Below are 115,343 nucleotides of genomic sequence, written 5' to 3' on the forward strand. Positions count from 1 at the left end.
GCGTGAAGCGATCGTCCCGGTGCGACACGACCTTGTCGAACGGGATCTTCGAGAGCGCGCCGACGTCGATGCCGCGCGGGTCGTACGCCTCGACGAGCGCGGCGTGGGGGTACGCGCCGCCGAGCTCGATGCGGTTCAGGTCCTCGAGGACGTCGAGGTGCTCGACCTCCTGGAGCACCGCGACGTCGGGGTCGAGGTCCGCGAGCACCGCCGCGATCGCCTCGCGCTTCTCGCGGTAGCGCGCGGTGCTGAGCACGATCTCCTTTGTGCCTCCCGTGTCTTCCTTGTCGTTGAAGAAATCCTTTGTGTTCCACGTTACGACCGCGAGCGGCACGGCCTCCGCCGGCGGGTCGCCCGGACCGGCGCCGGCTCCCGAGCCGCCCGCGCCCGCGCCCCCGCCGCCATTCGACGTGGCGACGGCGAACGGCGAGCGGAGCTCCGCAGCATCCCGGCAGCCGGCGGCGGCCGTCGTCGCCAGCGCGGCCGCTGCGGCGACCGCGCTGAGCCATGCACGCCATGCGCCGAAGGGGCTCCGGACCATAGGAGAGAAAGAGCTACTGCGGGCACCCGCGTCGCGCCAGACCGGAAACGTGCTCCGAGGGTGGAACGCCGCGGGCGCAGCGCGCTGCGTTGCGTCAGCTCGCGGTGAGCTTGCGGTAGCGGAGCTTGCGGGGCTCGGCGGCGTCGGCGCCGAGGCGGCGCTTCAGGTCGGCCTCGTAGTCGGCGTAGTTGCCCTCGAACCAGACGACCTTGCTGTCGCCCTCGAAGGCGAGGATGTGGGTCGCGATCCGGTCGAGGAACCAGCGATCGTGGCTGATGACCACGGCGCAGCCGGCGAAGCTGAGGAGCGCGTCCTCGAGCGAGCGGAGGGTGTCGACGTCGAGGTCGTTCGTGGGCTCGTCGAGCAGGAGGACGTTGCCGCCGCGGCGGAGGAGCTTGGCGAGGTGGAGGCGGTTGCGCTCGCCGCCGGACAGGTCGCGGACCTTCTTCTGCTGGTCGCTGCCGGCGAAGTTGAAGCTGGAGACGTAGGCGCGCGAGTTGACCTCGCGCTTGCCGACGATCAGCCGGTCCTCGCCGCCGGAGATCTCCTGCCAGACGTTGTTGTTCGGGTTGAGGGCGTCGCGCGACTGGTCGACGTACGCGAGCTCGACGGTCTCGCCGATCCGGAGCGCGCCGCTGTCGGGCTGCTCCTGGCCCATGATCATGCGGAAGAGGGTGGTCTTGCCGGCGCCGTTCGGCCCGATGATGCCGACGATGCCGCCGCGCGGGAGCGAGAAGGTGAGGTCGTCGATGAGGACGCGGTCGCCGTAGCCCTTGCGGAGGTGGTCGGCCTCGACGACCACGTTCCCGAGGCGATTGCCGGCGGGGATATGGATCTCGTTCTCCTCGACCTTCTTCGACCTGTCCTCGGCGAGCAGCGACTCGTAGGCGGCGAGGCGGGCCTTGCTCTTGGCCTGGCGGGCGCGCGGGGCCATGCGCACCCACTCGAGCTCGCGCTCGAGGGTGCGCTTGCGCGAGCTCTCCTGCTTCTGCTCCAGCTCGAGGCGCTTCTTCTTCTGCTCGAGCCAGCCCGTGTAGTTGCCCTCGTACGGGATGCCGGCGCCGCGGTCGAGCTCGAGGATCCAGCCGGCGACGTTGTCGAGGAAGTAGCGGTCGTGGGTGACGGCGACGACGGTGCCCGGGTAGTCGTGGAGGAAGCGCTCGAGCCAGGCGACGCTCTCGGCGTCGAGGTGGTTTGTCGGCTCGTCGAGGAGCAGGATGTCGGGCTTCTCGAGGAGGAGCCTGCAGAGGGCGACGCGCCGGCGCTCGCCGCCGGAGAGCTTCGTGACGTCGGCGTCGGGCGGGGGGAGGCGGAGGGCGTCCATGGCGCGCTCGACGACGCGGTCGATCTCCCAGCCGCCCGCGGCCTCGATCTTGTCCTGGAGCGTGGCGTACTCCTCGAGGAGCGCCTCCATGTCGGGGGGCGACTCGCCGAGCAGGGTGCCGATCTCCTCGAAGCGCTGGACGAGGGAGCGGACGTCGTGCACGGCCATCTCGACGTGCTCGAGGACGGTCTTGCCCGCCTCGAGCTGCGGCTCCTGGGCGAGGTAGCCGATGCGGACGCCGTCGGCGGGCCTGGCCTCGCCGAGGTAGTCCTTGTCGACGCCCGCCATGATGCGGAGCAGGGTGCTCTTGCCGGCGCCGTTCGAGCCGAGGACGCCGATCTTCGCGCCCGGGTAGAAGGAGAGCCACAGGCCCTTCAGCACCTCCTTGTTCGGGGGGTGCACCTTCCGGACATCCTGCATCGTGAAGATGAATTGAGGAGCCACGTCTTCGCCTGCCTGGGGTGCCGGCGCGTCGCGTGGCGCCGCTCGGCCTTCGAGCGGGCGCGGCGCTGGCCGGGCTGGGGGAGAGGCCGTATGCGAGATCGCCGGCTGACGGTCAAGGGGGCCTCGAGGCGGGCGTCCGAGCCGGAGAAGGCGGTCGGAGAAGGCAGGCGGACGCTGCCGGGCGGCGAGCGCGGGCCTGGCGCGGCGCTGGCGCCGCCTGGGCCTAGGCCCGGCGCGCGCCGCGCCCGAACGCCTGCCGCAGGGCGGCGAGATCGTCCCGGCCGACCTCGCGCGTGACGACGAGGAGGGCGATGTACACGAGGCCGACGAGGACGGCCTCGCCGAGCACGGCGACCTTGCCGAGCCACGGCAGGCGCGTGCCGACGGCGATCGCGGCGGCGAGGGCGACGCCCACGCGGAGCACCGTCAGCGCGGGGACGAAGCCGCCGGCGACGCGGTGGAGCAGGACGCCGGCGACGACGGCGGAGGTGGCGAGCGCGAGCGAGGTGGCGGTCGCGGAGCTCACGAGCATGTCGGGGCCGAAGGGGGCGCGGGGGACGGCGACGGAGCAGCCGACGGCGACGAGGAGGACCGTGGCGGCGGTGAGCGCGGCCGCGATGCGCTCCCTGCGGAGGCTCGTGAGCGCGGCCGAGGCGACGCCGAGGATGGCGAAGGCGCCCATGCCGAGCGAGAGGACGCGGAGCGTGTCGCCGCCGCGGCTGTAGATCTCGACGGGGAAGGCGAAGCGCAGCACGTGCGGCGCGAGGCCCGAGATGGGGCCGCAGAGGAGGCCGGTGAGCAGGAACGAGAGGCGGACGCCGGTCATCGTGTAGCGGCGGACGGCGGCGCGGTCGCCCTCGGCGCGGGCGCGGGCGAGCATCGGGAAGAGGATGAAGGAGACGGAGAGGAGCAGCTGGTACGGGAGGAACGCGAAGAGCTGCGCGCCGCGGTAGACGCCGATGAGGTCGTCGGCGGCCCTCGGGCCGAGCGCGAGGTGGTTCGTGGCCTGGCCGAGGAAGCGGCGCAGGAGGAAGAAGTCGGTCTGGAGCAGGAAGTTCAGGAAGGTCTGCGAGACGGCGAGCGGCAGGAGGAAGACGAGGTGCTCGCGGATCGAGGGGCCGGCGTTGCCGCGGCGGCCGAGGCCGGTCTTGAGGGTCGCGAGGGGGACGATGATGGCGGCGGCGGCGACGAAGCCGGCGATGGCGCCGAGGACGCCGCTCTGGCCGGCGCGGAGGAAGAGGAGGGCGCCAGCGGCGATGCTCGCGGTGCGGAGCGCGCCGTAGCCGACGTCGAAGGCGGCCTGGGTGAGGAAGCGTCGCTGGCCGTTGAGCGCGCCGACGAGCGGGGCGTAGAGGCCGTAGAGGAGGACGACGCCGGCGGCGAGGCGCAGCGGGCCGGCGACGTGCGGGGCCTCGGAGAAGTCGGCGATGGCGCCGGCGAGGAGCGCGAACGAGGCGGAGACGGCGATGGCCAGGACGGCGTGCAGGGCGAGCGTGCGGCGGAAGGCCTCGGCGGCGTCGCGGTCGGCGACGCTGGAGACGGCGCGCGAGACGCCCTGGATGCCGGTCGCGACGATGACGTTGTTGACCACGCCGACCCCGGCCAGGACGATGGAGACCTCGCCGTAGCCGTCGGTGCCGAGCAGCCGGGGAAGGATGAGCTGCTGGACGAAGCCGAAGACGATGAAGGAGACCTTGGCGCCCGCGATGGCGAGGCCGCCGCGGCCGGCGGAGCGGGCGGCGGAGGGGGAGGGGGCGGCAGGGGAGGGAGAGGGGGCGGCCGAGGGCGGAGAGGGGGCGGCCTGCGCGGGGTCCGGGGGAGCCTGCGAGAGGTCGGGGGCTTGGGGCGGCGGCGGGGAGGGCACGGCGGCGCGCGGCACGGCGGCGTTGTCGCAGAAGCACGCCAGGCGGGCAATCTCGCCGGGGCGCCGGGACGCACGCGGGGGACGGGCGGGGCGGGGGGGAAGACCGGGCGAGCTCACATGCGCGTCACCAAAGCGATGCGGCGTGCGGATTCGCTTGACGGGAAGGTCCGGCTGACTATTCTCGCGCCGTCTCCGACGCATTCCAGCTTAGCTCAGTTGGTAGAGCAGGCGGCTGTTAACCGCCGGGTCGCTGGTTCGAGTCCAGCAGCTGGAGCCATTCATGCGGGGTCGCGGAAACGCGACCCCGCAATTTTTAACAGCGGCCTCGAAGAGCGATCTCCGGGGCCGTTGTCTTTTCTCCCCTGATTTCCCGAGGGTTTGCGCGAAGTCGAGCGCGGCGCGCGCCGGGACGGCGTTCGCGCTGAGAACGCCGCGCGCGTGAAGAGGCGCGCGTCGAAGGCGCGTGGGACGGCGTTCGCGCTCTCTTCTCGTGCCCGCGGGGAGAGAGAAGCCGAGACTCGGTTAACAGCCGACCCTCGTTCTCCGGGACGGCGACCGGGCGATCAACTGTCCCGCGCGGGGAGGGACTGTTGATCATCGGGGCGCTGTCCCGCGCGAGCGCGGAATGGGCGCCCACGTTGGCGCGTGGCGCGTGCAAACCGCCGGTCCCGAGCGTGGCGCGAGTCGTGGGCAACGGCGCGCAGGTGGGCGCGCCCTGCGCGTCCGGCGCAGCACTGTTGGACGCCGCTGCCATCATCGCCGTCGTCAGATCGCCCCTCCCGTCTTGGCCGCCGCCTGTCGCTCCTCCTTCATGCAGTGAAGCTCCAGAGGAGCGCCTTCGGCTGGGCAGACGAAGGCGCGGAAGATCCGATACCCCTCGTGAATCCCGGCGCCAAGGATCAGAAGTAGCGGCTCCTTGCAGTCGTACTCGCGGGCCTGACTGATCTCGAGCATCTGCGCGAAGTCGTCGCCGCTCGGCTCCACGTGGTTCGCGGGATGGAAGTGCCACTCGCCGATGTAGAAGGTCCGTTCCTTGGCCCTCCACCGCTTGCTGAGCATCTCGCGCAGACCGCTCACGCCGCGCAGGAACCACGAGCGCCTTCGCTTCGAGTCGGTCGGCGGCGGCGTCGCCTCGCGTACGATCGCAAGCGCGAGGTCGTCGGAGTAGCGCCCGATCAAGATGCCGCCCGTCTCCACGGAGCCTGCGTCGCGACAGTACCGATCGAGCGCCCCGAGAACGGAGGCCTGTAGCTCCACGGCGAACGTGCCGTCTTCGGTCTTGCCCCTCCAGGTCCTCATGACGCCAACGCCTCCAGGGCGGGCGGCGCGCTCTCGGGCGCGAAGCCCTGGAAGCCGTCGTCCGATGACGATTGTGCGAATACCCGGAAGCGTGGCGCGGTTGGCCTCTTCGCCACCACCGTCTCCAGCTCCTTGACGCAGACCGCTGCCGCCAGAACGACGTCGTCGCAACGAGCGGGAAAGAGCGGCGACCAGCAGCCTGCGCCCTCGAAGACCTCGTCGTTGTCGGCCCAAGCTTTCGACTCGTGCTCAAGCCAGGGGCGGACGTTTCTGGCGAAGTCTCCTTGCGGGAAACGGTTGCCGCTCACGCCGAACGAGAAGAGGCGCTTCCCACCGAAGCCCATGGAGAAGGAAGCGAAGGTGCGAGGGATCGACCACCATGCTCGTTCAAGTGTCGACAGAACCATGTCCGACGACGTGCAGTCGATGATGATGTCGTACTCGTCGAGCTGCGTCTCGATGGCCTTGGCGTCGCTGGGCAGCTTCTCGCTGAACTCGGCGACTCGAATGGTCGGCGAGATCTGCCGGAGCCGCTGTGCGACGACTGGCACCTTGGACTTGCCGACGTCGACGAGCGTTGCCACGTGCCGGTTGACGTTGCCGGACTCCACTACATCCTCATCGATCAGCGCGATGTTCTTCACGCCGGCGCGCACGAGCAGCTCGCTGAGGACCGAACCGAGCGCGCCAACACCGATGACCGCGACGTTGCAGTCTCGCACTGCGCGCGGCAGTCGCCCGCGAGCTTGCAGGCGATCGCCGCTCCAGTTGTCGGTGAACAGGTACTCGAGCGCGACGGTGTCAGCGAACTTCCCGTAGCGATCGCGGTGCCACCAACCACGTGCGTTCGGGCGAAAGCCGTGTGGCTGCCCTTCGGCCTTTTCAAGACGGGGCAGGAGCAATGCGTCCCAGTGGACCTCATTGGCGTCTTCTCCGACGCGCGCGGGCATCGGGTAGCCGAGCATGAGGATGCCGCTGCTCTTCGAACCACGAAGCTGAGGGAACAGCCATCGCAGCATCGCGTCGACGTCGATGTTCATCGCCTTCGCGATTCGCCGAAGGTCTCGCCACGTCCCTGGCGCCTGCCACGGCCGCACAACGACCGGCTGCGGCCACAGCCACCAGAAGCCGTTCACGCGTCGTTCTTGCGCCAGGTCACCGAGCTCGCGTCCTGACCATGCCCGGACAACGTCACCGCTCTGGTCCTCAAAGCTCTTGATGGTGAGAACGTTGCCGATGTCCTTCAGCGCGCCGAACCGAGCGATGCCGAAGCTCCCCGCGCGCCCATCCCAGGCAGCGAAGGACGCCGCGCTCTCGTCGTGAACGACGCGCTCGCGGATCCAACCGCGCGCGGTGGTGTGAGGTCGATCGGGCAGCTCAAAGGGGTCGCCCGCTGCGAGAAGCTGGTCGTTCGCCGCTCGGTGCAGCCACTGGAGTGCTCGCTCGGTATGCCATCGAAGCCGCTGGTCGGCGTCGCCAACGGGATCGCGTACGACGACCACGCGCCGCTCGCCGCCGAAAGGTGTGTCGAGGCAAAGCCGTCCATCTCGCCACGCACGTCGATCGCGCCCCGGCGCGTTCCGCGACTGGTGAGGAAACGTTGCGGTGAGCCCACCTTCGGAAGCCGGGTAGAACGAGACACGCCCGAAGGGATAGGTGTCGTCGAGCAGTACGCACCATCGGGTTGCAGCGGCAACGAACTCGGCGCCGGCGTCACGTCGGAGCACGAGCCGCACGACCCACCGCTTCGCCTTTTCATCGAACTTGGGACCGTCCTCCACCGAGCACGCAACGACCGCGCACAAGCCGCGCAGGCCGCGTTCGATCGCAGGCGGTGGAAGGACGGTCGTCGAGGTCACGCGAAGCGGCCGCTCCCCGGCGTGGCAGGACCCGTGGGCGGCGTGTAGCCACGCCCCGAACCGCCCGAGCCGCCGCCACCGGCCTCCGGGGGCTTCGGGAACTTGCTGCCGAACAGGTCGCGCCAGAGCTTGCCGCTCTCCGTGCGGTCCTGCGAGTCATACGCGCGTCGCGCAAGAGCGGCGCCGTCCTTGACCTGGTCGTAGAACCTCTTGAAGTCGTCAGCCGTGATCCGCTTGAAGACGTCGTGCGTCGACACGCCGTAGTCCGGGAGACTCGGCTTTCCGCCGGCCAGCACCGACAGCGCGTACTGCGAGACGATCTTCTCCAGCGTCTTCACGACACCCTCGGCGACGCTCTCGATGCCGTCGGGGCAGCACTCGCCGATGAGCCGCTCGAGCGGGAAGCCCTTCGGGTGCTTCGGCTCCTCGTGCTTCTCGACGCGCCACCACTTGATGGCCTTCACAACGTTGACGAAGTGCTTGTTCGTGCGGTTGTTCTTGTCGCGCGTCCACCTGATCTGGGCGATCGGGTGCGTCGACTCCCACTTGTTCGCGTCGCGGTCCGGGATGCGAAGGGGCTGTGACTTCCACTCGGGCTCGTTCTTCGCCTCGGCGAGGAGCGTTCGCGCGTCGCTCCTATACCGGGAGCCCAGCGCGAGCCACGACCGGTGGAGGCGCCACTCGGGATCATCTTCGAGACCATCGTCGGCCGAGAGCGCCTCGGACCGAAGGATGCCCGCCTCGGCCTCCGAGGGCGCAGAGGTGAGCACGAGGTCCAGCTCGACGTAAGACAGCTCGATGCCGAACGAGCGCCCCTGCTGCCGCCACTTCCCCTTGTAGTGCTTGTCGAGGAAAGGCTTGAACACGTCCATCGCCTTTGCCGGCGTGTACTCCTCCTCCGAGAGCTTCGTGACGACGATGATGTCGACGTCGGAGCGCCGGTCCCCCTTCGGGCGAATCGCGGTCGAGCGCTTGTAGCTGCCCTGCAGGAAGTCCGAGACGAGGCACTTCTTCAGCCCCTCGTCCGCGTTGAGGCGGTCACGTAGCGTCTGGTGTCCGGTCTTCAGATCATCGCGCATCGCCTTGGTGGGTCGGATGTCCTGCAGGAAGTCAGCGAAGTCGGTTTCAAGGATCATGGCGTGGGCTCTTGGTGTTCCGCGACGGCCTTCGCCGGGGGCGGGAGCGAGATGGAGATCTGGTAGGACCCGTCGCGCTCGATTCCGAAGTCGAACTCATAGAGTGCGAGTCGGCCGAGTGCTTCGCGCTGCTGCCCGATGAAGAACATCAGCGCGTTGGGGCACGCGAAGAAGACGTGCGCCCTCGCGGTGCGACTCGGGCGTGCGCTCGTGAGCAGCGCGGGAAGCGCATTCGCGAGCTGGTAGGCGTGGTCGGCGCCCTTGATGCTCCGGGGCGACGGCCCGCCCTCCGGGCTCAGCACCACGAGGCGGCGCACCGGGGGCGCACCCGCCGATGCGAGGTAGGCCTCGACGTCACCACGCGCGTCGTGCGTGACGGACAAGCAGATCGCCACGTCGTCGGCGTTCGCATTCTTCTCGATCGCCTGCGGTGCCGCCCACGACGGGCCCACAGTCGTGTTCTCGGTCGGTCGCCACACATCGAGGTTCGGCTTCTGCAGCGGCGCTGCCTTCACGCCGGAGTTGCGGCTCAGCTCCCAGCCCGCAAGCAGCGCGAACGAACCGTGGCACTCAAGGGCGATCACGGACTCCCCAGCGCGGAGACGTGCCCGGCGCTCCTGGTCGCCAAGGAATGCGAGCACCTGCGCCGCGCTCGCCTCCCACGAACCGCCCTGCGCCAGGTGGCGGCCGTCGAAGTTCGACGAGACGCAGACGAGCTCGTCGACCTCGGACTCGAGCCGCTCGGCGAAGCGCATGAAGCTCCGCACGCCGATGGCGAAGGGGCGTGACGGCTTGGCGCCGAGATCGGCCAAGAGCCCCTCCTTCTGGCACAACGCGCGGAACGCGGCCTCGTCGAACGAGTGCTGGCCGCTCATCAGGAACTGCTGCACCAGGCTCTCGTAGGGGCACGCCGCGCGGTCAGCGCTTGGCGTGCGGAGGCCGGCGGCCTCGAGGGTTGCGTAGACGTACGCCTTGAAGTCGCGTCGCCCGAAGTGATCGAGCTGGAACCGCAGCGTGCGAGCAAACGCCGTGAACGGCTCGACGTCGAGGCTCAGATGGGTGCGCCACTTCTCGCGGATCTTCCCGAGGTCGCCCTTCGCGCCATCCTCGAAGAACTTGGGCGGCAGCTCACCGTCGAATTCGCGCAGAAGGCTGGCGAGCTTATCGTCGTCCTTCCATCGCCAATTGGACGCGAGGTGGAGCCGAAACGGGACGCGCTCCTGCTTCGACAGGTGGGCGTAGGCCTCATGAAAGCGCTTGAGCAGCGAGACCTTCGCGTTGATGAACGACGGGTCGATCAGCGCGTCGGCGCTGTACGCGTCGCGGTTGTCGACGTGGTACTTGAGCTGGAAGTAGTCAGCGCTCGCCTGCCAGCCGCCCGCGTTGACCCCGGGCGCGCGGTAGAAGACGGCGACGTCGTCGACGCCATCGGCGTCGTCGTGTTCGAGGACGACGCGCTCGACCAGGGAGTTCGGGCGCAGTAGGTCGGCCGCCTGCCGCCAGAAGAACAGGCCCTGGTAAACGTCGCCTTCGGTCCGTGCGCCGACTTGGTGAAGTGCCATTGCCTCCCCCTCACTCCACCAGCGACTTGAAGACGGCGTCCGACGCGTCCTTGTAGAACTCGATGTTGAGCTTGGTCCACAGCTCGTCGGGCAGGTCGTTGAGCTGCCGGCGGGCGGCGACGGGCATCAGCAGGGTCTGCGCCTGCTTGTCGACGGCCAGCTCCGCGATGCGCACAGCGTTCGGAATCATCTCGATTGAGCCGCCGAGGTTGAGCGCGCCGACGACGATGGTTCCACCGCGCGTGTTGCGCCCGAGGAGCGCGCCGCATAGGGCGACGAGGACCGGGACGCCGAGGCCCGCCCCGGCCTTGTCGGCGTCGAGTGCACGCATCTGGATTGAAAACTCGTGTTCGCGTGGGTTGCGGTCGCCGACGAGTTCCTTGGCGCGTGTGTAGAGGTTCTGTTCGCCGACCTTCACGCTTTCGCGGAAGGCGGGTGGCGTCGGCTGGTTGAGCACCTTCACGCCCGCGCCCGGTCCGCTGGCCACCTCGAGGCGATAGAGGCCCGGGCCAGCGTCAGGGCTCGCGGGGCTCACCGCCCAGACCTGGCCGGGTGGGAGCGGATCGCTCTCGATGGCCTCGTCGCTGTGCAGCTCGGGCGTCGAGACGAACTGCTCCACGCCCTCAGGGCCGACGATGTAGCTGAAGTGCGTGTTGCGGAACTCGCTCTTGAAGCAGCGCTTCTGTTGCTCCTTCACGCGGCGCCGCGATTCGAGGGCGACGCGCACAATCCACTCGAGGTCCTCGTCGGGCACGGGCGCCTCGGGGTCGGGGAAGAGCAGCTTGGTCAGGCCGCTCACCGTCTTGTTCACCGCCTCGATGTCGCGGCCGGAGAGCGCGCCGCCGAGGTGAACGCGCCCTTGCATCACCGAGACGCGGTTGCCCGAGCGCAGCTTGCTCCAGCACTCGCTGAGGAAGTCGCTCACCAAGCCGAAGTGGTCCGTGAAGTGGTCATTGGGGTTGAGCTTCGGGAAGTCCCACCCCGGCACGAAGGCGTGAAGGCGGTCCATGAACGCTGTGTCGTTGCGCATCTCCGGCGGCAGCGGGCTGAGCAGGTGCGCGACGCGCTGCTGCTGCTCAACGTCAACGTCGAAGTTGCCGACCATGACGATGCCACCCTCGGCGCGGATGTTCTCCTTGCCCCGGCTGAACTGCCCCGAGGCCATGTAGCCCTTCATGATGTTGATGCCGTCCTTCTGATCGAAGGAGACCCCCGACACCTCGTCGAAGCAGACGACGTCGTACTGGCACACGAGCCCGCGTTGGCCGCTCGCGTTATTCACGAACATCTTGGCGACCGTCGCCTTGCCGCCCGAGATGAGGTGAGCGTACGGCGAGATCTGCTGGAAGAGGTGGCTCTTTCCGGTGCCGCGCGGGCCGAGTTCGACGAGGTTGTAGTTGCGCTCGACGAACGGGACCATGCGCAAGATGGCGACGCGCTTCGCGCGCTCGGAGAGCGATGCAGCCTCGAGACCAATCGAGCGAATGAGGAAGTCGATCCACTCCTGCGTCGTGAACGAGCGGCGTGCCTTGGCCAGCACATCGAGCACGTCCGACTTCGACATCTGGATCGGGCGCATTGACTGGATGGAGAACGGGCGGCCTCCCTGCTCCTGCGCGGCGACTCCGTCGTAGGCGAGTGTAACCTCGGCGTAGAAGCCGTCGGTCAGCATGCGCTCGTTCTCGCGCACGAGCTGGTCGTCGATGAGCACATCGCGCAGCGCGAGGCTCGGAAGCTCGGCGAGGAAGCGGTCGTTCTTCGCGTCGAGGCGCGCCTTGATGATGTCGATGAGCTTGACGCTGCCGCTGTCCTTCGCGCGCGCCTTGAACAGCTCCTCCTCGCCCGTGCGCACCGTGCGGTCGCGGAGCTGCTTCTCGACGATCTGGAGTCCCTCCGCGATCTCCTTCTCGTCGGTGCTGGCGCAGTAGCGACCAAGGAGGAACTCGACCACGTAGGTCGGCACCGGGTACTGGCGCGCGTACTTGCGAACGAGGTCCTTGCGAACGAGGTAGCCGTCGAAGACCGCAGCCGCCTGCTGATCGAGATGGTCGAGGGTCATGGTCATGACGCTTCTCCGACAGTCGTGGCTTTGCGGTCGAGCACGTTGCCCGCGCCGTCGAGGACGACGACCATGGCGGCGTGACCTTCGTGGCTGTCATCCGCGACGGCGAGGCTCTGCTCGCCGGCCGGGCCGACCTCCTTGGGCGACGCCGCGATGCTCGTGTTCGCCTGTTTCCAATTGGTGCGCAGGTCGACGCGCACGGAGGGATCGTTTGTCCTCACCGCCACGCGGCAGCGCATGCCGCGCCAGGTGACGGCGGTGATCGACGCGGTGGTGCCACCGCCGCCGCGCTCGACGAACAGCTCGGGAACGATGCACTCCTGCGGGCTGATGCCTCCGTGCGAGTACTCGGTGTTCTTGGCGAAGCTGCCGACGCCGGGCGGTGACGCGATACGGACGTGCGGGTTCCAGTGCCAGGGGTAGACGGGCACCTCAGGCTTCGCGTCGCGCTTCACCGTGGCTGCGCGTGACCACTTCGTCGCCGTGAGGTGTTTGGGCACCTCGACAGACGGCAGGCCACCCGGCATGAGCAGCCAGCCGTGGTCCGTGACAATGCGGATGCGCGTCCAACCCGCGTCGATGAGCCCGGTGACCTGGTCGAGGAGAATCTCGAGCTCGGTGTCGATCTGCGCGGCGAGACGCGCACCCAGCTTGTGGCCCAACTCATCGAGCTTGCCGGTCTCGAGCCAGCCGCCCGTCGTCCCCTGCTTCGCGGGGCGAATCTCGTCGCCGAGGAGGTCGATGCCTCGGCTCGCCATGTCGTCCCGCAGCCGCTGCGCGTTGGCCGCCTGCGGGCTGTTCTTGAAGCGCGGGTTGAAGTCGACGATGTCCTCGCCGCCTTCGAGCTTGTCGTGCGAGAGCGTCGCAAAGGGCTTCGCGGTCGACGTCACCGTCGGCAGCGGCGCGAGGCGGTGGTTCAAGCGCGCGCGGAGGCCCTTCGCTTCGAGGCGCTCGGCGAGCATGCCGGCGACGTCGTACCGGAGGCCGTCGGCGAACATGAGGCACGCGTCCTTCTCGTGCTGGCTCCCCGTGACTTTCGCGCGCACGGCGTTTTCTGCACCGTCGATGAGGCCCTGGAAGTGGCGCGCGGAGGCATCGAGCCACGGCAGGTAGAGCGCGCGCACGACGCTCTGGATGAGCGCCACGTCGGCGGGCTGCTTCACCGAGGCGAGCGCTTCGAGCGCAGCACGGTCGCAACGCCAGCCGTCGTTCACGTAGGCGGTGACCGCCGCGTCGACGGTGGCGCCGCCCAGCGTGGTGGCGGCGGCCGTGGCGAGCTTCGCGAGAGGTGCGAGGGCGCCGGCCAGCGGGCTTTCGCCGAGCTCGGCCCAGACCCACTTGCGCCGCTTGCCGTGCGCGGCTTCGAGCGCGGCCACCACGGCGAGCGCGGTGGCGTGGGGTTTGTTCGCGAGCGATTCGAGGCTTGCACGGAGTTCCTGCTCGGCCTTGGTGTTGCCGCCCGCGTCGCGCTCGCTGCCGCGATGGAGGAGCGGCGTGGCGGTGTCGCGCAACAGCTTGGCGACGGCAGGATAGAGCTTCGGCGCTTCCTTGAAGCGCTGCCAGACGTTGGCCCACTTGCCGCTGCCCTCGACGAGCGCGCTCGCGGCGTCGGCGGGAGACTTCTTGTCCGGGTCGAACTTGAAGTCCGAGTTGCACACGCCGCAGAAGGCCTTCCAGCGGGCTTCGCCCTCGGTCTTGCGAAGACCATCGCCGACGCCCATCCAGCGCAGGAGGTCGCGGGTGGGATCGCTGACGGCAAGGCGATCGAAGTCGTCGGCTTCGAGGCGATGGCCGCGCAGGCCGTCGAGCGGCGTCTCGGCGAGGAGTGGCAGGCTGCGCTGCGCGGCCTCGCGGGTCTTGGCGTCCTGGGCCACGTCGAGCTGGAGCCCGTCCTCCGAGACGAGGAAGGCCTCGACCGTCCAGTCGCGCCCGTTCTTCTGGTGCCAGACGCGGCCTCGGTACTGCAGCTCGACGAGCGGCTGCAGCTCACGCAAGCACTCGTCGCCTGCGCGCAGGGACTGCCGGGCCACGCCGGGCAGGTAGAGGATCGGTACGACGCCGGGATCGAGCGCGACCTCCTCGAGCACGCGGTCGACCACGCAACGCAGCCAGATGGCCGGGCCCGTGCGCTTGGCGGCGTCGTAGGTCCCGAGCACGAACAGGTGCGGCAGCGCGGTCTGCAGGCGCGCGACGAGGGCCGCCCACTGCTTGTCAGCATCGGCCCAGAGCAGCGCGGCGGGCGCGGCCTCGCCCTCGCCGCTGCGCAGCGCGTGAAGGAAGGATTTCTCGAGCTGGTCGAGCAGCCCCTTCACGTGCGGCGGCGGGTTGGTGCTGCGACGGCGAGAGGTCGACGCGGTCACGACTTGCCTCCCTTGGCGCGCTCACGCGCGGCGAGCTTCGCGGCGCGCGAGTAATGAAGGTCGTTCCAGCGGTTGCCGTCGAACTCCTTCCCGCCCGCGAAGTCCTGCGTGCTCTCGTCCCAGCCCCAGAACCACGGGAAGTCGGCCTTCTCGCGCGTCGGCTCCTTGCCACGGTCCTTGTCCCACTTGATCTTGGGGGCCACGCGCAGAATGCAGGCGTTCTTCCCGCGCGCGTTCAAGGGCTTCGCGGTCATGAACGGGCGGATGTTCACGCGCACGCCGTCGTCGAGGTCGGGTTCCCAGCCGACCGGCTGCTGGTGCAGCGGCTTCCAGCGAACGAAGAGGTCGTAGGGCGGCTCGCCCTCGAGGATCTTCTCCAGCTCGCGCTTCAGGTGCTCGGCGGCGGCGACGCGCCCGTCGGCGCCCTCGACGCCCGTCTTCTGGTCCGCGCGCTGTCGGTCGACCCAGTCGCCTAGGTACGTGTAGATCAGCTTCTCGAGTGTGCGCCGCCCTTCGCCACGTGGAGCGGCAAGCCTGTGGTAGTTCAGTAGCGCGCTGAAGCCGTCCTTCAGCCCATCCCATACTTGCCAGATGAAGGGGCGCTGATGAAAGACCTCGCAGTGCTGCTCTGCGAAGCGTTCGCGCACCCACGTCTCGAGGTTTTCTCCAGCGCGACCGGCATGCACGAGCGCTTCCGCTAGGGTTGCTCCGTGCTCCATTTGCGCCAGGAGAACGCGCTGAATGCAATCAGCAGCTGAGAGCTCTCCACGGAGCGGAGGGACACACACGATGCCGTCCTCATCAGCGTGTTCATTTGCCATCGAACCATGTTCGGGCCAACGAAATCCCATTGCCGTCGCCACAGCGACTTGGAATGCTGCTCTGCCTCGAGCGCCTCCCTTGAACAGCCATTGCGTAGGATCCTTAGACGACGGCTTTGGTAACTCACTCAGTCCCTGGGCCGCAGCAATCCTTTCCCACTTATCTAGATCGAAAGGAACCTTGACCAAAGTCGCTGAGGTGACCTTCAAGGCCGAGTCGAGTTTTCTGACTTCCTCCGCGTATTCTGCCGAGGTGCAGTAAGCCCAAAGCGCCGCGGCATGCTGCGGATCCTTCGGACTGAGCACGGCAACGTTCGCGTCGTACGCGTCGCCGCCGTAGATCGTGCAGGGAAGGCCGCGGGTTGCAACAACAACGACTCCGGGCTTCCCCCAGTCGGATTCCCCTCGAATGACTGCCGAAGTCGTCTCCACCGCGTCGTGCAGAGTTGCGTCCCAGCGCAGAACCCACTCTCGTCCGCCGTACTCTACTGTTGCTGATACTGAGCTTTGCCACCGAACCCAAGGGTGCTCCATAGCCGGGTGTTCCCAAAAGCGATGCCCAAACCGGCATAGGTCGGCGGGCGAGATGCCCCAGGAAGAAGTGACATAGTCGCTTAGCGGCGTCGTGTCCGAGTTTACGGCGAAGGCAATGCGAGCGTCTGGGTTGGATAGTTGACGGGAACTCATCGTGCGAGCCACGCCGCCGCGACACAGACAATCCGCCCTACCGGACGACGAAGGAGCGTCTGTCTCAAGTCCCGTAACCTCGTAGTCGCCAAGCGGCTTCGAGTCCGTGACGATGATGAGCGCTCTCAGTACATCCCAGCTCGCGGTGGCGGTCGCACCGGACCCGAGTTTCGCCGCGTGCAGAAACGTTCGAGAATTCAGCAAGGACCGGCGCATGGGCTCGTAAGAAGACAACGACATCAGGTTCAGCGGAACCACGGCAGCGAAGGTCGCCCCTGGCGAGCAAAATCGGATGCAACGTTCCACGAACACCGCCGCTATGTCTCCGCGACCAACTTCATAATACACGTCTGTAAACTGCAGCAGCTCAACACTCTGCTTTCGCCGCGCGAGGTACGGAACGTTGGTCGCCACCAGCGTGTAGCGATGTGCCAGAATCGATGCCGCCTTGGCGATGCCCTGCGCGACGACCGCCAGCTCGGCGTCTTCCGACTGTTCGGACGCAAGCGCCGACGAAAGCAGCCCACGGACCTTATCGAAGCCCGCAACAAACAGCTCGCCGCCAACCCGAGTCGGGTCGATGAGCGAGCCCAGGGTCGGCGCTTGACGGAACAGCTCGTACAGCTGCTTCATCGCGTTCTCAGCTAGCGCATCTCCCGCCGCTAGCGCCGTCCACGCCGCAACCGGCGCGTTGATCGCGAGGCCCGCACACGCGAGGTTCAGCGCGGGCAGCGGCCGGTAGCCCGCGAGCTTCCACGCCGTGAGCCCGACGTTGAACGCGGCGATCTGTGTGCAGCGCGGGTCGAGCTCGAGCCCGAAGAGGTTGTCGCGCAGCACGGCGTCGACGGCTTTGGCGATCGACAGCTTCTCCTCCTCACGCCGGAGCGCCACCAGCATCGGCAGCGCGAACGCGAGGAAGTGTCCGCTGCCCATGCAAGGGTCGAGCACCGTGAGGTCCTTCGCCGCCGTCAGCCAGCCAGGGAACGTGCCGGCAGCGGGCCGCCACACGTCGCCCTCGCGCACGAAGCGCAGGTAACTCCACTCGATGCCCTGCACGGCGCACGCGGCGCGACACTCGTCCTCCGACGCTGCCGACCGCGCGAGGTAGGGCTTCTCCGCGAGCACCTTGCCGGCCCACCACGCGCCGAGCGTATTGTGCAGCAGGAAGAGGACCATGTAGTCCTCGGTGAAAAGCTGCGTGACGGCGGGCAGCTCGTCGGCGCCGATCTTATTCTCCGAGGCGTTGACCGCGTCCTTCTGGTCCGCCTGCCAGAACTGGTAGACCCAGCCGAGGCTGTCGTCGGCGATGAAGACCGCGCGCGGCAGCCCTTCGAGGATCGCCTCCAGCTCCTGGCGCTTCTCGGGCGGCAGCGCCACCTCGAGCACCGGGTCGCCCGCGCGGAAGATCTGCGGCAGCATGCGCTGCGCAAAGTCGCTCGCGAGCACGAGCCAGTCCTTGCTCTGCTCCCGCGCGAGCTCGCGGCACTCGTCGAGCGAGAGCGCCATGCCGCTCTCGGGCTCGACGAGCAGGTCGTTCTCCGCGAGGAAGCGCGCAAACAGCAGCCGATGCCAGTGCTCGTAGGCGCACTCGCCGGTGAGCCGCTCGATGGTCTGCGTACCCTTCTTGTCGTCGAGCTTGTCGCCGAGCTGGCGGCCGTGCGCGCGCAGGCGGTTGCGAAGCTTGCGCTGGTCGGGCGAGAGCGCGGACCACGGCTCATGGTGGCCCACGGCGAGCTGCTCGACGGCCTGCCGCGCGCCGGCCTCCGCGGCGCGGCGGGCCTTCTTCACGGCGTTCTCGAGAGCTCTGCGGAGGTTGCGGTCGAGCGATGCCATCACGCACCTCCGATGGCGGCGTCGAGCCACTGCGTGAGCTGCTGGAACGACACGCAGCGCTCGGCGACCTTGCCGGGTCGTACCATTTTCAGCAGTGCGCTCGCGTGCTTGACCTTGCCGTAGCTGCCCTTCTTCGTGGCCTTGGTGGCCTTCTCGATGGCGGCGTAGAGAGAGGTCTTCGGCTCTTCGTCGAGCACCTTGCGCTTCGGCAGCGCGTTCTTCTTGAAGTCCTTGCCGTAGAACTCCTCGAGCTTCTCTTCGTCGGCGACGACCCACGCCTCCATGCACCTCGTCATGAGGTGGACGTGTTCCGGCGTGGCCTCCTTGAGCTGCTCGGTCCAGCCGTCGCGCGTCTCCAGGTGCTTCACGCGCTCAGCCGGCGTGGGATGCGAGGGCGTCGCGGACGTGACTTCGTCCTCCGCGTCGACAACGAGCACGACGAAGTCCGCGTCCTTGCGCTTCAGCGCCTTTGCGAACTCGTCGGCGGTCTCACTTCGGCCGCCACAGAAGACGGTGTCCCACTTCATTCGCTTCTTGCGGGCGGCTTCCTTCTGGGCGCCAATGAGCGTGTCGAACGCGACGCGGAGCTCGCCGCGCCCGTCGGCATTCGTCTCGCCACCACCTTCGACGAAGATCTTGATGCTGCTCACGGGTTGCCCCCGATCGCGCCCATGCGCCACACCTCGCCGAGGCGGTACTTCTCCAGCCAGCTCTTCAGATCGTCAGCCTTGAGGCGCCGCACCTGCGTACCGCCGATGTTCTCGCAAACGAGGACCGACTCGGGTTCGAGGCTCAAATACGAAAGCAACGCATCGGAGTGCGTCGTCACGATGAGCTGCGTGTGCTTGCTCGCGTCGACGAGGAGGTCGGCGACGATTGACAGCGCGTCGGGATGGAGCCCCAGCTCCGGCTCCTCGATGCACACGAGCGGTGGCGGCGACGGCTGCAAGAGGACGGCGCTCATCGCGAGGAATCGAATCGTGCCGTCCGAAAGGCGCGTCGCCGGGACCGGCGTCTTCAAGTCGTCTTCGTGAAGGAAGAACTGGATCGTGCCGCCCTGGGTAAGCGTGCTTACGCGTTCGAAGCGCGGGAGGAGGCGCTTGAGCAGCTCGTTGAACTTCTTGGCCGCGCTGCTGTGCTCGATCTGGTTGAGGATCAGCCCGAGGTTACGGGCATCGGGGAGCAGCACTTCGGTCGGAGACGTCGCGGGCTGGGGCTGGCGCACGGCTGCGTAGCGGCCAAAGCTCCACTCGCGGAAGGTCTGGATGCGAGAGAACGAATTCGCAGCCCAGGCGAGCTCGGGATAGAGGTCAGGCTCCTTGCGCTGCGAAAGCACGGATGCGTCGGGCGCGAGGCTGTCGCGCTGCAACTTGCGCTCGACGCGCTTCCCGTCGTCCGAGGCGACGTTCAGCACCGGGTGCCCCTTCTGGAAGCGGTAGTAGAAGTAAACGTCCTTGGCGCCGTCCTTGTGCTTGTCGGCCTCTTCGAGCGCTTCGTCCGTGACCTCCACGCGGTCGCCTGCTGCCGTGAACTCAAGCCGGTAGCGGAGATCGCTCTTCTTGCCGCCACGACAAAGGCGGGCGTCGATCGTGCTCGTCTTGGGCGAATCGCCCTTCCACAGCCACTCGCGCACGCCGCCACCATCGCGGATTGCCGATGCGAAGCCCGTAGGCGTGGAGCGGAGCAGCTCGACGGCTTCGATCAGGTTCGACTTGCCAGAGGCGTTCGGTCCGATGAGGACGTTGAGCGGCAAGAGGTCGATCGTCGACGTTCCGGGCGCGAAGGAGAGGAGGCTGTCTGCTCGAAGTGATTTGAGGAACATGGTCTTCTCCTTCAGCTCACCAGCACCGGACCATCCTTGATGGCGGCGACGAGGGACTTCTTCTGCCGATCGAGCCAAGCGTCGACGTCGGCTTCGGTCGTCAGGGTGGAGCGCTCGATGGAGATGGCGCGCACCTTCGGCTCGAGCAGCTTCGCGGCCTGCTCCAGCGCCTTCTGCACGCGGCCCGGAACGGCGTCGGCCTCAGCACGCCGCGACGAAAGCGACTTCGTGTCGAGCGCCGACGCGAGCGCTTCATCGCTCGGCACCGACAACTGCGCGGCCGGCGTGAGCCCGACGCTCGTGAGGATCGACGAGCGCTCCGCGTCCGAGAGCTTCGGCCACAGCGAGCTGGCCTCGAGCGAGGCCACGCCCTTGCGGAACTCCGTCTCGTACGCGCCGTGCGCTTCGAGCAGCGCCTTCCGGAGCGCGTCGGCGAGGCCCGAGCGAAGCGGCGCCACCGGGTCGGTTGGCTCGAGCAAGAGGCGCTGCGCGCGCACCGCCTCGACCTGCTTCAACAGGTCCTCCGCTGCGGTGAGGCCGTGGGCGTGCTTCGCGAGCCGCTCGACGAGCCCCCACATGGGCAAGCGCGCGTCGACGAGCTTCTTGGTGGCAGTCCACTCGGCGATCCGCTTCTCGAAGGTCTGGGCGTTGTCACGGATGCCTGCGAGCTGGTCGTTGCCGACACGCGCGCGGATGTCTTCAATGTCGGTGACCGACGCGGGCGCGGGCAGCGGGGCGTCACCGCCGGTCGCGCGCCCGAGGGCAGCGAGCTGCGCGAGAAAGACCGGCGCCTTGGTCAGCTCTTCGCCCGCCTTGCAGCCCACGCCGAGCGCCTGGAACACCTTGCGGATGGTGAGCTTCTCGGTGACCGAGAGCGTGATCTTCTCGACGCGGAACTCGGCCTTCGAGATCCTGTTCTGGTCGAGCTGCCCCGGCACGAGCACCGTACCGTTCAGCGTTGCCGAGACGTGCTGCGTTCGGTGCAGCGCGATGAGGGCTGCGTCGATGGCGTCCTGTGGCCAGCCATAGGGGCTCGCGCGCAGCACCTTGCGAACCTCGATGCCGACCTTGCCAGAGCCGATGGTCGAGAGCACCGCCTTGCAGACGGCGTGTTCTTCCGTCGCGACGGTGTGGCCCACGGGCTGGAGCGGCTGGTCCGCGCCTTCCTTCGCGCGCTTGATGACTGTCTCCCACGCAGCGTGGTCGGCCTCCTTGAACCGCGGGAAGAGCCGCACGAGCGCGGCGTTGGTTGCCTCGCGAACGCGCTCCTCGAGCGTGGCCTGCAGCAGTTCGGAGCCGCCGCCCTGGAACACCTTGGCGTTGGCGACGATCTGCTTGATGAGCTCGTCGCGCTGCCGGACGGCCGCGTTGCGACGGCTCTCCATGCTGTGCTTCGCCTCTTCGCCCTCACGGGTCGTGGGCGTACCCCTGGCGTCGATGGTCTGCTGCGCAGCTTCGGCGTCGACGATCAGCTTGCGCAGCTCGTCGGCCGCCTGACGCGGCAGGAACACGAACACGGTGGGGCTGTCGGTGCCCGCCGCGCGCGCGGCATGGAGCAGCTCCTTTTCGCTGGCAGACCAGCCGTCGCGAATCCACAGCGGCACGCTCTCGCCGTTGCCGGCGGGCGGCGTCTGGTCACGCGAGACGACGACCTGGCGGGCCTCCTTCGCGGCGCCCTGCACGACCTTCACCGTGCGGATGACGCGATCGGCTTCAGCGTAGATCTGCTGGTCACGACGGATCTGGATGTCGGCGTCGTCGTTGGCGAGCTTGCCCTGGCGGCGGCGGAACTCGGCGTCCCACTCCGCGCCCTCCTTGGTCTGCAGGCGGTACTCGTCGCCGACCTTCATCAGCGCGCCGCTCGACGCCAGCTCCTCGAGCTCCGTCTCGACGGTGCTGCGCAGCTTGCCGTTGTCGGCGAGGAGGTCATCGACGAGCAGATCGGCGATGTGCTCCTTCGACGCGCGCACGCCGATGTCAGAGCCCGCCTCGCGAGGCAGGCGGCTAATGAGGAAGACGAGCCCGCAGATGCGCCGCGCGAGCTTGCCCTTGCCGGAGCCGTCCTTCGAGAGGTTGATGATCCGCTCGTTGATCTCGCGGAGCAGCACACCCGTATTGACCATCTCCGGTGCGAGCGCCTCGAACAGCTCGTCGCCCGGAACGGTCGCACCGAGGCCACGGTCCGAGAGCCGTGCGACGGCGTCGTGGATGATGCGGAGCTGCGAGCGGAGCTGGCTGTGCGTGCCGGCAGCGTCGACCGCGCGGAAGCAGTGCTCCCAGAAGCGACGGCGCACCGGCAACAGCGGGTAGTCGTCGACGATGACCTCGCGGTCCTGTGCGCTCTCACCGATACGCGTGCCCTGGAGCTGGCGCGAAACCTCGCCGCCGTGCTTCTCCAAGAAGTCCTTCACCGTCGAGATAGACGCGGCCTTCTTCTGCAAGAGTACCTTGCGGATGACGGCCTCGACGTCCTGGTCGGAGAGCTGGACGCGGATGGTGTAGCGGTCGGTCAGCTTCTGCAGCTTGGGCGTCGCGGTGAGCGCGCTCTGGCCCGAGGCGACGACAAGCACGTGGCTATCGAGCTGCTTCGAGAGCGCTTCGGTCACCTCGGTGACGAGCGTCGAGCGGTCGTTGGAATCGCCGATGTACTGCTGCACCTCGTCGAGGATGAGCAGCGTGCAGGGCGTGCGTCCATCGCGACCGACGAGCTTCAGCACGCGCTTGATGGCGGTGAGGAACTCATCGGTCGTGATGTCGGTGCTACGCGGCGGGAACTGCGCCTTCAGCGTGTTGCGCGCCTCGGCCTCGGTGGACGCGAAGCCCGGGTCACACGCGAGAAGCGCGTTGGCGATGTGCTTGCTGACGTAGAGGTTGTTCAGCTCGGACTGCCACGCCTTGCCGGCACCTTCGACGGCGCCCTTCACTTTGTCGAACCAGCCCTGATCGTAGAGCCACAGGCAGAACTGCGCCTGCGGGTACTGGTCGGGCAGGCCGACGCCGCGCAGGAGCACCGCGAGGATCGTCAGACGAACGTGATCGGTTATGCCGCTGGGAAGCGCGCCGGCCGCCGCGAGCAGACCGCCCGCGCGCTTGCCCGCCGTGTCGAGCTCGCGGAGCAGCTCACGCAGCTCGTCGGGCATCGACGGCACGAGGCTGCGCGCCGTGGCGCCGTCAGGGAACTTGGTGTCCTGCCAGAGGTGGCAGGCCATCTTCAGCAGGTGCGACTTACCGCTCCCGAAGAACCCGCTGACCCACGCGGCTTTCTGACTCGTCGACGTGAGGTTCGCGAGGAACGACTTGAGGATCTTGATGATGCCTTCGGCGTACTGGCCCTCGCACACGAAGGTGGAGAGCTCGCCGCGCAGCTCGTCGAGGACCTTCTCGTTCGACTTGTCGGCGATGCGCGCCTGACCCTGGTTGACCAGCGGGTGGGTGGAAGGGTCTCGCTGAAGGACGTCTTTGATTTTCATGCTGCACCGCCGGCGCTGTGGATGGAGATCGGGACCGCCATGTAGTTCCAGCCGTCACGAGCATCGAGCAGCCGGTAGTTGTTCTGCTCGAGCGTGCCCGGGAAGAACACGACGAGGCGACCGCGAACGTCGCGCTCGACGCCCTTCAGCACCTCGGAGACATGGGTGAAGCCGTAGAGCGAGCCCGCACCGAACACCGCGACGACCGAGGTCTCGGTCACGTCGGACGACGAGAGCACGGCGCGAATGCGGTCGGCGACGTACTCAGGGAACTCGCCGGTGAGCTTCAACTGCAGGTCGTCGGGCGATTCGAAGTAGGCGTCGCGGTACTCATCCGCGGCGAGCCATGAGGCGAATGCGTTGGTGAGGTCGACCTCGTGCCAGTCGTGGCCAGCGGCCTTGGTGCGCGTCTCGAACTCGCCCTTGCGCGCTCGGAGCACCCGCTCGAGCTCCTTGTCGTAGGCCACCATGATCACGCGCTGCGCTCCCGCGACGGTGCGCTGCCAGGGCGTTGCGATGTGCTGGCCATAGAGATCTGCGAGGTCTTCGAGTCGCGCCATGCGGTCACTTCCTCCCGAGTCCTGGGTCTAGCCGGTCGAGGCCGAACTCGACGACGTCCCCAGCGGTACGCAGGTCGATCAGCCCGATGCGCTTGGCTTCGAGAGCCAGCGTCCGGGCTGAGGTGGCGGTGCAGTCCAGCGCCGCGATCCACCCCGTGGTGAGAAGCTCCTCGCCACGGAAGCCAGCGGCGTTGCCGAGCCACAACGCGAAGGCGACGGCCCTGGGCGGCGCGCTCACGCGCTGGCGGTGTTTGAACGTGCGGCCGGTGAGATGGCCGGTCTGGGTCCATGAACTGGAGACGTTGCGCACGACCTTGTCGAGCGTGTCGTCGTTCATGCGCTCGCCGACCAGCTTGCGAAGCGCCTCACGGATCGGGGCGCGCTGGATCTCGATGCCTGCCGGTTGTGACAGCACGGGAGCTGCCGACGCCATGAAGAGCGGATCGCGCGCGAGCGCCGCAAGCATGGCGAGGAGCGGCCGTGCCTTCGGATCGACGTCCCAGAGCCCGCGCAGCACGCGGAACACGACCACGAAGGGATCCAGGGCGTAGAGCTCGGTCAATCGCTGGCTGGAGATGCGCCGGGTGGATGCCGTCGGTTTGCCGAGACAGTTGCCGTCGATGATGGCGCTCCCGTAGGCGGCGCGATCGACGGGACCGGGAGCGGCTGCGAGGACGGCCTCGAGCTCGGCGAGCATCAGCGTTCGGCTCGAGTGCGTGCCCTTGTCGCCGAAGCGAAAGCCGAGCTTCGCCGCCCCCGGCGGGGGGCCCGCGGGTGGAAAGAACTCGATCGCTTTAACCTCTGCAAGGGACATGGAGAATCCGCCGGCAAACTTGCCGGCATAGAAACTGACAGAGTGATGTTCTGATGTCAAGACGCACCTCCGCGCTCGCCGGCAAGTTTGCCGGCGAGAGGTGACTGGGCACGACGCGGCGCATCCACGCAAGCGCAACGTGCCGGATTAATTGAGTTCGGTGGGCTGGGCGGAGCTGGGCCCACGCCGTCCGCTGCCCGGCCGACGTCCCAGGGGGGCCACCGCCCGGAGCATCCGCTCAGCCAGGGGCGCCGGCCAGGGGCGCCGGCGCTCGCGGCCCGCCATCCGCGTCGCTCCCGCCGCTCGCGCCCCCGCCCATCTGGACACCCCCCCCCGACCCATCTGGACATCCCGCCCGCCCATCTGGACAGGGGTTGGGCTCATCTGGACATCCCCCCCGCCCATCTGGACATCCCGCCCGCCCATCTGGACACCCCCCTCGCTCATCTGGACATCCCACCCCGCCGCCTCACCTCCCGGCTCCCCCCACCCACGTCCAGATCTTGCTCCGCGCTGGACATCCCCCCGACCGAGCTCATCCTTGCCGCATTGCGCCGTGCCCCGCGGGGCGCGGGTCGCAGGAGGAGGGATCAAGCAATCATCATGGCAAAGCAAGGAACCAACTTCGATCGCTGGGTCAAGGTCGCCGCCGGGTCGGAGCGGACCGACAACCCGCTGAATATTCCGTACGACATTGCCGTGCGCGAGGCGGTCGCCGCCGCGGCGTTCGTGAACAAGTACTGGGAGCCCGACGGCGAGCGCCCGGGCCTCAAGCGGGTCAAGAACCGCCTGCCCGCCTCGAGCGGCGAGGAGCTGCTCTCCATCGTGCACGCCGTGCAGGAAGCGCAGACGCGGCTGCTCCTCATCGTCGATCCGGCCGTGGCCGATCTCGGCGAGCGCGCCCGGCTCGTCGTGGATGAGCTCGAGTCGGCGGTCGAGTTCCTGCTCGACGACGACGTCGACGAGCCCGCCGACGCGCAGCTCGCGCGCATCAAGGAGTTCCACGCGCAGGACGGCCAGCGCTCGAGCGCCCTGTCCCAGGCGCTCCGCGACTACGCGGGGCTCGCGGAGTCGCTCAAGGGCCGCCTCGTCGAGGCGGATGAGGCGTTTGACGTGCGCCTCATCGCCGAGGCCAGGAAGCTCGCGGAGGACCTGCAACGGCGAGCGCTGGAGGTGGCCCCCGAAGCCGGCGCCTCGGCCGCCGCGACAACGACCCGCAACCAGCTGCTGCACCTCATGGTCGAGCGGGTCGGCGCCATCCGGAAGACCGCGGCCCACGTCTTCCGGCGCCACCCCGAGATCGCCCGCGAGGTGACGAGCGCCTACGAGCGGCGCCGGCGCGCGGCGGCGCGGCGCGAGAAGGCCCGCAAGGCCGCCGAGCCCGGACAGGCCAACGGCAAGCCGGCAGAGGCCAACGGCAAGCCGGCGGCGGCGCCCGCGCCCGGGACCCCCGCGCCCGCGACCTCCTAGATCGTCGCCTTGCCCATCGACACCCCGTCCATCGCCACATCAGGCACCGCCTCATGACCAAGCTCCGGCGGGAGCGGCGCTTCTCCCTGGGGCGATGATCCGCTGGACCGCGCCGGCGGCCCGGCCTCGTCGAGCTCGGCGAGGCCGGGCCGATGTCCAGCAGGGCGACCTCGGTGCGGCCGGCGTCGAGGCGGACGTGGTCGCGCTCTGATCCGGCGCGGAGCTCGCCGCTCGTCGGTCGATCGGTTGACGAACACCTCCACCGAGGGGTGTTCCGCTACCAACGGATGCGCAGGGTGCACGGCCTACCCCATGCGCCCCTTTGGCCGCTGCGGCGCATTGTGACCGTCAAATACCCTTGACGGTCTCCAACATGACTCTTGGCCACCACAGATCGGGGCCGTCCTCGTTGGTGAGCTCTCCTTGCTCTTTGATGAAGTCGAGGTGCATGGGGCACTCCATCAACGCGATGGTGAGTGCCTGAACCGCGTCAACTCCGCTCCCAGCGTGCCGGCGCACCTCTTCGTTAGGTCCCACGATTTCGTAGGGGACTTCCCAAATGATCACAGGACGGCCTGCGGGTCGACCGAAACGTACCCTTACGTCCGCCTCCGTTCCATCCGGTTTCTTCAGTTTTAGCTTTCGTTCTGCGATGATATCTTCGTCCCTGATAGGGTCTCGTTTCATCCGTCGACCGTATCGCCACATTCGGCAGCGTCAAGCGACCGGCCGTTGCACTTGTTGTGGCAAGCGGCCACAGCAACGGCGCGGGTGATCTCACACGCCAACTCCGATTCTCTTGGGGCTCGCTCCTCACAGTACAGCTCCCACCTTCGACTGATCGCGCTACACGCTTTGCTGCACCCGTTCCGGCACTCATGGTAGCAGATGCCGGCTCCCTCGTTCTTTTCCTGAAGACACAGCGGGATGGCTCTTCGGTTCTTGAGAACTGAGCAGAACCTGGCCCATGATTCTGCTGTGTTTTCGCATGCGTCCTCGCATCTTCCTCTGGATCCATGTGCCTCGCGGGCGACTAGATCGTCTGTGGCGTATGGGTCTGTCCACGGCGTGTCCGCCGACTCTGGTTCCTGAATGCAGGATACCGTGCAGAGCGCAGGCAATAGAAAAGCCGCTCCGGTGGTGACCATCTCATGGGTTCGCATGGAACTTCGCCTGTGCGAAGTGCGAGCCAAGCGACACCAGGCGGCCAGGCCGCTTCGGAGCATTGGGATTCGCGGAGCCTCACGGAAGCCTCACGGAAGCCTCACCAGATCCTGGTAGTCCTTGAGATCGAACGGCAGCGTCAGCGCTCCGAAGTCTGGGATGCTGCCGCTGGGGGCGGTCTGCCCCTTGTCCGTCGGTTCGTCAGGCTTTGCGTTCTGCTCCAGCGCGATGTCCTGATTGCGAATCACGTAGGCGCGCAGGCCGTCCTCGTACGCGGCTATGCCACCCACCAGATCCTCCTTGTGCATGGCGAGCTCACTGGCCAGAACGTAAGCGCCGACCATCGCGACCGAGGTGGCTTGCCCCGTCCCCAGAGAGACGGCGTAGCCAGCATCGCCGGCCAGCACGATCCGCCCACGTGACCAGCTGCTCATGCGGATCTGGCTCAGCGAGTAGAAGTGGAAGTCGGTCGCGCGCAGCATGTGCTCCACGATCTGCGGAATCACCCAGCCAGCGCCTGCGACGCGGTCGGCGAGAAACCGCTTCTGCGCGTCGATGTCGCGGACGTCGTAGTCGATCCCCTTCGGCGCGTTGAAGCCGAGATACGTCCTCGCGTTGACATCCCTCCGCAGGCCCATGACCAGCGCGCCGACGGAGTCCGGCTGCTGGTACATGACCTGCCAGCGCTCGAGACCGAGAAAGTTCGGCATGCCGAACGTCGCAATGTACAGGTCGCCGAAGGCGCGGACGAACTGCTCATCGGGGCCGAAGGCGATCCGCCGCACCCCCGAACGCAATCCGTCGGCGCCGACCACCAGCTCGAAGCGGCGAGGCGCAGCCGTGACGAACGTGACGTCGACGCCCGACTCGTCCTGGGTCAGCGACGCGATGGAATCGGCGAAGAGGTACTCGACCTGGGCGCCCACGGCTTCATGAAGCACGTGACACAGGTCGTCGCGCAAGATCTCGACATCGGGGCTGTCGAGTCGGCCGCCCGTCAAGGTGCTCTCCGTGCTCCGGAAGATCTCCTGACCGGCCGAGTCGACCACAGAGATGCCCGTCAGCCTCGTGCTTCGATCGCGGAGCGTGGCGAGGATGCCCATCCGCTCCGCGACCTCCAGGGCTGGCCCCCGGACGTCGAGCGCGTGCCCGCCCGGGCGTAGATGCGGCGCACGCTCGACCACCGTGACCGCGAAGCCGTAGCGGGCGAGCCAAGTTGCGATGGTGAGACCGGAGATGCTGGCGCCGGAGACCAGCACCCGGGAGGCGGGACGCTTCGGGATCGTCGAGTTCATGGGAAGCATGGTACGTTTCTCGAACCGAGCCGTCCAAGACATGGATCGCACGGCTATGATGCCTCCAGGGTAACGGTTGAGACCATGGAACTCCGACACCTCCGCTACTTCGTCACCATCGCCGAGGAGCAGAGCTTCCGCCGAGCCGCCACCAGGCTCCACGTCTCGCAGTCTCCATTGAGTCGGCAGATGAAGGACCTCGAGGAGGAGATGGGCGTTGAGCTCTTCGCGCCCGAGGGACGCGGGATCAAGCTCACGGCCGCCGGGAAGTCCTTCGCGGAGAGAGCCAGGAGCATCCTCGCGAGCGTCGACGCGGCCGTCGACGAAGCCAAGGGGATCGCCGAAGGCAGGCTCGGTACCGTGGTCATCGGCTTTGAGACGGGCACGACCTTCATGGGCTCGTTCTTGTCCCTCGTCGCGGCGTTTCGTCGGCGAGCGCCCCACGTCGGCCTCCAGCTCGTCCCCACGAGCAGCCTGGAGCAGTGGACGGCGCTGCGGCAGGGGACGATTGCCTTCGGCTATGGGGCCTACGCGCCCGATGACGACGCCCTCGGCCACCTCGAGATGACCCGCGATCGACTCGGGCTGCTCCTCTCCCCTGAGCATCGACTCGCACGGCGCAAGAAGATCCGGCTTCGAGACCTCGAGAGCGAGCGCGTGCTACTCCAGCCGCGTCAGCTCTATCCGAGGCTCCACGCGGACCTCATCACGGCGGCGCGCGCACAGGGCGTGACGCTGCACGTGACGGCGGAGGTGCTCGACCTGGAGGCGCTCCTGGCGCTGGTCGTGATCGGCGACGCGGTCACCTTCCTCTCGGAGAAGTTCTGGGAGCTGGCTTCGCAGACCTCGTTGCTGTGGCGGTCCGTCGAAGATCTCCACATCGATCTGAGTGAAGTCGTCACATGGCGCGCGGAGGACGACGGCGCGCCCGTGGTGCGAGCGCTGATCGAGAGCGCGCGAGAGGTGAGCCCGCTCCTGCAGCACGCCGCGGACCGCGCGCGCCCCCCCAAGGCCGCCAGGCGAAAGCGCAACAAGCGCTGAGGCGTCTTCCCGGGCGGTCACGAGAGCAACACGTGCCCCCTCCGCGCTTGGGCGACATCCCCGACGAACGGCACGATGCGGCCGTCACCGCGGGCCAGTTCGTTGACCGCCGGGTGGATGTCCTCGGCCACGACCGCGGCTCCGCGCGCCTCCAGCAAGAGCGCCGTGGCCCGACCGATGCCGCTCGCTGCGCCGGTGACGATCGCGACCCTGCCTTCGAGATCACGCTGCAGATCTTCGGTCTTGCTCATGTTCTTCTCCCGAGAGCGTTGTGCGTGTGCTCTCCAGTCTCTCCTGGTAACATCCAGGAAGATCGCAAGGCCCAGGAGCCAGGGGTTCCGACCTCCTCAGAGAGCGTGTTTCGAGCTCCACCAGATTCGTACTGCGCCACGCCCGCCGGGAGGCGCCGCCCTCAGGGACTTGCTATCCTCGGGGCATGACCGCATCCGGGCCGAAGGCTGCCCGTCCCGCGACCTTGGAGGATCTCCTTGCGATCCCGGAGGAGGAGCGGCGCCACGAGCTCATCGAGGGCGGCATCGTCGAGAAGGGGGCCGCGACCGGCGAGCACGGCGCCGTGCAGCGCAAGCTCTCCGCCTACGTCGACCCCTACGATCAGCGCCCCGGCGGGCGCAGGCCCGGAGGATGGTGGTTCGCCACCGAGGTCGATGTCCACTTCGACGCCGCGAACACCGTCCGCCCCGACGTGGTCGGCTGGCGACGAGACCGCGTCTCGGAGCGCCCGCGCGGTATCCCGATCATGGTGCGCCCCGATTGGATCTGCGAGATCCTCTCGACGAACAAGCGGAACGATCTCATCAAGAAGAAGCGCGTCTATCACCGGCACCAGGTTCCGCACACCTGGATCATCGACCCCGAGGAAGAGACCCTGGCCGTCCACCGCTGGACGCAGGAAGGCTACGTCGAGATCCTCGCCGCGGAGCGCGGCGAGCAGGTCCGGGCCGAGCCTTTCGAGACGACTCCGCTGCAGGTCGGCGTGCTCTTCGGCGACGACGAAGACGACGAGCCCGCGCGGGAACCCTGGGCTCCATGAGGACATGGGTCGATGACCCGACTCACGGCTCGCCGCCCTGCACACCGTCGGCGGCCATGCCACCGATGAGGACGAGGGCGAGCATGTCGTTCGGTGAGAGATCCCGGTGCGTCGCTTGGGGATGACGCGGATCAGGAGGACGAGGGCGAGATAGACGAGCGTCGTGCGCAGGGCGATCTCCCAGAGGGGCTTGGAAAAACCAAAGAACCCTTCCATGGGCGTCCTCCCGCCGGCACGGCCACGCGCGTCAGCGCGCGGAATGGAAGCGCCGAGACAGCTGGCGAACCTCTTCCGCGAGGCTCTGGATGGGACCCTCCACGGGCAGCCCCGGGACGATATCGTGGATCGGCAGGCATCGGACCGGAGGCGACGGAAGGCCCCACTCGGCGAGCCAGCCGGCCAGCTGTGCCGAAGAGCTCGCGTACACGATGCGGCCGAGCCGGACCCAGCCATGGGCCGCGGCGCACATGGGACAGTGCTCGGTCGAGGTGAAGACCGTCGCCGCGGCTCGCTCGTCGGGGGCGAGGTTCGCAGCCGCCCAGCGCGCCAGCGCGAGCTCCGGATGGCAGGTCGGATCGCCGCCGCCCACGCGGTTGTGATCCTCGGCGAGGACCGTTCCATCCGCCGCGACGAGCACGGAGCCGAACGGCTCGTTGCCGGTGTCCAGCGCCAGCGCCGCGAGCTCGATGCAGCGGTGCAGGTGTCTCATCTCGGTCGTGCTCGGCATGGTCGTCTCCTTCGGGGGTACGGGCGTGCTGCTTCGTTCGCGCCGGAGGGGCCCTCGCAAGAAAGGGACCGCTCCAGGCCATCGGTGAATGCGTGCTCGGCCCGCCACCGCAGACCGCCGAGCCCCCCGACCACGGGCAGCCGGCGCGATCCCGCTACTCACCGCCGTCGCCGCCGCGCGCCGACGCCACGAGCTCCTCCACGAAGCGCGACGCCGGCCGGGCGGCCAGCTCCTCCCACGTCCCGGCCTGCGTCACGCGCCCCGCCTCGAGGACCGCGATGCGCTGCCCGAGGAGCCGCGCGTCCGCGGCGTCGTGCGTGACGACGATCGTCGGAAGGGCGAGCGCCCGCAGGTAGTCGGCGAGGAACGCCCGGACCTCGCGGCGGGAATGGACGTCCAGCGCCGCGAGCGGCTCGTCGAGCAGCAGCGCGCGCGGGCCCACGGAGAGCGCGCGCGCGAGGGCCACGCGCTGCTGCTCGCCCCCGGAGAGCGCCTGCGTCCGGCGATGGGCGAGCGCGGCGATGCCGAGCTCGTGGAGCATCGCGTCCACGCGCTCGGCGCGGGCCGCCCCCCTCCGCCGCGAGGCCGCGCTCCTCACCGCGAACTCGACGTTCTCACGCACGCTGAGGTGCGGAAACAGCGCATAATCCTGCGGCACATAGCCGATCCCGCGCTCCTCGACAGGCACGTCGATCCCGGCCCTCGTGTCGAGGAGCACCGCGCCTCCGACCTCCACCCGCCCGCGCTCCACGGGCAGCACGCCGAGGAGCAGCGAGAGCAAGCTCGTCTTCCCGGAGCCATTCGGCCCCACGAGCGCCAGCGCCCCACGCCCGGTCTCGAGCGCCGCGTCGAGGTGCAAACGCCCGATGCGCGCCGTCACGCGCGCGCGCAGGCCCTCCGCCCCGGTCACGGCGTCGCCTCGCGGCGCGCGGCGGGTCGCCGCGCCGCGGCCCGCACGAACAGGAGCAGCGCGAACGCCACGACGACCAGCACCATCGACAGCGCCTGCGCCGCGCGCATGTCCGACTCGAGCGCCGTGTAGATGGCGAGCGGCAGCGTCTGCGTCTGCCCTTGCAGGTTGCCGGCGAACATCAGCGTCGCGCCGAACTCGCCGAGGGAGCGGGCCCAGCTCATCGCCGCCCCCGCGACGAGCCCCGGGGCCGAGAGCGGCAGCGCCACGCGGAAGAACACCCGGAGCGGCGACGCGCCGAAGGTCCGCGCCACGACCACGAGCTTCGCGTCGACCCGCCGGAACGCGCTCGTCGCCGCCTGCACGAAGAACGGCGCCGAGACGAACACCTCGGCCATGACGACCGCCGCCGTCGTGAACGCCACCGACCACCCCTCCGGGTAGAGCCAGCCGGCGAGGAGCCCGCGCCGCCCGAAGGCGAGCAGCATCGCGACCCCCGCGACCGCGGGCGGGATCACGATGGGCAGCTGCACCGCCGTCTCGACCGCGCGCGCGAGGCGCCCGCGCGCGCGCGCGAGCGTCCAGGCGAGCGGCGTTCCCAGGAGCACCACGACGACGAGGCTGGCCGAGGTGGTGACGAGGCTCAGGCGCAGCGCGGGCCACACGAGGGGGTGACGGAGCCCCTGCTCGACGTCCGCCGCCGTGGCCGTCACGAACAGCGCCAGGATCGGGACGGCCAGGAACGCCACGAGGACGCCGCCGACCGCGGCCAGGACGCCCCGCTCCGCGCCGAGGCGGACGCTCACGGGCCCGAGCCGCCCCCGGGAGGCGCCAGGAACCCGGCGCGCCGCAGCGCGCTCTGCCCGGCCTCCGAGCGCACGAGGTCGACCCAGGCGCGCGCGAGCCCGGGGTGCGCGGCGCCGGCCACGACCGCGATCGGGTACTCGGCGAGGACGTTGACCTCGGGCGGGATCGCCACGACGGTCACGCCGTCCTGCGCCGCGTGCGCGTCGGTCCGGTAGACAACGCCGGCCTGCGCCTCTCCGAGGCGCACCTTGGTGAGCACCTGACGCACGTTGAGCTCGCGCGAGACGACCCTGGCCTCCACGCGCGCGCGGAAGTCGGCGCCCAGGGACGCGGACGCGCGATCGAGGATCTGCAGCGTGTAGCGGCCGATCGGGACCTCCGGGGCGCCGAGGACGATGCGGGTCGCCGCGGGGAGATCGGCGAGCCCCCGGATCGTCCCGGCGCTCTCGCGCGCGACGACGAGGACGGGCTCGTTGCGCGCAAAGACGACGGGGTCGACCGCGCGCCCGGACCTCACGAGCTCGTCCATGTGGCGCTGATCGGCCGAGGCGAACACGTCGACCGCGGCGCCGTGCTCCAGCTGCGTGCGGAGCTGCTGCGTGCCGGCGAAGTTGAACGTGACCTCCACGCCGGCGTGCGCGCGCTCGAAGTCCTCGCCCATCGCGGTGAACACCTCCCGGAGGGAGGCGGCGGCGAAGACGACGAGCCTGTCCTCGCGCCCTGGAGGCGCCGGCGCCGAGCGCCCGCAGCCGCAGGCGGCGACGAGGCACGCCGCGAGCACCAGGAGCGGGAAGGCCAGGAGCAGCCGTCCTCGGGCGCGCCGCCTCTGCATGGCGCCTCGGCTCCGCGTCTCCGCGCGTGCCGTCATGCCGCCCAGCGGCCCGCGACGCGCGACGGCGCGGCGCGGCCCGACGCCGCCGGGGCGCCGGTCTCGGCGATGATGTTTGCTCCTCGATCGGCCACGACGCGTGTTCTTTACATCGAGGAACGCATGCTTGTCACCTCGGCCCGCGCGCGTTCGGCCTGCCGGCCGCGGCCAGCAGGGTGGCTCGGCCGGCAGGCCGAACGCGCGCGCCGGGCCCGCTCCCGCTGTGTCGAACCAGCACAGAGGCAGCGATGGAGAGGAAAAGGAGATGGAGAAAGGAGATGGAGATGGAGAGGAGAAGGAGAAGGATCCTCCATGAAGGAGCGAGGCCCCCTGATCCGCTGGCCCCGTCGAGAGCAGGAACTAACCTCGGTCATGCTGACGCGGACGCGCTTCGAGGCCACGGCGAGGATGGGCTACGCCATCTTGACCCTGCTCCTGGCCGTCGGGATGGCGTTCTCGGTGCGGCGGTTCTCGTCCGTGGCAGACGCTCAGAGCGAGCGTCTGAGCGCCAAAGAGCGCGAGATCACGCTCGTGGAGCGGCTCCGGTGGAGCTGCGAGCTCATCGTGTCTCACGGCAGGGGCTACCTCCTTTCCGGAAATCACGATCTCCTCACCGAGGCCGAGGGCGCCAAGGCGCTCTTCCGTGAGACCGTCAGCGCGCTTCGCAGCCGGCCGCTCAGCCCGACGACTCTCCAGCTGCTCGGGGACGTCGAGCGGTCGGCCGAGCGCTTCCTGCGGCTCCAGGAAGATCTGTTCGCCGCCCGGCAACTCTCCGAGGACCCGATGTTGATCGCGCGTCAATTCGAGGAGCTGCAGCCGCTTCGCCATGAAGTCGAGCTCTCCCTCGGGCGTCTCACCGGCTACAAGGAGAGCGTCGTCGAGAGCATCTATGTCGAAGCGAGGGCGGAACGAGCCGGGCTCACGCTGCGGCTGTACAGCCTGCTTGCCTTGCTGGTGTCGGCCAGCCTCGGGATCGCGTGGTACTTCACGAGGCGCCTCGGCGGCTCGTACCACCAGGCGCGGGAGGCGCGCGAGGCCGCGCGCAAGGCGGTGGCGGCCCGCGACGATATCATGGGCATCGTGGCCCATGACCTGCGCAACCCGCTCAGCGCCATCACGCTGAAGGCCGCGCGGCTGCGAAGGACAGCGGACTCCGAGAGCGTACGGCGGCAAGCGGAGTCGATCGAGCACGTCGCCAAGCGGATGGAGCACCTCATCAGGACCATGCTCGACGCGGTGACGATGGAAGCCTACAAGTTCTCCGTGACGCCGGCGCCGTGCGCGGTGGACGAGCTCCTGCGCGAGACCCTGGAGATGTTCGGGCCCCTCGCCGAATCCAGGCAGGTCCGGTTCGAGCAGCGCGTGAACGAGCCCGATCTCGTGATCTGCGCGGAGCGGGAGCGCGTGCTCCAGGTGCTCTCGAACCTCCTCGGGAACGCGCTGAAGTTCACGCCCCGGGGCGGTCGCATGACCCTCTCGGTCGACCGGGAGGGGGCGATGGCCCGCTTCGCTGTCGTCGATGCGGGGCCGGGGATACCCCCCGAGAACCTCGCGAGCATCTTCGAGCGGTTCTGGAAGGTGGAGGCGTCGGGGCAGGGGGGCACCGGGCTGGGGCTCTACATCGCCAAGGGGATCGTCGATGCGCACGGAGGCCGCATCTGGGCGGAGAGCGAGGTCGGGCGCGGCGCCCGGTTCTACTTCACGCTCCCGGTCGCCGAGCCGGCCGCGCACCAGGCCCCCGCCGCGGAGGAGGTCCCCGTGCTCTCGGCAGGAATCGACCCGCGTCGAGGCGGATGAGGCGCCCGTCGCGACAGCCGTCTTCTCCCGGGGGCCCGGCGCTTCATGGCCGCTCGCCGGCCGGCGCGTCCTCACGGATCCGCGCGTAGAGCAGGACGTCGCCCACCCGCCCGTCCTTCACCACGTGGCGGCGCATCCGCGCCTCGAACGTGTAACCCGCCTTCTCGAGCACGCGGGCCGACGCGCGGTTCCAGTCGAAGACCCCCGCCTGGATGCGCTCGAGGCCGAGCTGATCGAGCCCGACCCGCGTCAGCGCGATCACCGCCTCGGTGGCCAGCCCTCGGCCCCAGTGGGCCGCGCCGAGCCAGTAGCCGAGCTCGGCGGTGCGGCGGTGCACGTCGTCGAGGCGCTCGAGCCCGATCGCGCCGGCCGCCTCCCCGTCGACCACGATCGCCAGCGCCTCGGCGGGCTGCGCGCGCGAGGCGCACAGCGCGACCCAGCCCTCGGCGTCGGCGCGCGTGTACGGGTGCGGGAAGCGATCCCGGACGTTCGCCCAGATGCGGCGGTCGTTCGCGTTCTTCACGAGGGCGTCGACGTCGGCCAGGGTCCAGGGGCGGAGCGTGAACGAGGGCGTCTCGAGGATCATGGGGTCGCTTCCTCCGGTCGAGCCTCGCCGGCCCGAGCGTCCGATCGATCGAAGAGCTTCACGAGCATCTCGGTCCCGAGGCCGGTCGCGACCATGCGCTCGCGGCGGTTCGAGAGCAGCGCGCCGAGCCACGGCACCGCGCCCCCGTCCCCGAGCGGGAGCTCGAGGCCGTCGTCCCGCCGGACGACGAGCTGGACGAACGGCCCGGCGTAGTAACCAAGCCCCTGCAACCGCGCGAGATCGTGGACGATCTCGACCTCCGGCCGCGCGCGCGAGAGCGGCTCGCCCACCTCGGCGACCCAGCGCTCGGCGCGCGCGACGAGCTCCGGACCGAGGCCGAGCGAGCGCACGGCGCCCGCGTAGTCCGCCGCGGCGCGCGGCAGGTCGACGGAGGCCTCGCGCAGGGCCGCCTCCGACGACCCGGGCTCGTGCGCCTTCGCCCGCTGCGCCAGCGCGTCCGCGTCGAGGCCGCGCGCGCCGAGGCACGCCCGGACCACGGCCGTGTCGGAGAGGATCACGCGCAGGCCCGCCGCGCGGAAGCCGGCGGACGGCAGCGCGCGGACCAGGTCGGCCCAGACGAGGAGGTGCTCGAGCAGGGCGCGCCGCTCGCACGCGTCGTCCTCACCCCGGCCCGGCGAGCGGGCCGCGGTCACGAGGGCGAACAGGCGGAAGTGGGGCGTGAAGCCCGGGTGCTTCGTGGGCTGCATGCGCAGCACGCGCTGGCTCGCGCAGAAGCGCAGCGGCTCGCCGCGCCGGGTCTCGCGCCGGCGCCGCGCCGCGTGCAGCGCGAGCCCCGTGGTCGGGTCCGCGGCGACCTCGGCGAAGCGCACCGTCGCGAGCACGTTGTTCGGCTCGACGCCCGCGCACGCCGTGGCGCCGAGCGGCCCGACCGGCGCGAGATCCACCGCCTCGAACCCCGCCGCCGCCGCGTACGCCGCCGCGTCGAAGGCGTGGATCCGCCGGGCGTCCGCGCCCGAGGCGTGGGTCATCGGCGCGCGCTCGGCGTGATCGAGGACCTCGGCGAAGCTCCGCCGGAGCGCGCGTTGGCGCAGGCAGTGGAGCAGGAGCGTGGTCAGCTCGTTGCCCGGGAGGCCCTCCGCGAGGAGCCGATCGAGCGGCTCGCCGGCGTGCGTCTCGGCCGCGCGGCGCGCGATGCGCGACGACAGCTCGCCCGTCCTGCCGTCGGCGAGCGCCCGCGGCTTTCGGGCGGTGGCCTGCTCCGGGCGAGCGGTGGCCCGTGTCGTGAGGTCGTCGGCGGTGGGCATGGCGGGCTCCTCGTCGACACCGTGCCGCGGATCTGGCACCCTGGAAAGTGCCACGGTAGCCGGCTTCGATGGTGCCAGCGTCCTCCGCCCCGCACGCCGCCCACGCCTTCCTCCGCCTGCAGCGCGGCGCGCCGGCGACGCTGGCGGCCCAGCTGGTCGAGCAGCTGCGCCGCGCCGTGCTCGAGGGCGTCCTCCAGCCCGATCACCTGCTCCCGTCGTCGCGCGAGCTCGCGCGGGAGCTCGGCGTGTCGCGCAACACCGCCGTGGCCGCGTACGAAGCGCTGGCCGCGGACGGCACGATCGTGGTCCGCCCTCGCCGGGCGCCTGTCGTCGCCCACGTGCCGACGCGCGCGGGGGGGCAGGGCGCCGCCCGCGTCCAGCCCGCGGCGGCCCCGCCGCGCCTGTCCAGGAGCGCGCGGCGGCTCGCGGCGGTGGTGCCCCCCGACCGGCTCGACGCGCTCCTCGACAGCCGCGCGCGCTCGCGCCCGTTCGGCGTCGGCCTGCCGGACCTCGAGCTCCTCCCGTGGCGCATCCTCGAGCGATGCCTCGCGCGCCGCTTCCGCTCGATGTCGGCCGAAGGCGCGCTCCACCACGATCCGCGGGGCGCGCCGCTGCTCCGGCGCGCGGTGCTCCACCACGTCGCGGTGGCCCGCGGCGTGCGCGCGACGGTCGACCAGGTCTTCATCACAGAGGGCTCCCAGGGCGCGCTGGACCTCTGCTGCCGCTCGTTGCTCGACCCGGGCGACGCCGCGTGGGTGGAGGACCCGGGGCCGCTCGCCCTCCGCGCGGCGGTGCGCATGGCGGGCGCTCGGCTGGTCGCGGTCCCGGTGGACGAGGACGGGCTGCGCGTGCACGTCGGCGCGCGCCGGGCGCCGCGCGCGCGGGTCGCGTTCGTGTCGCCGGCCTACGCGTTCCCCTCCGGGGCGCGGCTGACGCTTCCGCGGCGCCTCGAGCTCCTGTCCTGGGCCGGCAAGGCGGGGGCGGTGATCGTCGAGATCGACTACGAGGGCGAGCTGCGGTTCGACGGCTCGCCGCTGCCCTCGCTCCTCGGCCTCGACATCGAGGGCGTGAGGGACCGCGTGATCCACGTGGGGACCTTCAGCCGTTCGCTGTTCCCGGGCCTGCGCCTCGGCTTCATGATCGTGCCGCCGGCGCTTGTGCGCGCCGTGGCCCAGGTGCGCGCGGCGTCGACGCGCTCCCCGCCCTATCTGCTGCAGGCCGCGCTCGCCGATTTCATCGACGAGGGGCACTTCGCGCGCCACCTCCGGAAGCTGAAGCAGGCGACGCGGCGCCGCCGCGATCTCTTGCTCGCGGAGCTCGGGCTCGTGCTGCCGGGCGCGCTGCGGGCGCGCGCCCCCGCGGGGGGCTCGGTGCTGACGCTCGATCTGCCGGCGGGCTCGAACGACGTCGCCGTCGTGCGGGCGCTGGCGGCGCGGGGCGTGGACGCGCTGCCGCTCTCGCGCAGCGCGGGGGGGTCGCGCTCCGGGACGCCGTGCGCGCCCGGGCTCATCCTGGGGTTCGGGGCGCACGCGGAGCCCGCGCTCCTGGACGCGGCGCGGACGCTCGCGGCCGTGGTGAGCGAGGCGATCGGCGCGGGCGAGCGGCGCTGACGCGAGGGCGTCTCGGCGGGGCTCAGCGGCCGCCGGCGATGTCCAGGAGGGAGCCGGTGCAGTAGGAGGACTCGCTGGAGGCGAGCCACAGGATGGCGTGCGCGACCTCCTCGGGGCTGCCGGCGCGGCCCAGCGGCAGGCTCGCCTGGAGCCGCTCGACGCGCCCTGGATCGCCGCCGCTCGCGTGGATGTCGGTCGCGATGATCCCGGGTCGCACGGCGTTGACCCGGATGCCCTCCGCGGCGACCTCCTTGGCGAGGCCGATCGTGAGCGTGTCGACGGCGGCCTTCGAGGCGGCGTAGTCGATGTACTCGCCCGGGGAGCCGAGCTGCGACGCCCTCGCCGAGACGTTCACGATGACGCCTCCCGCGCCGCCGCGGCGCGTGGACATGCGCCGGACCGCCTCGCGCGCGCGCAGGTAGCTCACCGCGACCGTGTAGCCTCGGCTCGCGGCGAGCAGCGCCGTGGCGGCGCCGATCCCGCGGCTGCCGCCCGTGACGATCATGATCCCGGCCATGGGGCGGGAGGATAACCCGGGCGCTGGGGAGGCCGGCGCATCGCCGGGGTCGCCGGGGTCGTCGGCGCGCTAGACTCGTGTCCGGCCGCCGTCTCCGGGCGCGCGCGCCGCGCCGGATGTTCCGATGGCCCTGATCCGCCCGTACGCCGCTGCTGTCCTCGCCGTCCTATCGTCCGCGTGCGCCGGCCGGGCCGCGACGGCACCGCCGATGACGGCACCGCCGGTCGATTCGGCCCCTCCGCCGGCCGGACCGGCCGCTCCTCCGGAACGCGCGCCTCGGGCCCGTGCGCCCGAGGCGCGGCCTGGCGAGATCACGGCCGGGATCGCGGAGCCTGCCTGGGTGCCGCCGATCGTGCACACCCTGGCCATGTTCACGGTGACCCGCAGCGTGGAAGCTGTGTTGTGGCCCGAGCCGTTCGCCGACTTTCGCCCGGAGCGCTGGGGATACCACTATGGCGAGGCGCTCACGAAGCCGCCGCTCTTCGACGCCGCTCAGCCCGCCTTCCGGTGGGATCACGACCCGTGGCCGATCAACGTGATCGGTCATGGCCTGCTCGGGAGCGAGATCTACTTCAGGGCGCGGAGCTGCCGCTTCGGCGCGCCGGCCGCGGTCGCCTTCGCCATCGCCGGCACCCACCTCTGGGAGTACGGCTACGAGGCCAACGGCGTCCGCCCGTCGGCGCTCGATCTCGTCTACACGCCGCTCGCCGGGGCGCTCCTCGGCGAGCTCCGCTATGCGACGTGGCGCGCGGCCGGGGGCATCGAGAGCGCACCGGCGCGCGTGCTCGTGCGCGCGCTCATGGATCCATTCGGCGAGATCGAGCGGGGCGCCGGGGTCTTCGACTGCTAGCTCCGCGCGTGAGAAACTCCGCCAGAAACCATAGCGAGCAGCCCCAGCACCAGGGCCACGATGGCCCCGGCTCGCCCGTCGCCGGTGCCGATACGACCGACGGAGCGGGCCACTCCGCCGCTGAGCGGCCGCCGCTCTAGGGCGAAGTCGACACGTAGCGCGGCTGCATCGGGCTCAAGCTGCCGATCGTGGACGCAATGGGCGGATACAGCCGCAGGTACTCCTGCTCTTCCTGGTGGCACTGACGCGAGAGCGCCTCGCAGGTCGACGGTTGGTCCCTGCATCGCTCGTTGGCCCGCGCTTCACACGACGCGCGCGGGTTCTGCGGACGCCACACCTCGACGAACAGCGAGGACGGGGCCGCTCCGCCGGTGAGCTGCTGCAAGAAATCTCGCCGCACGATGAGCACGCGCTTGCCGTTCTCGAGCTTGAGGGCCGCGTTCAGCTTCTGCTGCAGCGCCTCCTGCAAGCCTGGCCCGAAGCGCGCGGCGGACCTCTCAATCTCGCGTTCACCCCGAGACTCGATCAGGCCGAACACCGCATCCTCGAGCGGCCGAGGCAGAGCCCCGATACCCAGCAGGAGGGGAGCCCCAAAGTCCCAAGCGGCGCTCCCCTCGACGATGCGCGACACGCTGTCCCCGCTGAACAGGGCCGTGACCGACTTGGCCACGGTCGAGCTGAAGCCGGTCGCGAACGTCACGACGGGAGTGATCGGACTGACGCCTGACACCCGCAGATCGAGGTTGGTGTTTCTGAGCGCGGTCGCCACGGCGACCCTGGGCTCCAGGGTGATGGCGTAGTCTCCGTTATCTCGGAGCCCGAACTTGGGATTCAGATCCAGGCCCAGCACGATGTCTGCCGTGGTCGCCAAGCTGCCACGCAGGCTGTAGCTGTCGCTCCCCGACTTGTTGCAGGAGCCGAGGACCCTGTAGCCGAACGTCTGGTTGACATCGATCTTTGCGGAGTACTCGACAGGCAACGACAGCTTGATGGCCAGCGGTCGAGTCAGCGAGTTGCCCGTGATGTCCAGGCTAGCAGAGCTCTTGAGGAGCGCCGTGTAAGAGGCGTGCCGCTGTTCGGCCCTCACCGTACACGAGTGTCCGGTGTCGATCTTCCTGTCCGTCGGATCATCGAGCTTGAAGAGAATCCCGTTGCTGTCGATGGTGATGCCTCTGGCGTCGAGCTCCGAGTTCACGCGATTCAGGGCCATCTCGCATAGCGATCGGACTTCTTGAGGGCCCGTGTCACAATTGATGATCCCGGGAGCGATCAGGTGCTGTTCGGCGACGCCGACATCGCTCTCCGAGTCCTCCTCTCCTGCCCAATAACCTTCGTCCTCAACTGCCGCGGTGCAACTGATCAGCAGCGGCAGCAGGGCGGCCAAACCAATGATCTTATTCATGATTCGTGTGTGTTCTCCTAAGCAAACTTTCCGCCAGGCGCGGCCCAGATCGAGCCGCGCCCCGAAGCCGGTGGCAAGCGATCCAAGCAGCGCCAGCCTCGATGCAGGCGGAAGAGTGTTCGATGCGAGCGCGACCGTCAAGCTCCGGCGAACAAAAGCCCATCGACTGAATCTTGCGTTCAATTGTGAAGAGATGCCCGTTTACGCCGAGCGTGCGACAGGCTCGTCGAGGCGCTGCGAGCGCCTCGATTGGACAGCTGTCAACTCGCGTTCACGGCCCGCGCGGCGGGATGAACGACGGGATGCGCCGATCGAGGCGAGCTCGCCTGCCGTAGGAGCGGCGACGCGTCGGCCGAGCGTCGCTTGCGCTGCCCTTGCGCTCCGCAGGCCGCTTCGGTGGGTGAAAGACGGACGCGCGCACCGCGGGCTGGGCTCAAAAAGCGCCGACTTCGCCGAGCAGCGTCCCGTTCTCGATCAGGTACACATGGCCCCGACGGGTCGACTCGGCCGTCTCCCAGCGCGATTCGACGGAGAGAGCGAAGGCGCCGACGCACCCCGTGCAGCTGCCCCCCGATCCACCGCCGGCGTACACGTCCTCCACACCGAGGGGCCTCGGGTCGGTGAGGTCATGGTCCACGGTCGGACCAGCCGTCTCCGGGGGGAGTTGCAGGGATCGGAGGCGATCCTCCCCGGTCTGTCCCCCAGCGTGCGTGCACCCCATGTGCAGCCCCGCCAAGAGCCAGCAAGTCGTACGTTCATCGAGGCCTCCTTGGCATCCACTTGCCGCAGCGCAGGAGCCAGCGCAAGCGTCGCGTGGCGCAGCTACGCATTATCTATCGTTCCGATGTGCTGTCGTAGATGCATATATGCGATACAAGAGGTCGCAATATGATGAAATCGCAATGGATTTCTGCCGGGCGCTCCGGGGCCGGCGCTCGCAGCGGCAACTGAGCGTCACCGGCAGCCCGAGCAGCCGCCCTTTCGCCTCGTGAACGACCTACCCACCAGCTCTTCACCGAGGAGCTGGGACTGCCCGCGTCCGCATTTCAGGTCACGAACTCCGTGCCCTGCCTGCCGGCCGGCTCCGGCGGAAAGTACCCTGTGCGCGTCTTGCAGACCCGCAACTGCTCGGGGAACCTCCAGCGGCAGATCGCGGTCCTGCGGCCAAAGGTGGTCGCGCCTGTGGGGGTGCAGCTCTGGCCGCCACTCGGATTGTCGAGCCGTCCCTGGCCGGATTTCTGGCGCACGGAGCTCGACCCGGCGCACGGCCGGACGAGGAGGGCGCGGTCCATCGACGCCCCTGCTATCCTGCCTGGAATGACTATCCGGCACAGAGCCCTCTGGGGGCGAGGTCACCTGCTCGTCATCGTGGGCTCCGAAGGGCACGTGCTGCGCTCGGAGGATCGCGGCCAGCGCTGGAGAAGGATGCAAACGCCCGTCCGCCAGGACCTGAGCGCGCTCGCAGGCGCCGGCCCGGCGCTGATCGCCGCCGGCCAGCGCGGCACCCTGGTGTCCTCGAGCGACGAGGGGCAGCGCTGGTCCGACGTGAGCTGCGGCGCGGAGGCCGACCTGCGCGGCGTCGCCCTGCGCGACGACGGCGAGGCCATCGCCGTGGGGCTCGGCGGGACGGTGCTCCGCTCGCGCGATCATGGCCGGACCTGGGAAGCCGGGCCGAGGCTCGACGACCTCTGTCTGGAGGCCGCTGCCATGGACGCCGAGGGCCGCTTCCTCGCGCTCGCGCTCGAAGGAGAGCTCGCCACCCTGCAAGGAGCGACATGGGCGCGCCACAAGGTCCCCGGCCGGTCTCCGCGGGCGCTCTGCGCGCGCGGAGGGATCGTGGTCGTGGGCGACGGCGACGGTCATGTCCACACGAGCCGGGACGGGGGCGCCTCGTGGGAGTCGCGCTCGACCGGGAGCGGGCGCTCCATCCAGGCGCTGTGGCTCGGCTCCGCCGGCCGGATGATCGCGGCCGGCGACAGCGGCTTCCTGGCGGTCAGCGACGACGAGGGCCGCACCTGGGCGCGCCCATCGATGAAGTCCGATCAGCAGCGGTACGCGGTGTGGAGCGACGACCAGGCTTCGATCTGGTGCGTGGGGACTGGCCCCGCCTTCCGGTCCATCGACGGCGGCAAGACCTTCGCCAAGGTGCCAGTCCAGGCAGGGGACGCGCCGCTCGAGGGCCCGTGGGAGAAGGTGCCTCTCCGGGGGAAATTCCGGGGACTCTGGGTCGAGGGATCCGGGAGGGTCGTGCTTGTGGGCGACGGGGGGAGCGCCGCGTGGACCCGCGATGGTGGCCAGACCTGGGAGCGGAGCGCCGAGGAGGGCGCCGGCTCGCTGATCGCCGTGTGGGGTCGCGGCGAGGAGATCCTGGCTGTCGGCGAGGGCGTCGCGCAGATCCGGTCCAGGGACGGCGGACATCGCTGGATCGACGTGACGGGCACGCCCGGCGGCTCCTCGGTGCACGGTCAGGGCGCAGGGAGAGCGTTCGCCGTCCTCGATGGCCGGGTCTGCCGCCTCAGCGCGGACGGATACCGATGGATCGCGCTGGAGACCCCGCCCGAGCCGCGCCTCGGCGCCGTCTGGGCAGGGCCGGAGCAGCTCGCCGTGGCGGTGGGCCGCGGCGGCGCCATCGTCCGCACGGCCGATGACGGCGCCACGTGGGAAGCTGTCGAGAGCGGCAGCACGCGTGATCTGTCGGCGATCTGGGGCAGGGGCGACGAGCTCTTCGCGGTCGGCGGAATGACCCTCAGCGACGTGCTGCGCTCCCGGGACGGCGGCGCGACCTGGGAGGTGCTGGCTCAGGTCTCCGGCAGCCTCAGGAGCGTCTGGGGAGACGAGGCCGGGACGCTCTGGGCGTGCGGCCTCGATGGAGTTCTCCTGCGCTCGACGGATGGCGGCTGGACCTGGCGAGGCGAGGCGTCCGGCGCCTGGAGCACCCTGTTCGAGGTGCGCGGGAGCGGAGCCGAGATGTGGGCGCTGGGAGAGAACCTCTTGCTGCGCCGGCGTCATGACGACGCGCACCTTCCCGGCGGCGCCGCAGAGAGCGCGGTGAGAGGTGCCTGACGCTGCGGTCGCATCGCGACCTCCTGGGTTCTCATGAGCGAGCCGAGCGAGCGCCAGCCGGTGCGCGTGATCCCCGTCGATGACTACCCATGCCCGCGACGGCATCGGCTGCTAGAACCCGGCGCGTGAATCCCCCGCCGATCGAGCGCCTCCGCGAGCTCTTCGCCAAGGTTGACGCGTTCTTCTCGAGCGCGAGCGCGCGCCACGGCGGGCGGATGGCCTGCGCGTCGGGGTGCAGCGACTGCTGCCGGCGGCGGTTCTCGGTGACGTCGATCGAGGCCGACGCCATCCGCGAGGCGCTCGCGGCGCTCCCGGAGGCCGACCGCGCGGCGCTCGCCGGGCGCGCGCGGGCGGGCGACCCCGGCGTGTGCCCGGCGCTCGACGGGGAGGGGCGGTGCGCGATCTACGCGGCGCGGCCGCTCATCTGCCGCACCCACGGCCTGCCCATCCGGTTCGCGCCGGCCGGCGGGCGGGCACTGCCGGTCATCGACGCCTGCCCGAGGAACTTCGTTGGAGAGGACCTCCAGGCCATCGAGGCATCGTCGGTCCTGGACCAGACGACGCTCTCGACGGTGCTGGCCGCCCTCGACATGGCCCACGCCGACGCGGCCGGGCGGCCGCGAGGGCAGCGCGCCGCGATCGCCGCGCTGCTCTCGGGCGAGGGCTGACGCGTGCGCTTCGTGGCGCCCGCGCGGCACGAGCCATCCTGGCGCGAGGGCACCGAGCAGGTTGAAAGGCGATGAGCCGAAATCAGCGCTCACTGCGCGAGCTCTGTCCGCGCTGCGCGGGTCGTCGTATAACGTCTTCATGGGGAGCACGAGACCACCGCAGGGAACGTCCGGATCTACCGTGAGGTCAGCGGACTGGTACGCGGCCCTCTTGCAGCGAGCGCCGCTCGGGATCGTCGAGCTCTCCCGCGATCTCGACATCGTCGCCTGGAACGGTGCGGCGGAGCGCCTGCTCGGCTTCGCGCCGGGAGAGGCGATCGGCCGGAGGATCGACGCGCTGGTCGCCGCGCGGGGCGACGCCGCGGCGTGGCGGCGGTTGCTCGAGGAGGACGCCGGAGAGCCCCGGATCTGGGCCCATGTCCGCAAGGACGGGGGCGAGACGCACTGCGAGTGGCTGCACGAGCGCATCGTCGACGAGCGGGGGGAGGTGACCGGCGTCGTGTGCTTCGGGCGGGATGTGACGGCGCGGGTCCAGAAAGAGGCGCGCCACGCCCTCGAGGAGCACCTGCTCCGCACCATCGTGGAGAGCCTCCCGGTCTCGTGCTGGGCAGTCGACGAGGAGGGCACGTTCCTCTACTACGATGGCGCGGCGCTGAAGGTGCTCGGTCTGGCCCCGGGATGGGCTCTCGGGCAGAACGTGTTCGAGCTCTACGCGGGCAAGGACATGACGGCGCTGAGACAGGCCCTGGACGGCGAGGCGTCCCACAACGTCGCGGAGGCGAACGGCCGCACCTGGGAGACCTGGTTCATGCCCGTCCGCTCCGGCGGCGAGACGACCATGGCGGCCGCGTGCGTCTCGATCGACATCTCCGAGAGCCACAGCCGGGAGCAGGAGCTCCAGGACAAGCTGGCGCTCATCGAGGTGCAGCAGCGGGTCATTCGCGATCTGTCGACGCCCATCCTTCAGGTCTGGGACGGGGTGCTGGCGCTGCCGATGATCGGGGTCATCGACAGCGCGAGGACAGCGGAGGTGATGGACAGCCTGCTCGAGGCCGTCGTCCGCACGCAGGCGCGGTGCACCATCCTGGATCTCACCGGCGTCGAGACGGTGGACACCCAGACCGCCAACTACATCATCAAGCTCATCCGCGCCCTCCAGCTGCTCGGCGCCGAGGGCATCATCACGGGGATCCGGCCGACCGTCGCCCAGACGGTCGTGAGCCTCGGGCTCGATCTGCAGAACCTCATCACGCTGTCGAACCTGCAGGCCGGGCTGAAGCACTCCATCCTGCGCCAGCAACGGAGCGCCCCCGCAGGCGAACAAGGCAAGACGATTCGAGGCGCTCAGGGCCAGAGCGCCGCTCGTCCCCGGTGACGGATGAGCCCTCACGCGCGCTGTCCTCCAGGAGAGCATCCGGCGGGAGGGCGACGCGGAGGGCGAGGGCCGGACGTCGCGGATCTCGCTCACCTTCCGGCACATCGGAGGGCAGGGTGCGCGGGAAGGTCGTCATCACCCTGTAACAGGGCGCCTCCTTGCCGTGGCTTGGCGGTCGTGCTGAGGGATGGCTCATGCGCCACCTCGAACCATGGGCTCTGTGCATCACGATCCTCTCTGCCGCTTGCAGCTCCGGCAACGGTTCGCGCGGGGACCCAGGGACGGTCGGGGCCGGCGGGTCCTCGGGCGGCAGCGCGTCCGGCGGCGGTGAAACCGTCGCCGTGAGCTCGGGCAGCGGCGGGACGGGCGGCAGCCCGGTCAGCGCTGGAGGCGGCGGGACGGGCGCCGGCGAGGGCAGCTCGGGAAGCGCGGGAGGGACCCCCGCAGGGCCGGCGCCCTGTGAGCCCCTCGCGACAGGACAGCGGCTCGCGTTCCCTGGGGCCGAGGGGTTCGGCCGCCTGTCGTCAGGCGGGCGCGGCGGGGACGTGTGTCATGTGACCCACCTCGACGATTCGGGCCCAGGCTCCCTCAGGGAATGCGTGAGCGCGGGCAACCGGACGGTCGTGTTCGACGTGAGCGGGTGGATCACGCTCAGCAGCAATCTGGGAATCACGCAGAACAACATCACCATCGCCGGACAGACGGCTCCGGGGGGCGGCGTCGGGGTCCGAGGCAGGAAATTCTCCATCGGGGGCCATAACATCATCGTTCGCTTTCTGCGGGTCCGGCGCGGCATCGTCGCGACCACGGCGAGGGACGACGCGATGACCGTGAGCTCGGCGGCGAGCGATGTGATGATCGACCACTGCTCGGTCGGCTTCGGGACCGACGAGAACTTCTCCATGCCAGGGGACGAAGCCGTGGGGCCGAGGAACCTCACGGTGCAATGGTCGATCGTCGCCTGGGGACTCGCGCGCAACAACCACTCCGCAGGGTCGCTCCTCACCGCGAGCAACGCCACGATCCATCACTCCATTTATGCTTTCAACGGTACGCGCAACCCGAAGGCGCGCTCCGAGGACGGGCGCGTGCTCGACTTCGTCAACAACGTCATCTATGGCTGGAACGCTCCTGATCCGTACGGCGAGTCGCAGGGCTGGAGCATCAGCAAGCACCCGTTCATCATGGCGGACACGGCGAACGGCATGCACTACGCGAACGCCGTCGGCAATTACTTCATTTCCCACGGCGAGCGGACCGCGACCCAGGCGTTCGTGTCGGGGTCGACCAACGCGGATGGGGTCCCCACGTACAACCTCTATTTCGAGGGCAACCTGCTCGACGGTAACGGCAACGGCGTGCTCGACGTATCGAAGGACGACTGGAGCATGGTGGGTACGGCGACGCAGCTGAACGAGCGGCTCGCCGCGCCGCAGGTCTGCACCGACGATGCGCCTCTGGCCTACGAGCGCGTGATGGCCGGGGCTGGCGCGGTGATTCCTGCCCGCGATGAGGTCGATGCCTTGCTCGTGCGACAACTCGGCGAGCAAGGCGGGATCAAGATCCAGGACGAGTCGGACCTCGGCGCGGGCGCCGATGGATACGGTGCGCTCGCCATCGGAGCGCCGATGGCCGACACGGATCGTGATGGCATGCCCGACGCCTGGGAAACGGACCGAAACCTCGACCCGAACGGCGCCGACGACCGGAACGGGGATGACGACGGGGACGGCTACACGAACCTCGAGGAGTACCTCAACGAGCTGGCCGCGCCGGCCTTCCCGTGAGGGGGAACCCCTCAAGTCGAGGTGGAGCGGTGGAGCTCTTGCTTCCGTCTCCCGGTGTGCCTCTCCCGCGCGCGGCGCCGCGGTCGATCTCCTCGATCGGCTGAAGCGCGATCTGGCGACGTGAAGCGGGAGGCGCGCGCAGCTCGAAGCGCCCGCGCCTCGCGCAGGGAGCGCCTCGCGGCCCCTACAGCCGCTTCTCGAGCACGACGAGGCCCCCGCGCCGCACGAACCCGAGCTGCTCGTTCAGCGCCAGCATCCCCGGGTTGTTCGACTCGACCGCCGTCGCGATCCGCGCGTAGCCCCGGCGCCGCGCGAAGGCGACCGTCTCCAGCTTGAGCGCCCTCGCCACCCCGCGCCCGCGGCTCCCCGCCGCCACGCCCGTGAACAGGTGGTCGAGGCACGCGGGGTCTTCCTCGTTCCGGTGCAGGATGCACAGCCCGACGTACCGGCCTCCCTCCTTCGCGAGGAAGCACGCCTCGGGCAGCGACGCCGGCGACCCTTCCAGGTAGGCAGCGAACGCCTCTGCCGGCAGCTCGGGGTCGACGTGGTTCGGCAGCGGCACCTCGCGGCTCACGGCGAGGTAGAGCGCGTGCAGCTCCAGGAGCCACCCGGGCCGGCGCGCCCGCTCCTCCGAGAGCGGCGCGATCGCGATGCCCGGCGGCGGCGCGCCCTCCCCGGCGCGCGGCGCGCCCTCCCCGGCGCGCGGCGCGCCCCCCGGCGCGAGATCGAGCTCGAAATCCCAGCTCCGGAAGAGCTCCCGGAAGCCCCGCCTCGCCGCGAGCGCGACCATCTCCGGCTGCGTCTCGCGCGCCATGGCGCGGAGCTCGCGGGCGCCCAGGCGCTCGAGGTCGCGCTCCATCGCCGCGAAGAGCCGGGCGCCGATGCCGCGGCGGCGGTGGCCCGGAGCGCACCGCACGGAGCACCAGAACCGCGCCGGGTGATGCGCCCACGGGACGTGGAACCAGTGCCCGTACGCCACGACCTCGCCCGTCGCGACCACCTCGGCCACGTGGCGCCCGAGCGCGTGGCCGCGCCGCGCGAGCAGCGCGTCGAGCTCCCCCAGCGCGCCGGGAGAGCGCGGCTCGATGTCGTGCCGCTCCTCGCGCGGGACGGCGGCGTTGAGGCGCGCCACGGCCCCCCGGTCAGCGTCGGTCGGCCGGGCGGCGCGGATCCGGATGGCCTCGTCCATGCGGCACCTCAGCGCATCTCCGCGCCGCGCGCAAACCCATCGGCCCCTCGCCCGCGGGCGGCGGCTCACCGGCCCAGCGCGGCCATCTTCTCGTTCACCCAGTCGTCGCCCACGAGCGGGTGCACGCCGGCCCCGTCCCGATCGAGGCCGATCCCCAGCGAGAGCAGCCCGCTCTTCACGAGGAACGCTCCGAGCGGCTCCTGTCCGTCCGACTTCGTGAGCCGCCCGCGGATGGCGAGGTTTCCCCCCTGCGCCTCCAGCAGCCTGAAATCGACGTCGCGCTCCTTCCGCCTCACCGTCGCCGACGCCTTGAGCCCCTCCATGGTGAGGAGCCCCGCGGCCCACCTGGGGATGACGTCCTCGGCGTCGAGCAGCTTCACCGCAGGCATCGCGTCCTTGCACTCGAGCCGGATCGCCGCCTCGATCAGCCCCCGTCCCACCTTCGCGTCGTCGATGTCGACGCGCGCCCACCAGCCCGGCCACGCCTCGCCCTCGTGCTCGATCGCGAGGTCCTTGATCTCGATCCGGCTCTTCCCGAGCGTGGCCGTCGGGCCAAGGACGTTCGCCGCGGCGAGCGCCACGCGCGCCTCGACGTCGCCCTTCACGCGGGTCTCCTTCCACGTCAGCGCCCCGTGCTTGAGCAGGAGGCTCAGCGCGCCCGTCCCGCGGCCCAGCCGGTCGATATCGAGGCTGCTCCGCACGAACGCGGCGCCGCCCGTGAACCGCGGCGCGTCCGGCGCGGCGCCGTCCGCGTTCAGCCAGCGAAGATCCGGGATCGCCGCGGCGACGACATCCACCTTCGACGAGAACCCCGGCGGGAGCCGCAGGAGGTGGAGCTCCGGCGCATCGAAGACGGCGCTCGCCCTCTCCACCACGATGGGCGGCAGCCCCTTCTCCGGGCGCTCGAGCGTCGCGCGGGGCACCGCCACCGCGAGGCGCGCCTCCCCGCGCTCGTCGACGCGGAGATCCACGTCCGCCGCGACGGTCGCCCGGTGCGACGAGGCGGAGGCCACGAGGTGGCTCGTCCCGTACGAGAGGGAGCTGCCCGGCTCGAGCTTCCCCCGGTTCACGACGAGGTTCGTCCGGAGCCCTCCGCTCCCGTCCTCGATCCGCGGCTCGGCGCCCTCGCCCGTGTAAAAGTGGATGAAGTCGAGCCCCGGCAGCTGCGCGTCGAGGCGCACGCGCGCCCAGGTCGTGTCGAGGATGTCGAGCCCCTCGATGTCGCGCGGATCGAACGTGTTCATCGTCACGTCGGCGTCGGCGTCGAGCCGCGCGATGACGCGGTCGGCGAGGTGGACCTCGCCCGACCGGAGCTCCAGCGCGATCGGCCCGACGCGGACCGAGCGGAGCGGCTTGTAGTAGAACCCCCCGCGCACGCGGCCGCCGCCGGCATACCGGACCTGCTGGATCCAGACCTCCTCGAGCGTCGTGTCCACGCCCTCCAGGTGCACTGTCCAGAGGTTGTAGCCCTCGTCCGAGCTCTCGAGATCGCGCTTCGGCGGCAGCTCCGGCTTGAGCGGAGGGTTGGTGAACTCCGGGATGGGGGGCAGCGCCTGGATGTGCGGCGCCTCCAGATCGCGCTCGCTCGTCGGATCCACGAGCAAGCGCATGCGGAACATGAAGCCTTCCCCGCGGACGTCCTCCGCATGGAACTTCTTCCAGAGCAGATCGGTCAGGTGGATGTCGGCGTGCACCTCGTCGAGCACCACCGCCCACTCCAGCGTGCTGTCGGCCCCGCTGAGCCGGATCTCCTCGACGTGCACGACGCCCGGCCAGAGGCTCCACGCCGAGCCGTAGAACAGCGTTACGTCGATCGGGTTGTAGCTGACGAGCCTCGCCATGAGCTTCGTGCTCAGCAGGACGTTGACGATCACGACGTAGCCGAGCCATAGCGCGACCGGCAGGATCAACACCGCCTTCAGCGCCTTGCTCGCGCGCGGGCCGAGCCACCCTCTGAGCCCAGACGGTGACCTCACGGCGCCAGCTCCCTGCATGAACGGGTGGAACGCACGTGCCGTGCCGCCGAGCTGACCCGTGACGTGAGCGGGCGGGCGCTGGGCTCGCCGTAGCGATCTGTCTCGCGTGTGGCGGACCTCGCCACGCACAGCGCGCAGATGTGCGCGATTTTGCCCGGATTTCCGGAGAAATTGTCGGGTCGGGGCGGTCGTCCCCGCCGGAGCCGGCGGCACCCAGCTTGCTCTCTATGACCGACGGGCTGCCGAGCCTGTCGCGCGTCAGCTCCCGCTGGAGCCGAGCTTCCAGCCATCACCCGAGGTCATCATGAAGCACACGGTCCATCACGACCTGAACGACGAAGAGGCGAAGAGTGCCGTCCTGAGGGCGATGGCGCAGTATTGCGACCGGTACGCGGAGTACGCCCCGTCCATGCTCTGGAGCGACGAGCGGCGCGCGGATCTCGGCTTCTCTTTCAAGGGCTGCAAGCTCGGAGGGCGGATCGAGCTCCGGCCCCGGACCGTCGATCTCGAGATCGACGTGCCGCTGCCGCTGCGCATGTTCCAGCGCATGGCGATCGCGGCGATCGACACGGCGATGCGGCGGTTCATCGACGAGGCGCACCGCGAGCGGTCGCGGGGCGCGGCCCTGGAGGGAGCCCTCTGAGCTCGACGCGCCGCGCAGAGCGCCAGCGCCACGACCCCCCGCGCCGCGCTCTCCGCGCCCCGCGCCGTGCCGCGGGGGCGCTGCCGAGATCGCCGTGTCCATCCGTCACAGCGTGACCGCCTCGCCGTGGCATTGTGCCCCGGGCGCGAGGTGTTCTGCCACCCATCTGTGAGCTCGCAGACCTCTCGCGACGGACACGTCCGGTACGTTTCATGTTCTGCGAAGGGAGAGCGAATCTCCGTGCGAGTGGAACGGGATTTGAATAAAATCCAAGGAGTTCAACCGAGGCCGACCCCGTGTGAGGCGAAAATGTACCCCTGAGGCAAGAGGTCGTAAGCTCTCCGCGGCGAGGTCCGATTGTGGCGGTCTCGCTCACCATCCTCGCGCGGACGCAGGGCGCGGTGGCTGCTGCTCGGGAGGTAGGGAGGAGACGAATCGGCGTTCATCAGCAACCTCAGGAGAGTACCCATGGAACAGCTCGCATACGCAGAGGAGAGCGTGGGCCTCGATGGCCTGATCGATGACGACGCGATCGAGCAGCTCAAATCGTTCTGCCGCGGCGAGATGTCCGCGGTGGAGACCTACCGTCAGGCGATCGCCGCCGCGCACGAGGATCGGGTGATCGAGCGGCTGCGGCGCAACCTGGCGTCGCACCAGGCGCGGGTGCAGCTGCTGCGCCGGAGGATCGAGGAGCTCGGAGGCGACCCGCCGTCGAGCTCCGGGCCATGGGGCGCGTTGGCCAAGGTCGTCGAGCGGACCGCGCTGGCGCTCGGCGACAGGACGGCGCTCTCGGTGCTCGCGGAGGGAGAGGATTACGGCCTGAAGGACTACCGGAACGACATCGAGGAGCTCGACTCCGAGTCGCACGTCCTGGTCCGCGACGTGATCCTGCCGCAGCAGGTGTCGACGCTGCGCTCGCTCGCCGATCTCAAGCGACAGATGCCGTGACGCGGCCAGGGCCCTGCGGATTGTTCCGGCGGGCCCCCGCTCAGCCCTTCACGTCGTACTCGGTCTGGAGCAGCTTCGCGATCGTGGACAGCTGCATGTTCGACGTGCCCTCGTAGATCTTCCCGATCTTCGCGTCGCGGTAGAGCTTCTCGACCGGATAGTCCCTGGTAAACCCGACGCCGCCCATGAACTCGATGCTGAGCGACGCCGTCCGCTCGGCCACCTCGGACGCGAACAGCTTGGCCATCGCAGCCTCCTTCACGAACGGCTGGCCCGCGTCCTTGAGCCGAGCGGCGTTGTAGACGAGGAGGCGCGCGGCCTCGATCTCCATGGCCACCCGCGCATACTGGAACTGCACGCCCTGGAAGCTCGCGATCGACTGCCCGAACTGCTTCCGCTCGCCCATGTAGCGCATCGCGTGCTCGAACGCCCCCGCGGCCAGGCCGAGCATCTGCGCGCCGATGCCGATCCGACCCTCGTTCAAGGTCTCGATCGCGATCTTGTAGCCCTTGCCGACCTCGCCGAGCACGTTGCCCTCCGGCACCTCGCAGTCCTCGAGGACGAGCTCGCACGTGCTGGAGGCGCGGATCCCGAGCTTGTTCTCCTTCTTGCCCACCGAGAACCCAGGGAAAGAGCGCTCGACCACGAAGGCCGTGATGCCCTTGTACCCCTTCGACGGGTCGACGCTGGCGAACACGAGGAACAGCGAGCTCTCGTTCGCGTTCGTGATCCACAGCTTGCGGCCGTTCAGGACCCAGCGGTCGCCCTTGCGCTCGGCCCGGGCCGAGAGCGCGAACGCGTCCGAGCCGGAGCCCGCCTCGCTCAGCGCATACGAGCCCACCCAGTCACGGCTCAGCCGCGGGAGGTACTTCTCCTTCTGCGCTTCGCTGCCCCAGCGGAGGAACGCATTGGCCACCAGCGTGTTCTGCACGTCGATGAGCACGCTGAGGCTCGGGTCGACGACGGCGAGCGCCTCGACCGCGAGGATCGCGTTGAAGAAGCTCGCGCCGGAGCCCCCGTAAGACTCCGGGATCTCGATGCCCATGAGGCCGAGATCGAACAGCGGAGGGAGCAGATCGCGGTCGAGCGCGCCCTGCTCGTCCATCGCCGCCGCGCGCGGCGCGATGCGCTTCCTGGCGAAATCAAGCACCGAGTCGCGGAAGAGGCGCTCCTCGTCGGAGAGCTGGGTGAGCGGAGGATGGGACACGACGGTTTCTCCTTGTGGGTCCATGGCGCGGCGCGCCGTCGGGGCTTCCCACTATGCACCGCGAGGACCGCAGGCGAAAGCCGTTCGAACGCGCCCGACGCGCCGCGGGCCGCCTCATCCGTCGTGTCACCGCCCGCCCGGGGGCCGGATCGTCCAGGTTGCTACGCGCTCTCCGCCGTCCAGCGGCTCACCCGCGCTTCTCTGCGGGCACGTCGCGCCGGCGGCACCGGAGCAGCGTGTGGGCGAGGCCGAGATGGTCGATCTCCGCGTCGACGGTGAGCCCCGCCTCATCGATGCAGCGCTTGATGTCGGCGGCGCTGTACATGCGGCTGTTCCCGTTCGCGAGGCACGTGAAATACAGGGAAGAGCCGTGCAGGCAGTGGACCGCCACCTCGTTCTCCTGCCGATCCCAGAACGTGTCGAGGATCCAGAGCTCCGTCTTCTCCCCCATGGCGGCGCGCGCCCGGCGGAGGATCTGGAGGATGTCCGCCTCGGAGAAGCACACGAGGAACTGGCTCATCCAGATGGCGTCGAAGCCTGTCGGGAACGCCTGGCCGTGATCCAGGAAGTCGATGGGCGTGCCCATGACCCGGCCGAGCAGGCCGTGCTGCTCCACGTTGACGCGCGCGTCCTCGAGCTGGCCCGGCAGATCCAGGATGGTGACCCGCACGTCGGGGTCGTGCGTGCAGCACTGGACCGCCCATCGACCGGTGTTGCCGCCGATGTCGAGCAGCGTCCTCGGCCGACGCTCGAACACGACGGGCAGCGCCTGCGGGAACGCCGAGTCGGAGTAGAGGTGATCGAAGGCGAACCAGCTCTCCCTCACCTTCGGCGGGAGCGCCGGGAGCGCCTCGTAGACCGTCGGCCACTCGCCGAAGACCTTCAGGCCCGCCGGCTTGCCACCCTCGATGGCCTCGTCGAGGAAACGCATGCCCTCGTAGCAAACGTCATGGATGAAATCCATGTTGATACGGGTCATCCGGTCGTTCTCGACGATGAGCCCGACCCGCGTGATCGCGTAGCGCTCTCCACGCTCGCCGCGGTCGCCGGCGGGCTCCACCAGGCCGAAGCTCAGGCTCGCCTCCAGCAAGGTCTTTGTCGCGTAGGCGGTGAGGCCGGTGTCCTGAGCGACCTCCGCCGCCGTCCGGCCGCCCTTGCCGGCGCGCTGGAGCGCCCTGAGGACGCCGCGGTTTCGCATGACCCGCGCCACCTGGAACATGACGGGCGCAAACGCGATGCGCTGGGCGGCGAGCATGGCGTCGAGGGTGGGATTCGTCGGGGCGGGATCGTTCTTCATCGAGCTCCGGTCGTCGGGGATGGGGAGGGGGAGGCTAGCGAGCGCCCTCGCGCTGGAGGAGCAGGGCGAAGCCGCCGAGGCCCGTGAGCAGCGCGCACTCTGCCCGACCCTCGTCGGCGAGCGACAGCCCCATCACGCCGCAGGCGAGGCCGAAGGCCACGGTCGCCACGCCGAGCCGCCTCTCATCGGTCGGCCGGGCAGGCGAGGAGGACGGCCTCGTGCGGTAGGGGCTTGCCACCTCGGGATGATACCACCGGCGCCGCCGTCACAAGGACGCCGCGGCGATGTCGGTCAGCTCCTCGTCGGTGAGCGGCAGCGGGTTCGCCTTCATGCTGCTCGCCGCCCTGGCCTTGACGACAAGCGCCGGGAGGTCCGCCTCGCTCACGCCGTAGCGCCGGAGCCCCGGGATCGCGAGGTCGCGGCAGAGCTCGCGCACCCACGCGATCCCCTCCTCGGCGCCGGCCCCGGCGCGCCCCGTGACGAGCGCCGCGAGCTCATCCAGGCGCGGCAGCGCGGGGTGATCCGGGGCGCGCGCGCGCAGCGCCCGCAGGTTCACCTCGAGGACGGCCGGCAGGAGCGCGGCGCACACGGCGCCGTGGGGCGCGTCGAACGTGCCGCCCACCGGCGCGGCGAAGCCGTGGACCGCCCCGAGGCCGGCGTTCGCCAGGCACAGGCCGCCGAGCAGGCTGGCCACGGCGAGGTCGTCCCGGGCCGGCGCGTCGGGGCCCTCGAGGACCGCGCGGCGCAGCGAGCGCGCCGAGCGGCGGATGCCCTCGCGCGCGAGCCCGTCCGTGATCGGGTTGCTGCGGCTCGACAGGAACGGCTCGATGAGCTGCGAGAGCGCGTCGAGCCCGCTCGACGCGAGCACCTCGGGCGGCGCGCCCGCGAGCAGATCGGGGTCGATCACCGCGAGGCGCGGCAGCATGTGCGGGCTGCGCAGGCTCGCCTTCACGCCGGCCTCCCGGGACGCGAGCACCGCGTTGCGCGTCACCTCCGAGCCGGTGCCCGCCGTCGTCGGGATCGCCACGAACGGCACGGCCGGTTTGGAAAGCGCTTTCCCCTGGCCGATGACCTCGAGGTAGTCGAGCGGGTCGCCGCCGTTCGCGAGGAGCGCGGCGATCGCCTTGCCGGCGTCGAGCGCGCTGCCGCCGCCCAGGGCCACGACGACGTCGCACCGCTCGGCCGCGGCCCTCGACGTGCCCTCGCGGGCGATCTCCACGGTGGGCTCGCCCGCGACGGCGAAGGTCACGGCGCCGATCTTCGCCTCGGCGAGCGCGGCGAGCAGCGGCGCGGCGCGGCCGGGGCGCTGCCCGGTGACGACGAGCGCCCGCGTCCCGCCGAGGGCCCGCACGGCCGCGGGCACCTCGGCGAGCTTGCCCGCGCCGAAGACGATGCGCGTCGCGGTGGCGAGCTCGAAGGCGAGCGGGTTGGCCGGAGACGCCATGTCAAACCCCCCCGTCGTCAGGGAAGAGATTGACGTATTTCCGGCTGGTCCGCGGCTCGGCCATCATCTCCGCGACGGTGTCCCGCCACCGCTTGTAATGCTCCGTTTCCTTGTGCGCGGCCGGCGCCTCCTGGGTCCTGTAGATCTCGACGAGCACGAAGCGCGCGGGATCCTCGATGTCCTGGACGACGTCGAACCGGGCGATCCCCGGCTCCTTGACGCTCGCGCGCGCGTTCTCGAGCGTCGCCTGGCGGAAGGCGTCGGTGAGCTCGGGTCTGACGTGCACATGGACGTGCACGATGAACAGGCTGTTGGGCATGCGCGCAATCTAGCTCGGGTGCGCTGCCGCAGGAACCCGGCTCGTGACGCGCGGGCGCGCGGGCCTCCGGGTCTACCGGCGCGCGGGCTTGCCGACGGCGCGCCGTCGGCCGAGCGCCTTCGCCCCCTGGGTCGACTCCCGACTTGGCCCGGCCGGCTCCGGCGTTACGATCCCCGTGAATCGGCGGGTGGCCCGGCAGGTGTCGAGTCCATGAACGCCGTGAGCGAGGAAGGTCGATATGGCGGATCCGACCACGGAGACCCCGCAGCCCGATGCTGCGCAGTCCATCGCGCTGAAATCCATCGAGTTCGTGTCCGATCACGGTCTCCTGAAAGGCTGCGCGGGGGAGACTCGCTGGAGGAACGCGGGCGACCCGTGCCCCCGGCCCGAGTGGACGCCGGAGCGCGCCGTCCCTCTGTCGATCTCGATGGGCCGGAGCGTCGTCATCCGGCTCGGGCTGTCGTCGAGCGGCGGCGCGCCCGGCGCGGCGCCGGTCGAGATCCGCGGCGTCGGGCCGGCGGGGCTCACCTTCGAGAGCCGGGGCGTCGCCGCCAGCCCCGCGCCGCTCGAGCTCTCGTCCGCGCGGAAGATCGGGAGGAGGATCCAGAAATTCGACCTCAACCTGAGCTGGTCGGCGGGCGGTGGAGCCACGCTGTCGCCCGGCCGGACCTCGAACGTCGTTTATGTCACGATGGGCAGGCCGCAGACCGACCGACAGGACGTCTGGCAGGAAGACGGGGTGACCTTGAAGCGGATGGACAGGGCGGTCTCCTGGATCTCGCCGCTCAACACCCTCGACCCCCACGAGATCGTCTACGGGATCATGGCCAGGTTCCCGACCTACACGCTCCTGCCGAGCCCCAGGGTGCCCCGGGAGTACCACCACCCGACGTACCTGAACGACCAGGGCGGGGCCTGGGCGATGACCGATTACGTGGAGGAGACGGGCGAGTGCCAGGCGATCGTCCGCCTCCTCCGCGGGATGCTGCGCCAGCTCGGGATCCCCGGGCGGACGCGCATCCTCGTGGTCTGGGGCGATCCCAACGTGGACGGCGGGCGCAGGACCCTGTCGGCCGATCTGGAGGAGCAGCCGTGGGCGGGGCTCGATGTGGCGAAGGTCGAGGGCGGCCGCGTGTGGCGCGCGGCGCTCATCGACGGCCCGGTCGAGGAGGGGAGGACCTATCCCGCCTCCCATACGCGCCTCCCCGACGGGTCGCTCAGCCCGGGGCTCAACCGGTACGAGGCCCTCCTCGAGTTCACGCACGGCGGCGTGACGCGGTACTACGCGGGGGGCGCCGGGGTGTTCGACAGCGTGGAGCCGATCCTGGGCGTCTTCTGGGGGCTCATCTGGTTCAGCTCGGCGCCGAACGACGGTTACCGCGTCGAGAAGATCGTGGCGAGATACGGACGTTCTGGAGGTGGGCGATGAACGCGCAGGAATGTCTCACGCAGGAGGTCGGCGCCAGGGTCGCGGCGTGGCTCTCGGCCGTGGCGCGCGTGGCCCCGGACGGCTTCACGCCGGTCGGGCGGTTCGACGAGGTGCCGGCCCAGGCACGCGCCGATTCGCTGTACTGGTGCGACTCCATCTTCCGGAGCGAGCTCAACCCGCACAGCGAGGCGGTGGGGGCGCGCCACGCGCTCCACGAAGCCACGGACGACACGCCCGACCTGCTCCGTCACGAGTACACCGCGGGCGGGCTCGGGCTCACCGTCACCGAGGGGCGCAATTTCGTCCTCGTTCAGGTCGATCGCGCGAGCCTCGATATCCTCTCTCTCTGCGGTCCGGACCGCGCCGCCGCCGCGCGCCGGGTGGCCGAGGCGATCTTCAACACGGGCATCGAGTCGAACACGGTGGGGGTCCCGATGACCTCCGGCCCGGTGGGCTGCCCCGGCGACATGCCGGAGCTCGAGGAGGGAATGACGATCGCGAGCAACCCGGCCGTGGATCCGGAGCTCCTCGCCTGCTGGAAAGACCGCACCGAATGCGGTGTTCAGGGCGGAAGGCTTTATTTCCTCTGTTACAAGAAGTCGTCTCAGCGCGCGGGGTTTGCAAACGCATGCCAATGGTTCGACGACCGGAGGACCGGGGTCGGGTGACGCACGGAGGAGAGTGAGGCGGGGGAGGAAAGAGGGGTGAGGGGAGGCGAAGGAGCAGGGGGGAGGCGAGGGAGCAGGGGGGAGGCGAGGGAGCAGGGGGGAGGTGAGGGAGCAGGGGGGAGCAGGAGCGCGCTGCGCCGGTATTGCGTCTGCGCGCCGCGCGCGGGATGTTGCGCCGGTGGCGGGAGCACAGCAGCCCAGGATCCTGATCTTCCCAGGCGGCTCCGCGGGCGCGGCGCAGGCGCTCGCGGCGGCGCGCGGCTACGTCGCGGCCCGGGCCCGGGACATCGAGGCGGGCCTGGATCTCCTGGCGACCCAGCCGTTCGACGTGGCCGTGCTCGGGGCCGAGGGGCCGCTCGACGAGGCGCTCGCGCTCTGCCGCCGGCTGCGCGCGGCGCCGGGCGGCGATCGCGTGGCCGTGGTCGCCGTCACCGGGAGCGCGGGCGCGGCCACGGCCCTGCTCGAGGCGGGCGCGACGGTCGTGGCGGCGGCGACCGAGCCGTCGATCTCGATCCAGCTCGACGCGGCGGTGTGGTGGGGGCGGCGGTCGTCCGCGCGCGCGGCCGACCGGGCGCCGGCGGAGCGCGCGCTGCTCGAGCGCGCCGCGCGCTCCTTCCGCGACGTGTTCACGGAGGTGATCGGCCTCTTCGTGTGGGACGCGGCGGGGAGCATCCTCGACGCGAACGACGCGTTCCTCGGCATGATCGGCCACGCGCGCGAGGAAGTCGAGGCGGGCCGCCTGAGCTGGGTGGCGATCACGCCGCCCGAGCTCCGCGCCGCCGACCAGCGCGCGCTCTCGGAGGTCCTGAAGCACGGCATCTGCCCGCCGTTCGAGAAGGAGTTCCTCGCCCGCGACGGGCGGCGGCTGCCCGTGCTCGTCGCCCCCGCCCTGGTCGAGGGGGCCCGCGATCGCGGCGTCGGCGTCGTCGTGGACATGACGGTGCGCAGGGCCGCCGAGGACGCGCTCCGCACGAGCGAGGAGCGCATGCGGCTCGTCGTGCGCGCGACGAGCGACGCCTTCTGGGACTGGGACCTCTCGTCGGGGCGCGTCACAGGGAGCGAGCGCATGCGGAGCTTCTACGGCACGGGCGGCGCCGACATCGAGGAGGACGCGGCGTGGTGGTTCGAGCGGGTCCACCCCGACGATCGCGACCGCGTGATGAACGGGCTGCGCCGCGCGATGGAAGGGGGCGAGAGCACGTTCGAGCTCTGGTACCGGTGCCTGCTCGCGGACGGCAGCTACGCCGACGTCCACGACCGGGGTATCGTCCTGCGCGACGTGTGCGGCAAGGCGTACCGGATGCTCGGGGCCGTGTCCGACGTCACCGAGCGCCGGCAGATCGAGACGCGGCTCCTGCTCGCCGATCGCATGGCCTCGCTCGGCACGCTCGCGGCCGGGGTGGCGCACGAGATCAACAACCCCCTCGCGTACATGGTCGCGAACGTCGATTTCGCGCGCAAGGAGCTCCGCGCCAAGGGCGCCGCCGCGCGCCTCGACGCGCTCCTCTCGGCGCTCGACGAGGCCGCGGAGGGCGGCTCGCGCGTCCGGCACATCGTGGGCGGCCTGAAGACGTTCTCGCGCGCCGACGACGGCGAGCTCGGCCCGGTCGAGGTCGACCGCGTGATCCAGCTCGTGCTGCGGATGGCGCAGCAGCAGATACAGAGCAAGGCGCGGCTCGTCCTGGAGCTCGGCGCGGTGCCGCCCGTCCACGCGAACGAGGCGCAGCTCGGCCAGGTCATCCTGAACCTGCTCGTGAACGCCGCGCAGGCGCTGCCGGACGGGAAGGAGGCGGAGAACGAGATCCGGATCACGACCGCCCCCGCGCCGCCCGGCCGCGTGCGCATCGAGGTGAGCGACACCGGGCCCGGGATCGCGCCCGAGCTCCGGAGCCGCATCTTCGACCCGTTCTTCACGACGAAGCCGATCGGGGAGGGGACGGGGCTCGGGCTGGCGATCTGCCACGGCATCGTGACGCGCTTCCGGGGCGAGCTCGGGGTGGAGAGTGAGGTCGGCCAGGGCGCGTGCTTCCGCGTGCTCCTGCCCGCGTGGCGCGCGCGGGCGGGCGAGGAGCGCGGCGGCGCCCCGGGCGAGGCCGACGACGAGATGCCCGAGGAGGCCGCCCAGTAGGCGCGGCGCGCCGTCCTCGACGGGAGAGGCCTCCGACGAAGAGAGGAGGGCAGGAGGGCGGGGCCGCGCGCCGGGCGCGCTTCTGTGACTTCTGCGATCTGCGCGCCACGCCGTGGGGCCGTCCGCTTGCGGCGGCGGTTGCGCGCGCTCAAGGTGCCTCATGGGCCCCATGAACGCTCGACCGGGCAGGGCCGCAGCTGGGCTGCTCGGTGGAGCAGCGAAGCGGAAGCGTGCCGCGCGGCGCGGTCCAGTGGTGAGGTTCGAGCATGACCGAGAAAACGGGCCGCATCCTGGTCGTCGAGGACGATCTGGACATCAGGAGCATCCTGTCGCAGCTCCTCGTGTTCGAGGGCTACGACGTCGACGAGGCGTCGGACGGCGCCGAGGCGCTCGCGATGCTGCGCAAGGACCCGCTGCCCGCGCTGATCCTGCTCGATCTGATGATGCCGATCATGGATGGGTGGCAGCTGCGCGCCGAGCTCCAGCGCGACCCGACGCTCTCGTCAGTCCCGGTGGTGATCGTGTCCGCCGATGTGCGGGCCGAGCAGGAGGCGTCGCGGCTCCGCGTCGCGGGGCTCCTGAAGAAGCCGCTCCAGATCGAGCCCTTGCTCGATCTGGTCCACCGCATCTGCGGCGCGCCGGGGCGGTGAGCCGGGCGGCGTGGTCGCCGCGCCGGCGAGCTGGCTGGCCCGAGCCGGCGGCCGGGGGACGACGGCATCCCCTCCTGAAGCTCACCCCGCCCGCCCGGCGCCATGGTTGCCCCCGTGCTCCGGGGGCCCTCCTGGCCTCGCGCATGTCTCACCTCTCGGCCTGAAGACCGCGATCCACGGACAAAAATCGCGATCCCTGAGAACCGGTATCGGCCGTTGTGTTCCGTATTGCACGATGGCGCGAGTCTTCGCTCCAAGACTCGTTGCTTGAGCTCATGCGCCCTTGACAGATCGATCGTCGATGTGATGGCGTATCTTCACTTCAAGCATGTACCTTCGGATGCCTGCCGCGTCGGATCGCTCCCCTCGAACCGGCATGGGCCCCGCGGCTCGCCGACGACGGTCGCGCTGTAGGGAGACCGGGCTGCTCGTGGGACTCGCGTCCCTGCTCTCGGCCTCCTGCGCGCCGACGGAGCCCGATCACCCCGAGAATGCGGTCGTCATCGGGGCGCTCCTGCCCTTCTCCGGCAGCGAGTCGGCCATCGGCCGCAACCTCGAGCAAGCGATGTTGCTCGCGATCGACGACCTGAACGCCGCGGGGGGGATCGACGGGAGGCCGTTCGACCTGCGGAGCCGAGACAGCCACTCGAGCTCGGAGCGCGGGCTCGATCAGCTGTGGGAGCTGCTCTATACGGATCGGGTCGCCTACTTCGTAGGGCCCGAAGAGAACGAGATCGCCCGTCGCATCACGCCGGACGTGAAGTGGCTCGACGCGTTTCAGATGCTGCCGGGGTACGCCGCGCCCACGGTCGCGCGCAGCGAGGCGAGGGGGGGCTGGATGCGGCTCGCCCCTTCCGCGTTCGACGTCGGCTGCGCGCTGGCGCTCATCGCCGTTCGCGAGGGGATCAGCACGGTGAACAGCCTGGCCGCGACGGACGACTACAACGCCAGCGTCAGCAGCGAGTTCACGACCAGCTTCGCCTCGCTCGGCGGGAGGATCCTCCCCTCGGTGACGTTCATGTCGGGACGGCCGTCGTACACGACGAAGATCGAGACCGCCTTCGGCGCGCGCGCCGGCCGCACGCTCCTGGCCGCGTATCCCGCCACCGGCTCGACCATCGTGACCGAGTGGACCGTCTCCGGCCGCCCGGGCACCTGGCTCCTCGGCCCGGCGCTGCGCACCGAGGTGCTCCTCTCCAACATCCCTGCGGGCTCTCTCGACGGATACTTCGGGGTCTCGCCTTCGCTGAGCCTGCGGAGCGAGTGCCGCACGACGGACGGGGCCGAGGCGTCGGTCGACTGTGAGAAAGGGAACGCCGACGCCTTCATCGGACACTTCTCCAGCCGGTGGGGCGGCGAGGCCCCGCTGCCCGCAGCGCACTTCTATTACGACGGGGTCGTCCTCATCGCGATGGGGCTCACGTACGCCCACGCGAAGAGCGGGACGATCCCTTCCTCCGGACATGAGCTGCAGAAGATCATTCGTGAGCTCAACAGCCCCGACAACGAAGCGGCCTCGTGGCGGGATCTGGGCGCGGCGATGGCCAAGCTCCGCGCGGGGGTCCGTCTCCGATACGTCGGCGCAGCCGCCGAATACGGCTTCGACGGATACGGGGCGAACAGGCATTCATTCATGCAAAGATGGACCGTGAACGGCGACGCCTTCGTCGATCTCGCCCCCATCGCCGTCAGGTGCCTCGCCGGGCCATGATCTCGCCGTGAACTCGAGTTCACGTGATCAACCCGCGCACGACCGAACGAACCACTGACTTGAAGGGGGGGCTCATGAAGTTGATTCGAAGACGCTGGATGGCGGCCTTTGGGCTCACGCTGACGACGGCGGCATGCGGGACGAGCGGCACCACCGGCGCGGGCGAGCGAGCCTCACTCATCAAGCGAGCGCCGCTTCCCGAGAACGAGTTCACCGCGAAGGAGATCGAGGCGACGCTCGACAACCTCATCGCCGAGATCAACAAGGGATCCATCGAGCCGATGCAGATGGCGGTGCTGCTGAAGGCCCTCGGCGGGTTCTTCACGCCGATCACCACGGGGGCGAACCGAGCCATGGGCGAGCTCGGGGTCACGGGCAACGTGGTCGGGCCCAGTGGACAGGGGAGCGATCAGCAGCAGAGGGCGGAGGCCCAGGGGGAGCAGATTCAACAGGCGGTGGCGGACGGAGCCGAAGGGATCGGTGTCTCGCCCTTCGGCGACGCCATCGGTGCCGACATCGATGCGGCCGTCGCCGACGGGGCTGCTGTGGTGACGCTCGACACCGACGCGAAGGACTCGACGCGTTCGCTCTATGTCGGAACCATCAGCGAGTCGGCCGGCGTCACGGCAGGGCAGACCCTGCTCGCGTTGCTGCCCTCGGCGCCGGGCACGGTGGTGATCCACGGCAACGCCGACCCGTCCTGGGTCGACGGATTGAACCGAATGCTGGGGGCTCGGGGCGTCCTCGAGGACGCCGACTACACGGTCGTGGTGCGTCAAATCGCCTGGGGCCCGGCTGGGGAGGTCGGTGACATCGAATGGATGAAAGCCCAGATCAAGACGGCGGACCCGCCCGTCGTGGGGTTGCTCGGCCTGCATGACATCTCGTACCGGTGCGCCATGGCCACGGAGGCCGCGGGCGCGCCGGAGCTCCCCGTCGTCGCCTTCGACTTCGATCCGAAGACCGTCGAGTACATGCGCCGGGGGCTCATCGAGGCGACGCACACCCAGCGCCAGTACTACGCCGGGTATCTCGTGCCCTACATCCTCTACGGCATCAAGACCATCGGCCTCGAAGCGACCCAGGCGAGCCTCGCCCCGCAGATGTCCGATGACAGCCGGCTCAACGTCGGCCTCGACGTGGTCCGGTGGAACAAGGTCGACCAGTACAACGCCTTCCTCGACTCGATCGGCGCGAGTCAGTAGCGGTGCCGTAGCTCGAGGAACAGCTCGCGCGGCGAAAGCGGGTACTCGAACCCCGAGAACCCGGGGTCCGGCCCGGTGGCGCCAAGGAGGTTCTTGGCGCGCAACGCCACGGTCGTCTCGTGACCCGGGATGACCCACAGGTTGCGCGCCACCAGGCTGGCGTTCCACCCGAGATACGGCGGCAGGTCGAAGCTGCCGCCTTTCTCCAGGATGCTCGCGTCCGCGGCGCGCCGGGGCCCGACGACGATCCCTTGCGTCGAGAGCTCCAGCGGCACGGAGCTCGGCGACGGCAGCTTCACGTAGGCCCCGACCCGGGCGATCCAGCTCGGGTAGGCGACCATCGCCGGACCGACCAGCTCCGCCTGGTAGCCCACCTGGCCGGAGTCCCGGGTCGAGTGGACGGTCTCGAACGACCCGTAGCCGCCGAGCGCGTCGCCGTGCCGCAGCTCGGCGCGCGTCGCCCAGATCAGCGACGTCTGGCTGGCGACGTTCTCGGCCGTTTGATTGATGCCCCGCGGGACGAACTCTGCCTTGTCGTTCAATCGGCTGTAGGACACCCCCGTGCTCGCCGAGGCCCAGGCGGCCGGCCTCCACGTCACCTCGGCGTCCACGGTGTGGATGAATTGAGGCTTGAGGTCCACGTTCCCGATCACGTCGCCCGGGACGAGGGGCTCGGCATAGAGCAGATAGGGGGACGGCGCCTTGAAGGCGCTGCCGTACAGCAGCTTGGCCACGACCGTCTTCCCCAGGTGCGAGGTCGCCCCGAAGCGACCGGTCAGCTGATTGCCGTATTTGCTGTGGTGATCGTAGCGGAATCCCCCCGTCAGCTTCAGCCAGGGATCCAGCACCTTGAGGTTGGCGCTGAGCAGCGCCCCGACGTCGACAAGCTCGACCGAGAGCTGCTCCCGCTCCGGCGAGCCAAACGCCTCGCCCGTGATCTTGCTGACCCGGCGGAAGGACGGCAGGTCCTCGTCGTCATAGACGGACTCCAGGTTCAAGATCACGTTGAACCGGTCCCACGGGACCCACCGGAGCTCGACGTTCGCGTCCACGCCGCGATAGGCCATGCGCCGTTCGATGTAGTACCAGCCGCCGGCGACATCCACGCGGTCCCCCGGGAGGACGCCGCCCTGGAAGTACGTGCCCTGCACGGCGAGCGCGAGCTCTCGGTTCAGCTGGAGCTGTCCATCGACCGCCACGCGACGTTGATGCAGGCTGACCACGGTGCCGGCAGGCCGCCCGAAGGCGTCCGTTCCGCCGGTGAGCTGCGCCCATTGCGCGAAATCGCCGCCGCGCCGGAAGCCGGACCAGGTGGCGCTGAGCACGAGGTGGTGACCGCGGTCCGGATCGCGGAACGCGATGCGCGAGCCGATGACCCCCGACAGGCGCTCGAGGTTCTGGGCGTCCACGCGCCCCGTATTGTACGTCGGGACGCGGGGGGCCGGAGACTGGCGGGGCATCTCCAGACCGCTTCGGTCGTCGAGCTCCCCCGCGGCCATCAACATCATGTCGAAGCGGCCATCGCTCCATCCTCCGAGCACGTCGAGGCGGCCGCTCGGGTGGTCCTTCGTCACGCCGGCGTGCACCGTGCCGTCGGCGAAGGGGATGTCCTCGGGCGACAGGGTGATGATGTTGACGACGCCGAGGAACGCGTCCGCACCGTAGAGCGCCGACGCCGGGCCGCGCACGACCTCGATCTGCTTGATGGCCGAGAGCGGGATCAGCTCCGTTCCCAGCCAGTTGCCGCTGGTGGTCCGGAACGCGACCGAGCGGCCGTCGATCATCACCTTGATTCCACCGCTCTCCGCCCCGAGCCCGCCCGTCATCCCCTGCACGCCGGCGTTGGGCAGGATGTGGTCGTCCGCCAGGTAAAACCCGACGACGTGCTGGAGCGCCTCGCCGACGCTCTTGTAGCCCCAGCGCCGGATCTCCTCCGCGGTGATCGCCGTCACGATGGCAGGCGCGTCGTCCAGGGTCTCCCGCGTCTTGGTGGCCGTGGAGACCTCGACGGCGAGCAACCGCAGCAGGTCGACGCCCTCGAGCGCGTCGTTCCGCTGCTCTTTCCCCGTGGCCTTCGGCGCTCCCGGCGCTGGCGCGGCCGTCGGCTGAGCCCACGCGACGCCCGGCATCGCGGCGATCGCCAGGGCGACAATCCACTTTGTATCGAGCGAGACAAGGGTCATGCGGGTACGGTTCGTTCTGAGCCTTCGGCCATGGTGAGAACGGCGCAATCGTCAGGTCGCCTCGGCGGTCGCGGCGAGCTCCTCCGTCAGGGCGGCGCTGACGGAATCGAACTCCCGCCGTATCCGCGCCAGGTCGCCCTTCCGTGGCAGATTGCCCTGGCCGGCGGCGAGCTGCATCTTCTCCGCCAGCTCGGCGACGCGCGGTGCGCCGATCGACAGCATGCTGCCTTTCAGCTTGTGCGCGCTCGCCATCACTTCTTTCGTCATCGCCTCCAGGAAGGCGGCCTCCAGGCTGTCGAGCTGCCCCGGCACGTTCTTCAGGACGAGCTGGATCAGCTTCCGCGAGCGCGGGACCTCGGGGTCGAGCACGGGCAGGGCCGATGGATCCTTGTCGGCGCCGGGGAGCGTGGTGGTCAGCTCCGGCTCGTCCCGGTTCAGGATCACGTGCCGCCACAAGGTCTTCTGCAGCGACTGAGGCCGTACCGGCTTGGCCAGGTAGTCGTCCATCCCGGCAGCGAGCACCCGGTCCCGCTCGCCGACCAGGGCGTGCGCGGTCAGCGCGATGATCACCGTGTGGCGACCCGTCCCGCTCTCCCATTCACGGATCTGCTGGGTGGAGGTGTACCCGTCCATGACCGGCATCTGGCAGTCCATCAGGATGGCGACATACTGCTTTCGCTTGACGCACTCGAGCGCCTCCAGGCCGTTGCTGGCGGTCTCCACGCGCAGGCCCAGCTGCTCCACCTGCTCCATCGCCACGTAACGGTTGATCTCGTTGTCATCGACGACCAGCACGGGCAGCTTGCTCGCGATCCGGCCCGGCTCCACGCCGGGCTTGCTGACGGGCGCGGCCGCGGCGCCGGTGAGCGCGCTCTGCAGCGTGTTGTAGAGCTCGGACACGCGGAGCGGCTTGGGGAGCTGCGTGACCAGGCTCGAGTCGAGCCCGCTCAGCGCCACGCTCGACCCCATGTGGTAGAGCGCCACGATGGGCAAGCTGCGCAACGTCGGCACCGACCGGATGGTCCGGACGAACTCCTCGAGGTCGAGATCCTGCATCTGAACGCCGACCACGGCGGCGCTGAACGGCCGATTCTCGAGCAGCCCGAGCTCCAGCTGGTTGATGGCGTCTCTCCCGGAGGTCGTGGAGTGGGCGTCGAAGCCCCAGGCCACGAGGTGCTCCACGACGACGTCGCGCCAGCTCTTGCTGATCTCCACCACGAGCGCGCGGCGTCCGCTCGCCCACTCGGCAGACCGGATCTGCTCGCCCCCGGACGTGACCCCGACCTTGAGCGTGAACCAGAACCGGCTGCCCTGTCCCGGCGTGCTCTCGAGGCCGACCTCGCCGCCCATGGCCTCCGCCAGGTGCTTGCTGATCGCCAGCCCCAGGCCGGTGCCGCCGTGCTTGCGGACCAGCGAGCCGTCCACCTGCGTGAAGGCGGAGAAGAGCTTCTTCTGGTCGTCGGGGGCGATGCCGGGGCCGGTGTCCACGACGGCGAGCTTGATCAGCGCCGAGGTCTTGTCCTGCTGAGGCGTGGGAGGCGTGGAGGCGTCGATCAGCACCTCTCCGCGCTCGGTGAACTTGATCGCGTTGCCGACCAGGTTGGTGAGCACCTGGCGAAACCGGTCGGGGTCGCCCACGACGCCGGTGGGGACGCGGCGCTCCACGCGGTACACGAGCTCGAGCCCCTTCTCGTGCGCCTGGCTCGCCATCAGCTCCGCGACCTCCTGGATGACGAGGCGCAGATCGTAGGACACGTGTTGCGCCACGTATTTGCCGGCCTCGAGCTTCGAGAAGTCGAGGACGTCGTTGATGATCGCCATCAGCGTGTTCGCGGACGCGTCGACGGTCTCCACGTATCGCCGCATCTTGCCTTCGAGCGCCTGGTTCTGCATGAGCCGGATGACGCCGAGGATCCCGTTCATGGGCGTCCGGATCTCATGGCTCATGTTGGCGAGGAACTCGCTCTTCAGCCGGGACGCCTCGAGGGCCTGCTCGGTCTTGACGCGCAGCTCCTCGAACGCCTGCTCGTTCGCCTCGACCATGCTGTTGAACGCCGCGCCGAGCAGCTCGAGCTCGTCGCCGCTCGCGATCTGCACGCGCTCCCACTTCTTCCGCGCCACGCCGGTCGACTCGGCGAGCGGCCCGTTCGAGCGGAGCCCGGTGGCGATGGCCCCCGCGGCCGAGCGCAGCGCCAACAGCGGCTCGGTGATGTGGACCGCCACCCGCTTGACGAGGAAATAGCTGGCCGCGATGCTGCCGAGGATCAGCGCCCCGATCAGCCCGAGCGTGGTCGCGAGCCGGCTCGCGGCGAGGTCGCGGGCCTGAGCCAGCCGCTCGGCGACGTGCCTCGTGCTGATGCCGTAGATCACGGTCCCGGCGTGGGTCCCCTCCGAGACGACCGGCGCCGTGACCTCCAGGACGTCGACGCCGCCCAGGGGATGCGCCCGCCGCCTCAGCGCCGCCCGGGGCTTGTGCTCCGTGCTGATGCCGAGGGCCTGCAGATCCTTCGCGGTGAGGCTCGGCGCGTCCTTCGCCTCGTTCGCCAGGGTCAGCCCGCTCGCCGCCCAGACCCGGTTCTCCGAGTCGAGGAACAGGCCATAGGCGATGTCGCCGTTCTCGGAGACGGTCTGAAAAATGAGCGCCTTGACGTCCCCGAAGAGGTTGTCCGCCACCAGGCTGCGCAGCGCCAGCGCCTGGTTGAAGCCGAGCAGGCGCGCCTTCTCTTCGAGGCCGCCCAGGAGCTCCTGCTCGCGCTTGGTCTGGACCTCGCGATCCGTGGAATAGATGAGGGCGCCGCTCGAGAGGAGCGTGGTGCCGCCGAGGAGCAGCAGCGCGCCCAGGATCAGGCGCAGCAGCTTGATACGGAGCGAGCCGTGGGCGTTCGGGCTAGGCATCGTTCAACGCGGGCGCCATGACGAGGACGGGGGGCCCGAGGGGACGGGCGTCGCGGACGAGGACGCCGCGGACGAAGGCGGGCCGGACTTCCCGCCGCGCACGGCCGCCGCGCGCTCGATCGCCGGCGCCAGGTCGGCGTGCAGCCTGGATTTCGAGACGATGCCGTCGGCGCCGACCTTCTGGCCGAGCGCGCTCAGCTGCTCGACCTCGCAGCCGGAGACAAGGACGATCCCGAGGTTCGCGAGCTGCGCGTTCTCCCGGAGCAGCTTGGCCAGCTTGTCGCCGTTGATGGTCGGCATGTTGATGTCGAGCGCCACCACGGTGATGCCGTCTCGCTTGATGACCGACGTCGCGCCGATGGGGGTCGCCAGCTCGAAGACGCAGAAGCCAGCCCTGACCAGGACGGCGCACATCGCCTCGCGGGCGATCTCGTCGTCGTCAATCACGAGCACCCGGATCATAAGAGCGCCCTCCAGGACCGCCGGCCACGTGCGCGATGCTCCCCTCGTAACGAGGGGGGCGAGCCCGTGCCCGGGCGCTCCAGCGCGCGAGCCGCCCCGCCGCATCGGGGCCCTGGTTGCGGTTGAAAAGGCAACTGCATGGCATCTCCAGTCCTCCCCGACACCCGTTCACCGCCCGATGAGAAAATCGACCTGTCCGAACTGGCTTGAATCGAGGCCGAAGCGCCGCGCGAGCCGCACGTCGACCAGGCGCTTCACGGAGACGGGCAGCCGAACATCCGACGCCCGGAGCTTCCAGTCCGCGTCCGCGAGCTCGTAGAGGAAATCCGCCGCCTGCACCGTGAGCGCTTGCGTGTCGGGGATGGCCGCGAACGTCCCGAACTCCGCGTGCTCGTTCACGAGCGAGCGCACGGCCACGACCACCGGCGCGCCGAGCCGATCCACGTACGGGAGCCAGACGTTGGTCAAGAACGTCGGGCTCAGCAGGCCATTGTCGTTCGGCAGCCAGATCGCGTCAACCTCGGCGCGCTGGAGGCGCACCAGCGCGGCGCGGAGGTCCTGGACATGTGGCTTGTTCGAGAGCTCTTGCCTCACGAAGGTCAGCTTCTCCACCTGCATGAGGGTCTCTTGTCGGGCGATGTGGCTGGTGAACCCCTGGCGGTACACGACGCCTACCCGGCGGACGTCGAGCCCCAGCGTGCGCAGGCCCACCATGGCCGTGACCGCCGGCACCTCGTACGAGATCGCCACCGAGTTGGGGACGGTGCGCTGGAGCTCCTCCGCGAAGGACGCCATCAGGATCAGCGCGACCGGCGGCGTCGGGGTGCTGCGTGCCCAGTTGCGATACAGGAGCACGGTCGAGTTGTTGACCAGCACCACCGCCCGCGGGCGATCTCGCGCGACGATCCGCCCCACGATCTCGGGGCTCGACTCCTCGACGTGCAGCGGGGAGATGGTGACGCGGTATTCATCGGACAGCTCGACGCGGAGCGACTTCAGCATGTCGTCGAGCTGCGCGTCCGAGGGAGCGATGATGGAGATGACGGGCTTCCCATTTGGAGGCGGCGTCTCGGACAGCGGAGCCGGATCGCTGGCGACCTGGGGGGCCGGGCCGGACGAGCAGCCCAGGACCAGCGAGAGGCCCACGAGGGCGGAGGCGCGCCGGAGCCAGCGCGAGCAGCGGGGACGCGTTGACTTCATTTCCATTCGTCCACCCCCAGATCCGCCAGTACGTGTTTCGGGAGCTTCCGGATCGCGCCCTCGACAAATTGGCGCTCGCTCAGGAACGTGACGGCCACGAGCCCGACCTTGGCCGTCGAGAGGCTCAGCATCGTGAATTGCATCTTGCTCTTGGACTCGAAATCGGAGCGGAACCGCTCCGGAAGAAGCACCGCGTCCGCCGTTTGAAACTGGAGCAGCTGCAGCAGATCTTCGATCTTCGTGACGCGCCGGACCTCCGGCGCGTCGCTCACACCGAGGAGCCCGGCGACGAACTTCGGGAGCGCTTTTCGTTCGACAAGGTCGATCATCCCGTACCTGAGGGATAAAAGCATGTCTCGGGTCAGCGATTTCGTCGAGACCAGGAGGTATTGTTCCGCGTCGCTCCCCGCCTTCAGGCCCTGGAGGTCGGCGCTCCGATTGAGCGAGGTCAGGACCGGCCTTGGCGAGAGCGCCGCGCTCGGCGGGCTCGTCTCGAGCGCCGTCTTGAAATCGCTCAGCTTGCCAAACACCGTGACGTCGACGCCGGGCATCGACTCCTCGATCTTCTGCTCGAGCGCCCGAGCGCGGAGCGGCGTCACGGCATAGACATAGAGCGTCGCCTCAGGGCCGGCCGTGGTCGGCGGACTGAGCAGCAGAAGGCAGATCCCGACGAGCAGCGCCGTCGTGAGCAGGACCGCCGGCGCGCGCCGGGGCTGGATGGCGCGGCGAGGCAGGCATCGGGCCTTCACGCGCCGAGCCCAGGCGGCGAGAATCTCGAGGATGTGACGAAATGCCCCGGGTTGAGCAGGAGCTGCCAGGTGGTTGTTGGGCGGCGCACAAGACGACATCCAACGGTGCGCGACCCGCGCTGGAGTTGCGAGGTGCCCCAAGGCCCGCTCGATCGCCGACCGACCTCCCCGCTTGGAGCGGCTGCGTGTTCTTTCCACCCGCCTCATGCCCTCCTGGCCATCGTAGTAGACAGCGTAGCCGACGACTAACCCTCCCTGTCAAGCGCCCTAGGAGGCGGCCCTGTGATCCGAACGAGCGTTGCTAAACGTGGATCTTGGAGAGGGAAACAACACCTGGGCGGCCGCTGCACCCGCCAGAGCGCGCCGGCGCGGCCCGCGCCCGCGTGGCCGCTTACGAAAGGTGCTCGGATGCGCGCTTGACACGTGCACCTGTCTCTGAGCTCGATGTCGCGCCTCGGACGCGCCGCCCTCTCACCCGTTGTGCGCCCGCGTGTGGCGGCGCCCTGCCCTGGGCAATCGGGCGCTGGCAACCCCGATTGCCGCGAACTGTTCGGCCTCGTCGACCTACATGTGGAGCGATGGGGCACGTGATGCCCGAACACTTCACCTCGTCACGCACCGGCGGTGGAGGCCGTGCGTGCGCCCACCTCCCCATCGCCAGGATGGAACCAGGCGCTCGAACTGCCACGGTCCCGGAGGATCGCGGCGCCCGGATCTCCTCGGCGGCGGCCTACGTGGGATCCGCCTGGCGACGGGAGAGCGCAGGTGGGGGCTTGTTCAACACAGGAGTCCCCTCCGCGGGCTGGCGGCCGTCGTGGTCCTGGAAGTACTCCAAGAGCCGCCGGTCGGCGTCGTCCCCGAACAGGATCCGGCTCGCCTCCCGGAGGCCGGGCGACCTCGCGAGCTCGTCGCGGCGGACGAGGAGCGCGATCTTCGTGCGCCGCCGCAGGAGGTCCTCGAGCTTCACGATCATCTCGCGCCGCGCGGCGTACGCGATCTCGCACCGCACGTCCTCCGCCCCCTCGACAAGCGCGTCGGCCATCCTCCGGTCGCTCCGGATCTCCTCGAGCAGCTCGAGCGCCTGCGCGCCATACCGGCGCCACAGGCGCGCGCTGAGCTCCTCGGAGGAGCCCTGCGGCGTCAGCGCGTCGAGGCCGAGGACGCGCGCTCTTCGGAAGAACTCCTGACGAACCTCCTCGCCCGGCTCGCCGTACCAGCGCTGCGCCGGGCGGGGCAGCGCGACGCCGAGCTCCTGCACGGCGGCGCAGATCTCGTCGCCCACGTTGATGCAGTCGGTGAGCTTGCCGCCGAAGATGCTCACGTGGGCCTCCGCGCGGTTCACCTCGATGGCGTGCTTGCGCGAGAGCTGCAGCCAGTCCTCGCCGCCGCCGCCGTCCTCGACCGCGAGGGGGCGCACCCCGCAGCGCTCGGCGATGATGTCCGCCTCGCGGAGCGGGCGCGGCAGGGCGAGCCGCTTGTTGATGTTCGAGAGCACGAAGCGCCGATCCTCGGGCGTCACCGCGGCGCGCGGGCTCTCGACCCGGGTGTCGGTCGTGCCGATGCACGTCCTCGGGCCCATCGGGATCACGAAGAACAGCCGGCCGTCGTCCGCGAAGAACGTCAGCACCCGCCGGCTCGGGGTCAGCCGATCCACGATGAGGTGGATGCCCTTCGAGAAGATGTGCCTGTGGCTCGTCCGCTGGCCCGTGAGCCCGTTGTGCGCGTCAACGAACGGCCCGCAGGCGTTCACGAGCACGCGGGAGCGGATGGTGAGCTCCTCGCCCGACACGACGTCGCGGGCGCGCGTGAGCCACGCGTCCCCCTCGCGCCGCGCGCCGAGCGACTCGACGTAGTTGGCCGCCCGCGCGCCGTGGTCGAGCGCGGCGCGGACGAAGCCCCAGACGAACCGCGCGTCGTTGTCGACGAGGTACGCGTCGGAGTACTCGAATCCTCCGTCGCAGCCGTCCAGGTTGATGATGGGCTCTTCCCGCGCCATCGCCCGGCGGGAGAGCAGGCGGGGGATCTTCGTGAAGAAGCTGCCGATGATCCAGTAGAGCCAGGTGCCGAGGAAGAGCTTGAAGAGGCCGTGGCGGAAGCCCCGCTCGTGCGCGGTATAGAACCGGATCTCCCGCACCGCCGACGGATAGCTCCTGAGGAGGAGGTTCCTCGATTTGCAGAGCTTCCGTACGAGCGGAAACTCGAAGCTTTCCATGTACTTGATGCCGCCCCAGGCGAGGTTCGACGACTCCTGGCTGGTGAATCCGGCGAAGTCGCCGCGGTCGATCAGCGCGACCCTGGCGCCCTTCGCGGCGAGGGCCGAGGCGGCGACGGCGCCGTTGATCCCGGCGCCGAGGACGAGGACGTCGAAGGTCTCGCGGCTCAAGCTGTCGATGTTCGTGGCCCGCAGCATCGATGGCGATCCGGCGTGAGGCGCGGTGGGCGCGCAGCCGGAGCTCTATCACGTCTCCGCCGCGCCGTCCCCGGCTCAGCCCATCAGGCCATCGGCCCACAGGCCGTCGTCGTCCCGCAGCGCGTCGGGCGACGGCATCGGGTGGGCGCGGCGCGGGCTGCTCCTCGGCGCGATGGCGTGGCCGGTGTGCAGGTGCTGCCACCGCGCCATCTTCGTGTAGACGCCGCCCCGCCGCAGGAGCTCCTCGTGCGCGCCGTGCTCGACGATGCGGCCGCGCTCCATCACGAAGATCTGATCGCAGTCGACGATCGTGCTCAGGCGGTGGCTCATGAGGACGATCGTCCGCTGGCCCTTCAGCGCGCGCAGCGACTCGCCGATGGTCCGCTCGTGCTCGGCGTCGAGCCCGTCGGTCGGCTCGTCGATCACGAGGATGGGCGCGTCCGTCAGCAGCGCGCGCGCGATCGCGATGCGCTGCCGCTGGCCGGCCGACAGGTTCAGCCCGCCGTCGGCGATCTGGGTGCCGTAGCCGTCCGGCAGCGCCTCGATGAGGCCCGCTGCCCCCGCCATCTCGGCCGCCTCGCGGATCTCCGCGTCGGCCGCGGAGGGGCGGCCGTAGGCGATGTTCTCCGCGATCGTCGTCGGCAAGAGGATGCTGTCCTGGAGGACGAGCGCGATGTGACGGCGCAGATCGGCCACGCGGACCGCGCGCGTGTCGATCCCGTCGAGCCGCAGCGCGCCGTGCGTCGGGTTGTGGAAGCGCGGCAGCAGGCTGAGCAGCGTCGTCTTGCCGGCGCCGACCGAGCCCACGAACGCGACCATCTCGCCCGGCCGGATCGTCGCGTCGACCCCGCGCAGCACCGGGTGGCCCGGGCGGTACTCGAACCCGACCGCGTCGAGCGAGAGCACGCGCGGCTCGGGCGGGAGCGCGGCCGCGTCGTGGTGGTCGATCACCGCCTGATCGCGGTCGAGCACCTCGAAGACGCGCTGCGCGCCCGCGACGCCGCCCTGCACCGCCGCGCCGGCGCCGGTCAGCTTGCAGAGCGGGTCGTAGAGCATGCCCAGGTAGCCGAGGAACGCCGTGAGCGCGCCCAGCGTCATGCTGGAGTCGCCCGCGCCCGTCCGGGCCTCGACGACGAGGGAGCCGCCGTAGCCGAGCACCAGCGCGATGCCGAGCCCCAGGATCGACCCCACGGCGAGCGTGTGGCGGAGCTCGTCCAGGTGGAGCCTGAGCCACGCCTTCACGCTGTTGCGCAGCGTCGTGTCGAAGCGCGCCTCCTCGTCCGCCTCGCGGCCGAACGCCTGCACGAGGCCGATCGACGCCATCGAGCGCTGCACGGACGTCGTGAGCTGGCTCTCGACCTCCTTCGCCTCGGTGCACTTCGTGCGCAGCGTGCGCCCGAACCGCGCGTTCGTGAGCAGGAGCGGCGGCACGACGGCGAGCGCGATCAGCGTGAGCGTCAGGCTGCGCGAGGCCATGATGCAGATCATCACCGCGAGGGTCAGCGCGCTCCCCAGCACCGCGACGGCCACGTTGAGGATGCCGTGGAACCCGGCGGCGTCCTGGTTGAGCCGGTAGAGGGCGTCCCCCTGCGGCTGCGCCCGGTGATAGCCGATGTGGAGCGCCTGGAGCTTGCGGTACACGTCGCAGCGCACGCGCGTGAGCCCGCCGTAGCCGATGCGGAAGTTGAGCAGGGTGCGGCCCATGCCCACGCACTCCTGCGCCACGCGGAGGACGAGCGTTATCGCCGCGAGCCCGAGCACGCGGCCGAGCAGGCTGTCCGGGAGCGGCGCGAGCAGGAGGCGATGGATGAAGCCCTCGTTGCGCGGCCCGCTCGAGATGAGATCGACGATCACGGCGACGGGCCACACCTGGAGGAGGCTGATCGCGATGGAGACGCAGACCAGCAAGGAGAGCGCCCCGAGGCGCGCCCACTCGCCCCTGAAATAGGCGCCCACGCGGAGGAAGAACCGGAGCCGCGCCGCGCCGGCCGAGCGGCTCGGCGCGCGGCTCCGCTCCGCGGCCATCGCCGGAGAACGCCTCGATGACCTGCTCCTGCCTTCGCGTCGCGGCGGAGGGTGGTAGTTCTTGCGCTGAGCCTGCGCGCTCATGGTTCGCTGCGCTCTCTTCCTGTCCACGGTTGAGGTGGCCGCCGGCGGCCCGGGATCGGGCCCTGCCTGAAGGACCATCGGTTTCGACCAGTAGCGAGGTATCAGCGCAGGTGTAACAGCCCATCGCGGCCGCGCTCGCTGCATTGTGTCGGAGAGCAGGTGAGCTCCTGCTGATTTGCTGCGCGGTTGTCCGGGACTCCAGGGCTCATCGCGGCGACGCGGTCACGGCCCAGACCGGCGGCGCGGCCGGCTCTCCGCGCCTACCCGCGCGTCCGTTGTCTGGCCAGCGCGAGGCGGCGGCCGAGCGCGCGCGCCGGCGTGAGATCGAGCTCGTCCTGGCTCGCTCGAGTCGGGCCGTCGCGCCGCGCCGTCCTGCTCGCCGGAGCCATCTCGGCGCGGGCGGGGGGCTGGATCAGGACTCCATGATTGAGGAGGGAGACCATCATTGCCTGGAGCGCCGCGCGCTGCGCCCCCTCGACCGGAGAGGGCGAGCAGAACACAGACGCCACCTTGCCGGCGAGATCGCCCGAGAGCTGCCTCGCTCCGTCGAGGAAGCGCCGGAGCTCGGCGCTCATCGTGCCGTAGCGCGCAGGCGAGCCGAAGGCGATGCCGTCCGCCCAGAGGAGGTCGTCGCTGCGCGCCAGCGGGACGGCGGCGAGGTGCTCGCGGGCCGCACGGATCCGCTCACCCGTCCTCCAGCGGTCCTGCGGCGCCGCGAGGTCGGCGAGCTGTCGGAGCCGGACGGTCGCCCCGGTCTGCTCGGCGCCCTCCGCGACCGCGGCGGCGAGCGCGGCCGTGTCACCGTAGAGGGAATAGAAGATCACGGCCACGTTCACGGTCGGGGGGTATGCAGCGCCCATACCGCCGTCCTCGCGCCCGGAGCGCACCTCGCCGCCTCTGACGAGCTCGCTGCGCGTCCCGTCATGCGTAGTTCGTCGCGCGCGATCCGTCCGCACACGTCGCGCGCTGCGGCGCAATTCGAATTGCGCGCTGTGGCGGAAGGTTTTATGGGTCCTCGGTGGGCACGAACGGATCGCGCTCGGGCGACAGCGAGGGTGCCTCGCGCGGTCCCGAGCGGGAGGGCGACGTGGAGCCGGGCGATCCGTCGGTCGCGCCGCCGCTGGCGCCGCGCGCGGCCGGGCGAGGCGTCGTGGCGGGCGGCCCCGCGCGGCCGCGGACGATCTGCGTCATCGAGGACGACAAGGGCGTCAGCGACGCGCTCGCGGGTGTGCTGTCGGACGAGGGCTACGCGGTGATGACGGCCGCGAACGGCGCCGAGGCGCTGGCCAGGCTCCGCGATGTGCCGGCGCCGGCGCTCATCGTGCTCGATCTGATGATGCCGGTGATGGACGGCTACGCGTTCCGCGCAGAGCAGCTGCGCACCCCCGCGATCGCCGATGTCCCGGTGGTCGTGCTCACGGCGGGGGCGGCGCCGCGCGCGGCCGAGCTCGGACCGGTCGACATCCTGAAGAAGCCTGTCGATCTGGTTACGCTGCTCGATGCGGTGGGGCGCTATGTCTGACGGGGCGCGCTGAAGTGAGGAGGAGCGAGAGATCCGCCGATACCCGGCGAAATCTCTCCTGGAAGTCGAGGCAGTGGTAAGATCCGTCCCCACGCCATGCTGTGCGAGCGTCCTCTTGTTCTTTTCCTGAGCCCTTTGCTTGCTGTCGTGATGATCGGCTGTGCGACAGATCCTCCAGCTCAGCCCGAGGGGTGGGACAGCGCGGTGGCGCTGCGGCCGGCGGTCGATCTCGACGCCAGGCCGGAGGTGGTCGAGGTCGATCTGACCGCGCGTGTCGAGGAGCTGGAGATCGTGCCCGGCAAGAGGACGCCCACCTGGACGTATGACGGCGGGCTGCCTGGCCCGCTGATCCGCGCCAGGGTGGGAGATCGCGTGATCGTGAATTTCCGCAACGAGCTCTCGGCGCCCACCACGGTTCACTGGCACGGCGTGCGCTTGCTGGCGGAGATGGACGGCGCGCCCGGGCACAGCCAGGCCGAGACGCCGCCGGGCGGCAGCTTCACCTACGACTTCGTCGTCCCCGACGCGGGGCTTTACTGGTATCACCCGCACGTCGACTCCGCCGTGCAGTCGGGTAACGGCCTCTACGGCCCGCTGCTGGTCGAGGATCCGGGCGAGCCTGCGGCGCTCGGCGACGAGCTCGTCCTCGTGCTCAGCGACATCACCGTGCGCGACGACGGCACGCTCGAGGACCCGGACGTGGGCGGCAATCTGGGCACGCTGTTCGGGCGCGAGGGCGACCTGTTGCTCGTGAATGGGCGGGTGAACCCGGTGATCGAGGCGCGCGCCGGGCTCAGGCAGCGGTGGCGCATCGTCAACGCGGCCAGGTCCCGCTACTACCAGCTCGCGATCACGGATCACCGCTTCACGCGCATCGGCGGCGACGGCGGGCTCCTGGAGCGCCCCGTCGAGACGGAGATGATCCTGCTCACCCCCGGCGAGCGCGCCGACGTGCTGGTGGCGCCGCGCGGCGCGCCGGGCTCGACGCTCTCGGTGCGCTGGGTGCCCTACGATCGCGGCTATGGCGCCACCTTCGGGAGGCCCGAGGTCGAGGCCTTCCGCCTCCGCCTCGCGGACGAGCCCGCGGCCGAGGACGAGCCGCTCCCCGAGGTCGCGCGGGCCATCGGGGCGCTCGACACGGCGGGGGCGACGCGCGTCGATCTGAAGCTGACGCTGCGGGAGGGGCCGGGCGACGTGGTGATGGGCATCGACGGCGTGGCCTCGTGGGAGGCGGAGCCGCTCGTGGCGGCGGTGGGCGAGACCTCGGTGTGGACCGTCGAGAACACGATGGATTTCGATCACCCGTTCCACCTGCACGGCTTCTTCTTCCAGGTGCTCGGCGAAGGCGGGGAGCCGGTGAGGCCGCTGGAGTGGAAGGATACGGTGAACGTGCCTGTCGACGGCGGGGCGCGCTTCGTGGTCCGTTACGACAACCGGCCGGGAATGTGGATGTTCCATTGCCATATCCTCGACCACGCCGACGCCGGCATGATGGGGATGCTGAACGTCGTGCGGTGATGGCGCCGGAGCGGGTGGGCTGCTCCGGCCGGGGGCGGTGGAACCGAGGTGTCTTCAGGTGGTAAGCTGGCGGCATGCCTGAGCTGCCCGTCGCCTTGCGGTCGATCGATGTCACCGAGCTCGATGCGTTCGTCGAGCTCGTGGTCTGCTCGTATGCGGACGAGCGCGCGAGCGCCATGGACGCACGGACGGAGGACGCGCAGCGCAACGCGCGCTCCCAGGTGGAGGCGCTCTTGCCGCAGGGGCTCGCCACCCCCGACCACCACCTCTATTCGGTCCTGGAGGGGAATGCTGCGGTCGGGCATCTCTGGATCGGGGTGACCCACGTGGACGGGTTTCGAAGCGCGTTCATCTACGATATCCACCTGCGTGAAGACGCCCGCGGCCGGGGCCTCGGGCGCCGGGTCATGGTGCTCGCCGAGGAGGCCGCCCGCGGCCTGGGCGCGCGGGATATCGAGCTCCACGTCTTCGCGCAGAACACGCGGGCGCGTCGGCTCTACGAGTCGCTCGGCTACCGGGTCACGAGCCTGAGCATGAGAAAGCACCTCGGCTGAGGTCCGGGCCAAGGGGCATGGTCGCTCTGGTCAAAAAGCAGGCTTCAGAGTTCGATGCGCTCTACATCGATGGAGTCCACGGCTGCACGATCTGCGGGGTGAAATAGGCATCGAGCAGGAATGCGGGAAGGTGGGAAGGCGGGCGCGAAGGCGGGGGAGACAGAGTGACCTTGTTCATTCCCTCATGTCGTCTCCGCTCCTTTCTGTTGATTCCGCTCTGTCGACTCGGTAAGGCAGGAAGGAGCATGAGGAAGAGATCTGCGCGATGGCTGTGGGCGGCGCTGTGCCTGCCGGGCGTCGGGTGCACGACGATCGCCGGGCTGGACAAGCCCTATCATCCGATAGAGGAACAGGGCGCTGGTGGCGCTGGTGGCGCTGGTGGCGGTGGCGGCGGAAGCGGTGGCGTGGAGAGCGGCAGTCGCTGCGCTGGGCTGCCCACGACGTGCGGGCCGGCGGGAGACGAGAGCTGCTGCGCGAGCGAGCTGGTGACGGGGGGGACGTTCGCCCGGAGCAACGACCCGGCTTTCCCGACCACGGTGAGCGACTTTCGGCTGGACCGGTTCGAGGTCACGCTGGGGCGGTTCCGGGCGTTCGTGGAGGCGTATCCCGGGAGCCGGCCAGCAGCGGGCGCCGGCGCGCATCCGCGGATCACGGACAGCGGGTGGGATGCGGCGTGGGACGAACGCCTGCCGCCGGACCATGCCGAGCTCGTGAAAGGTCTGTTCTGCGATTCGGAGGGCACGGCGTGGGTGTGGACGGATGAGCCCGGCGCGAACGAGCGCTTCGCGATGAACTGCGTGAGCTGGTACATGGCGTTTGCGTTCTGCGCGTGGGACGGCGGTCGACTGCCGACGGAGGCGGAGCTGGGGTACGCGGCGGCCGGCGGCGCCGAGCAGCGTCCGTATCCGTGGTCCGCCTCGGCGGACGATGAGACCCTCGATCGGGACCACGCGGTGTATGCCTGCAATGGCAGCGATGTGGAGGGGTGCGTGATCGAGGACGTCCTGCCGGTCGGATCGAAGTCACCGCAGGGAGACGGGCTGTTCAAACAATCGGACCTGTCGGGGAGCGTGTGGGAGTGGACGCTGGATTGGTATGGAGATTACCCGCCCGACTGCGTGGACTGCGCCGTCACGACGGGCGGCACGGAGCGGGTGATGCGAGGCGGCGGCTGGCGCAGCGCCGCGGAGGCGCTGCACCTCTCCACCCGCGACTACCGCCCCCCGGCGAACCGCGCGATCGGCATCGGGGTCCGGTGCGCGCGGGAGCCGTGAGCGAGCAGGTACGCGTCGAGCTTCTGCGGGCGAAGCGCTACTGGCCCCGCGCCCTCGCGGCGGCCGTCGCATAAGGCGGCTCGCGGCCCGCGCGCACCGCGGCGAGGTCGGCGCGCATCATCCTCGCGTCGGGATACCGCTCCTGCTTGAGGAAGGCGAGGGCGCGGTCCACGACGGCGCACAGCCCTGGCGGCGCCGTGGGGGCGTGCTGCGCGAGGGGCGGCGCCTTCTCGGTGGAGACGGCGATCAGCAGGTGCGCGTCGCTCAGGTTGCCGTGGATGGTGCGGCCCGCGAGCAGGCGGAACATCGTCGCGCCAAGGCCGAACAGGTCGGTCCGGCCGTCGATCTCGCGGATGAGGCCCAGGGCCTGCTCGGGCGCCATGTAGTCGTCGGTGCCGATCGACACGCCCGTGCTGGTCTTCGTCATCTCCGGCACGCCGGCGACGTCCTCGAGCAGCGGGTCGAGGACGCGCGCGAGGCCGAAATCGAGCACCCGCACGCGCCCGTCGTTGCCGATGTGCAGGTTCTCGGGCTTGAGATCGCGGTGAACGATGCCGTGGTCGTGCGCCACGGTCAGCACGTCGAGGACCCGCTCGGCGAGCGCGATCACCTGGCCGACAGGGAGCGTCCCGTGCCGGACCATGCGGTCGAACACCGTCTCTCCCTCGAGCACCTCCATGGCCATGTAGACCGCGCCGTCGTCGGTGGCCCCGGACTCCAGCACCTGGGGGAACCCATCGCAGAGCGGCGCGACGGCGGCCAGCGCGTTCCCGATCGGCCCCTCGCGCAGGAACCGCTTGCGCACCTCGTCGATGCCGGCGAGGTCGGCGTGCAGGACCTTGACCGCCGCCACGCACCCGTCGGCGCGGCGGCAGAAGAAGACGCTCGCCATGCCGCCGACCCCGAGGACGCTCTCCACCGCCCATGGGCCGATCCGCCTGCCGACGCGCTGCTCTGCGAGCTCCTCTTCGGTCACCATGGGACGATGGTATCACTGGCATCGCCCCGCGGGGTCTCGTCTGGGCGGGCGCTCCGGCCGAGTCGAGCAGACGCCGCTCGGTGCCGAGGAGACTACATGATGGCTGCCATGCGCTCCCTCCCGCCTGCCCACCGCCCTCTCGCGGACGCGCTCGCGCTCGGCCCGGCCCTGCTCGCGCGTGCCCGCTCGGCCCCCGAGGCGCCGTGGATCGCCGCCAGCCTCGTCGAGGGCCCCGCCGTGGTGCTCGGGGCGGTCCAGCGCGCCGCGCGCGTCGTCGACCTCGCGGCCTGCGCTGCGCGCGGCGCGAAGGTCCTGCGGCGCTCCACGACCGGCACCGCGGCCTTCCTCGGCGGGCGCGGCGTCCTCTGGACCCTGGCGTTGCCGCACGTGGCCGCGCTCGCGCCCGACGCCACCACCCGGACGCTCTTGAACCGCAACGTGCGCGGCTTCCTCAAGGGCTTCGCCCGCGCCGGCGCGCCGGCGCTCTACGGCGGGCGCGAGTGGATCTCGCTGCAGCACCGCCCCGCCGCGCTGCTCGGCATCGACGCCACGCGGGACGGCGCGGTCCTCATCGAGGTCTTCGCAGGCCACGACGCGCCCCTCGCGATCCCCGCGGAGCTCGCGGCCCCGGACGAGCGTGCCGTCGATCGCTGGCTGGGCAAGGCGCCGGCGGCGCTCTCCGAGGTCCTCCCGGCGCGCGTCTCGCTCGAGGCGCTCGCGCGCGCCGTCGTCGAGGCGGTCGCGCTCCGCGCGGCGCTCCCGCTGGTCGATGGCGGAGAGGCGCCGGAGCTTGCCGCCGAGCGCTTCCAGCCCATCACCGCGCCCGACGACCCGGCGCCGCCGGGCGCCGGCGACGCGGTGCTCGCGCGTGTGCCGATCGGCTGGATCGAGGCCGCGGCGCTCGGCGAGGCGCCGGCGCGCGCGTGGCTCGGCGGCGATGTCCTCGCGGCGCGCTGGCTCCTGGAGGATCTCGGCCGGGGCGCGGCCCCTGCGCCCCCGGATGCCGGGACGTTGCCGCTGGAGGGGGCCAGCCTCTCGGATCTGCGCGCGCTCGCGCAGCGCGCGCTCTCGGCGGAGCGCGACGGCGGAGCACGCCCCCCGCGCGTCGCCCACGACGTCGAGGGGGGCTGAGCAGCTGACGTCGAGCTGCGCAGCAGCAGACTGCGCAGTCTGCTGCTGCGCAGTCTGCTGCTGCGCAGTCTGCTGCTGCGCAGTCTGCTGCTGCTGCGCAGGCCGCGCGCCTCAGGCCAGCGCCTGGCACGGCGCGAGATCGCTCGCCAGGAGCCCATGCAGTGCGCCGGTCGCGCCCCCGGCGAGGAGGCCGGCCAGCGCAGGGCGGGGGCGCGGATCCGGCTCGGGAACGTGCCGCCCTCCGTCGAGGCGATAGCGCCAGCGGGGACCCCGGTCGATGAGATCGGTGATCGCGCCGAGGAATCGATCGATGTCCGCCACGCTGGTGCCGACGCCGAAGCTCACGCGCACCGCGCCGGGCACCGCCGCGCCTCCGGACCCCTCCTGGGCGTGAGCCCCGGCGAGCGCGCTCATGAGCGGGTGCGCGCAGAACGAGCCGTCGCGGACGCCGATGCCGTGCTCGGCGCTCAGCGCCGCGGCGAGCACGCCGGGATGGAAGCCCCGCACATTGAACGTCACGACGCCGATGCGCGGGCTCGCCGGGCCCCACATCGCGAGCTGCTCGACGCCCGGCACGGCGCGGAGGCCGCGCGTGACCCGGTCGAGCAGCCTCGCCTCGTGCGCCGCCACGGCGGACATGCCGACCTCGCCGAGCGCACGGCAAGCCGCGGCCAGCGACACCGCGCCAACGACGTTGGGGGTGCCGGCCTCGTGGCGCGGCGCGCCGCTCGCCCATTCGACACCATCGAGCGTGACGCGCCGGACGGCGCCCCCGCCGGCGAGGTAAGGGCGCGCGGCGTCGAGCCAGTCCCCGCGACCGACCAGCACGCCGCCGCCGAAGGGGGCATAGAGCTTGTGACCGGACAGCGCGAGGTAGTCGGCCCCGATCGCGTCGAGATCGATCGCGCGGTGGGGCGCGAGCTGGGCCGCATCCACGGCCACCCGCGCCCCGCGGCGATGGGCCACAGCGGCGAGCTCCGAGAGCGGCCACAGCTCGCCCGTGACATTGCTCGCCCCCGTCACGGCGAGCAGCCCGTGGCGCGAGGACACGCCGCGCAGGGCGTCGTCGGCCCGCGCGATCGCCTCGTCCGCGCTCGCGGGCACCGGCAGGACAATGGACCGGCCACGCCGCCACGGCAGCTGATTCGCGTGGTGCTCCGAGGCGAAGGTCACCACCGTGGTGTCCTCGGGCAGCGCCGCGGCGAGCAGGTTGAGCGCATCGGTCGTGTTCCTCGTGAACACCACCGTATCTCCGGCGCGCGCTCCGACGAACTCGCCCACCTCCCGGCGAGCGGCGGCATGGAGCTCGGTCGTGACCGTGGACGCGAACCCCGCGCCGCGATGCACGCTGCTGTACCAGGGCAACAGCGTTGTGACCGCATCGAGCACCGCGCGGAGGCACGGGGCGCTCGCCGCGTAATCGAGGTTCACGTAACCCACCTGCGCTCCGGTGACGAGCGGCACGGTGAGGTCCGCACCGACGACGGGTAAAGGGAGAGCGCCGATTGCGGGCGGCGCCGGCACGGCCGCAGCAGGACGCCAATCCACGACGGGAGCGATCGACATATCACCTCACGAGTCCAGGAGACTCCGGGCGACCAGAGTCCGCGCTTGCCAGCCGCTCATGCGGCCGGCCAGGTCGTCACCCGGGACACCCCACCGCGGTTCGGAGGGTTGTCGGCCAGCGAGCCGGGGCTACGCGCTGGCGCTCATGACCTGCGCATACAGTACCTCGATGGCTGCCTCGTGGCAAGGGCCTGCGCGACAGCGCAGCGGCTCGCCCGGCTGCGGGCGCCGGTACGGCGGTTGCATCGTGATGTTCCACGGTACGGCGATGCTGCCCATCGCCGCTCCTGGACAGGACCCTCACGGCCGCTCTTGCCGGACGAGGCAGAAGGCGCCCGTGTGCCCTGCACCCTGCAGCGCTTGCCGAGAGAACCCATGAAGACAACCACGCCCGCCCTCGGTCTCCTCTTCTTCCTGTGCGCCTCCTGCAGCGTGAACGAGAAGGTCGCTCCGCTGGGCACCGGCGGCGCCGCGCCGGACGACGCGGGCGCGGTGCCGGACGCCTCCGGGGGCGGCGCCGGCGACGACCTGTTCGCCCAGCTCCCGACGATCACGCCGACGGCCACCGGGCAGCGGGGCGCGGCGGCGACGGTCGATCTCCGCGGCTCGCTGGCCGCCATCGAGGTCCTGAAGCGAGGCGGCAACGCCGTCGACGCCGCGGTCGCCGCGGCGGGCGTGCTCGGCGTGACCGATCCGTTCTCCTGCGGCATCGGCGGCGGCGGCTTCATGCTCATCTACCTGGCCAGCGGGGACAAGGTGATCGCCCTCGATCACCGCGAGACGGCGCCGTCGCGGCTCGAGGCGGGGTCCTACTACGAAGACGGCGTCCCGGTGGCGTTCCCCGAGCTCGTCACCAGCGGCCTCTCGGTGGGCGTGCCCGGCACCGTGCGGGGCTGGAGCGACGCGCTCCGCCGTTATGGAACCCTCGGGCTCGGGGACGTGCTCCAGCGGGCCATCCAGGTCGCGGAAGCGGGGTTCGACGTCGACCCGACCTTCTTCGAGCAGACCCGCCGGAACCTGGCGCGCTTCCAGGCGATCACGAGCACCAGGGCGCTCTTCCTGGGGCCTGACGGCCAGCCGTGGCCCGTCGGCACGATCTTCCGGAACCCGGACCTGGCCAGCACCTACCGCCTCATCGCCGCGGGAGGAGAGAAGGCGTTCTATGAAGGACAGGTCGCCGCGGCCATCGTCGCCGCGGTCAAGGCGCCTCCGGTCGAGCCCGGGAGCGCGCTGAACGTCCGCGCCGGCGTGCTCGAGCTCTCCGACCTCCGGGACTACGAGACCCGCGTGCGCCCGGCGCTCTCGACCACGTACCGGGATCGTACCCTCTACGGCATCGGCCTCCCGAGCAGCGGCGGGATCACCGTCGCGGAGGCGTTGAACCTCCTCGAGGGCTACGACACGGCCACCCTCACGCCGGTCGAGGTGCTCCACCGCTACCTCGGCGCCTCCCGGCTCGCCTTCGCCGATCGAGGCGCCTTGCTCGGCGATCCCGAGTTCGTGGACGTCCCCGTCAAGGGGCTGCTCTCGAAGGACTACGCCGATTCGCGGCGCGCCCTGCTCGACCTCCTCCAGGCCCCGGCCGCCGCGGCGGCGCCGGGCGACCCGTATGCGTTCCAGCGCGATCCGAGCCCCGCGCCGGCCCGCGCCAGGAAGGCGACGGGCCGGCGCGCCGGCGCGAACGACGCCCACGACAACGAGACGACCCACATCTCGGTCAGCGACGCCGCCGGGAACATCGTGTCCTATACCTGCACCATCGAGGACGAGGGCGGCAATGGCATCGTCGTCCCCGGCCACGGTTTCTTGCTGAACAACGAGCTCACCGACTTCACCCTCCTGCCCGACCCGAGCGCGCCGCACCCCAACGTGCTCGAGCCGGGCAAGCGCCCGCGCAGCAGCATGAGCCCGACGCTCGTCTTCAAGGACGGCAAGCCCGAGCTCGCGCTGGGCTCGCCGGGCGGGGCCACGATCATCACCACGGTGCTGCAGATCCTGGTCAACACCATCGACCTGGGCCTCCCCATCGACGAGGCGCTCGCGGCGCCGCGCGTCTCGCAGCGCAACTCCGGCGACGGATCGACCGACGCGGAGACGGCGTTTCTGAGCGCCCCCGAGGCCGAGGGGCTCACCTCCCTGGGCCACGTCCTCTCCGACGCGGCCACGCTGGGAGGCGAGATCGGCGCGGCCACCGCCCTCCGCTTCAACGGCGACGGCACCGTGACCGCGGTCGCCGAGCCGGTCCGACGCCACGGTGGGAGCGCGATGGTCGAGCAGGAGCGGTAGGCGCGGCGCGCTCGCGTCCCTGGAGCTCGAGGAGGGGTGAGCTCACCGCGCCGGCGGCCAGGCGCCGATCTGCGCGAACGCGGTGAACCAGTCCTCGAGGTGCCATGTCCGCGCGATCCGGCCGTCCCGCAGCGCATGAAAATCGTGGCACGGGATGCTGATCTCCTTCCCGCTCGGCGCCACCCCCATGAAGGGGCCGGCTCGGTCGGATCAACGGCACCCCTGTTCGCCATGCTGGCCCCTTCTTTCCCGGGTGGTTCGGCGGTTCACGTCGCCGACAGCCGGGCCGTGCCGATCGGCAATGAGCACGCCAGCGCTCAGCTCGCCCACCTCTCGGCACGTCCGCCCCGCGGCCTGCCCCATCGAGGCGCTCGTCCAGCGGCCGTCGCATCAGCCATTCACGGGGGCCGCCGTCCGGAATGGCTGCTGGCGCAGCAGCAGGCGATCCGTAGGGGTGCTGCGGCGGCAGCAATTGAACGATTCATCACGATCTATTGAAATCCTGCTTCCGCCCGGGATGTCCTCTATGAAGGCGCAGATCATCGATGTCGCCAGCTTCATGCCCGAGCGCACGGTCGTGAACGAGCCGCCCGAGGCGAGCGGGCAGGACGCTCTGGCGGACAACGCGTTCTTCAGCGGTGTCAACGAGCGGAGGTTCGCGTCGCCGGATTACCTCTCCGAGGACCTCGGCGTGCGCGCCGTCGAGCGGCTCCTGGAGAAGACCGGAGTCCGTCCCGAGACCCTCGATCTCATCGTCTGCTCGTGCATCTTCTCGGACACGTTCTGGCCCGGCATCGGTCCCGCGATCCAGCACCGCGTCGGCGCGAAGCAGGCGACGATCCTCAACCTCGACACGAACTGCTCCTCGTACCTGTCGGGGCTCAACACGGCGAGCTTTCCGACCGTTCCCGTGCTGGCGAGGACCAGGAAGTCGCTGGCGCGGGAGGCGGGGCTGTCGCGCGCGGCGTTCGCCCGCCGCTTCACGGCCGAGCTGGGCGAGCCGCCGCTCGCTTACCTGACCCGCTGGCGCATGGGGGCTGGCGTCGCGGATCCTGCTCCAGGGCGAGGCCTCCCTGGCCGAGGTGGCGCGCCGGGTGGGGTACGAATCGGAGTTCGCCTTCCGCCGGGCCTTCAAGCGCAGCCGGGGGGGTGGCCCCGGCCTCGTTCCGGCGAAGCGGGGCGGGGGCGCCCGCGGCGGCGGCGACGTGAGCGCGCAGGGAAGGGAGGCCGGGGTGGTGGGGGCATTGGCCCAGAGAGATGTCACATGAAGGCGGGAAGGCGGGAAGATCATTGATGATTTCTTCCCGCCTTCATGTTCCAATGACCCCACCACCGGCGGGGGGCTAACCAAGAACGCCGCGCGCGGTTACCAGACCGCGCACGTCTTGGCCGGTCGCATCGGCGTGCCGGACGCGCACTTGAAGGCCTCGCCGAACTCCGGGAGGTTCGCGACCGGCCCGTTCACGCGGAAGCGCGGCGGGGAGTGCGGGTTCACCTGCACCATGAGCCGGAGCGCCTCGTCGCGCATCTTGCCGCACCAGGCCTGCCCGTGCGCCAGGAAGAACTGCTGATCTTCCGTGAAGCCGCCGGCGACCGTCTGCTCCGCCGCGCCCTTGCGCATCGTGCGGTACGCCATGAACGCGAGCTTCAGCCCCCCGAGATCCGCGATGTTCTCGCCCAGCGTCAGCTTGCCGTTCAGCTTCAACCCCGGCAGCGCCTCGTAGGCCGAGTACTGCGCCTCGACGCAGCCGGTCTTCGCCTTGAACGCCGCCGCGACCTCCTTCGACCACCAGTCCTCCAGGTTGCCCTTCTGGTCGAACTGCGAGCCCTCGTCGTCGAACCCGTGCGTGAGCTCGTGCCCGACCACCATGCCGATGCCGCCGAGGTTCACCGCCACGCCCGACGTCACGCTGTAGAACGGCGGCTGCAGGATGCCGGCGGGGAAGACCATGTGGTTGCGCTGCGGATCGTAATAGGCGTTCACGGAGGGCGGGCTCATCTGCCACTCGTCGCGATCGACCGGCTTGTCGATCTTCCCGAGATCCCACCGCGTGTGGAAGGCGCGCGCCGCGAGCGCGTTCTTCGCGTACGACCCAGGATCGACCTCGAAATCGTACGTCCGCCACTTGTCGGGATACCCGATGAGGTACGCCATCGCGCCGAGCTTGGCGAGGGCGCGCTGCCGCGTGCCCTCATCCATCCAGTCGAGCGCCCGCACCTCGCGCGCGAACGCGTCGCTGACCTCGCGCACCATCGCCTCGGCCGCGGGCTTGCTCTCGCCGGGGAAGCTCGTCTTGACGAACGGCTGCGCGAGCAGCTCGCCGAGCGCGTTGTCGGTCGCGTCCACGCAGCGCTTCCAGCGCGGCCGGACCTCCTTTTGCCCGGTCAGCGCCGATTGCATCGTGAAGCTCTCGTCGACGAACGCCTTGGGCAGCACGGGCGCGCTGGAGCGCACCACGTGCCACGCCAGGTAGTTCTGCCACGCGGCGGGCTTCGCCGATCTGAGCAGCCGCGAGAGGCCCTCGAAGAACCGGACCGAGGTCACGTTCACCTCCTTGACGTCCGGGCGGCCGAGCCCCTGGAAGTACGCGTCCCAGGGGAACTCCGGCGCTGCCTTCGCGAGCGCCGCCCGGTCCAGCTTGTTGTACAGGCCCTTCGGGTCCCGCCGCTCGACCCGCGTCTTCGACGCCTTCGCGAGCTCGGTCTCGATCTGCATCACGTCGAGCGCCGCCGCCTTCGCCGCGGCCTCCTGCGCCCCGGCGAGCCGCATCATGCGCGCGACGTGCTCCTCGTAGGTCTTGCGGATGGCCTTCGATTTGTCGTCCTCGTTGACGTAGTAGTCGCGGTCCGGCAGGCCGAGCCCGTTCTGGTCGAGCTGGGCGATGACGCGCGTCGCGTCCTTCATGTCCTGCGCAGAGGCGATGTCGAAGAGCGCCCAGATACGGCGGCTGTGGAGCTCGGTGACGAGCGCCCCGACGCTCTTCGGGTCGCGCACCCGCCGCGCCTTCGCGAGGAGATCCGCGATGGGCTTCGCGCCGGCGGCCTCGACCGCGGCCTCGTCCATGCACGAGCCGTAGTAGGCCCCGATCTTCTTGCTCACCGGATCCCGGTCGCCGGCCTGCGCGGCCTCCTCGAGGATGCGCCGGAGCTCCGCCTCGTTGCGCCGCTCGATCTCGTTGAAGCTCCGCATCCAGTAGGCTTCGTCGCCCGGGATCTCCGCCTTGGCCAGCCATCCGCCGCAGGCGAACTGGTAGAAGTCCTCGCAGGGGCTCGCCGAGCGGTCGAGCGCGGCCTCGTCGAGCCCGACGTTCGCGAGCTTCGTCTCGACCACGGGGAGGCCCTGCGGCGCCGGCGGCGCCGCCGTCCTGGCCGCGGCGGAGGGGGGCGCCGGCGGCGGGCCCGCGGCCGGGCCGCAGGCCGGCAGCGCAGAGAGGGCCAGGGTGATCGCGAGGGGAGCTGCGAGCGGTCGTTGCGTGCGCATGCGGCGCTCTACCATGGACCGCCGGCCGCGCGGACAGGGACCGCCGGCCGCGCGGATCAGCCAGCGATGTCGACCGGCCTTCAACTTCGCCGCCTTTGCCGCCTTCTCTTTCGCCCGGAACGCGCGGCCGGCCTCACTCGCGGTCGAGCTTCCCCATCAGGCTCAGGGTGAAGTAGGCCCCCATGTACTTGAGGTGCGGGCGCACCTCGAGGTGCACCCGGTACCAGCCCGCGCTCCCCTCCACCTCGCTCACCAGGGTCCGCGCCTTGCGGAGCGGCCTGCGCGAGCGCACGGCGGGCGACACGACATCCATGTCCGCGACATACCCGCTCAGCCAGCCGTTCAGCTCGCGCTCGAGGTCGCCGCGCTCCTTCCACGTACCGATCTGCTCCCGCTGCATCACCTTGAGGTAGTGGGCGAGCCGGCTGACGAGGAACACATAAGGCAGCTGCGTGCCGAGCCGGTAGTTGATCTCCGCGGCGCGCCCCTCGTCGCTCTGCCCGAAGTACTTGGGCTTCTGCACCGAGTTCGCGGAGAAGAAGCAGGCGTTGTCCGTGTCCTTGCGGAACGTGAGCCCGATGAAGCCCTCCTCGCTGAGCTCGAACTCGCGGCGCTCGGTCAGCATGATCTCGGTCGGGATCTTCGTCTGGATCGCGCCCAGCGCCTCGTACTCGTGGAGCGTGAACCCCTCGACCGTGCCGCCTGACTGCGGACCGATGATGTGCAGACACCAGCGGTGGCGCGCGAAGCTCTCGGCGAGCCGCGTCGCCATCGCGTAGGTGGGGGCGCCCCAGGAGTACGCCGCGTGGTTGCCGACGACGTCCTCCTCGTAGGAGAACGCCCTGACCGGGACGGTGCTCGCCCCGTAGGGCAGGCGCAGGAGGAAGCGGGGGAGGAGCAGGCCCACGTAGCGGGCGTCCTCGGACTCGCGGAACGCTGTGTACTTCATGTACTGCGGCCCCTCGAAGAGCGCCTTGATGTCGCCGAGGTGCGGCACCTTCCGGTAGTCCGTCAGCCCGAAGAACTGCGGGCCCGCGACGGCCAGGAAGGGCGCGTGCGCCATCGTCGCCACCGCCGCGCACTTCTGGAGGAGCGCGATGTCCTGGGGCCCGGGGCCGAACTCGTAGTTCGAGACGACGGCGGCGAACGGCTTGCCGCCGAAGGAGCCGAACTCGGACGAATAGACGATCTTGTAAAGGCCGCTCCTCACGAGCTCGGACGAGTCCTCGAAATCCGCGAGCAGGTCGTCCTTCGAGCAGTTGAGGACCTCGACCCGGATGTTCTCGCGGAACTCGATGTGATCGACCGCGAACTTGAGGCCGCGCCACGCGGCCTCCAGCCGCTGGAACACCGGGTGGTGCAGGATCTCGTCGATCTGGCGCGACAGCCGCTGGTCGATCTCCGCGATCCACAGGTCGATCAGCGCATTGTCGAGCGCCGCGCCGGTGTCGGGCCGGCCGGCCACCTTGTCCAGCGCGGCCTTCACGCCGCGCTTCATGTCCCGGTACGCCTCGTTGGCCGGGGAGATCCTCGTCTCCGCCAGGAGCTCCGCGAGGAGAGAGCCGCTGCTCTCCTTCGCCGGCTCTTCGTGCTGCCCCGCTTGCATGTCCACAAATTACCACGGTCGCTCGCCGGCTGGAAGCGATGGACAGCCGGCGCCCGCGCGCGGCGCGGCGCGGCGCGGTCCCGGGCACGCCCCGCGCCCCGATCGCGCATCGACGTTGACGACGTGACGGAGCCGCGCCCCTCGGACGCCCGCGCGGAACGGTGCAGAACGCTCCGTCAGCACGCAAGTCAGGTGTCGAGTGGACATGAAATGTACATGGCGATCGAGCGACTAGAGTGTTACAAATCATTTGTGGGTGCTCTCAAGGAAGTCGCGGAAGCAGGGGTTCTCGCGCGAAGGTGCCCTCCCACATTCCCGGATCCGGGGCCGCCGCCTCCGCGACGGCGCCCGTCCTGGTCGTGGCTGCGCAGCGCCGACACCGCGCGTCGCTAGCGCCCCGAACGGCAAAAAACTCAGTGAAATCAGCGGCATAGGCACGGAGGGGCGGGGCGCATCTTCTGTCTCTCTCTCTCTCTCTCTCTCCTCTGTGCCTCTGTGGTTCGAATTCTCTGTCTTCCATCGGCGCGCCGTCGCGCGCCGCCGGTCGTGAATTTCGAGGAGAGGAGGGGCGATGGTACGCGTCGGGTTTGGCATCATCATCGGCGTGGGACTCGCCAGCTTGACAAGGATCACCCGTCCGACCGTCAAGAGGGCCATGCGGCTCGGCTTCGTCGCCGCCGCCGCCGTCAAGGGCGCGCTCGGCGAGGGCAAGGAGCGGCTCGCCGACCTCATCGCCGAAGTGAAGGAGGAGGTGGCCCGGCAAGAGCAGCGCGCCGGCACCGGCGGCGCGCAGGCGTCCGCGCACGACGGGATGGAGCCGCCCGCGAGCTGACGAGAGGGGTGTTCCGGTGACCCGGCCTCGCCGGCCGGGACCGGGAGGTGAGCCATGCCGAGCGATCGAGGGGTCTTCATCATTCACAGGGTTCCAGGGCGCGTCCGCCTCGGCGTCCCCGCGCTGCGCAGGGATCCGTCGAGGGCGGCGGAGATCGCGGAGATGGCGCGCGCCTGCCCGAGCGTCGTCGACGCGCGGGGGAGCGCGTGGGCCGGGAGCCTCACGGTCGAGCACGAGCCCGATGTCGCGCTGGAGGCCGTCCTCTCCGAGCTCGCGCTCATCCCGGAGCTCTCGGACTGCGGCTGTCATCCGCTCGATTCCCTCACGCCCCCGCCGTCGCACTGCGCCGCGCCCGTCGAGCCGCCGAGCCCCGGCCGGACGGCGCGCTTCGTGGTCAAGGCCGCGGACCGGCTGAACTCGGCGTCGCAGGTCGTCCCGCCGCAGCACGTCGACCTCAAGCTCCTCGTGCCGGCGCTCCTCGTCGGCTCGGGGGTGCTCCAGGTGATGATGGGGCGCTCCTCGGGCATGCCCCACTGGATCACGCTCATCAAGTATGGAGTCGACGCCTTCGTTGTGCTGAATCACGCCCGCATCCAGGGCTTCTTCGCGGGCGCGCCCACCGGCGGCGAGACGGGGTGACCATGGCAGCGCTTCCGCCGAGCGGGACCGAGCCGGTCTCGGTCGTCCACGCGATCTCCGGCAGGGTCCGCCTGCGGCTCCCGCGGCTCGGGCGGGACGCGGCCTTCGGCCCGCTGCTCGAGGCGGGGCTCACCGCCGTGCCGGGGGTCCTGTCCGTGCGCATCGCCGAGGGCGCGTCGAGCGCCGTCGTCGAGCACGACCCGCGGCAGGTCGACGTCGGCGCCATCGCGCGCGCCGCCGCCGCGGCCTCGGCCGCGCCGGCCCCGCGGGGGGCGCTGCGCGCCGCGCGCGACGCCAGGAAGGCGCGCCGCGCGTCCGCCCTCGCGAAGCGCCCGCTCTACCTCTCGAGCGCCGGCATGGTCCTCTCGCTCGGCAGCTTCGCCTCGCCGCTGCTCGCGTACCCGTTCATCGCCGCGACGTGCGCGCCCATCTTCGGGCGGGCGTGGGACTCGGTGGTGCGGCAGCGCAAGCTCAACGTCGACCTGCTCGACAGCCTGGCGATCGCCTCGGCCGTGGCGACCGGCGACGCCATCAACGCGGCCGGGATCATCTGGCTGGTCACGCTCGGCGACCACATCCGCGATCTCACCCAGGCGCGCGCCCGGCGCGCGATCCGCGGCCTGCTCGGGTACCAGCAGGACTTTGCGTGGGTGGTCCGCGGCGACGCGAAGGTGCAGATCCCGGTGGCCGAGCTCGCCGTCGGGGACGTCCTCGTCGTCTACACCGGCTCGGTGATCCCGGTCGACGGGACGGTCACGGACGGCGAGGGGCTCGTCGATCAGCAGACGCTGACCGGCGAGTCGATGCCGGTGCTCAAGGGCCCGGGAGACCGCTGCTTCGCCGCGACGGTGATCAAGGACGGCAAGCTGTACGTCCGCGCCGAGCGGGTCGGCGGCGACACGACCGCCGCGAGCACCGCGCGGCTCATCGAGAACGCGCCCGCGCTGGAGACGCGCGCGCAGAACTACGCGGAGGTCGTGGCGAACCGGCTCGTCCCGCCGGCGCTCGCGTGCTCGGCGGTCGTGCTCGCGGCGACGAGGGACCTCGGCCGCGTGTCCGCCATCCTGACGATCGACTTCGGCACCGGCCCGCGCGTCTCGGCCCCGACGACGGTGCTCGCCTCGATGAACGCCGCGGCGCGGCGCGGGATCCTCATCAAGGGGGGCGCCTACATCGAGAAGCTCGCGAAGGTGTCGACGGTGGTGTTCGACAAGACCGGCACGCTGACCTCCGGCGTCCCCGAGGTGACCGACTTCCTCGTCCACGACGCCCTGCCCGAGCGCGAGGCGGCGACGCTCGCCGCCGCGGTGTCCGCGCGGCAGACGCACCCCGTCTCGCAGGCCGTGCTCCGTCTCGCCGACGCGTGGCGGCTGTCGATCCCGGACCGGGAAGAGTCCCGCTACCTCGTCGGCCGGGGCGTGCAGGCCAGGGTCTCCGGCAAGATCGTGCAGCTCGGCAGCCCGCGCTTCATCGAGGAGCTCGGCATCCCCTGCCGCGCCGAGGCCGGCGCGAAGCGGGCGCTCGAGGCGGCGGCGAAGTCGCTCCTCTTCCTCGCCGTCGACGGGCAGCACGTCGCCACGCTCGCCTACCGCGACGCGATCCGGGCCGAGAGCCGCGCGACCATCCGGAGCCTGCGCGAGCGCGGGATCGACGACATCGTCATGCTGACGGGCGACAGCCGCGAGGTGGCGCGGCAGGTCTCGCTCGAGCTCGGCATCACGCGGTGCTTCGCGGAGATGCTGCCCGAGGACAAGGCGGAGATCACGCGCCGGCTGACGCAGGAGGGCCGCACGGTCGCGGTCGTGGGGGACGGCATCAACGACTCTCCGGCGCTCTCGTACGCCGACATCGGCATCAGCGTGTCCGCAGGCGCGGAGATCGCCCGAGAGACGGCGGGCGTCGTGCTCGTGGAGGACGACCTGTCGAAGCTCGTCGAGGCGATCGACATCTCGCGCGCCGCCATGCGCATCATCCACCAGAACTTCTCGATGATCCTCGCCGTGAACGCGGTCGCGTACGCGCTGTCGATCCCCGGGTTCCTCAACCCGGTCGCGGCGACGCTCATGAACAACGGCTCCGCGGTCCTCGCCTGCGTGAACGGTCTCCGTCCGCTCATGGCGGCGCCGCGCAGGAGGGCCCGCGCCGGCGGCGAGCGGCGGTGAGCCGGCGCGGCGCGCGGGTCCGACGGCGGCGGACGCGTTCCGCCCCGCGCCGCGCCGCGGCCCGGTATGCGCGCTGCACGACGGATGGAATGGCCGGGAAGGAGAGCGAGATGCGCGCTGGATCGAGGTCCTCCGCCGCCGCGCGGGCGCGCGCGGCGCGCTGGGCTGTGCGCGGGCTGCCGGGCGCGGCGGTGGCGGCGGTGATCGGCTGTGTGGCCTGTGCCCAGCCGCCTGCCTCGCCGCACGTGACGGCGGTGAGCCCGGAGGAGGCCGGCCGGTACCTGATCCTCGTGGGCGGGTGCAACGACTGCCACACGCCGGGCTGGGACAGATCGAGCGGCAGGCTCCCGGCCTCGGAGTGGCTGACGGGCAACGACATCGGCTACCGCGGTCCGTGGGGGACGAGCTACGCGGCGAATCTCCGACTCTCCGTCCAGGACCTCGGCGAGGACGCCTGGGTGAAAATGTTCCGCGCAGCCGCGGGCCGCCCGCCGATGCCCTGGCTCAACTACGCCACCATGCACGAGAGCGACCTCGTGGCGATCTATCGCTTCATCCGGAGCCTCGGCGCGAAGGGCGCCCTCGCGCCGACGGCGGTGCCACCGGGGCAGGAGCCGGAGACGCCGTACATCCTCATGGTCCCCCAGCAGCCGGGGCGCAGGCCGTAGCGGCCCCTCGGGTCGGCGCGCGTCAGGGGCGCAGGGCGTCGAGCGACGCCGGCGCCGTCCGGCTCGCGGCCGGGGGCTCGCAGGGCAGCTCCACCGTGAACCGCGCCCCCTCGCCCAGGCGGCTGTCCGCGCGCACCGCGCCGCCGAGCGCCTCCACGATGCTCTTCACGACGTGGAGCCCGAGCCCGAGCCCCCCGAAGTGGCGGCTCGACACAGCGCGCTCGAACCGCTCGAACACGTGGGGCAGTCGCCCGGCCGGGATCCCGATGCCCTGATCCTGCACCACGAGCTCCGCCGTGCCGTCCTTCCGCGCCACCGTGATCTCGATCGGCTTGCCCGCGCCGAACTTGAGGGCGTTGTCGAGCAGGTTCGACACCACCTGCTCGAGCCGGCTCCGGTCCCACGACCCCACGACGGAGGGCTCGGCGCGCACGCTCACGAGCGAGCCCGATTGCGCGACGCGCTCGTCGAGCCGCGCCACGACCTCGTCCACGACCTCCGCGAGGTCGACCGGCTCGACGTGCAGCTCCAGCCGGCCGCTGTGGAGCTGCGAGACGTCCAGGAGATCGTCGATCAGCCGGGCGAGCCGCTGCACCTGCCGATCCATCCGGTGCAGGGCGCGCCCGAGGCGATCCTCGGGCGCGTGGCCGCTCCGGCGGAGCAGCGCCTGGAGGCCGAGGCGCAGGGAGGTGACGGGCGTCCGGAGCTCGTGCGACGCGACGCTGAGGAAGTCGTCGCGGGCGCAGACGGCGCGCTGCGCCTCGCGGTAGAGGCGGGCGTTCTCGAGGGCGATCGCGATCTGGTCCGAGAGGAGCTCCAGCACGCGGACGCGGTCGCGCGTGAAGGCGCGCGTGGTGAGGTTGTTCTCGAGGTAGACCACCCCGAGCCGCGCCTCCTTCCGCTGGATGGGCAGGACCAGGACCGACCGCGACCCGCCCTCGGCGAAGTGAGGATCGCGGCCCTGCTCCGGCTCGCAGGCCGCGTCGTCGATCACGAGGAGCTCCCGCGCTCCGTGCGCGTGCTCGACGACCCGCCGCGGGACCTCGCGCGACCGGGAAAGCGGCGTGCGCTCGATGGAGACCGGGGCCGCGACCGACCCCAGGGCCCGCACGAAGAGCTCCCCCTCTTCCTCGAGCACGAGCGCCCCGCGCTGCGCGCCGGCGGCCTCCAGGCAGACGCCCAGGAGCTTCTCGAGCAGCCGATCGAGCACGATCTCTCCGGAGAGGGTCTCGGCGGCCTTGAGCAGGCTGAGCGCGTCGAGGGCGACCGCCGGCAGCCGCTCCTCGACGAGCTCGGGCTCCTCGCAGGGCCCGTAGAGCCCGAACTCGTCCGTGAGCGCGCGGGCCTTCTCCGAGGCCCCCCAGCGGGCGAACCCCTGCCGCGCGGCGCGCAGGTACAGGGCCGCGATCCGCGCCCGCCCGAGCCCGTGGTAGAAGCGCCCGGCCAGCTCGTTGCCGAGCGCCGAGAGATCGAGGAATCCCCCGCGCGTCGCCGCGGCGACGGCCTCGTCGTATCGCGCGCCGGCGAGCTCGAACTTGCGCTCGACGCGGGCGATCTCTGCGTCGACGAGGAGGCGCCGCGGGAGGAAGTTCTCCGCGCAGCCCGACTCCCACCTTTGCAGGACGCGATGCAGGTCGGCCACGCGCGCGAGCAGCGCGGCCCGCTCTCGCGCGTCGGCCTCGTCGCACCGCCACAGCAGCGTGAGCGCGGCATACAGCGCGTGCTGGCACTCGGGGATGTATCCGCCGAGGAAGTGCATGTACGGGACCGCGGCGTCGGCGTGCGCGGCGGCCTGGGCCAGGTCCCGGTACGTGTAAGAGGCCTGGAGGCGCACGATCTGATACACGCACATCGTCGACGGTTCCCTCTGCGCCGCCTCGAGGAAGGCCCGCTCGTCGAACTCCGCGTCATCGGCCAGGCTCCGGCTCCTCGTCAGCCCCTTGAGGCACCGGATGGTCTGCCGGTAGGCGAGCTGGTGGAGGAGCGTCGACTTGTTGCCAGTCTGCCGGCTGAACGCGAGCGCGTCGTTCAGATCGACCAGCACGCGATCGAGCTCCACCCCTGCGGCGAACGAGTGCTCCACGAGCCCCGTGCGCGCGTACGAGGCGAAGCGGAGCTCGCCGGACGACAGGCCCAGGGCGATGATCTCGCGGAACGGCCCCGCGCTCGACGCGAGCGGCGCGATCCACGGGTGAACGAACTCGTTGTACATGTACCGGGCGATCGTCTCCTGGGCGCGATCCTCGAACCTCCGCGCGAGCTCCACGGCGAGCCGGCCGAAGCCCTGGGCGCTCTGGAGCTCGCCCTCGGCCGCCAGGAGCAGCGCGTGCCCTGCGTAGGAGAGGATCGCCTCGCTCGAGTTGCCGTGCTCCAGCGCGAAGCGGACGCCGAGGGCGGTGAGGAGCAGCAGCTGCTTCCGGTCCGCGAACCACGCGGGGGCCACCAGCTCGCCGAGGAGCTTCATGTGGGCCCGGGCTCCTGGCGTGGTCACGCGGGGGAGGTCGACGAGCGACTCGGGCGAGCGCGCCGCGACGTGCCCGGCGATGGCCCACCGCTGCGCCGCGATCGCCCCGTCGAGATCCGCCGAGGGCAGCTCGACCCCGAAGTCCGCGCGCAGCGCGTCGCGCCCCCAGCCGAGCGCCAGATCGTGCTCGCCGGTGATCGTCGCGCTCATGATCCGGAGCGCCTCCAGATCGACCTTCTCGGGGATCGACGCCGCGTGGCGGAGCCCCTCCTCCACGAGCGCGCGGGCCATGGCGTGCTGATCGGTCAGCGCGGCGCACTCCGCCGCGTCGCGGTGGAGGGAGAACCAGAGCTCGTAGCACGAGCGGGAGGCGCCCTCCGGCAGCAGACGGAGGCCGCTGCGGAAGTATGCGAGCGCCGGGCCGTAGGCCGCGGCGCGGCGCGCCTTGAGTCCGGCGCGGTGGTTCAGCCGCGCGAGGCGGCCCCGCTGCTCCGCGTCGAGCGGAGCCGGGCCGAGGTTCAGCTGGTCCACGGCGTGGAACAGCGCGCTCTCCACCCCGTCTCCGCAGGAGGCCTCGAGGAAGCGGCCGATCTCCAGGTGCAGCTGCCTCCGCCGCTCCGCTGGCGCGAGCTCGTAGGCGGCCTGCTGGACGCGATCGTGGGCGAACCGGATCGCGAGCTCCCGGCCGCGCTCGCGCGCGCTGTCCGGCAGGATGAGGCCCTCCCGGAGCGCCTGGCCGAGCGACGCGATCGTCTCGTCGATGGACCGGCCCGACACGGCCGCGACGATCCCGAGCTCCGAGCGCCTGCCGATGCACGCGGCGATCAGCAGGAGCTCCTGCGCCTCCTCGGGCAGCTTGCGGACGGACTCCGCCATCAGCTGGACCACGTTGTCGGTGGCCCCGACCCGCTCGATCCGGCCGAGGTCCCACGTCCACGTCGAGCGGCTCGCGTCGAAGCAGAGCAGCCGTTTCCCCTGGAGCGATCGGAGGAGCTGGCGGACGAAGAAGGGGTTGCCGGCGGTCTTGGCGAGGATGAGCTCCGCGAGCGGCCGCGCCCGCTCCGGCTCGCAGCGGAGCGCGTCGGCGAGCAGCGCGACGATCGCTCGCGCGTCGAGCGGGCCGAGCGGCAGGCGGGTGATCGGGACCCCGGCTTGCCGGAGCTCCTCCAGGGTCCCGTGGAGCCGGTGCATGAGGCCGACTTCCATCGGCCGGTACGCGGCGATCAGCAGCACGTGCCGGCTGCCTGGATCCACGGCCAGGGCGTGCAGGACGCGGAGCGACGCGGCGTCCGTCCACTGGAGATCGTCGAGGAAGATCGCGAGCGGCGGCCGCTGGCCGGCCACCGCGCGCACGAAGTCCTGGATCGCGAGCAGGAAGCGGCTCTCCGCGCGCATCGGATCCACGGCGGGCAGCTCGGGCGCCCCCGCGAGGAGGTCGGCGAGCTCCGGGCAGAGCGCGGCGAGCGCGCGGCATGGCGCGCTCGCCGCGTCCCTGAGCTGCGCGCGGCTGTCCTCCGGCTCGGCGTGGAGCGCGGCCGCGAGGGCGCGGAGCGCCTCCGTCAGGGGGGCGTAGGGCACGTTGGCGGCGCGCAGATCGAACTTCCCCTCGATGAACCGCCCGCCCCGCTCGGCGACGGCGCTTTGCAGCGCCTCGACGAGGGCGGTCTTTCCGATGCCCGCCTCTCCGGTCACCAGCATGAGCTCTGTCCGGCCCTCCGACGCGCGGGCGAGCGCGCCGTGGAGCGTGGCGAGCTCGCGCTCGCGCCCGAACAGGCGCTCGGGCAGCGGGAGCCGCCGCGCGAGGTCGAGGCGGCCGAGCTCGAACGGCGCGATGTCGCCGGTGGAGAGCCATCGCCTCCGCGCCTCGCGCAGGTCCTGGGCGAGGCTCTCGGCGCTCTGGTACCGCAGCTCCGGCATCTTCGCGAGGAGCCGCTGCACGAGCTCGGACAGCGTCGCCGGGACGTAGGGGCTCACCTCGTGCGCGGGCACGGGGCTCCTCGCCATGTGGGCGTGCACGAGCGCGAGCGGATCGAGGTCCTGGAACGGCGGCGCGCCGATGAGCATGGCGTAGAACGTGGCGCCCAGCGCGTACAGGTCCGAGCGCGCGTCGATGAAGCGGCCTGTGCGCCCGAGCTGCTCGGGGGACAGGAAGGGGAGCGCCTTCAGCTTCTCGATCTCCACGGCGCCGGGCGCGCTCGTGAGCTCGGCCGCGTCCACGAAGTGGACGAGGGTGACCTGCCCGTCCGCGCCGAGGACCACGCGGCTGGGGGCGATCGCGCGGTGGACGACGCCGCCCGCGTGGATGCGCGCGCAGGTGTCGGCGAGCGCGACGGCGATGTTGAAGAACGCGTCGAGCGCGAGCGGCCCTCGGGCGAGCCGCCGCTCGAGGTCCTCGGGGCCCGCGTCCTCGAGGAGGAGCGCGGGCGCGCTCTCCGGGCCCTCCAGCGCGAGCGGCCGCGCGACCCCCGGCACGTCGAGCCGGCGCAGGAAAGCGTGCTCGCGCAGCAGGAGAGCCGCCGCGCCCGGGGCCGGATGGCTCCCGCGGACGGTCTTCTGCACGACCGTCCTGCCGGCGACCGTCAACCTGCGGAGCAGAAAGCGGCCGCATCGGTGGACCTGGGTCGCTTCCGCCCGAGTCATACGCGTTCCCCCTCGCGCAATTCACGGGAATATAAAACAAGGTGTGTGTGCGCGCGAGCCGGGAAATCCTCGGCCTCAGGATACGACCCGGCGTCGTCGGAGCGAACGTCGTGGAGCGGGCGCTCGATCCTCCCGTCCGGTCCTCGTGGCCCGCTCCTGCTCGCGCTGCTCCTCGATCAATCCAGCGAGCGAAGGTGCTAGGATGAGGCTGCGCATGTCCGGCGGGTGGGCGGCTGCCCGGCGCCGGTGCGCACACCGGGGAGCTTCGATGGACGCACCTCAAGTAAGCCGGCGCCGATCGCGCCACGCCTCCGGCGAGGGCGCCTCCGATCCTCGCCGAGGGGGCGCAGCCGCCTCGGAGCAGGGCAGGCATGGAGAAGCCGGAAGGCCATCCCGATCGCCCACGGGCGCAGGCGTCATCACGCGCGCAGGTCCCCGCGCCGGCGTCGAGAAAACGTGACATCGGCGTAGACCGGCCGTCGTAGTATCCGCCGCATGCCGCATTCTCTCCCACATCCCAGGGGCGGTTCCGCTCCGCCCGCGCGCATAGGCAAGGTCGCATTCCTCGGGTATGGCCGCTTCGGCGCGGCGCTCGGGTCGCTGCTGGGCGACGCGGGGATCGCGGTGCGCGCGTTCGACCCTGGCGCCGAGATCCACGGCGCCGTGCGGGCCGCCTCGCTTGCGGAGCTCGTGGACGGCGCGGACCTCGTGCTCGTTGCCGTCCCGGTGCCGGCGATGCACGAGGCCCTCGTCTCGCTGAGGCCGCACCTCGCGCCGGGGCAGGCGGTGGCCGACGTGGGCAGCGTGAAGACCGTGCCGGCGCGCGCCATGGCCGAGGTGCTCGGCGCCGACCGGCCCTGGGTGGCGACGCACCCGCTCTTCGGCCCGGCGAGCCTCGCCCGCGGCGAGCGCCCGCTGCGCGCCGTCGTCTGTCCTAACCCGGTCCATCCGGACGCGGTGCGCCGCGTGGTCGCGCTGTTCGAGCGGATCGGGTGTCAGGTGCTGGAGCAGGCCCCGGACGAGCACGACCGGGTGATGGCCTTCACGCACGCGCTCGCGTTCTTCATCGCGAAGGGCATGCTGGACGCGGGCGTGCCCGCCGGCGCGCCGTACGCGCCGCCCTCGTTCCAGGGCATCGCGCACACGATCGAGACGGTGCGCGTCGACGCGGGGCACCTGTTCGCCGCGCTGCACCGCGAGAACCCCTTCGCGAGCGAGGCGCGCCGCCGCCTCATCAGCGCGCTCGTCGCCGTCGATCGCAGCCTCGATGTCCCGACCAAGGACGCGGCGCCCGAGGACCTCGCCGCGCTCTCGATCCCCGATCTCGGCTCGCTCTCCCCCGAGCTCCGCGAGACGCGGGAGCTCATCGACGAGCTGGATCTGGAGCTCGTCGACCTGCTCGCGCGCCGGTCCGAGCTCGTCCAGCGCGCCGCGCGCGCCAAGGCCACGATCGGCGCTGCGGTCCGGGATCCCGTGCGCGAGGCGCGGCTCATGGAGTCGCGCCGCCGCCGCGCCGTCGAGCTCGGCCTCGACGCCGACGGGATCGCCGAGGTCTTCGAGGTGATCCTCCGGCACTCGCGCTCCCTGCAGGAGCGGCGCTCCTCCACCTAGCGTGGCGACGGCGCGCGGAGCGCGGGAGAAACTCCACACCACGGAAACGCGACGGACACGGAGAGCGTCAACAACAACCGCGCTGCTTTACGCGCCTGTCGCGTCGGTCCTCGCGTCCGCTCTTGCATCGTTTGTTGCATCGCGTTTCGCATCGATTTCCTCCGTGGCCTCTCTCTCGATTCGCGATCTCCCTCACGGCCTCTCCAATGAGGTGGCGCTCGCTCCATGGCGCCGCGAAATCCCTTTCCACGCCGGCGCGCTTCGGTGTACGGTCGGCCTTTCGGGGATCATGGCGCCGCATCGGGAGCTCCCTTATTGGCACTGCAGGTGACCCCTGGGTCGCGGGTACGACGGCGCGTAGACTACGATACGGGCTCGTCAGTGCAGTTCAGGGAGGGCTGGAATGGATCAACCGGGCGGCCATGCCGAGGAGGCCGAGCGTTCTGGGGCCGGCGGCAGGAGCGGGGGCCGCGCGCGCTCGACCGCCGTCGGGGGCGCCTGAGGATGCTGCGAGGTGGGCCGCGGCGCTGACGCCGGGCAGGAGGGCAAGGAGACGCGGGATGAGGGCAGAAGTAGGCAGGGTCAACATCCTGATCGTTGACGACAGGCCTGAGCAGCTCCTCTCCCTGGAGGCTGTTCTCGCTCCGCTCGGCGAGAACATCGTCAAGGCGGCGTCCGGCAGGGAGGCGCTCCGCAGCCTTCTGCAGGAGGAGTTCGCGGTCATCCTCCTCGACATCAACATGCCGGAGATAGATGGGTTCGAGACGGCGACGCTCATCCGCAAGCGGAGGAGCACGCTGCACACGCCGATCATCTTCCTGACGGCGCACAACGATCGCGCGTATGTCGAGCGCAGCTATTCGCTCGGGGCGGTCGACTACATCATGACCCCGTTCGCCCCCGAGGTCCTCCGCACCAAGGTGTCTGTCTTCGTCGACCTCTCCAAGAAGACACAGAAGATCAGGCTCCAGGCGGAGTCGCTGCGCGCGCACGCGGAGCAGCTCCAGCGGCTCAACCGCGCCGCGCTCACGATCAACTCGGCCATGTCGCTCGACGCCATGGTCGCGGCGATCACGGAGGCGGCGCGCGACGTCGGCTGCGCCCATCATGCCATGACGCTCGTGAAGCTGGAGAAGCCCGGAGAGCGGGCGCGGACCGCGGTGTCGCTCTCGGAGCGGTACGCCACGTTCCAGCAGGAGGCGCCGCCCCCCATCGCCGGCGGGCTGTGCGCGCACGTGTGCGGCAGGAACAGGCCCCTCCGGATGACGCAGCGCGAGCTCTCGCAGCACCCGGAGTGGCTGGACGACGCCGGGCAGAGGCCGCCGCCGCGGGGGTACCTCGCCGTGCCGCTCACCGCGGCCGACGGCCAGAACATCGGGACCATCCAGCTCTCGGACCGGCACGACGGCGAGTTCTCGGATGACGACGAGACGGTCCTCGTGCAGCTCGCGCAGCTCGCTTCCATCGCCATCCAGAACTGCGTGCACGCCGAGGCGCGCGAGGCGAACCGCCTGAAGGACGAGTTCCTCGCCACGCTCTCCCACGAGCTGCGCAGCCCGCTCAACGCGATCCTCGGCTGGACGCACCTCCTGCGCGGCGAGCCGTTCGACGAGCAGCGGGTGTCGCATGGCCTCGAGGTGATCGAGCGCAACGTGGCCGCGCAGACGAAGCTCATCGAGGATCTCCTCGACGTCTCCCGGGTCGCGACGGGCAAGCTGCGCATCAGCGCGGCGCCGATGGCGCTCGCGCCCGTCGTGGAGATCGCCATCGACGCGATCCGTCCAGCCGCCGAGGCGAAGGGGCTCACGATCGACGTCTCGCTCGACCCCGTGATCGAGGTGAACGGCGACGTGAATCGGCTCCAGCAGGTCGTCTCGAACCTCACGTTCAACGCGCTCAAGTTCACGCGTCCCGGGGACCACATCCTCGTCTCGCTCCGGCGGACCGGCGCCTACGCGGAGCTCACGGTGCGCGACTCGGGCGAAGGGATCGCGCCGGATTTCCTGCCCTTCGTCTTCGAGCGCTTCCGCCAGGCCGACAGCACGAGCCGCAGGACGCACGCGGGGCTCGGCATCGGGCTGTCGCTCGTGCGTCACATCGTCGAGGCCCACAGCGGCTCGGTCGTGGCCGAGAGCCCAGGGCTGCAGAGGGGGTCGACGTTCGTGGTCCGGCTCCCGCTCTGCGGGGTCGAGCGCAGCTCGCTGGCGGCGTCGATGAAGGAGGCGCGCTCGCGCTCGCTCGCGTCGTCGGATGCCGCGTTCGATCTCGGCGGGCTCCACGTCCTGCTCGTCGAGGACGACGCGGACGCCCGGGAGCTCCTCCAGGAGGTGCTCTCGCAGCACCACGCCGAGGTGACGGCCGTGGCCTCGGCCAGCGAGGCGCTCGCCGCGTTCTGCGCGGCCCGCCCGCACGTGCTCGTGAGCGACATCGCCATGCCGGGCGAGGACGGCTACGAGCTCATCCGCATCATCCGGCAGCGCCCGCCGCACGCCGGCGGCGATCTGCCTGCGCTGGCGCTGACGGCCTATGCGCGCAAGGAGGATCAGAAGCGCGCGCTCGACGCCGGCTTCCACATGCACGCAACGAAGCCGATCGAGCCCGCCGCCCTTGTGGCCGCCGTGGCGAGCCTCGCGGCCAGAGCCCGCGCCGGCGAGCTCACCTGCGCCCGGGAGCGAGGCCCCGGCGACGAGATCAACCCGTGAGGGTCGAGGGAGCGGAGGGCGCTCTCCCCCTGTCGACCGGTGAGCGAGCGACGGGGGTCCGGTGAGCGAGCGCCGGTTGCCCGGGCGCCCCCTCTCGCTCGCGCATCCCATCTGATCTCGAACGCTGCGCCCGAGCGAGCCCGAGCGGGATATCGCGTCTTGTCCCCTGCCGGGTCGGGCGCCTGATCTCGTGGGCGTCCGCGGGCTCATCCGTAGGACAGCGACCCTGGTGCGGGGCGCCCGGGGCGCGACGGGCGGTAGGCCTGGGACTTGCACTGCATTCCGCGCAACATGTCCTCATGGGCCAGACGGGAGGCCAACCCCGCACGGGGGAGCCGGACGAAGCGCGCCCGCACCGCGGCCGGGCCGTGGATGCGTGCTGCGCGGCCCCGGCGCTGCTCCTCGACGTCGATCACGCGAGCACGCTTTGGCTCAAGGGGCTTCACCTCTGGAGGTTTGTCCGTTATAGCGGACGCCGCGTCAAGCAACGTCGCTTTCATGCCTCACGTGCGCCTGGGCGCACGTCGGCGAATGTGCTTGACCGGCAGGTGCTCGCGGTGGGCCACCCACATGCAACGATGATGCAGTGAGACAAAAAGCTTGCGTAATCCAGTATGGTGGCCTATCATCCACGATAACGGAATCACCAACGAACCGACATCGAACCATCACATGGTGTGAGCGCTCGTGTAGCTCGCGAGCGCACAATTTGCGCGATTTTGGCGTGGATTGAGTCGCCGTGGCGGTGTGGAGCGGTAAACGGTTCGGGTCTGTACCGGCAATTCTTTGGGGGGGAACAACCCAACGGAGAGAACGATACATGAAAGCTTCGATGAGCATCTTTGCAAGCGCGCTGCTGCTTGGCGCAACCATGATGATTGGCGCCGGATGCGGCGATGATGAGGGTGACACCAACTCCGCTGGGACGACGACCAGCTCGTCGGCGAGCGGCACGGGCGGCGCCGGCGGTACGGGCGGCGCCGGCGGCGCTGGCGGCGCTGGTGAGGGCGGCGCCGGTGGCGCTGGCGAGGGCGGCGCCGGTGGCGCTGGTGAGGGCGGCGCCGGCGGCGCTGGCGAGGGCGGCGCCGGCGGCGCTGGCGAGGGCGGCGCCGGCGGCGCTGGTGAGGGCGGCGCCGGCGGCGCCGGCGGCGCTGGTGAGGGCGGCGCCTGAGGCGAACGCCTCGTTGATGCGCTTCCCTCGCCCGATCCGCAATGCGGGGGGCGGGGGAGCGGCCCCGCTTTAGCTCGAAGGGGATCACGGAAAGGTTGGGAGACGGAAGATGCTTTGCGTCTTCCCTCCTTTTCGTGAGATCCGGAGCACTTTCATCCCAGATCATGTACCTTCCGGCACCGGCTTATCCGGTCTGGGGGGCGCTGCGCCAGGCGCCATCTGCGCTGCTGCCGCGCTGCCACGCGCTTTTCGCGCAGCAACACGCCTCTTTCGCGCTGCTGCGCGTCTCTTTTGCTTTGCGGCGCCGTCTTCACGCTTCGACGCGTCTCGGACGGAGCTCCGGCGCGCAGCTCCCGGACTACGCATCATTTGCGGCCGCCCTGATTCCCGCGTCATGGCTCCGTGATGAGATCTCCGCCGCGGGGAACCGGCGCTGCGTTGTCCAGCGCGTCCCAGGATCCATGGAGATCCTAGGCCGGAGCAATCCAGTTCACCGCGCGACGAGCAGCGTCTCCTCGGGTCGGGCAGCTCGGCACGACAAAGGGCTGACCGTGCACCGCGGATCTACCGTGCGTCGCTGCAGCGCCTCAGCTCGCTCCAGGGGCTCTCCGCCTCGCGGTTGCTGGCGCGGAGCTCCTCGGTGAGGCGAGCGACCTCTGACGTGAGCGCCTCGTTGCAGCGCCGGAGATCGCTCACGGCGCGCTGCGCCTCGCCGTGGCGCAGCGCGTTGTTCACGGCGACCGCCGCCTGCGACGCGAGCAGACCGCAGAGCTCGAGCTGCGCCGCGCGGAACGCCCCGGTGCCCGCGTCGTTCTCCGCGTAGAGCACGCCCGTGAGGCGCCCCTGGTGCGTCATGGCGAGGCACAGGATCGAGCGCGGACCGGCCTCGATCAGGTAGGGGTCCTGCGCGAACCGCTCGTCCGCCGTTGCGCTCGCGAGCACGACCGGCTGCTGCGTCTGCGCGACGTGCTGAACGACGCTCGCGGCGAGATCGGCGATGCGCTCGAGCGGCGTCCCCGCTCCGAAGCGGACCCCCTCGGCCTCGCCGGCGAGCTCGGCCTCGGCGGTCAGCGCGCCGTCGCGGGCGAGGAGCAGCACGGCGCGCCGCGACCCGGTGCTCTCGCGCAGCAGCCGGAGGAGCCGCTCGAAGAGCCGCTCGAGGGCGAGCTCCCCGTGGAGAGCGCGCGAGGCGCGGAGGACGGCGAACGCATCGATCGAGCCAGGGCGCTGCGTGCTCGCCGGGGGCGCGGCCTCCGGCGGCCGGCTCGCCTGCCCGAAGAGCGTGGTGCGCGCCACGAGGTGTGGGTACTTCCGAGACAGCTGTCGCACCTTGGCCGTCGCGCCCCACCGCAGATAACCCTCGTGGGCGTCGGTCATGTAGACGTGAGCGATCCGCTCCCTCCCGCTCGCCAGGTGGAACTTCGCGCAGAGCTCGCTGGCGAGCGCCTCGTCGCGCACGAACCCGTTCACCTTCGCCGCCTCGATCGCCTGATCGTAGAGCTTCATCGCCGCGAGCTCCTCGCCGGCGGCGCGCGCGGACTCCGCGCGGACGAGGAGGTGCTTGTGACGGTAGTTGTCCGGGCACCGCTCCGCCCACGCCGCGAGCCGGTCCTTGTAGCTCGGCACGGAGATGGGGGTCAGCTGCCGGCCGCGCGACAGCGCGGGCGAGAGCAGCGTGAGGCATGTGTAGAAGACGACCTCGGTCGCGAGGTGATCGTCGACGCCGCCCGGCATCTTCGCCTCGGCGAGCGACCCCATTCGCAATGCTCCCTCGTGGTCCTCGAGCAGGAAGCAGACCTGCTGCCGCAGCGCGCAGTGGATGAACGCGACGGCGCCATAGGCCGGCGCCGAGAGCTTCTCCTCGTACGCCGCGGCCGCCTCGTCGACCACGGGCTCCGGCGCGCGCGACGCGCCGACAGGCGCCGCGCTCATCAGGTCGTCGAGCGCGCGGCGCACCCCGGTCAGCGCCGCGAGGGCGTGCTCCTCCCGGCCGCGCTGCACCAGCGCGAGGAACCCGTCGACCTCGGCCCGCACCGCCTCGCACTCGTCGCCGAGCGCGAAGCGAACGAGGGCGGTGTGGACGCACGTCTGCGCCACGTACGTGAGATCGCCGGCCGTGAGCCCCGCCTCGTGGGCTTCCTTGAAGAGGTCGAGGCTCGAGAGCAGGTGCTTGGTGAAGACGCTGATGTGCGCCCCGAGCACGAGGCGCAGCCGGCACGAGAGCTCGTCCTGTCCGGCCCTCTCGTTCAGCTCGAGCGCGAGCTCGCCGAGCTCGTAGGCCTCGTCGTAGCGGCGGAGCACCCGCGCGGTCATCCACGCGTGGGCCATGTAGCCGTACGGAGAAGCGCCGCTGTGCCCGCGCTCCAGCGACAGGTTGACCTGCCTGGCCGCGATGAAGGTGCAGAGCGGCGGGCAGATCAGCGCGGCGGGCATCGTCAGCGTCATGAGGAGCCGGAGCGCCGCGCGGGTCCTCGGGTCCGACGTCTCGGGTTCGTCGAGCAGGTCCCTGAGCCGGCGCGTGCCGAGCGCGGCGCGCGCCGCCGCGAGCTCGGCTTCCGCTGCCGCCTTCCGCGTCGGCCCCTCTTCGGGGAGGGGGACGCCGAGCATCGCGAGCGCCGTCTTCCCGAGCGCCAGCGCCTCGTCGAGCCGGCCCTGCGTGGTGTACAGCGCGATGCGCAGCTCGTACGCCCGGGCGCGCTCGAGATCCGAGCGCGCCTCCGCGGCGAGCACGTCGAGCAGCGACTCCGCGCGCTCGATCTGGCCGCCGAGGTACGCGCACTCGGCCGCCTCCGCGTGCAGCGAGAACGCGAGCTCGTGGTCCTGCTTGAAGCTCCCGTCCGGCAGCGCCGAGATCCCAGCCTCGAAGAAGTCGGCCGCCGCGGGGGGCGCGCCCCGCTCCTTCGCTCTGCGGCCCGCCGTGAGGTTCATCGCGGCGAGCTCCGCGCGCGCGCGCGGCTCGACGGTCAGGGGCGCGCCGAGGTTCAGGTGCTGCGCGGAGCGCGCGTCAGCCGATGTGTAGAGGAGCTTCATCGCCATCTCCGAGGCGATCGCGGGGGGGCGCTCGCAGCGAGGTCGGCGCCGGCGCGGGTGTCCGCGCGGTGGCCCCTTCGTTCGCTGGGAGCTCCGTCGTGATCGTAGATGGATAGGGGATCATGGAGGGGCCGTCGCCCGCATCAACGGGCTCCTCCAGCGGCGCGACGTCCACCGGAGCCGTGCATAGCATTCTACCCCAAGTGGGCAGGGGTGCGCTACTGTGGCAGTCTGCCGGCCTTCCTGGGCTGCGCGCGCCACGCCCGGAGGAGCTCGGCCTCGCGGTCCGGCGAGAGCCCCGCTCGCGGCCTTGGCTAGCCGCTCCGGCGGAAGCGTCTCCGCCACGGCAAGAAGCGGCTCTGGCCGATCGCGCGTCGCCGTCCCGGATGAGCACGCACGCAACGAGAAAGACTGAGGTTTTTGTAATTCCAAGAAGTCTGAAATGGAAGGGTCATGGTCCACAACCTGCAGTGTTTCCAGTCTGCCCGCGTCGAGGCGGGAGAGGAGAATGCGGTATGCGGTCTGTCTTGGGGGCGCTGGGCGCGCTCTGTGGCGTCATCTGCTGCGGAGCTGGTTGTGTCTCGGGGGCTGCGGGCGGCGTGGCGGAGGGCGAGCCGGGGCGCGACGGCGTCGCGCCGGTGGGGGCGAACGCGGAGCACAGATCGCCCTCCGGAATGTGCGGGACGGGGACAGCTGACCCCGACGGCGTGTGTCAGGACGCCGCGGTCGAGCGCGGCCGCAGCGTGTCCGGCGCGGGCGCGCGGGCCGAGCCGGGTTGCCGGCGGCGCCCGTTCAGCCGGCAGTTTCCTGTCACGAGCGCGACCTTGCGCGGCTTCGCCATCGACCCGACGGGCGGTGTGTTGCTGGCCGGCTCCTTCGAGGGCGAGCTCCGCTTCGGCGACACCCGGCTGGAGAGCGCGGGCGCGGCGGACGCCTTCGTGGCGAAGCTCGATGCGTGCGGCGATCCGCTCTGGGGCAAGCGGTTCGGCGACGCCGTGGCGCAGGGGGCCATCGACGTCGCCGCGGGCAAGGGGGGCCACGCGCTCGTGCTCGGCGAGTTCTCCGGCACCGTCGATCTCGGGACGCGCCGGCTCACGGCGGCGTCGCCCTCGGGCGCCGATCTGTTCGTCGCGAAGCTCGGCCCGAACGGCGCGACCCGCTGGGCGGCGCAGATCACCGCGGAGGAGGGCGCCATCCTGAGCGGCACGGCGCTCGCGGCCGACGGCGACGGCGGCGCGCTCGTGCTCGGCAGGCTCGAGGGGGCGGCGAAGGTCGCCGGCGTGCGGATCGAGCGGCGAGCGATTGGCGCCTTCGTCGTCCGGCTCGACGCCTCCGGCAGCGTCGCGTGGGTCAGCTTCCCGCCGAGCGGATCGGACAGCGAGGAGATCGGCATCGAGGTCGATGAGAACGGCAACGTGTACCTCGCGAGCCAGGACGGGCGCGGCTCGGCGACGTTCGTGACGAAGCTCGACGACGGCGGGGATCTCGAGTGGCACCAGCGGTTCCGCGGCTCGTCGGATCAGCTCGAGATGGCGTTCGACCTCGCGGTGGCTCCGGGCGGCGCCGCGTTGCTCTCCGGCAGCGGCGTCTTCGGCGATCCCGATCTGCCGGGCGGTCCGCGGCCGTTCGTGGCCAAGCTCGACGACAACGGCGACGTGCTCTGGGTGAAGCGCTTCGACGCGCAGAGCCCCCGCCAGGTCACGGCGAGCGAGGAGGGCGTGGTGCTGGCCGGCGATGCGCTGTGCGAGGCGGCGGAGGATCCGGCGTCGTGCAGCGCGTGGGCGGCCGGGCTCAGCCCGAGCGGGGAGGAGGAGTGGACCCAGCGTCTCGGCGCGGACGTCCGTGTCTCCGGGCTGGAGATGGACCCGTGGGAGCGGCCGGTGCTGGCCGGGTGGTTCCGGGGCACGATCGCGCTGGGGGGCGACGAGCTCTCCAGCGAGCAGGGCGCGCTCTTCCTGTCCCGCCTGTCCGAATCGCGCTGACCCGCGCGCAGGCGCTGCGGTCCCGCGCGGGCGCTGCGCGGCGGACAAGGCTCACAGGCCGAGCGCGCGGCGGACGTCGGCGGCGATCTCCTCGGGAGCGCCGCCGATGTCGACGCGGATCGCGTCCTCCGGCGGCTCCAGCGCGGCGAGCTGCGTCGTCAGGAGGCCGGGCGGCATGAAGTGCTCCGTCCGCGCCGCGAGGCGCGCGGCGATCAGCGCGGGATCGCCGGTCAGGTGCACGAGGCGAATCCGCGCGGGGTCGACGAGCAGCTGCGCGCGGTAGGCCGCCTTGAGCGCCGAGCAGGCGAGCACGGCGTCGCGCTCCTCGTCGAGGAGCCGGCGGATGCACGCCGAGAGCGCGGCGAGCCACGGCGCGCGATCGCGGTCGTCGAGCGGCTTGCCGGAGCGCATCTTCTCGACGTTGGCGGCGGGGTGGAGGTCGTCGGCGTCGATGAACTCCCATCCGAGCTCGCGCGCGAGGCGCACCCCGACCGTCGTCTTTCCGACGCCGCTCACGCCCATCACGATCGCGATCACAGGCGCCGCGCCCCTCCGAAGGCTGTCTCTGGGGCTCTCCGCATGGCGGGGTCGCATCCTATCACGCGCGGCTCCGTCCCATGCACCGCCTGCCGGCGCTCGCGCCACGGTGGGCCGGCACGCCCCCTGCTGAGCCGGGCGCATGCGTAGGCCTCCGATCTCTGTGGTCCTGTTGCCCTTCTCCCTGATCTTCGCCGGTTGCGTCTCTGACGGCACCGGGCCGGCGCCGCAGCCCTCGCCGTCCGGTTGCAGCGATCCGGACATCGCGGGCTGCGTCGTCGCCTCGGACAAGCAGCGGATCCGCGAGCCCGACGTGCCGGAGGCCGATGCCAAGGCGCTCGCCTCCGGCAACACGGACTTTGCGCTCGAGCTCTATCGTCAGGTCGGCGCCGGGCCGGGCAACCTCTTCTATTCGCCGTACAGCGTGTCGAGCGCGCTGGCGATGACGTACGCCGGCGCGCGCGGAGAGACCGCGGAGCAGATGGCGCGCGCGCTGCGCTTCTCCCTGCCGCAGGAGCGGCTTCATCCGGCGTTCAACGCGCTGGATCTGGCGCTCGCGAGCCGCGGCGAGGGCGCCGAGGGGCAGGACGGCGAGGGGTTCCGGCTCAACGTGGCCAATGCGATCTGGGGGCAGGTCGGCTCCTCGTTCGCGCCGCAGTTCCTCGACGTGCTCGCGGAGAGCTACGGGGCCGGGCTGCACGTCGTCGACTTCGTCCAGGCGCCCGGGGAGGCGCGGAGGATCATCAACGGCTGGGTGGCCGAGCGCACCGAGGACCGCATCAAGGATATCCTGCCCGAAGGCGCCATCCAGCCCGGGACCCGGCTCGTGCTGACGAACGCCATCTATTTCAACGCAGCATGGCAGTTTCCGTTCGAGGAGGAGGAGACGGCCCCCGGCGATTTCACGCTGGCGGACGGCTCCACCGTCTCCGTGCCGATGATGACGGGCAACGCGCATGTCCGTTATGGCGAGGGCGACGGCTACGAGGCGCTGGAGATGCCCTATGACGGCGGCGAGCTGTCGATGGTGCTCGTGCTCCCGTCGGAGCTCGGGGGCTTCGAGGCGGGGCTCGACCGGGAGCGGCTCGATGGCGTCCTTGCCTCGCTCGGGTCGCGGAGCGTCGCGATGACGCTGCCGAGGTTCGAGATCGAGTCGAGCCTCGATCTCGTCCCGCCGCTCACCGAGCTGGGGATGCCCATCGCCTTCTCCGGCCACGCGGATTTCTCGGGGATCAACGGGCAAGGCGGGCTCACCATCAGCGACGTGCTCCACAAGGCGTTCGTCACCGTGAACGAGGCGGGCACCGAGGCGGCGGCGGCGACGGCGGTGGTCATCGGCGAGACGTCGGCGCCCGAGCCCGCCACCATCCATTTCGACCGTCCGTTCCTCTTCCTCATCCGGGACCACGCGACCGGCGCGATCCTGTTCGTCGGCCGCGTGGTCAACCCGTCCGG

At 70.7% G+C, this 115,343-nt stretch carries 84 protein-coding genes, 1 tRNA gene, 1 pseudogene and 1 riboswitch (2 of these 87 running past the window's edge); of the genes and pseudogenes, 35 read left to right on the forward strand and 51 right to left on the reverse strand.

Going from position 1 to position 115,343, the window contains the following annotated elements; translation table 11 throughout:
- The 3 genes from WMF28_RS05955 to WMF28_RS05965 form a co-directional block, all read right to left on the reverse strand.
- Positions 1-541 carry the 5' portion of an endonuclease/exonuclease/phosphatase family protein gene (locus WMF28_RS05955; RefSeq protein WP_437601094.1) on the reverse strand. The gene continues 494 nt to the left of window position 1, outside the view, so only the first 541 of its 1,035 coding nucleotides appear in the window; the start codon lies at positions 539-541; the stop codon falls past the left edge of the window.
- A 94-nt stretch (positions 542-635) separates the two neighbouring features.
- Positions 636-2,309 carry an energy-dependent translational throttle protein EttA gene (ettA, locus tag WMF28_RS05960; RefSeq protein WP_437601095.1) on the reverse strand — a complete coding sequence of 558 codons (1,674 nt, stop codon included), beginning with the start codon at positions 2,307-2,309 and terminating at the stop codon, positions 636-638.
- A gap of 223 nt (positions 2,310-2,532) precedes the next feature.
- On the reverse strand, positions 2,533-4,188 hold the full coding sequence (locus tag WMF28_RS05965; protein WP_437601096.1) for a lipopolysaccharide biosynthesis protein: 1,656 nt from the start codon (positions 4,186-4,188) through the stop codon (positions 2,533-2,535).
- Between the two features lie 186 nt (positions 4,189-4,374).
- Here WMF28_RS05965 and WMF28_RS05970 point away from each other — a divergent pair.
- Positions 4,375-4,450 (forward strand) — tRNA-Asn (locus WMF28_RS05970).
- Between the two features lie 488 nt (positions 4,451-4,938).
- On the opposite strand, the gene WMF28_RS05975 is transcribed toward WMF28_RS05970, so the two are convergent.
- The 12 genes from WMF28_RS05975 to WMF28_RS06030 form a co-directional block, all read right to left on the reverse strand.
- Complete coding sequence (locus WMF28_RS05975; RefSeq protein WP_437601097.1) at positions 4,939-5,472, reverse strand: Mov34/MPN/PAD-1 family protein; 534 nt, start codon at positions 5,470-5,472, stop codon at positions 4,939-4,941.
- The gene (locus WMF28_RS05980) at positions 5,469-7,331 is read right to left on the reverse strand and encodes a HesA/MoeB/ThiF family protein (protein ID WP_437601098.1); all 1,863 of its coding nucleotides are present in this window, start codon (positions 7,329-7,331) and stop codon (positions 5,469-5,471) included. The genes WMF28_RS05975 and WMF28_RS05980 overlap by 4 nt, the downstream gene beginning before the upstream one ends.
- Complete coding sequence (locus WMF28_RS05985; protein WP_437601099.1) at positions 7,328-8,467, reverse strand: SMODS domain-containing nucleotidyltransferase; 1,140 nt, start codon at positions 8,465-8,467, stop codon at positions 7,328-7,330. Before WMF28_RS05985 ends, WMF28_RS05980 begins: the two co-directional genes overlap by 4 nt.
- A complete protein-coding gene (locus WMF28_RS05990; protein ID WP_437601100.1) occupies positions 8,464-10,029 on the reverse strand; it encodes an SAVED domain-containing protein in 1,566 nt (521 codons plus the stop codon). Before WMF28_RS05990 ends, WMF28_RS05985 begins: the two co-directional genes overlap by 4 nt.
- A gap of 10 nt (positions 10,030-10,039) precedes the next feature.
- A complete protein-coding gene (brxL, locus tag WMF28_RS05995; RefSeq protein WP_437601101.1) occupies positions 10,040-12,088 on the reverse strand; it encodes a protease Lon-related BREX system protein BrxL in 2,049 nt (682 codons plus the stop codon).
- Between the two features lie 2 nt (positions 12,089-12,090).
- Positions 12,091-14,451 (reverse strand): BREX-1 system phosphatase PglZ type B, encoded by a 2,361-nt coding sequence (gene pglZ, locus WMF28_RS06000; protein ID WP_437601102.1) that lies wholly within the window; start codon positions 14,449-14,451, stop codon positions 12,091-12,093.
- On the reverse strand, positions 14,448-17,792 hold the full coding sequence (locus WMF28_RS06005) for an Eco57I restriction-modification methylase domain-containing protein (protein WP_437601103.1): 3,345 nt from the start codon (positions 17,790-17,792) through the stop codon (positions 14,448-14,450). The genes pglZ and WMF28_RS06005 overlap by 4 nt, the downstream gene beginning before the upstream one ends.
- Positions 17,792-18,442, reverse strand: a complete 651-nt coding sequence (locus WMF28_RS06010) for a DUF4276 family protein (RefSeq protein ID WP_437601104.1) — start codon at positions 18,440-18,442, stop codon at positions 17,792-17,794. Before WMF28_RS06010 ends, WMF28_RS06005 begins: the two co-directional genes overlap by 1 nt.
- Complete coding sequence (locus tag WMF28_RS06015) at positions 18,439-19,545, reverse strand: AAA family ATPase (RefSeq protein ID WP_437601105.1); 1,107 nt, start codon at positions 19,543-19,545, stop codon at positions 18,439-18,441. The genes WMF28_RS06010 and WMF28_RS06015 overlap by 4 nt, the downstream gene beginning before the upstream one ends.
- A gap of 80 nt (positions 19,546-19,625) precedes the next feature.
- Positions 19,626-23,084 (reverse strand): BREX system P-loop protein BrxC, encoded by a 3,459-nt coding sequence (gene brxC / locus WMF28_RS06020; protein WP_437601106.1) that lies wholly within the window; start codon positions 23,082-23,084, stop codon positions 19,626-19,628.
- Entirely contained in the window at positions 23,081-23,644 is a 564-nt protein-coding gene (locus WMF28_RS06025; RefSeq protein ID WP_437601107.1) for a BREX protein BrxB domain-containing protein, read from the reverse strand. Before WMF28_RS06025 ends, brxC begins: the two co-directional genes overlap by 4 nt.
- 4 nt (positions 23,645-23,648) lie before the next feature.
- Positions 23,649-24,518, reverse strand: coding sequence for a hypothetical protein (locus WMF28_RS06030; protein ID WP_437601108.1), 870 nt, complete (start codon positions 24,516-24,518; stop codon positions 23,649-23,651).
- A gap of 543 nt (positions 24,519-25,061) precedes the next feature.
- Between WMF28_RS06030 and WMF28_RS06035 the strand changes: the two genes are divergently transcribed.
- Positions 25,062-25,928, forward strand: a complete 867-nt coding sequence (locus WMF28_RS06035; RefSeq protein ID WP_437601109.1) for a hypothetical protein — start codon at positions 25,062-25,064, stop codon at positions 25,926-25,928.
- Between the two features lie 348 nt (positions 25,929-26,276).
- Here the strand turns inward: WMF28_RS06035 and WMF28_RS06040 are convergent, their stop codons facing one another.
- Both WMF28_RS06040 and WMF28_RS06045 read right to left on the reverse strand, forming a co-directional pair.
- Positions 26,277-26,615: a DUF6968 family protein gene (locus tag WMF28_RS06040; protein ID WP_437601110.1), complete on the reverse strand. Its 339-nt coding sequence runs from the start codon at positions 26,613-26,615 to the stop codon at positions 26,277-26,279.
- 566 nt (positions 26,616-27,181) lie between these two features.
- A complete protein-coding gene (locus WMF28_RS06045) occupies positions 27,182-28,387 on the reverse strand; it encodes an FAD-dependent monooxygenase (protein ID WP_437601111.1) in 1,206 nt (401 codons plus the stop codon).
- 84 nt (positions 28,388-28,471) lie between these two features.
- Between WMF28_RS06045 and WMF28_RS06050 the strand changes: the two genes are divergently transcribed.
- Entirely contained in the window at positions 28,472-29,428 is a 957-nt protein-coding gene (locus tag WMF28_RS06050; protein WP_437601112.1) for a LysR family transcriptional regulator, read from the forward strand.
- Positions 29,429-29,475: 47 nt separating this feature from the next.
- On the opposite strand, the pseudogene WMF28_RS06055 reads toward WMF28_RS06050, so the two are convergent.
- Positions 29,476-29,679: pseudogene (locus WMF28_RS06055) on the reverse strand (SDR family NAD(P)-dependent oxidoreductase); the annotation flags it as partial.
- A gap of 185 nt (positions 29,680-29,864) precedes the next feature.
- On the opposite strand from WMF28_RS06055, the gene WMF28_RS06060 reads away from it, so the two are divergent.
- Entirely contained in the window at positions 29,865-30,479 is a 615-nt protein-coding gene (locus WMF28_RS06060; RefSeq protein WP_437601113.1) for a Uma2 family endonuclease, read from the forward strand.
- Positions 30,480-30,726: 247 nt separating this feature from the next.
- Here WMF28_RS06060 and WMF28_RS06065 read toward each other — a convergent pair whose 3' ends face one another.
- The 4 genes from WMF28_RS06065 to modA form a co-directional block, all read right to left on the reverse strand.
- Entirely contained in the window at positions 30,727-31,206 is a 480-nt protein-coding gene (locus tag WMF28_RS06065) for a nucleoside deaminase (RefSeq protein ID WP_437601114.1), read from the reverse strand.
- Positions 31,207-31,360: 154 nt separating this feature from the next.
- On the reverse strand, positions 31,361-32,116 hold the full coding sequence (locus WMF28_RS06070; protein WP_437601115.1) for an ABC transporter ATP-binding protein: 756 nt from the start codon (positions 32,114-32,116) through the stop codon (positions 31,361-31,363).
- On the reverse strand, positions 32,113-32,922 hold the full coding sequence (locus WMF28_RS06075; protein ID WP_437601116.1) for an ABC transporter permease: 810 nt from the start codon (positions 32,920-32,922) through the stop codon (positions 32,113-32,115). The genes WMF28_RS06070 and WMF28_RS06075 overlap by 4 nt, the downstream gene beginning before the upstream one ends.
- Positions 32,919-33,755, reverse strand: a complete 837-nt coding sequence (modA, locus tag WMF28_RS06080; RefSeq protein WP_437601117.1) for a molybdate ABC transporter substrate-binding protein — start codon at positions 33,753-33,755, stop codon at positions 32,919-32,921. The genes WMF28_RS06075 and modA overlap by 4 nt, the downstream gene beginning before the upstream one ends.
- A 408-nt stretch (positions 33,756-34,163) precedes the next feature.
- Between modA and WMF28_RS06085 the strand changes: the two genes are divergently transcribed.
- Positions 34,164-35,588: a sensor histidine kinase gene (locus WMF28_RS06085; protein WP_437601118.1), complete on the forward strand. Its 1,425-nt coding sequence runs from the start codon at positions 34,164-34,166 to the stop codon at positions 35,586-35,588.
- A gap of 43 nt (positions 35,589-35,631) precedes the next feature.
- Here the strand turns inward: WMF28_RS06085 and WMF28_RS06090 are convergent, their stop codons facing one another.
- Together WMF28_RS06090 and WMF28_RS06095 are read right to left on the reverse strand one after the other, a co-directional pair.
- Positions 35,632-36,174: a GNAT family N-acetyltransferase gene (locus tag WMF28_RS06090; RefSeq protein WP_437601119.1), complete on the reverse strand. Its 543-nt coding sequence runs from the start codon at positions 36,172-36,174 to the stop codon at positions 35,632-35,634.
- Complete coding sequence (locus WMF28_RS06095) at positions 36,171-37,439, reverse strand: hypothetical protein (RefSeq protein WP_437601120.1); 1,269 nt, start codon at positions 37,437-37,439, stop codon at positions 36,171-36,173. Before WMF28_RS06095 ends, WMF28_RS06090 begins: the two co-directional genes overlap by 4 nt.
- Positions 37,440-37,507: 68 nt before the next feature.
- On the opposite strand from WMF28_RS06095, the gene WMF28_RS06100 reads away from it, so the two are divergent.
- Positions 37,508-39,049 (forward strand): PLP-dependent aminotransferase family protein, encoded by a 1,542-nt coding sequence (locus tag WMF28_RS06100; protein ID WP_437601121.1) that lies wholly within the window; start codon positions 37,508-37,510, stop codon positions 39,047-39,049.
- Positions 39,050-39,071: 22 nt separating this feature from the next.
- Here WMF28_RS06100 and WMF28_RS06105 read toward each other — a convergent pair whose 3' ends face one another.
- Positions 39,072-39,566, reverse strand: coding sequence for an SDR family oxidoreductase (locus WMF28_RS06105; RefSeq protein WP_437601122.1), 495 nt, complete (start codon positions 39,564-39,566; stop codon positions 39,072-39,074).
- Between the two features lie 340 nt (positions 39,567-39,906).
- On the opposite strand from WMF28_RS06105, the gene WMF28_RS06110 reads away from it, so the two are divergent.
- A complete protein-coding gene (locus WMF28_RS06110) occupies positions 39,907-40,416 on the forward strand; it encodes a DUF3943 domain-containing protein (protein WP_437601123.1) in 510 nt (169 codons plus the stop codon).
- On the opposite strand, the gene WMF28_RS06115 is transcribed toward WMF28_RS06110, so the two are convergent.
- The 3 genes from WMF28_RS06115 to WMF28_RS06125 all read right to left on the reverse strand — a co-directional run bounded on the left by WMF28_RS06115 (position 40,413) and on the right by WMF28_RS06125 (position 42,455).
- Positions 40,413-40,658 carry a DUF6223 family protein gene (locus tag WMF28_RS06115; protein WP_437601124.1) on the reverse strand — a complete coding sequence of 82 codons (246 nt, stop codon included), beginning with the start codon at positions 40,656-40,658 and terminating at the stop codon, positions 40,413-40,415. The two genes, WMF28_RS06110 and WMF28_RS06115, sit on opposite strands and share 4 nt — an antisense overlap.
- Positions 40,553-41,818, reverse strand: a complete 1,266-nt coding sequence (locus tag WMF28_RS06120; protein WP_437601125.1) for a hypothetical protein — start codon at positions 41,816-41,818, stop codon at positions 40,553-40,555. The genes WMF28_RS06115 and WMF28_RS06120 overlap by 106 nt, the downstream gene beginning before the upstream one ends.
- A gap of 433 nt (positions 41,819-42,251) precedes the next feature.
- Positions 42,252-42,455 carry a hypothetical protein gene (locus tag WMF28_RS06125; protein ID WP_437601126.1) on the reverse strand — a complete coding sequence of 68 codons (204 nt, stop codon included), beginning with the start codon at positions 42,453-42,455 and terminating at the stop codon, positions 42,252-42,254.
- A gap of 680 nt (positions 42,456-43,135) precedes the next feature.
- On the opposite strand from WMF28_RS06125, the gene WMF28_RS06130 reads away from it, so the two are divergent.
- From WMF28_RS06130 to WMF28_RS06145, 4 genes are all read left to right on the forward strand, one after another.
- On the forward strand, positions 43,136-44,881 hold the full coding sequence (locus WMF28_RS06130) for a WD40/YVTN/BNR-like repeat-containing protein (protein ID WP_437601127.1): 1,746 nt from the start codon (positions 43,136-43,138) through the stop codon (positions 44,879-44,881).
- Between the two features lie 125 nt (positions 44,882-45,006).
- A complete protein-coding gene (locus WMF28_RS06135) occupies positions 45,007-45,549 on the forward strand; it encodes a YkgJ family cysteine cluster protein (RefSeq protein WP_437601128.1) in 543 nt (180 codons plus the stop codon).
- Between the two features lie 181 nt (positions 45,550-45,730).
- Positions 45,731-46,924: a PAS domain S-box protein gene (locus WMF28_RS06140; RefSeq protein ID WP_437601129.1), complete on the forward strand. Its 1,194-nt coding sequence runs from the start codon at positions 45,731-45,733 to the stop codon at positions 46,922-46,924.
- Between the two features lie 194 nt (positions 46,925-47,118).
- Positions 47,119-48,711, forward strand: a complete 1,593-nt coding sequence (locus WMF28_RS06145; protein WP_437601130.1) for a pectate lyase — start codon at positions 47,119-47,121, stop codon at positions 48,709-48,711.
- Positions 48,712-48,895: 184 nt separating this feature from the next.
- Here WMF28_RS06145 and WMF28_RS06150 read toward each other — a convergent pair whose 3' ends face one another.
- Both WMF28_RS06150 and WMF28_RS06155 read right to left on the reverse strand, forming a co-directional pair.
- Positions 48,896-49,900, reverse strand: a complete 1,005-nt coding sequence (locus WMF28_RS06150) for an N-acetyltransferase family protein (protein ID WP_437601131.1) — start codon at positions 49,898-49,900, stop codon at positions 48,896-48,898.
- 65 nt (positions 49,901-49,965) lie between these two features.
- Positions 49,966-51,876 (reverse strand): hypothetical protein, encoded by a 1,911-nt coding sequence (locus WMF28_RS06155; RefSeq protein ID WP_437601132.1) that lies wholly within the window; start codon positions 51,874-51,876, stop codon positions 49,966-49,968.
- 304 nt (positions 51,877-52,180) lie between these two features.
- Between WMF28_RS06155 and WMF28_RS06160 the strand changes: the two genes are divergently transcribed.
- Together WMF28_RS06160 and WMF28_RS06165 are read left to right on the forward strand one after the other, a co-directional pair.
- Positions 52,181-52,519: a polyhydroxyalkanoic acid system family protein gene (locus tag WMF28_RS06160; RefSeq protein ID WP_437601133.1), complete on the forward strand. Its 339-nt coding sequence runs from the start codon at positions 52,181-52,183 to the stop codon at positions 52,517-52,519.
- 468 nt (positions 52,520-52,987) lie between these two features.
- A complete protein-coding gene (locus WMF28_RS06165) occupies positions 52,988-53,467 on the forward strand; it encodes a DUF2383 domain-containing protein (RefSeq protein WP_437601134.1) in 480 nt (159 codons plus the stop codon).
- Positions 53,468-53,507: 40 nt separating this feature from the next.
- Here WMF28_RS06165 and WMF28_RS06170 read toward each other — a convergent pair whose 3' ends face one another.
- From WMF28_RS06170 to WMF28_RS06190, 5 genes are all read right to left on the reverse strand, one after another.
- Complete coding sequence (locus WMF28_RS06170; protein ID WP_437487408.1) at positions 53,508-54,674, reverse strand: acyl-CoA dehydrogenase; 1,167 nt, start codon at positions 54,672-54,674, stop codon at positions 53,508-53,510.
- A gap of 187 nt (positions 54,675-54,861) precedes the next feature.
- Complete coding sequence (locus tag WMF28_RS06175) at positions 54,862-55,971, reverse strand: class I SAM-dependent methyltransferase (RefSeq protein ID WP_437601135.1); 1,110 nt, start codon at positions 55,969-55,971, stop codon at positions 54,862-54,864.
- Positions 55,972-56,005: 34 nt separating this feature from the next.
- Positions 56,006-56,209, reverse strand: a complete 204-nt coding sequence (locus WMF28_RS06180) for a hypothetical protein (RefSeq protein ID WP_437578756.1) — start codon at positions 56,207-56,209, stop codon at positions 56,006-56,008.
- Between the two features lie 27 nt (positions 56,210-56,236).
- Positions 56,237-57,415 carry an iron-containing alcohol dehydrogenase gene (locus tag WMF28_RS06185; protein ID WP_437601136.1) on the reverse strand — a complete coding sequence of 393 codons (1,179 nt, stop codon included), beginning with the start codon at positions 57,413-57,415 and terminating at the stop codon, positions 56,237-56,239.
- 1 nt (position 57,416) lies between these two features.
- Positions 57,417-57,734, reverse strand: coding sequence for a putative quinol monooxygenase (locus tag WMF28_RS06190; protein ID WP_437601137.1), 318 nt, complete (start codon positions 57,732-57,734; stop codon positions 57,417-57,419).
- Positions 57,735-57,972: 238 nt separating this feature from the next.
- On the opposite strand from WMF28_RS06190, the gene WMF28_RS06195 reads away from it, so the two are divergent.
- From WMF28_RS06195 to WMF28_RS06220, 6 genes are all read left to right on the forward strand, one after another.
- Entirely contained in the window at positions 57,973-59,163 is a 1,191-nt protein-coding gene (locus WMF28_RS06195; protein WP_437601138.1) for a hypothetical protein, read from the forward strand.
- On the forward strand, positions 59,160-59,831 hold the full coding sequence (locus tag WMF28_RS06200; RefSeq protein WP_437601139.1) for a hypothetical protein: 672 nt from the start codon (positions 59,160-59,162) through the stop codon (positions 59,829-59,831). The genes WMF28_RS06195 and WMF28_RS06200 overlap by 4 nt, the downstream gene beginning before the upstream one ends.
- 178 nt (positions 59,832-60,009) lie before the next feature.
- Complete coding sequence (locus WMF28_RS06205) at positions 60,010-61,959, forward strand: ATP-binding protein (protein WP_437601140.1); 1,950 nt, start codon at positions 60,010-60,012, stop codon at positions 61,957-61,959.
- Between the two features lie 266 nt (positions 61,960-62,225).
- Positions 62,226-62,609, forward strand: coding sequence for a response regulator (locus WMF28_RS06210; RefSeq protein WP_437601141.1), 384 nt, complete (start codon positions 62,226-62,228; stop codon positions 62,607-62,609).
- 430 nt (positions 62,610-63,039) lie between these two features.
- On the forward strand, positions 63,040-64,320 hold the full coding sequence (locus WMF28_RS06215) for an ABC transporter substrate-binding protein (RefSeq protein ID WP_437601142.1): 1,281 nt from the start codon (positions 63,040-63,042) through the stop codon (positions 64,318-64,320).
- Between the two features lie 74 nt (positions 64,321-64,394).
- Complete coding sequence (locus WMF28_RS06220; RefSeq protein WP_437601143.1) at positions 64,395-65,525, forward strand: substrate-binding domain-containing protein; 1,131 nt, start codon at positions 64,395-64,397, stop codon at positions 65,523-65,525.
- Here the strand turns inward: WMF28_RS06220 and WMF28_RS06225 are convergent.
- From WMF28_RS06225 to WMF28_RS06260, 8 genes are all read right to left on the reverse strand, one after another.
- Positions 65,519-67,708 (reverse strand): TonB-dependent receptor plug domain-containing protein, encoded by a 2,190-nt coding sequence (locus WMF28_RS06225; protein WP_437601144.1) that lies wholly within the window; start codon positions 67,706-67,708, stop codon positions 65,519-65,521. The two genes, WMF28_RS06220 and WMF28_RS06225, sit on opposite strands and share 7 nt — an antisense overlap.
- A 51-nt stretch (positions 67,709-67,759) precedes the next feature.
- Positions 67,760-70,603: a response regulator gene (locus WMF28_RS06230; RefSeq protein ID WP_437601145.1), complete on the reverse strand. Its 2,844-nt coding sequence runs from the start codon at positions 70,601-70,603 to the stop codon at positions 67,760-67,762.
- A gap of 3 nt (positions 70,604-70,606) precedes the next feature.
- A complete protein-coding gene (locus WMF28_RS06235) occupies positions 70,607-71,050 on the reverse strand; it encodes a response regulator (protein WP_437601146.1) in 444 nt (147 codons plus the stop codon).
- 183 nt (positions 71,051-71,233) lie between these two features.
- Positions 71,234-72,265: a hypothetical protein gene (locus tag WMF28_RS06240; RefSeq protein WP_437601147.1), complete on the reverse strand. Its 1,032-nt coding sequence runs from the start codon at positions 72,263-72,265 to the stop codon at positions 71,234-71,236.
- Complete coding sequence (locus tag WMF28_RS06245) at positions 72,262-73,014, reverse strand: hypothetical protein (protein WP_437601148.1); 753 nt, start codon at positions 73,012-73,014, stop codon at positions 72,262-72,264. Before WMF28_RS06245 ends, WMF28_RS06240 begins: the two co-directional genes overlap by 4 nt.
- 730 nt (positions 73,015-73,744) lie before the next feature.
- Positions 73,745-75,424, reverse strand: a complete 1,680-nt coding sequence (locus tag WMF28_RS06250; protein ID WP_437601149.1) for a glycerol-3-phosphate dehydrogenase/oxidase — start codon at positions 75,422-75,424, stop codon at positions 73,745-73,747.
- A gap of 75 nt (positions 75,425-75,499) precedes the next feature.
- Positions 75,500-77,533 carry an ABC transporter ATP-binding protein gene (locus WMF28_RS06255; protein WP_437601150.1) on the reverse strand — a complete coding sequence of 678 codons (2,034 nt, stop codon included), beginning with the start codon at positions 77,531-77,533 and terminating at the stop codon, positions 75,500-75,502.
- A 260-nt stretch (positions 77,534-77,793) separates the two neighbouring features.
- A complete protein-coding gene (locus tag WMF28_RS06260) occupies positions 77,794-78,393 on the reverse strand; it encodes an NAD(P)H-dependent oxidoreductase (RefSeq protein ID WP_437601151.1) in 600 nt (199 codons plus the stop codon).
- Positions 78,394-78,551: 158 nt separating this feature from the next.
- Here WMF28_RS06260 and WMF28_RS06265 point away from each other — a divergent pair, with 158 nt between their 5' ends.
- The 4 genes from WMF28_RS06265 (at position 78,552) to WMF28_RS06280 (ending at position 82,401) form a co-directional block, all read left to right on the forward strand.
- On the forward strand, positions 78,552-79,055 hold the full coding sequence (locus WMF28_RS06265) for a response regulator (RefSeq protein ID WP_437601152.1): 504 nt from the start codon (positions 78,552-78,554) through the stop codon (positions 79,053-79,055).
- 150 nt (positions 79,056-79,205) lie between these two features.
- Entirely contained in the window at positions 79,206-80,573 is a 1,368-nt protein-coding gene (locus tag WMF28_RS06270) for a multicopper oxidase family protein (RefSeq protein ID WP_437601153.1), read from the forward strand.
- Positions 80,574-80,647: 74 nt separating this feature from the next.
- Complete coding sequence (locus WMF28_RS06275) at positions 80,648-81,127, forward strand: GNAT family N-acetyltransferase (protein ID WP_437601154.1); 480 nt, start codon at positions 80,648-80,650, stop codon at positions 81,125-81,127.
- A gap of 245 nt (positions 81,128-81,372) precedes the next feature.
- Positions 81,373-82,401, forward strand: a complete 1,029-nt coding sequence (locus WMF28_RS06280) for a formylglycine-generating enzyme family protein (protein WP_437601155.1) — start codon at positions 81,373-81,375, stop codon at positions 82,399-82,401.
- A gap of 37 nt (positions 82,402-82,438) precedes the next feature.
- On the opposite strand, the gene WMF28_RS06285 is transcribed toward WMF28_RS06280, so the two are convergent.
- Positions 82,439-83,380 (reverse strand): serine/threonine-protein kinase, encoded by a 942-nt coding sequence (locus tag WMF28_RS06285; protein WP_437601156.1) that lies wholly within the window; start codon positions 83,378-83,380, stop codon positions 82,439-82,441.
- Positions 83,381-83,488: 108 nt separating this feature from the next.
- Between WMF28_RS06285 and WMF28_RS06290 the strand changes: the two genes are divergently transcribed.
- Positions 83,489-84,511, forward strand: coding sequence for a lipoyl protein ligase domain-containing protein (locus WMF28_RS06290; RefSeq protein WP_437601157.1), 1,023 nt, complete (start codon positions 83,489-83,491; stop codon positions 84,509-84,511).
- Between the two features lie 111 nt (positions 84,512-84,622).
- Here the strand turns inward: WMF28_RS06290 and WMF28_RS06295 are convergent, their stop codons facing one another.
- Positions 84,623-86,077, reverse strand: a complete 1,455-nt coding sequence (locus WMF28_RS06295; RefSeq protein ID WP_437601158.1) for an aminotransferase class V-fold PLP-dependent enzyme — start codon at positions 86,075-86,077, stop codon at positions 84,623-84,625.
- 36 nt (positions 86,078-86,113) lie between these two features.
- A riboswitch (SAM riboswitch) is annotated at positions 86,114-86,228 on the reverse strand.
- A gap of 224 nt (positions 86,229-86,452) precedes the next feature.
- Here WMF28_RS06295 and ggt point away from each other — a divergent pair.
- Positions 86,453-88,363 (forward strand): gamma-glutamyltransferase, encoded by a 1,911-nt coding sequence (ggt, locus tag WMF28_RS06300; RefSeq protein ID WP_437601159.1) that lies wholly within the window; start codon positions 86,453-86,455, stop codon positions 88,361-88,363.
- A gap of 42 nt (positions 88,364-88,405) precedes the next feature.
- Here the strand turns inward: ggt and WMF28_RS06305 are convergent, their stop codons facing one another.
- Positions 88,406-88,552, reverse strand: a complete 147-nt coding sequence (locus WMF28_RS06305) for an ester cyclase (protein WP_437601160.1) — start codon at positions 88,550-88,552, stop codon at positions 88,406-88,408.
- A 337-nt stretch (positions 88,553-88,889) separates the two neighbouring features.
- Between WMF28_RS06305 and WMF28_RS06310 the strand changes: the two genes are divergently transcribed.
- Positions 88,890-89,657 carry a hypothetical protein gene (locus WMF28_RS06310; protein ID WP_437601161.1) on the forward strand — a complete coding sequence of 256 codons (768 nt, stop codon included), beginning with the start codon at positions 88,890-88,892 and terminating at the stop codon, positions 89,655-89,657.
- Between the two features lie 72 nt (positions 89,658-89,729).
- On the opposite strand, the gene WMF28_RS06315 is transcribed toward WMF28_RS06310, so the two are convergent.
- Both WMF28_RS06315 and tssC read right to left on the reverse strand, forming a co-directional pair.
- Complete coding sequence (locus WMF28_RS06315; protein ID WP_437601162.1) at positions 89,730-91,844, reverse strand: M13 family metallopeptidase; 2,115 nt, start codon at positions 91,842-91,844, stop codon at positions 89,730-89,732.
- A 133-nt stretch (positions 91,845-91,977) separates the two neighbouring features.
- A complete protein-coding gene (tssC, locus tag WMF28_RS06320; protein ID WP_437601163.1) occupies positions 91,978-93,450 on the reverse strand; it encodes a type VI secretion system contractile sheath large subunit in 1,473 nt (490 codons plus the stop codon).
- A gap of 571 nt (positions 93,451-94,021) precedes the next feature.
- Between tssC and WMF28_RS06325 the strand changes: the two genes are divergently transcribed.
- From WMF28_RS06325 to WMF28_RS06340, 4 genes are all read left to right on the forward strand, one after another.
- Positions 94,022-94,282 carry a hypothetical protein gene (locus tag WMF28_RS06325; RefSeq protein WP_437601164.1) on the forward strand — a complete coding sequence of 87 codons (261 nt, stop codon included), beginning with the start codon at positions 94,022-94,024 and terminating at the stop codon, positions 94,280-94,282.
- 54 nt (positions 94,283-94,336) lie between these two features.
- Entirely contained in the window at positions 94,337-94,921 is a 585-nt protein-coding gene (locus WMF28_RS06330; protein WP_437601165.1) for a hypothetical protein, read from the forward strand.
- Positions 94,922-94,923: 2 nt separating this feature from the next.
- Entirely contained in the window at positions 94,924-97,083 is a 2,160-nt protein-coding gene (locus tag WMF28_RS06335; protein ID WP_437601166.1) for a heavy metal translocating P-type ATPase, read from the forward strand.
- A 110-nt stretch (positions 97,084-97,193) separates the two neighbouring features.
- The gene (locus WMF28_RS06340; RefSeq protein WP_437601167.1) at positions 97,194-97,751 is read left to right on the forward strand and encodes a cytochrome C; all 558 of its coding nucleotides are present in this window, start codon (positions 97,194-97,196) and stop codon (positions 97,749-97,751) included.
- 22 nt (positions 97,752-97,773) lie between these two features.
- Here WMF28_RS06340 and WMF28_RS06345 read toward each other — a convergent pair whose 3' ends face one another.
- Positions 97,774-102,855, reverse strand: a complete 5,082-nt coding sequence (locus WMF28_RS06345; protein WP_437601168.1) for an AAA family ATPase — start codon at positions 102,853-102,855, stop codon at positions 97,774-97,776.
- A 495-nt stretch (positions 102,856-103,350) separates the two neighbouring features.
- Between WMF28_RS06345 and WMF28_RS06350 the strand changes: the two genes are divergently transcribed.
- The 3 genes from WMF28_RS06350 (at position 103,351) to WMF28_RS06360 (ending at position 108,339) form a co-directional block, all read left to right on the forward strand.
- Positions 103,351-104,466 (forward strand): prephenate dehydrogenase/arogenate dehydrogenase family protein, encoded by a 1,116-nt coding sequence (locus WMF28_RS06350; protein WP_437601169.1) that lies wholly within the window; start codon positions 103,351-103,353, stop codon positions 104,464-104,466.
- A gap of 560 nt (positions 104,467-105,026) precedes the next feature.
- Entirely contained in the window at positions 105,027-107,168 is a 2,142-nt protein-coding gene (locus WMF28_RS06355; protein WP_437601170.1) for a response regulator, read from the forward strand.
- An 832-nt stretch (positions 107,169-108,000) separates the two neighbouring features.
- Complete coding sequence (locus WMF28_RS06360) at positions 108,001-108,339, forward strand: hypothetical protein (RefSeq protein ID WP_437601171.1); 339 nt, start codon at positions 108,001-108,003, stop codon at positions 108,337-108,339.
- Between the two features lie 564 nt (positions 108,340-108,903).
- Here WMF28_RS06360 and WMF28_RS06365 read toward each other — a convergent pair.
- Entirely contained in the window at positions 108,904-111,369 is a 2,466-nt protein-coding gene (locus WMF28_RS06365) for a GAF domain-containing protein (protein ID WP_437601172.1), read from the reverse strand.
- A gap of 515 nt (positions 111,370-111,884) precedes the next feature.
- Between WMF28_RS06365 and WMF28_RS06370 the strand changes: the two genes are divergently transcribed.
- Positions 111,885-113,351, forward strand: a complete 1,467-nt coding sequence (locus WMF28_RS06370; RefSeq protein WP_437601173.1) for a hypothetical protein — start codon at positions 111,885-111,887, stop codon at positions 113,349-113,351.
- A gap of 51 nt (positions 113,352-113,402) precedes the next feature.
- Here WMF28_RS06370 and WMF28_RS06375 read toward each other — a convergent pair whose 3' ends face one another.
- Entirely contained in the window at positions 113,403-113,888 is a 486-nt protein-coding gene (locus tag WMF28_RS06375) for a gluconokinase (RefSeq protein ID WP_437601174.1), read from the reverse strand.
- Between the two features lie 163 nt (positions 113,889-114,051).
- On the opposite strand from WMF28_RS06375, the gene WMF28_RS06380 reads away from it, so the two are divergent.
- Positions 114,052-115,343, forward strand: the 5' portion of a protein-coding gene (locus WMF28_RS06380) for a serpin family protein (protein ID WP_437601175.1). It continues 4 nt past the right edge of the window; 1,292 of the gene's 1,296 nt are visible here — the first part of the coding sequence; the start codon lies at positions 114,052-114,054; the stop codon falls past the right edge of the window.

Source organism: Sorangium sp. So ce590, assembly GCF_051521365.1.
Classification (GTDB): domain Bacteria; phylum Myxococcota_A; class Polyangia; order Polyangiales; family Polyangiaceae; genus Sorangium.

Excerpts from the sequence above, each read along its gene's own strand:
- WMF28_RS05975 (WP_437601097.1), bottom strand. The coding sequence starts at position 5,472 with ATGAGGACCTGGAGGGGCAAGACCGAAGACGGCACGTTCGCCGTGGAG.
- WMF28_RS05985 (WP_437601099.1), bottom strand. The coding sequence starts at position 8,467 with ATGATCCTTGAAACCGACTTCGCTGACTTCCTGCAGGACATCCGACCC.
- WMF28_RS05990 (WP_437601100.1), bottom strand. The coding sequence starts at position 10,029 with ATGGCACTTCACCAAGTCGGCGCACGGACCGAAGGCGACGTTTACCAG.
- brxL (WP_437601101.1), bottom strand. The coding sequence starts at position 12,088 with ATGACCCTCGACCATCTCGATCAGCAGGCGGCTGCGGTCTTCGACGGC.
- WMF28_RS06005 (WP_437601103.1), bottom strand. The coding sequence starts at position 17,792 with ATGGCATCGCTCGACCGCAACCTCCGCAGAGCTCTCGAGAACGCCGTG.
- brxC (WP_437601106.1), bottom strand. The coding sequence starts at position 23,084 with ATGAAAATCAAAGACGTCCTTCAGCGAGACCCTTCCACCCACCCGCTG.
- WMF28_RS06025 (WP_437601107.1), bottom strand. The coding sequence starts at position 23,644 with ATGGCGCGACTCGAAGACCTCGCAGATCTCTATGGCCAGCACATCGCA.
- WMF28_RS06035 (WP_437601109.1), top strand. The coding sequence starts at position 25,062 with ATGGCAAAGCAAGGAACCAACTTCGATCGCTGGGTCAAGGTCGCCGCC.
- WMF28_RS06040 (WP_437601110.1), bottom strand. The coding sequence starts at position 26,615 with ATGAAACGAGACCCTATCAGGGACGAAGATATCATCGCAGAACGAAAG.
- WMF28_RS06045 (WP_437601111.1), bottom strand. The coding sequence starts at position 28,387 with ATGAACTCGACGATCCCGAAGCGTCCCGCCTCCCGGGTGCTGGTCTCC.
- WMF28_RS06050 (WP_437601112.1), top strand. The coding sequence starts at position 28,472 with ATGGAACTCCGACACCTCCGCTACTTCGTCACCATCGCCGAGGAGCAG.
- WMF28_RS06060 (WP_437601113.1), top strand. The coding sequence starts at position 29,865 with ATGACCGCATCCGGGCCGAAGGCTGCCCGTCCCGCGACCTTGGAGGAT.
- WMF28_RS06065 (WP_437601114.1), bottom strand. The coding sequence starts at position 31,206 with ATGCCGAGCACGACCGAGATGAGACACCTGCACCGCTGCATCGAGCTC.
- modA (WP_437601117.1), bottom strand. The coding sequence starts at position 33,755 with ATGCAGAGGCGGCGCGCCCGAGGACGGCTGCTCCTGGCCTTCCCGCTC.
- WMF28_RS06085 (WP_437601118.1), top strand. The coding sequence starts at position 34,164 with ATGCTGACGCGGACGCGCTTCGAGGCCACGGCGAGGATGGGCTACGCC.
- WMF28_RS06090 (WP_437601119.1), bottom strand. The coding sequence starts at position 36,174 with ATGATCCTCGAGACGCCCTCGTTCACGCTCCGCCCCTGGACCCTGGCC.
- WMF28_RS06095 (WP_437601120.1), bottom strand. The coding sequence starts at position 37,439 with ATGCCCACCGCCGACGACCTCACGACACGGGCCACCGCTCGCCCGGAG.
- WMF28_RS06100 (WP_437601121.1), top strand. The coding sequence starts at position 37,508 with ATGGTGCCAGCGTCCTCCGCCCCGCACGCCGCCCACGCCTTCCTCCGC.
- WMF28_RS06105 (WP_437601122.1), bottom strand. The coding sequence starts at position 39,566 with ATGGCCGGGATCATGATCGTCACGGGCGGCAGCCGCGGGATCGGCGCC.
- WMF28_RS06120 (WP_437601125.1), bottom strand. The coding sequence starts at position 41,818 with ATGAATAAGATCATTGGTTTGGCCGCCCTGCTGCCGCTGCTGATCAGT.
- WMF28_RS06130 (WP_437601127.1), top strand. The coding sequence starts at position 43,136 with ATGACTATCCGGCACAGAGCCCTCTGGGGGCGAGGTCACCTGCTCGTC.
- WMF28_RS06145 (WP_437601130.1), top strand. The coding sequence starts at position 47,119 with ATGCGCCACCTCGAACCATGGGCTCTGTGCATCACGATCCTCTCTGCC.
- WMF28_RS06150 (WP_437601131.1), bottom strand. The coding sequence starts at position 49,900 with ATGGACGAGGCCATCCGGATCCGCGCCGCCCGGCCGACCGACGCTGAC.
- WMF28_RS06160 (WP_437601133.1), top strand. The coding sequence starts at position 52,181 with ATGAAGCACACGGTCCATCACGACCTGAACGACGAAGAGGCGAAGAGT.
- WMF28_RS06165 (WP_437601134.1), top strand. The coding sequence starts at position 52,988 with ATGGAACAGCTCGCATACGCAGAGGAGAGCGTGGGCCTCGATGGCCTG.
- WMF28_RS06175 (WP_437601135.1), bottom strand. The coding sequence starts at position 55,971 with ATGAAGAACGATCCCGCCCCGACGAATCCCACCCTCGACGCCATGCTC.
- WMF28_RS06185 (WP_437601136.1), bottom strand. The coding sequence starts at position 57,415 with ATGGCGTCTCCGGCCAACCCGCTCGCCTTCGAGCTCGCCACCGCGACG.
- WMF28_RS06190 (WP_437601137.1), bottom strand. The coding sequence starts at position 57,734 with ATGCCCAACAGCCTGTTCATCGTGCACGTCCATGTGCACGTCAGACCC.
- WMF28_RS06195 (WP_437601138.1), top strand. The coding sequence starts at position 57,973 with ATGGCGGATCCGACCACGGAGACCCCGCAGCCCGATGCTGCGCAGTCC.
- WMF28_RS06200 (WP_437601139.1), top strand. The coding sequence starts at position 59,160 with ATGAACGCGCAGGAATGTCTCACGCAGGAGGTCGGCGCCAGGGTCGCG.
- WMF28_RS06210 (WP_437601141.1), top strand. The coding sequence starts at position 62,226 with ATGACCGAGAAAACGGGCCGCATCCTGGTCGTCGAGGACGATCTGGAC.
- WMF28_RS06220 (WP_437601143.1), top strand. The coding sequence starts at position 64,395 with ATGAAGTTGATTCGAAGACGCTGGATGGCGGCCTTTGGGCTCACGCTG.
- WMF28_RS06225 (WP_437601144.1), bottom strand. The coding sequence starts at position 67,708 with ATGACCCTTGTCTCGCTCGATACAAAGTGGATTGTCGCCCTGGCGATC.
- WMF28_RS06230 (WP_437601145.1), bottom strand. The coding sequence starts at position 70,603 with ATGCCTAGCCCGAACGCCCACGGCTCGCTCCGTATCAAGCTGCTGCGC.
- WMF28_RS06240 (WP_437601147.1), bottom strand. The coding sequence starts at position 72,265 with ATGAAGTCAACGCGTCCCCGCTGCTCGCGCTGGCTCCGGCGCGCCTCC.
- WMF28_RS06250 (WP_437601149.1), bottom strand. The coding sequence starts at position 75,424 with ATGCTGCGGGCCACGAACATCGACAGCTTGAGCCGCGAGACCTTCGAC.
- WMF28_RS06255 (WP_437601150.1), bottom strand. The coding sequence starts at position 77,533 with ATGAGCGCGCAGGCTCAGCGCAAGAACTACCACCCTCCGCCGCGACGC.
- WMF28_RS06260 (WP_437601151.1), bottom strand. The coding sequence starts at position 78,393 with ATGGGCGCTGCATACCCCCCGACCGTGAACGTGGCCGTGATCTTCTAT.
- WMF28_RS06270 (WP_437601153.1), top strand. The coding sequence starts at position 79,206 with ATGATCGGCTGTGCGACAGATCCTCCAGCTCAGCCCGAGGGGTGGGAC.
- WMF28_RS06275 (WP_437601154.1), top strand. The coding sequence starts at position 80,648 with ATGCCTGAGCTGCCCGTCGCCTTGCGGTCGATCGATGTCACCGAGCTC.
- WMF28_RS06280 (WP_437601155.1), top strand. The coding sequence starts at position 81,373 with ATGAGGAAGAGATCTGCGCGATGGCTGTGGGCGGCGCTGTGCCTGCCG.
- WMF28_RS06285 (WP_437601156.1), bottom strand. The coding sequence starts at position 83,380 with ATGGTGACCGAAGAGGAGCTCGCAGAGCAGCGCGTCGGCAGGCGGATC.
- WMF28_RS06290 (WP_437601157.1), top strand. The coding sequence starts at position 83,489 with ATGCGCTCCCTCCCGCCTGCCCACCGCCCTCTCGCGGACGCGCTCGCG.
- WMF28_RS06295 (WP_437601158.1), bottom strand. The coding sequence starts at position 86,077 with ATGTCGATCGCTCCCGTCGTGGATTGGCGTCCTGCTGCGGCCGTGCCG.
- ggt (WP_437601159.1), top strand. The coding sequence starts at position 86,453 with ATGAAGACAACCACGCCCGCCCTCGGTCTCCTCTTCTTCCTGTGCGCC.
- WMF28_RS06305 (WP_437601160.1), bottom strand. The coding sequence starts at position 88,552 with ATGGGGGTGGCGCCGAGCGGGAAGGAGATCAGCATCCCGTGCCACGAT.
- WMF28_RS06310 (WP_437601161.1), top strand. The coding sequence starts at position 88,890 with ATGAAGGCGCAGATCATCGATGTCGCCAGCTTCATGCCCGAGCGCACG.
- WMF28_RS06315 (WP_437601162.1), bottom strand. The coding sequence starts at position 91,844 with ATGCGCACGCAACGACCGCTCGCAGCTCCCCTCGCGATCACCCTGGCC.
- tssC (WP_437601163.1), bottom strand. The coding sequence starts at position 93,450 with ATGCAAGCGGGGCAGCACGAAGAGCCGGCGAAGGAGAGCAGCGGCTCT.
- WMF28_RS06325 (WP_437601164.1), top strand. The coding sequence starts at position 94,022 with ATGGTACGCGTCGGGTTTGGCATCATCATCGGCGTGGGACTCGCCAGC.
- WMF28_RS06330 (WP_437601165.1), top strand. The coding sequence starts at position 94,337 with ATGCCGAGCGATCGAGGGGTCTTCATCATTCACAGGGTTCCAGGGCGC.
- WMF28_RS06335 (WP_437601166.1), top strand. The coding sequence starts at position 94,924 with ATGGCAGCGCTTCCGCCGAGCGGGACCGAGCCGGTCTCGGTCGTCCAC.
- WMF28_RS06340 (WP_437601167.1), top strand. The coding sequence starts at position 97,194 with ATGCGCGCTGGATCGAGGTCCTCCGCCGCCGCGCGGGCGCGCGCGGCG.
- WMF28_RS06345 (WP_437601168.1), bottom strand. The coding sequence starts at position 102,855 with ATGACTCGGGCGGAAGCGACCCAGGTCCACCGATGCGGCCGCTTTCTG.
- WMF28_RS06350 (WP_437601169.1), top strand. The coding sequence starts at position 103,351 with ATGCCGCATTCTCTCCCACATCCCAGGGGCGGTTCCGCTCCGCCCGCG.
- WMF28_RS06355 (WP_437601170.1), top strand. The coding sequence starts at position 105,027 with ATGAGGGCAGAAGTAGGCAGGGTCAACATCCTGATCGTTGACGACAGG.
- WMF28_RS06360 (WP_437601171.1), top strand. The coding sequence starts at position 108,001 with ATGAGCATCTTTGCAAGCGCGCTGCTGCTTGGCGCAACCATGATGATT.
- WMF28_RS06365 (WP_437601172.1), bottom strand. The coding sequence starts at position 111,369 with ATGAAGCTCCTCTACACATCGGCTGACGCGCGCTCCGCGCAGCACCTG.
- WMF28_RS06370 (WP_437601173.1), top strand. The coding sequence starts at position 111,885 with ATGCGGTCTGTCTTGGGGGCGCTGGGCGCGCTCTGTGGCGTCATCTGC.